The sequence below is a fragment of the Pantoea sp. B65 genome, assembly GCF_047308185.1.
Taxonomy (GTDB): Bacteria; Pseudomonadota; Gammaproteobacteria; order Enterobacterales; family Enterobacteriaceae; genus Erwinia.
Genome location: NZ_JAHXPU010000016.1, coordinates 57,672 through 172,348 on the forward strand (window position 1 = coordinate 57,672; position 114,677 = coordinate 172,348).

At 52.4% G+C, this 114,677-nt stretch carries 107 protein-coding genes, 1 other RNA gene and 3 pseudogenes (1 of these 111 only partly in view); 69 read left to right on the forward strand and 42 right to left on the reverse strand.

Translation table 11 applies throughout. From position 1 onward, the window contains the following. Positions 1 to 187 precede the first annotated feature (187 nt). Positions 188 to 754 (forward strand): acetate uptake transporter, encoded by a 567-nt coding sequence (satP, locus tag JWF83_RS05640; protein ID WP_413649225.1) that lies wholly within the window; start codon positions 188 to 190, stop codon positions 752 to 754. A gap of 124 nt (positions 755 to 878) precedes the next feature. On the opposite strand, the gene JWF83_RS05645 is transcribed toward satP, so the two are convergent. From JWF83_RS05645 to JWF83_RS05655, 3 genes are all read right to left on the reverse strand, one after another. After that, entirely contained in the window at positions 879 to 1,730 is an 852-nt protein-coding gene (locus tag JWF83_RS05645) for a PA4780 family RIO1-like protein kinase (RefSeq protein ID WP_413649226.1), read from the reverse strand. Positions 1,731 to 2,201: 471 nt separating this feature from the next. Next, positions 2,202 to 2,510: a helix-turn-helix domain-containing protein gene (locus JWF83_RS05650; protein ID WP_162368404.1), complete on the reverse strand. Its 309-nt coding sequence runs from the start codon at positions 2,508 to 2,510 to the stop codon at positions 2,202 to 2,204. Continuing rightward, a complete protein-coding gene (locus tag JWF83_RS05655) occupies positions 2,500 to 2,730 on the reverse strand; it encodes a type II toxin-antitoxin system RelE/ParE family toxin (protein WP_413649227.1) in 231 nt (76 codons plus the stop codon). Before JWF83_RS05655 ends, JWF83_RS05650 begins: the two co-directional genes overlap by 11 nt. Positions 2,731 to 4,049: 1,319 nt before the next feature. Between JWF83_RS05655 and JWF83_RS05660 the strand changes: the two genes are divergently transcribed. Further along, complete coding sequence (locus JWF83_RS05660) at positions 4,050 to 4,820, forward strand: type IV toxin-antitoxin system AbiEi family antitoxin (protein ID WP_413649228.1); 771 nt, start codon at positions 4,050 to 4,052, stop codon at positions 4,818 to 4,820. Next, positions 4,817 to 5,716, forward strand: a complete 900-nt coding sequence (locus JWF83_RS05665) for a nucleotidyl transferase AbiEii/AbiGii toxin family protein (RefSeq protein WP_413649229.1) — start codon at positions 4,817 to 4,819, stop codon at positions 5,714 to 5,716. Before JWF83_RS05660 ends, JWF83_RS05665 begins: the two co-directional genes overlap by 4 nt. Before the next feature lie 519 nt (positions 5,717 to 6,235). Here JWF83_RS05665 and JWF83_RS05670 read toward each other — a convergent pair. From JWF83_RS05670 to JWF83_RS05730, 13 genes are all read right to left on the reverse strand, one after another. After that, entirely contained in the window at positions 6,236 to 7,072 is an 837-nt protein-coding gene (locus JWF83_RS05670; protein WP_413649230.1) for a DUF4942 domain-containing protein, read from the reverse strand. A 91-nt stretch (positions 7,073 to 7,163) separates the two neighbouring features. Next, complete coding sequence (locus tag JWF83_RS05675) at positions 7,164 to 7,655, reverse strand: DUF5983 family protein (protein WP_413649231.1); 492 nt, start codon at positions 7,653 to 7,655, stop codon at positions 7,164 to 7,166. Beyond that, on the reverse strand, positions 7,652 to 8,032 hold the full coding sequence (locus JWF83_RS05680) for a TA system toxin CbtA family protein (RefSeq protein ID WP_413649232.1): 381 nt from the start codon (positions 8,030 to 8,032) through the stop codon (positions 7,652 to 7,654). Before JWF83_RS05680 ends, JWF83_RS05675 begins: the two co-directional genes overlap by 4 nt. 31 nt (positions 8,033 to 8,063) lie before the next feature. Next, positions 8,064 to 8,390, reverse strand: coding sequence for a type IV toxin-antitoxin system YeeU family antitoxin (locus tag JWF83_RS05685; protein ID WP_413649233.1), 327 nt, complete (start codon positions 8,388 to 8,390; stop codon positions 8,064 to 8,066). Between the two features lie 10 nt (positions 8,391 to 8,400). Further along, the gene (gene radC / locus JWF83_RS05690; protein ID WP_413649234.1) at positions 8,401 to 8,868 is read right to left on the reverse strand and encodes a RadC family protein; all 468 of its coding nucleotides are present in this window, start codon (positions 8,866 to 8,868) and stop codon (positions 8,401 to 8,403) included. Between the two features lie 14 nt (positions 8,869 to 8,882). Beyond that, positions 8,883 to 9,296, reverse strand: a complete 414-nt coding sequence (locus tag JWF83_RS05695; protein WP_413649235.1) for an antirestriction protein — start codon at positions 9,294 to 9,296, stop codon at positions 8,883 to 8,885. Positions 9,297 to 9,422: 126 nt separating this feature from the next. Beyond that, positions 9,423 to 9,860 (reverse strand): IrmA family protein, encoded by a 438-nt coding sequence (locus JWF83_RS05700; protein ID WP_413649437.1) that lies wholly within the window; start codon positions 9,858 to 9,860, stop codon positions 9,423 to 9,425. Beyond that, positions 9,860 to 10,309, reverse strand: coding sequence for a YfjS/YafY family lipoprotein (locus JWF83_RS05705; protein ID WP_413649236.1), 450 nt, complete (start codon positions 10,307 to 10,309; stop codon positions 9,860 to 9,862). The genes JWF83_RS05700 and JWF83_RS05705 overlap by 1 nt, the downstream gene beginning before the upstream one ends. A gap of 15 nt (positions 10,310 to 10,324) precedes the next feature. Beyond that, positions 10,325 to 10,954 carry a hypothetical protein gene (locus JWF83_RS05710; protein WP_413649237.1) on the reverse strand — a complete coding sequence of 210 codons (630 nt, stop codon included), beginning with the start codon at positions 10,952 to 10,954 and terminating at the stop codon, positions 10,325 to 10,327. Further along, complete coding sequence (locus tag JWF83_RS05715; RefSeq protein WP_413649238.1) at positions 10,951 to 11,667, reverse strand: WYL domain-containing protein; 717 nt, start codon at positions 11,665 to 11,667, stop codon at positions 10,951 to 10,953. The genes JWF83_RS05710 and JWF83_RS05715 overlap by 4 nt, the downstream gene beginning before the upstream one ends. A gap of 373 nt (positions 11,668 to 12,040) precedes the next feature. Beyond that, positions 12,041 to 12,916: a GTPase family protein gene (locus JWF83_RS05720; RefSeq protein WP_413649239.1), complete on the reverse strand. Its 876-nt coding sequence runs from the start codon at positions 12,914 to 12,916 to the stop codon at positions 12,041 to 12,043. A gap of 180 nt (positions 12,917 to 13,096) precedes the next feature. After that, a complete protein-coding gene (locus JWF83_RS05725) occupies positions 13,097 to 14,014 on the reverse strand; it encodes a NotI family restriction endonuclease (protein ID WP_413649240.1) in 918 nt (305 codons plus the stop codon). Between the two features lies 1 nt (position 14,015). Next, positions 14,016 to 15,263, reverse strand: a complete 1,248-nt coding sequence (locus tag JWF83_RS05730) for a DNA cytosine methyltransferase (RefSeq protein ID WP_413649241.1) — start codon at positions 15,261 to 15,263, stop codon at positions 14,016 to 14,018. A 384-nt stretch (positions 15,264 to 15,647) separates the two neighbouring features. Here JWF83_RS05730 and JWF83_RS05735 point away from each other — a divergent pair, with 384 nt between their 5' ends. From JWF83_RS05735 to JWF83_RS05750, 4 genes are all read left to right on the forward strand, one after another. Continuing rightward, positions 15,648 to 17,555, forward strand: coding sequence for an ABC-three component system protein (locus JWF83_RS05735; RefSeq protein WP_413649242.1), 1,908 nt, complete (start codon positions 15,648 to 15,650; stop codon positions 17,553 to 17,555). 1 nt (position 17,556) lies between these two features. After that, entirely contained in the window at positions 17,557 to 18,156 is a 600-nt protein-coding gene (locus JWF83_RS05740; RefSeq protein WP_413649243.1) for an ABC-three component system middle component 1, read from the forward strand. After that, a complete protein-coding gene (locus JWF83_RS05745; RefSeq protein WP_413649244.1) occupies positions 18,153 to 21,137 on the forward strand; it encodes an AAA family ATPase in 2,985 nt (994 codons plus the stop codon). Before JWF83_RS05740 ends, JWF83_RS05745 begins: the two co-directional genes overlap by 4 nt. Positions 21,138 to 21,314: 177 nt before the next feature. Continuing rightward, positions 21,315 to 22,115 (forward strand): hypothetical protein, encoded by an 801-nt coding sequence (locus JWF83_RS05750; protein ID WP_413649245.1) that lies wholly within the window; start codon positions 21,315 to 21,317, stop codon positions 22,113 to 22,115. A 440-nt stretch (positions 22,116 to 22,555) separates the two neighbouring features. On the opposite strand, the gene JWF83_RS05755 is transcribed toward JWF83_RS05750, so the two are convergent. From JWF83_RS05755 to JWF83_RS05770, 4 genes are all read right to left on the reverse strand, one after another. Further along, complete coding sequence (locus tag JWF83_RS05755; protein ID WP_413649246.1) at positions 22,556 to 23,140, reverse strand: inovirus Gp2 family protein; 585 nt, start codon at positions 23,138 to 23,140, stop codon at positions 22,556 to 22,558. A 293-nt stretch (positions 23,141 to 23,433) separates the two neighbouring features. Then, complete coding sequence (locus tag JWF83_RS05760) at positions 23,434 to 23,943, reverse strand: hypothetical protein (RefSeq protein WP_413649247.1); 510 nt, start codon at positions 23,941 to 23,943, stop codon at positions 23,434 to 23,436. Between the two features lie 198 nt (positions 23,944 to 24,141). Next, positions 24,142 to 24,903, reverse strand: coding sequence for a hypothetical protein (locus JWF83_RS05765; RefSeq protein WP_413649248.1), 762 nt, complete (start codon positions 24,901 to 24,903; stop codon positions 24,142 to 24,144). Between the two features lie 48 nt (positions 24,904 to 24,951). Then, positions 24,952 to 25,167 carry a helix-turn-helix transcriptional regulator gene (locus tag JWF83_RS05770; RefSeq protein WP_413649249.1) on the reverse strand — a complete coding sequence of 72 codons (216 nt, stop codon included), beginning with the start codon at positions 25,165 to 25,167 and terminating at the stop codon, positions 24,952 to 24,954. A gap of 102 nt (positions 25,168 to 25,269) precedes the next feature. On the opposite strand from JWF83_RS05770, the gene JWF83_RS05775 reads away from it, so the two are divergent. Continuing rightward, positions 25,270 to 26,169 carry a hypothetical protein gene (locus JWF83_RS05775; protein ID WP_413649250.1) on the forward strand — a complete coding sequence of 300 codons (900 nt, stop codon included), beginning with the start codon at positions 25,270 to 25,272 and terminating at the stop codon, positions 26,167 to 26,169. Between the two features lie 271 nt (positions 26,170 to 26,440). On the opposite strand, the gene JWF83_RS05780 is transcribed toward JWF83_RS05775, so the two are convergent. The 3 genes from JWF83_RS05780 to smpB all read right to left on the reverse strand — a co-directional run bounded on the left by JWF83_RS05780 (position 26,441) and on the right by smpB (position 28,804). After that, entirely contained in the window at positions 26,441 to 27,688 is a 1,248-nt protein-coding gene (locus JWF83_RS05780; protein ID WP_413649251.1) for an integrase domain-containing protein, read from the reverse strand. A gap of 203 nt (positions 27,689 to 27,891) precedes the next feature. Beyond that, positions 27,892 to 28,272, reverse strand: a transfer-messenger RNA (tmRNA) gene (gene ssrA, locus JWF83_RS05785). 49 nt (positions 28,273 to 28,321) lie between these two features. Beyond that, positions 28,322 to 28,804, reverse strand: a complete 483-nt coding sequence (gene smpB / locus JWF83_RS05790) for an SsrA-binding protein SmpB (protein ID WP_413649252.1) — start codon at positions 28,802 to 28,804, stop codon at positions 28,322 to 28,324. Between the two features lie 158 nt (positions 28,805 to 28,962). Here smpB and JWF83_RS05795 point away from each other — a divergent pair, with 158 nt between their 5' ends. Then, positions 28,963 to 29,397 carry a type II toxin-antitoxin system RatA family toxin gene (locus JWF83_RS05795; protein ID WP_413649253.1) on the forward strand — a complete coding sequence of 145 codons (435 nt, stop codon included), beginning with the start codon at positions 28,963 to 28,965 and terminating at the stop codon, positions 29,395 to 29,397. Next, complete coding sequence (locus JWF83_RS05800; protein ID WP_413649254.1) at positions 29,390 to 29,677, forward strand: RnfH family protein; 288 nt, start codon at positions 29,390 to 29,392, stop codon at positions 29,675 to 29,677. The genes JWF83_RS05795 and JWF83_RS05800 overlap by 8 nt, the downstream gene beginning before the upstream one ends. A gap of 41 nt (positions 29,678 to 29,718) precedes the next feature. On the opposite strand, the gene bamE is transcribed toward JWF83_RS05800, so the two are convergent. The 3 genes from bamE to nadK form a co-directional block, all read right to left on the reverse strand. Then, positions 29,719 to 30,066, reverse strand: coding sequence for an outer membrane protein assembly factor BamE (gene bamE / locus JWF83_RS05805; RefSeq protein WP_413649255.1), 348 nt, complete (start codon positions 30,064 to 30,066; stop codon positions 29,719 to 29,721). 372 nt (positions 30,067 to 30,438) lie between these two features. Beyond that, a complete protein-coding gene (recN, locus tag JWF83_RS05810; RefSeq protein ID WP_413649256.1) occupies positions 30,439 to 32,100 on the reverse strand; it encodes a DNA repair protein RecN in 1,662 nt (553 codons plus the stop codon). Positions 32,101 to 32,187: 87 nt separating this feature from the next. Beyond that, positions 32,188 to 33,066 (reverse strand): NAD(+) kinase, encoded by an 879-nt coding sequence (nadK, locus tag JWF83_RS05815; protein ID WP_413649257.1) that lies wholly within the window; start codon positions 33,064 to 33,066, stop codon positions 32,188 to 32,190. 102 nt (positions 33,067 to 33,168) lie between these two features. Here nadK and grpE point away from each other — a divergent pair, with 102 nt between their 5' ends. Then, positions 33,169 to 33,774: a nucleotide exchange factor GrpE gene (gene grpE / locus JWF83_RS05820; RefSeq protein WP_413649258.1), complete on the forward strand. Its 606-nt coding sequence runs from the start codon at positions 33,169 to 33,171 to the stop codon at positions 33,772 to 33,774. 62 nt (positions 33,775 to 33,836) lie between these two features. On the opposite strand, the gene ung is transcribed toward grpE, so the two are convergent. Next, the gene (gene ung / locus JWF83_RS05825; RefSeq protein WP_413649259.1) at positions 33,837 to 34,517 is read right to left on the reverse strand and encodes a uracil-DNA glycosylase; all 681 of its coding nucleotides are present in this window, start codon (positions 34,515 to 34,517) and stop codon (positions 33,837 to 33,839) included. Positions 34,518 to 34,809: 292 nt separating this feature from the next. On the opposite strand from ung, the gene grcA reads away from it, so the two are divergent. Continuing rightward, positions 34,810 to 35,193, forward strand: coding sequence for an autonomous glycyl radical cofactor GrcA (grcA, locus tag JWF83_RS05830; RefSeq protein WP_413649260.1), 384 nt, complete (start codon positions 34,810 to 34,812; stop codon positions 35,191 to 35,193). Between the two features lie 246 nt (positions 35,194 to 35,439). Here the strand turns inward: grcA and srmB are convergent, their stop codons facing one another. Next, positions 35,440 to 36,765: an ATP-dependent RNA helicase SrmB gene (gene srmB, locus JWF83_RS05835; protein WP_413649261.1), complete on the reverse strand. Its 1,326-nt coding sequence runs from the start codon at positions 36,763 to 36,765 to the stop codon at positions 35,440 to 35,442. A gap of 132 nt (positions 36,766 to 36,897) precedes the next feature. Between srmB and trmN the strand changes: the two genes are divergently transcribed. Further along, a complete protein-coding gene (gene trmN, locus JWF83_RS05840; RefSeq protein WP_413649262.1) occupies positions 36,898 to 37,635 on the forward strand; it encodes a tRNA(1)(Val) (adenine(37)-N(6))-methyltransferase TrmN in 738 nt (245 codons plus the stop codon). On the opposite strand, the gene nadB is transcribed toward trmN, so the two are convergent. Further along, the gene (gene nadB / locus JWF83_RS05845; RefSeq protein ID WP_413649263.1) at positions 37,628 to 39,238 is read right to left on the reverse strand and encodes an L-aspartate oxidase; all 1,611 of its coding nucleotides are present in this window, start codon (positions 39,236 to 39,238) and stop codon (positions 37,628 to 37,630) included. The genes trmN and nadB overlap by 8 nt on opposite strands. Before the next feature lie 467 nt (positions 39,239 to 39,705). Between nadB and rpoE the strand changes: the two genes are divergently transcribed. The 11 genes from rpoE to acpS all read left to right on the forward strand — a co-directional run bounded on the left by rpoE (position 39,706) and on the right by acpS (position 49,065). Beyond that, positions 39,706 to 40,281, forward strand: a complete 576-nt coding sequence (gene rpoE, locus JWF83_RS05850; RefSeq protein WP_413649264.1) for an RNA polymerase sigma factor RpoE — start codon at positions 39,706 to 39,708, stop codon at positions 40,279 to 40,281. Between the two features lie 30 nt (positions 40,282 to 40,311). Next, complete coding sequence (rseA, locus tag JWF83_RS05855) at positions 40,312 to 40,965, forward strand: anti-sigma-E factor RseA (RefSeq protein ID WP_413649265.1); 654 nt, start codon at positions 40,312 to 40,314, stop codon at positions 40,963 to 40,965. Further along, complete coding sequence (gene rseB / locus JWF83_RS05860) at positions 40,965 to 41,918, forward strand: sigma-E factor regulatory protein RseB (protein WP_413649266.1); 954 nt, start codon at positions 40,965 to 40,967, stop codon at positions 41,916 to 41,918. Before rseA ends, rseB begins: the two co-directional genes overlap by 1 nt. Next, the gene (gene rseC, locus JWF83_RS05865) at positions 41,915 to 42,379 is read left to right on the forward strand and encodes a SoxR-reducing system protein RseC (protein WP_413649267.1); all 465 of its coding nucleotides are present in this window, start codon (positions 41,915 to 41,917) and stop codon (positions 42,377 to 42,379) included. The genes rseB and rseC overlap by 4 nt, the downstream gene beginning before the upstream one ends. A gap of 243 nt (positions 42,380 to 42,622) precedes the next feature. After that, positions 42,623 to 44,422: a translation elongation factor 4 gene (gene lepA / locus JWF83_RS05870; RefSeq protein ID WP_413649268.1), complete on the forward strand. Its 1,800-nt coding sequence runs from the start codon at positions 42,623 to 42,625 to the stop codon at positions 44,420 to 44,422. 12 nt (positions 44,423 to 44,434) lie between these two features. Further along, positions 44,435 to 45,409, forward strand: a complete 975-nt coding sequence (lepB, locus tag JWF83_RS05875) for a signal peptidase I (protein ID WP_413649269.1) — start codon at positions 44,435 to 44,437, stop codon at positions 45,407 to 45,409. A 149-nt stretch (positions 45,410 to 45,558) separates the two neighbouring features. After that, positions 45,559 to 46,239 (forward strand): ribonuclease III, encoded by a 681-nt coding sequence (rnc, locus tag JWF83_RS05880; protein WP_413649270.1) that lies wholly within the window; start codon positions 45,559 to 45,561, stop codon positions 46,237 to 46,239. Then, on the forward strand, positions 46,236 to 47,138 hold the full coding sequence (gene era, locus JWF83_RS05885) for a GTPase Era (RefSeq protein ID WP_413649271.1): 903 nt from the start codon (positions 46,236 to 46,238) through the stop codon (positions 47,136 to 47,138). The genes rnc and era overlap by 4 nt, the downstream gene beginning before the upstream one ends. A gap of 3 nt (positions 47,139 to 47,141) precedes the next feature. Then, the gene (gene recO, locus JWF83_RS05890) at positions 47,142 to 47,879 is read left to right on the forward strand and encodes a DNA repair protein RecO (protein WP_413649272.1); all 738 of its coding nucleotides are present in this window, start codon (positions 47,142 to 47,144) and stop codon (positions 47,877 to 47,879) included. A gap of 74 nt (positions 47,880 to 47,953) precedes the next feature. Further along, positions 47,954 to 48,685, forward strand: coding sequence for a pyridoxine 5'-phosphate synthase (gene pdxJ / locus JWF83_RS05895; protein WP_413649273.1), 732 nt, complete (start codon positions 47,954 to 47,956; stop codon positions 48,683 to 48,685). Beyond that, complete coding sequence (gene acpS, locus JWF83_RS05900) at positions 48,685 to 49,065, forward strand: holo-ACP synthase (RefSeq protein ID WP_413649274.1); 381 nt, start codon at positions 48,685 to 48,687, stop codon at positions 49,063 to 49,065. Before pdxJ ends, acpS begins: the two co-directional genes overlap by 1 nt. A gap of 62 nt (positions 49,066 to 49,127) precedes the next feature. Here the strand turns inward: acpS and JWF83_RS05905 are convergent, their stop codons facing one another. After that, positions 49,128 to 49,385, reverse strand: a complete 258-nt coding sequence (locus tag JWF83_RS05905) for a YfhL family 4Fe-4S dicluster ferredoxin (protein ID WP_413649275.1) — start codon at positions 49,383 to 49,385, stop codon at positions 49,128 to 49,130. Between the two features lie 213 nt (positions 49,386 to 49,598). On the opposite strand from JWF83_RS05905, the pseudogene JWF83_RS05910 reads away from it, so the two are divergent. From JWF83_RS05910 to JWF83_RS05920, 3 genes and pseudogenes are all read left to right on the forward strand, one after another. Further along, a pseudogene (locus tag JWF83_RS05910) lies at positions 49,599 to 50,622 on the forward strand (recombinase). Further along, entirely contained in the window at positions 50,622 to 50,885 is a 264-nt protein-coding gene (locus JWF83_RS05915) for a hypothetical protein (RefSeq protein ID WP_413649276.1), read from the forward strand. Before JWF83_RS05910 ends, JWF83_RS05915 begins: the two are co-directional and overlap by 1 nt. A gap of 192 nt (positions 50,886 to 51,077) precedes the next feature. Beyond that, positions 51,078 to 51,995: pseudogene (locus JWF83_RS05920) on the forward strand (Rpn family recombination-promoting nuclease/putative transposase). 97 nt (positions 51,996 to 52,092) lie between these two features. Here the strand turns inward: JWF83_RS05920 and JWF83_RS05925 are convergent. Then, positions 52,093 to 52,167, reverse strand: a pseudogene (locus JWF83_RS05925) (hypothetical protein); the annotation flags it as partial. A gap of 233 nt (positions 52,168 to 52,400) precedes the next feature. Further along, positions 52,401 to 53,240 (reverse strand): MurR/RpiR family transcriptional regulator, encoded by an 840-nt coding sequence (locus tag JWF83_RS05930; protein ID WP_413649277.1) that lies wholly within the window; start codon positions 53,238 to 53,240, stop codon positions 52,401 to 52,403. Positions 53,241 to 53,502: 262 nt separating this feature from the next. On the opposite strand from JWF83_RS05930, the gene yfhb reads away from it, so the two are divergent. Both yfhb and tadA read left to right on the forward strand, forming a co-directional pair. Next, on the forward strand, positions 53,503 to 54,141 hold the full coding sequence (gene yfhb / locus JWF83_RS05935; RefSeq protein ID WP_413649278.1) for a phosphatidylglycerophosphatase C: 639 nt from the start codon (positions 53,503 to 53,505) through the stop codon (positions 54,139 to 54,141). Between the two features lie 118 nt (positions 54,142 to 54,259). Beyond that, positions 54,260 to 54,784 (forward strand): tRNA adenosine(34) deaminase TadA, encoded by a 525-nt coding sequence (gene tadA / locus JWF83_RS05940; RefSeq protein WP_413649279.1) that lies wholly within the window; start codon positions 54,260 to 54,262, stop codon positions 54,782 to 54,784. A gap of 24 nt (positions 54,785 to 54,808) precedes the next feature. Here the strand turns inward: tadA and mltF are convergent, their stop codons facing one another. Continuing rightward, on the reverse strand, positions 54,809 to 56,269 hold the full coding sequence (gene mltF, locus JWF83_RS05945) for a membrane-bound lytic murein transglycosylase MltF (protein WP_413649280.1): 1,461 nt from the start codon (positions 56,267 to 56,269) through the stop codon (positions 54,809 to 54,811). Positions 56,270 to 56,537: 268 nt separating this feature from the next. Between mltF and purL the strand changes: the two genes are divergently transcribed. The 5 genes from purL (at position 56,538) to glnB (ending at position 65,115) form a co-directional block, all read left to right on the forward strand. Further along, positions 56,538 to 60,428, forward strand: coding sequence for a phosphoribosylformylglycinamidine synthase (gene purL / locus JWF83_RS05950; RefSeq protein ID WP_413649281.1), 3,891 nt, complete (start codon positions 56,538 to 56,540; stop codon positions 60,426 to 60,428). Positions 60,429 to 61,100: 672 nt separating this feature from the next. Further along, positions 61,101 to 62,528 carry a sensor histidine kinase gene (locus tag JWF83_RS05955; RefSeq protein WP_413649282.1) on the forward strand — a complete coding sequence of 476 codons (1,428 nt, stop codon included), beginning with the start codon at positions 61,101 to 61,103 and terminating at the stop codon, positions 62,526 to 62,528. 64 nt (positions 62,529 to 62,592) lie between these two features. After that, entirely contained in the window at positions 62,593 to 63,306 is a 714-nt protein-coding gene (gene qseG / locus JWF83_RS05960) for a two-component system QseEF-associated lipoprotein QseG (protein ID WP_413649283.1), read from the forward strand. Further along, a complete protein-coding gene (glrR, locus tag JWF83_RS05965) occupies positions 63,303 to 64,640 on the forward strand; it encodes a two-component system response regulator GlrR (protein WP_413649284.1) in 1,338 nt (445 codons plus the stop codon). Before qseG ends, glrR begins: the two co-directional genes overlap by 4 nt. 136 nt (positions 64,641 to 64,776) lie before the next feature. Then, positions 64,777 to 65,115, forward strand: coding sequence for a nitrogen regulatory protein P-II (glnB, locus tag JWF83_RS05970; protein WP_413649285.1), 339 nt, complete (start codon positions 64,777 to 64,779; stop codon positions 65,113 to 65,115). A gap of 65 nt (positions 65,116 to 65,180) precedes the next feature. On the opposite strand, the gene hmpA is transcribed toward glnB, so the two are convergent. Next, positions 65,181 to 66,365, reverse strand: a complete 1,185-nt coding sequence (gene hmpA, locus JWF83_RS05975) for an NO-inducible flavohemoprotein (RefSeq protein ID WP_413649286.1) — start codon at positions 66,363 to 66,365, stop codon at positions 65,181 to 65,183. 343 nt (positions 66,366 to 66,708) lie between these two features. On the opposite strand from hmpA, the gene glyA reads away from it, so the two are divergent. Together glyA and JWF83_RS05985 are read left to right on the forward strand one after the other, a co-directional pair. Then, positions 66,709 to 67,962, forward strand: a complete 1,254-nt coding sequence (gene glyA / locus JWF83_RS05980) for a serine hydroxymethyltransferase (RefSeq protein ID WP_413649287.1) — start codon at positions 66,709 to 66,711, stop codon at positions 67,960 to 67,962. A gap of 92 nt (positions 67,963 to 68,054) precedes the next feature. Next, positions 68,055 to 69,212 (forward strand): 3-phenylpropionate MFS transporter, encoded by a 1,158-nt coding sequence (locus tag JWF83_RS05985; protein ID WP_413649288.1) that lies wholly within the window; start codon positions 68,055 to 68,057, stop codon positions 69,210 to 69,212. Here the strand turns inward: JWF83_RS05985 and csiE are convergent. After that, positions 69,198 to 70,466 (reverse strand): stationary phase inducible protein CsiE, encoded by a 1,269-nt coding sequence (gene csiE / locus JWF83_RS05990; RefSeq protein ID WP_413649438.1) that lies wholly within the window; start codon positions 70,464 to 70,466, stop codon positions 69,198 to 69,200. The two genes, JWF83_RS05985 and csiE, sit on opposite strands and share 15 nt — an antisense overlap. Before the next feature lie 179 nt (positions 70,467 to 70,645). On the opposite strand from csiE, the gene JWF83_RS05995 reads away from it, so the two are divergent. Together JWF83_RS05995 and JWF83_RS06000 are read left to right on the forward strand one after the other, a co-directional pair. Further along, positions 70,646 to 71,266, forward strand: a complete 621-nt coding sequence (locus JWF83_RS05995) for a DUF1007 family protein (protein WP_413649439.1) — start codon at positions 70,646 to 70,648, stop codon at positions 71,264 to 71,266. Further along, positions 71,257 to 72,255 (forward strand): nickel/cobalt transporter, encoded by a 999-nt coding sequence (locus JWF83_RS06000; protein ID WP_413649289.1) that lies wholly within the window; start codon positions 71,257 to 71,259, stop codon positions 72,253 to 72,255. The genes JWF83_RS05995 and JWF83_RS06000 overlap by 10 nt, the downstream gene beginning before the upstream one ends. Before the next feature lie 31 nt (positions 72,256 to 72,286). Here the strand turns inward: JWF83_RS06000 and suhB are convergent, their stop codons facing one another. Further along, entirely contained in the window at positions 72,287 to 73,090 is an 804-nt protein-coding gene (gene suhB, locus JWF83_RS06005) for an inositol-1-monophosphatase (RefSeq protein WP_413649290.1), read from the reverse strand. A gap of 123 nt (positions 73,091 to 73,213) precedes the next feature. Between suhB and trmJ the strand changes: the two genes are divergently transcribed. From trmJ to sseB, 11 genes are all read left to right on the forward strand, one after another. Further along, positions 73,214 to 73,942 carry a tRNA (cytosine(32)/uridine(32)-2'-O)-methyltransferase TrmJ gene (gene trmJ, locus JWF83_RS06010; RefSeq protein ID WP_413649291.1) on the forward strand — a complete coding sequence of 243 codons (729 nt, stop codon included), beginning with the start codon at positions 73,214 to 73,216 and terminating at the stop codon, positions 73,940 to 73,942. 175 nt (positions 73,943 to 74,117) lie between these two features. Then, complete coding sequence (gene iscR / locus JWF83_RS06015) at positions 74,118 to 74,615, forward strand: Fe-S cluster assembly transcriptional regulator IscR (RefSeq protein WP_413649292.1); 498 nt, start codon at positions 74,118 to 74,120, stop codon at positions 74,613 to 74,615. 154 nt (positions 74,616 to 74,769) lie between these two features. Continuing rightward, on the forward strand, positions 74,770 to 75,984 hold the full coding sequence (locus tag JWF83_RS06020) for an IscS subfamily cysteine desulfurase (RefSeq protein ID WP_413649293.1): 1,215 nt from the start codon (positions 74,770 to 74,772) through the stop codon (positions 75,982 to 75,984). Between the two features lie 27 nt (positions 75,985 to 76,011). Then, a complete protein-coding gene (gene iscU, locus JWF83_RS06025) occupies positions 76,012 to 76,395 on the forward strand; it encodes a Fe-S cluster assembly scaffold IscU (RefSeq protein WP_413649294.1) in 384 nt (127 codons plus the stop codon). Positions 76,396 to 76,413: 18 nt separating this feature from the next. Further along, positions 76,414 to 76,737, forward strand: coding sequence for an iron-sulfur cluster assembly protein IscA (gene iscA / locus JWF83_RS06030; RefSeq protein WP_413649295.1), 324 nt, complete (start codon positions 76,414 to 76,416; stop codon positions 76,735 to 76,737). A 78-nt stretch (positions 76,738 to 76,815) separates the two neighbouring features. Beyond that, positions 76,816 to 77,334: a co-chaperone HscB gene (gene hscB, locus JWF83_RS06035; protein WP_413649296.1), complete on the forward strand. Its 519-nt coding sequence runs from the start codon at positions 76,816 to 76,818 to the stop codon at positions 77,332 to 77,334. Between the two features lie 15 nt (positions 77,335 to 77,349). Next, positions 77,350 to 79,200 carry a Fe-S protein assembly chaperone HscA gene (gene hscA, locus JWF83_RS06040; RefSeq protein ID WP_413649297.1) on the forward strand — a complete coding sequence of 617 codons (1,851 nt, stop codon included), beginning with the start codon at positions 77,350 to 77,352 and terminating at the stop codon, positions 79,198 to 79,200. 3 nt (positions 79,201 to 79,203) lie between these two features. Beyond that, positions 79,204 to 79,539 (forward strand): ISC system 2Fe-2S type ferredoxin, encoded by a 336-nt coding sequence (fdx, locus tag JWF83_RS06045; RefSeq protein WP_413649298.1) that lies wholly within the window; start codon positions 79,204 to 79,206, stop codon positions 79,537 to 79,539. Between the two features lie 76 nt (positions 79,540 to 79,615). Continuing rightward, positions 79,616 to 79,816, forward strand: coding sequence for a Fe-S cluster assembly protein IscX (gene iscX, locus JWF83_RS06050; RefSeq protein ID WP_413649299.1), 201 nt, complete (start codon positions 79,616 to 79,618; stop codon positions 79,814 to 79,816). Positions 79,817 to 79,917: 101 nt separating this feature from the next. Further along, positions 79,918 to 81,204, forward strand: a complete 1,287-nt coding sequence (gene pepB / locus JWF83_RS06055) for an aminopeptidase PepB (RefSeq protein ID WP_413649300.1) — start codon at positions 79,918 to 79,920, stop codon at positions 81,202 to 81,204. Positions 81,205 to 81,251: 47 nt separating this feature from the next. Then, a complete protein-coding gene (gene sseB, locus JWF83_RS06060) occupies positions 81,252 to 82,019 on the forward strand; it encodes an enhanced serine sensitivity protein SseB (RefSeq protein ID WP_413649301.1) in 768 nt (255 codons plus the stop codon). A gap of 39 nt (positions 82,020 to 82,058) precedes the next feature. Here the strand turns inward: sseB and sseA are convergent, their stop codons facing one another. After that, positions 82,059 to 82,907: a 3-mercaptopyruvate sulfurtransferase gene (sseA, locus tag JWF83_RS06065; protein ID WP_413649440.1), complete on the reverse strand. Its 849-nt coding sequence runs from the start codon at positions 82,905 to 82,907 to the stop codon at positions 82,059 to 82,061. 264 nt (positions 82,908 to 83,171) lie between these two features. On the opposite strand from sseA, the gene JWF83_RS06070 reads away from it, so the two are divergent. The 12 genes from JWF83_RS06070 to JWF83_RS06125 all read left to right on the forward strand — a co-directional run bounded on the left by JWF83_RS06070 (position 83,172) and on the right by JWF83_RS06125 (position 101,165). Then, positions 83,172 to 88,151, forward strand: a complete 4,980-nt coding sequence (locus tag JWF83_RS06070; RefSeq protein WP_413649302.1) for an alpha-2-macroglobulin family protein — start codon at positions 83,172 to 83,174, stop codon at positions 88,149 to 88,151. 35 nt (positions 88,152 to 88,186) lie between these two features. Continuing rightward, positions 88,187 to 90,511, forward strand: coding sequence for a peptidoglycan glycosyltransferase PbpC (gene pbpC, locus JWF83_RS06075; protein ID WP_413649303.1), 2,325 nt, complete (start codon positions 88,187 to 88,189; stop codon positions 90,509 to 90,511). A gap of 228 nt (positions 90,512 to 90,739) precedes the next feature. After that, on the forward strand, positions 90,740 to 91,171 hold the full coding sequence (ndk, locus tag JWF83_RS06080) for a nucleoside-diphosphate kinase (RefSeq protein ID WP_413649304.1): 432 nt from the start codon (positions 90,740 to 90,742) through the stop codon (positions 91,169 to 91,171). A 208-nt stretch (positions 91,172 to 91,379) separates the two neighbouring features. Beyond that, entirely contained in the window at positions 91,380 to 92,546 is a 1,167-nt protein-coding gene (locus JWF83_RS06085; protein ID WP_413649305.1) for a bifunctional tRNA (adenosine(37)-C2)-methyltransferase TrmG/ribosomal RNA large subunit methyltransferase RlmN, read from the forward strand. 100 nt (positions 92,547 to 92,646) lie between these two features. Then, positions 92,647 to 93,381, forward strand: a complete 735-nt coding sequence (pilW, locus tag JWF83_RS06090; protein ID WP_413649306.1) for a type IV pilus biogenesis/stability protein PilW — start codon at positions 92,647 to 92,649, stop codon at positions 93,379 to 93,381. Then, positions 93,371 to 94,384, forward strand: coding sequence for a cytoskeleton protein RodZ (gene rodZ / locus JWF83_RS06095; RefSeq protein WP_413649307.1), 1,014 nt, complete (start codon positions 93,371 to 93,373; stop codon positions 94,382 to 94,384). The genes pilW and rodZ overlap by 11 nt, the downstream gene beginning before the upstream one ends. A 39-nt stretch (positions 94,385 to 94,423) precedes the next feature. Beyond that, positions 94,424 to 95,545, forward strand: coding sequence for a flavodoxin-dependent (E)-4-hydroxy-3-methylbut-2-enyl-diphosphate synthase (ispG, locus tag JWF83_RS06100; protein WP_413649308.1), 1,122 nt, complete (start codon positions 94,424 to 94,426; stop codon positions 95,543 to 95,545). A 540-nt stretch (positions 95,546 to 96,085) separates the two neighbouring features. Continuing rightward, positions 96,086 to 97,360: a histidine--tRNA ligase gene (gene hisS, locus JWF83_RS06105; RefSeq protein ID WP_413649309.1), complete on the forward strand. Its 1,275-nt coding sequence runs from the start codon at positions 96,086 to 96,088 to the stop codon at positions 97,358 to 97,360. A gap of 39 nt (positions 97,361 to 97,399) precedes the next feature. Continuing rightward, the gene (locus JWF83_RS06110; RefSeq protein WP_413649310.1) at positions 97,400 to 98,017 is read left to right on the forward strand and encodes a YfgM family protein; all 618 of its coding nucleotides are present in this window, start codon (positions 97,400 to 97,402) and stop codon (positions 98,015 to 98,017) included. 24 nt (positions 98,018 to 98,041) lie between these two features. Then, positions 98,042 to 99,223: an outer membrane protein assembly factor BamB gene (gene bamB, locus JWF83_RS06115; RefSeq protein ID WP_413649311.1), complete on the forward strand. Its 1,182-nt coding sequence runs from the start codon at positions 98,042 to 98,044 to the stop codon at positions 99,221 to 99,223. Positions 99,224 to 99,391: 168 nt separating this feature from the next. Further along, positions 99,392 to 100,891, forward strand: a complete 1,500-nt coding sequence (der, locus tag JWF83_RS06120) for a ribosome biogenesis GTPase Der (RefSeq protein WP_413649312.1) — start codon at positions 99,392 to 99,394, stop codon at positions 100,889 to 100,891. Between the two features lie 52 nt (positions 100,892 to 100,943). After that, positions 100,944 to 101,165, forward strand: a complete 222-nt coding sequence (locus tag JWF83_RS06125) for a zinc ribbon domain-containing protein (RefSeq protein WP_413649313.1) — start codon at positions 100,944 to 100,946, stop codon at positions 101,163 to 101,165. A 17-nt stretch (positions 101,166 to 101,182) separates the two neighbouring features. Here JWF83_RS06125 and JWF83_RS06130 read toward each other — a convergent pair whose 3' ends face one another. Further along, positions 101,183 to 101,944, reverse strand: a complete 762-nt coding sequence (locus JWF83_RS06130) for a DeoR/GlpR family DNA-binding transcription regulator (RefSeq protein ID WP_413649314.1) — start codon at positions 101,942 to 101,944, stop codon at positions 101,183 to 101,185. Between the two features lie 100 nt (positions 101,945 to 102,044). On the opposite strand from JWF83_RS06130, the gene JWF83_RS06135 reads away from it, so the two are divergent. After that, positions 102,045 to 102,644: an NUDIX domain-containing protein gene (locus tag JWF83_RS06135; RefSeq protein WP_413649315.1), complete on the forward strand. Its 600-nt coding sequence runs from the start codon at positions 102,045 to 102,047 to the stop codon at positions 102,642 to 102,644. After that, the gene (locus tag JWF83_RS06140) at positions 102,641 to 103,021 is read left to right on the forward strand and encodes an NUDIX hydrolase (protein WP_413649316.1); all 381 of its coding nucleotides are present in this window, start codon (positions 102,641 to 102,643) and stop codon (positions 103,019 to 103,021) included. Before JWF83_RS06135 ends, JWF83_RS06140 begins: the two co-directional genes overlap by 4 nt. 1 nt (position 103,022) lies before the next feature. Here JWF83_RS06140 and JWF83_RS06145 read toward each other — a convergent pair whose 3' ends face one another. The 3 genes from JWF83_RS06145 to xseA all read right to left on the reverse strand — a co-directional run bounded on the left by JWF83_RS06145 (position 103,023) and on the right by xseA (position 105,878). Further along, a complete protein-coding gene (locus JWF83_RS06145) occupies positions 103,023 to 103,355 on the reverse strand; it encodes a protealysin inhibitor emfourin (protein ID WP_413649317.1) in 333 nt (110 codons plus the stop codon). Beyond that, complete coding sequence (locus JWF83_RS06150; protein WP_413649318.1) at positions 103,352 to 104,368, reverse strand: M4 family metallopeptidase; 1,017 nt, start codon at positions 104,366 to 104,368, stop codon at positions 103,352 to 103,354. The genes JWF83_RS06145 and JWF83_RS06150 overlap by 4 nt, the downstream gene beginning before the upstream one ends. Before the next feature lie 148 nt (positions 104,369 to 104,516). After that, positions 104,517 to 105,878 (reverse strand): exodeoxyribonuclease VII large subunit, encoded by a 1,362-nt coding sequence (gene xseA, locus JWF83_RS06155; RefSeq protein WP_413649319.1) that lies wholly within the window; start codon positions 105,876 to 105,878, stop codon positions 104,517 to 104,519. Between the two features lie 171 nt (positions 105,879 to 106,049). Here xseA and guaB point away from each other — a divergent pair, with 171 nt between their 5' ends. From guaB to JWF83_RS06185, 6 genes are all read left to right on the forward strand, one after another. Continuing rightward, positions 106,050 to 107,516, forward strand: a complete 1,467-nt coding sequence (guaB, locus tag JWF83_RS06160) for an IMP dehydrogenase (protein ID WP_413649320.1) — start codon at positions 106,050 to 106,052, stop codon at positions 107,514 to 107,516. Between the two features lie 193 nt (positions 107,517 to 107,709). Further along, positions 107,710 to 109,290 carry a glutamine-hydrolyzing GMP synthase gene (guaA, locus tag JWF83_RS06165; RefSeq protein WP_413649321.1) on the forward strand — a complete coding sequence of 527 codons (1,581 nt, stop codon included), beginning with the start codon at positions 107,710 to 107,712 and terminating at the stop codon, positions 109,288 to 109,290. A 216-nt stretch (positions 109,291 to 109,506) separates the two neighbouring features. Next, positions 109,507 to 109,707 (forward strand): hypothetical protein, encoded by a 201-nt coding sequence (locus JWF83_RS06170; RefSeq protein WP_413649322.1) that lies wholly within the window; start codon positions 109,507 to 109,509, stop codon positions 109,705 to 109,707. Between the two features lie 309 nt (positions 109,708 to 110,016). Then, positions 110,017 to 111,105: an ABC transporter substrate-binding protein gene (locus JWF83_RS06175; protein ID WP_413649323.1), complete on the forward strand. Its 1,089-nt coding sequence runs from the start codon at positions 110,017 to 110,019 to the stop codon at positions 111,103 to 111,105. A gap of 97 nt (positions 111,106 to 111,202) precedes the next feature. After that, complete coding sequence (locus JWF83_RS06180; RefSeq protein ID WP_413649324.1) at positions 111,203 to 112,972, forward strand: ABC transporter permease; 1,770 nt, start codon at positions 111,203 to 111,205, stop codon at positions 112,970 to 112,972. Continuing rightward, positions 112,965 to 114,035 (forward strand): ABC transporter ATP-binding protein, encoded by a 1,071-nt coding sequence (locus JWF83_RS06185; protein ID WP_413649325.1) that lies wholly within the window; start codon positions 112,965 to 112,967, stop codon positions 114,033 to 114,035. The genes JWF83_RS06180 and JWF83_RS06185 overlap by 8 nt, the downstream gene beginning before the upstream one ends. Positions 114,036 to 114,106: 71 nt before the next feature. Here JWF83_RS06185 and JWF83_RS06190 read toward each other — a convergent pair whose 3' ends face one another. Next, positions 114,107 to 114,677: the end of a response regulator gene (locus tag JWF83_RS06190; protein WP_413649326.1), read on the reverse strand. The gene runs 572 nt beyond the window's last position; only the last 571 of its 1,143 coding nucleotides appear in the window; its start codon lies beyond the right edge, outside the window; its stop codon occupies positions 114,107 to 114,109.

Genomic DNA, 114,677 nt, shown 5'->3' on the forward strand with positions numbered 1-114,677 from the left:
AATCAGCAGGGAGCCGGCCAGGCGGTAACGGCATCCATCAGCGGAGAAAGGATAAGATATCTTTAATTTCACCCTGCTTAGATCAAAGACGCTGCCGATAGCTCTGATTATGATTTCGCGCCCTGCCAGGGAAAGTTGGCGTGGGTTTAGCCATTTCAACATATTAATAATGATTTTTTGAGGACTTATGGGCAACACTAAGTTAGCTAATCCGGCTCCGCTGGGTCTGATGGGTTTTGGCATGACCACCATTCTGCTGAACCTGCACAACATCGGACTTTTCCCGATCGATAGCATTATCCTGGCGATGGGTATTTTCTACGGCGGTATTGCACAAATTTGCGCGGGACTGCTGGAATATAAAAAGGGCAATACCTTTGGTTTAACCGCCTTTACCTCTTACGGTAGCTTCTGGCTGACTCTGGTCGCCATTCTGCTGATGCCGAAACTGGGACTGGCAGAGGCGACAAACGCGCACTTCCTCGGTGTTTATCTCGGACTGTGGGGGGTGTTCACTCTGTTTATGTTCTTTGGCACCCTGGCAGCCAACCGCGCGCTGCAGTTCGTGTTCCTCAGCCTGAGCGTGCTGTTTGCCCTGCTGGCGATTGGCCATCTGGTGGATAATGAGAGCATCGTTCACGTTGCCGGCTGGATTGGTCTGGTCTGCGGCGCCAGCGCTATCTACCTGGCCATGGGTGAAGTGCTGAACGAGCAGTTCGGTCGCACAATTCTGCCCATTGGTGAAAAACACTAATTCCTTCCTTTGCTGCCTGCACATGCAGGCAACTCTTCTGCACTGCACGGGTGGTCACTGGCGATGCTCCGCTGGCTGGCCACTCCACACCGTGCGGATAGCCCGCCGGGGCGCTTTCCCGGTATTAATCATCGCGTTCTTTGCTTGCCCGCTGACGTTCGTAAAACTCGTCTTCCGCCGCAATGATTTCATCCATCAGTGAACCCATATCCACTTCATGAGCCTCTTCAACGAAGAGACCGGTTAGCGGTATTTCTGGTGTTAATTTTCCGTCTTCATATAACATCCAGATTTCTTTCGCATAGCGTGTTTGCAGTAATTGTGGCGCGAACTGGCCGTAGTAGGCGGTTATGTTATTCACATCACGTTCAAACATTGATTCCGCAAGGTTGTTGGCGGCGGCGTCTACCGCTTGTGGCAAGTCGATAATTACCGGTCCTTGCGCATCGAGCAGCACGTTAAACTCCGATAAATCACCATGGACAATGCCGACACACAACATGCGCACGATATTGCGGATCATCGTATCGAAATCAGCAACGGCCGTTTCTTCCGTCAGGATCACATCGCTAAGACGTGGAGCCACCGCGCCTTCTGCATCGGTGACCAGCTCCATCAATAACACACCGTCAACACAAATATAGGGTTGTGGCACGCGAACCCCGGCATTAGCCAGACGGAACAACGCATCGACCTCCGCCATTTGCCAGGACTCCTCTTGCTGCTTACGTCCGAACTTTGAGCCTTTTTGCATGGCACGGGTATTACGGCTATTGCGGACTTTACGCCCTTCCTGGTACTGCACGGCCTGCTTAAAGCTACGCTGCGTTGCTTCTTTGTAAACCTTGGCACAATGGATCTTGTCACCACATAAAACGGTGTAAACGTCTGCTTCTTTACCGCTTTTCAGTCGTTGAAGCACATCGTCGATCAGGCCATCATCGACCAGGGGCTGGATTCTGTTTGGGATTTTCATGCGGCTTTATACCTTATTTCAGCCGCTTTTCGTATCAATAACAAAGATGACGATACGGAAAAAATGGCAGGGTCCGAGTAAAGACTTCAATTTTACCAAAAAAAAATTGTTTTTGGATTTATCCTTCACATTGTTCACCTTTAATTATTTTTTATTTAAAACAATTAATTGGACGGTGATAAATAACTTGCAGAGTGAAGACCGTCATTCACCAGCGGTGAAGCATGGGCTTGCTCTGAGGGAGGGACGTCCATCACATCACGACAGATGTTGGCTTGAGGATAAGATGATATCCCAAATGGTGGGAAGAACATTTTCTGAACGACGTATCGATGCAGAGTGTTGCCTGTTGGGAAACACAGAGACGGGCTCGTAATCAAAAGCTGGAAGCAGGTCAGACTGACCTGCTCCCGTTGAACTCATAGCTCTTAGCCGACGGTCAGATGGAGCAACGCTAATCCCTGAGAGTCATTATACAAAACGGATTTGCAGTTTTTTCCCTACCGCAGCAGCATATTTTTTCAGCGTGTTATAAGACGGTCCTTGTGTACCGGAGGCTAAACCGCTTTCCAACCGGGTAATCGCCGTTGCTTTGGTCCCCATTCGCTCAGCGACTTGCGCCTGGGTGAGGCCGGCTTTTTTACGTGCGGCCAACAGCTCATCAAGCAGGGCGAATTCCCCGTCCAGCTTTTCATATTCAGCCTTGAATTCCGGTTGCTCCATCCAGTCAGAGACCATTTCGGCATGGGTTTTGGTTGGCGGTATGCGTTTAGCGTTCATTTTTTACCTCTCTCAATCTGGCTTCAGCGATGCTGAGTTCTTTGCGCGGCGTTTTTGGGGTTTTCTTGATAAAGCTATGCAGCATCACAATTCGCTTTCCCACTACCGCGCAAAAGAATACACGTCCAATCCCTTCGTTACCTTTTACCCGAAGTTCGAAAAGTCCATTTCCGAAGGCGCTGGTGTGTGGCTCACCGAGGTTACCACCGTATACGGTCATACGTTCGGTAAGCCGGGTATACCGGGCTCGCAAAGACAACGGCCAATGATCGATATCGTATCGAACGTCTTCGCTGTAGTAATCAATAGTGCATTCTATCGCTCAAAACATAACAAAAACGTTATGTTTATGCAAGCCGCAACAACTATAACAAACGGGGATAATGCCTTTTAATCAATAGGTTACTACTTAGTTGGCGAATAATAATCAGCAACAGGAAATTGACTGAAAGTGATCAACGTTAGACCGATCGGTTATAAATCCCTTAACTGTTTTATTCCTTCGTTTATCCAGCTACCTACCTGAAAGACAGATTTAGCCAGATCGATACCGGTGGCTTTTATCGCGTTCCTGAGGCTGCGGCTCGGAAAAGAAGATCACTACAGGTGTTGGCTTGAGGATAAGATGATATCCCAAATGGGGGAGAACATTTTCTGAACGATGTATCGATGCAGAGTGTTGCTTGTTGGAAAACATGGAGACGTGCTCGTAATCAAAAGCTGGAAGCACAAGGGATTACAAAAGCGCTACGAGAAGGTGACACCAGCGGAGTACAGGCAAAAGACGCTGAGCGCATCAAACTGAGGTTGCTGGCACTCGACGAAGCCACCTGCCTTAAGCAAGGCTGCCGCAGGTAAAACAGCGATTAGTCCGGAAATGGCATTGCGGCTCGAAGCAGGCTTAGGTATTGCCGCCAGCCTTTGGCTATCAATGCAGGCCACCTACGATTTGAGTAAAGCACGTGAGACGGTCGATATTTCGCACGTGATACCGTCTCCGTATACTCATCATTTACGTACAAGCTAAACGTTGTGCAACAGCGGAAGTTTACTTTTGTGCAAAGCATCCTGATGCTAAAAATTTCTTGTCGTATTTTTGACCACGAAAACCTGCTGTCATCGACAGCCATCCAATGTCTCCGCTATCAGGATGATATGAGTGACCGGTAAGAAACGCCTTCGGGTAGTGACAAAAACGTCTCCGCAGCCTGAAAGGGAGCACGCCGTTTACGGTGTGGTACAACTGTTTAACCTTTGAGAACAGGTACCTGAAGGTCTGGTTCTGTACACACTTCGAGACGGCTACCAACGCGCGCTTTCACCCTCTGGCAGCATTACTAAAGATGTTGTGATCGGTTTCTACCTCAGTGACTGAGTTGCCTGCATTCATGATCGCAGGATCCCAGGATCGCGAACTGCATGATTCCATGTCGCCATTTAGTTTATAAATTTAATTATTTTGGTAGTAATGATACTTAAATATGGTGTTAAATAAACTCTTATGTTGTGTTGGTTTAAAATTTTTACTATAAAAGTAGTATGAATACGAAAGTACGATCAAAAATAAACTCACTGATAAGCATTTTCCCTTCCGGGGCGGTGTTCACCTCCTTATGGCTGGCAAAACAGGGCTATAGCCTTGATTTACAACAGCATTACAAAAAAACAAAATGGCTTGAATCAATTGGCTCAGGCGCGGTGATACGTAATGGCGACCAGGTGGACTATTTGGGGGGCGTCTATGCATTGCAATCCCAGCTTGGGCTATCAATCCATCCGGCGGCAAAGACGGCGCTCTCTTTACAGGGTAAGGCTCATTACCTGGCATTGGCCGGTCAAAAAGCGCAGCTTTTTGGGGCGACGGGTGAAAAGTTACCAAAGTGGTTTGAGAGCCAGGATTGGGGGATGAGTCTTGACTGCAAGCTTTCCAGCTTTCTGCCGTCGGGAGCGGGTCTGGTTGCAGTGGAATATAAAGGTTTCAGTGTAAAAGTTTCCGGCCCTGCCCGGGCGATTATGGAATGCCTGTATCTGGCACCTAAATATCAACCGTTAATGGAAGTGTATGAGTTGATGGAAGGGCTCAATAATTTGCGACCGGTTACCGTGCAGAAGCTGCTGGAGGGATGTTCCTCCGTCAAGGTAAAGCGCCTGTTTCTGTACCTCGCGGATAAAGCTGGTCACGAATGGTTTAATCACATCGATCTGGATAAAATCGACCTGGGAGCCGGCAAGCGAGCCATTGTTAAAGGTGGCGTGTATATACCTGAATATCAGATAACTGTGCCAAAGGAACTGGAATCAGTCATATGAAGGAAGCCTACAGGAAACAGGTTCAGCTACTTTTGAACATACTGCCAGAAGTAGCAAAGGAAGAGTGCTTCGCAATGCATGGTGGCACGGCAATTAATTTATTTGTGCGTGATATGCCGAGGCTATCCGTCGATATCGACCTGACCTATGTTGAAATAGCGGAAAGGGAACAGTCTTTAATAGCAATCAATGCAGCGCTGGCGCGTATCAACCAGCGAGTCACCGCCTTACGTCCTGCTATTCATATTCAACATCGCGCAGATGTATGGAAACTTCAGATTAGCGAGAATGGAATCATCATCAAAATCGAAGTGAATCCGGTTGGCCGCGGTTTGTTGGGCAACAGTATGAAGATGCCGTTATGTGATTCAGCTCAGGAACAGTTTGATGCCTTTTGCAGCATGCCTGTGGTGTCGATGGCTCAACTGTATGGCGGAAAACTGTGTGCGGCGTTAGATCGCCAGCATCCCCGCGATTTTTTTGATGTGAAGTTGCTGCTTGAAGCCGAAGGTTTTACCGAAGAAATAAAGCAGGGGCTGATTTTTGGTCTGGCAAGCAGCAACCGGCCACTCTGTGAAATGCTTGATCCGAATTTGCTGGATCAGCGCAGTGCTTTTGAGAACCAGTTCGAAGGGATGAGTGCTGTTGCATTCAGCTACCGGGATTATGAAACGACCCGGCTACGATTAGTCGATCTCGTGAAGACCCAACTTAACGATGATGATAAGACGTTTTTGCTGAGCCTGGATCGGCTGGAGCCTGACTGGTCAATTTACAATTATCAGAATTACCCATCGGTGAAATGGAAGCTCCTCAATCTGGCGAAATTTAAAAAAACTAACCCTGATATCTGGCAGGAGCAATTGGCAAGGCTGCATGCCATTCTGATGAGTTAAATAGCATTAACCTGGTTAATTTGCTTATTGATGAAAAGACTCTTTCCGGTTGGCTGATTAATTCCCGCCAGAATTTTATCTTTGGTAAGGCTGAGTTTATCTTCCATTTTACCTACTCTGGCAGAAACGAGAATCGCAGTATTACTATATCTTTTTTCTACTCCAAACTGTGTCTAATGTCTCCAGGACCCGACAGAAGTGGAACACGTATTCGCGGCAAGTCAGATACTTCATCGTCCAGAGAGAAGCTCCGATAAACCTGAAGAGGATGCTGTCATCTGACTTTCACAGACCAGGTGGTTCTGAAGGCACAAAAAAGCCCGAAAAGCTTTCACCTTGCGGGTTTTCAGGACTTCTGCGGAGGCTGGTGGAGTCTGAACCGAGCAATTAAATCATTGTTTACTATTGGCTAAATGTTGGTTCAACTTTTCTTTTGGGCCTATCGTTGGGCCTAAAAGAAAATCTTAGCCGTTTTAACGAAAAATTTTATGCGTGAGCAGAGCTCGAATCTTAACTGACTTAACGATGTGTCGCCAGCATTCTGGGATAGTGCTTAGCAATGATGTCGTTCATCTTATCCACTAACTCAGGGTGCTTGAAGGTGAGATGCGCGGTGCCCTTCTGAAAGTAGCGGATGGAGAAGTACGTATCTTCATAAACATCCTTGCCGGGGTTATCGCGGATATGATTCATCAGGTTGATGGAAACATCACCTCGATTATCGGGTATCGCTTTGCCATCCAGTAAAAACAGCATCCGTTCAAGATCTGCTAATTGATCGCGACGAAATCCCCACGTCAGGCTGTAGCCCCAACGGTTGTGCGTCACCAGATTATTGATGATGATCTTCTTGCCGAAGAAGCACGGGCTGTTGGTTTTGTAATCCCATGACAGTCCTTTAAACACGTTGATGATGCCACGCTCAAACACTCCCGCTTTACTCTGGTGCAACTGTTCAAAGGTGCTGAGAATGTTGGCTTCACTGATGGCCGGAAGGTCGCCATCTTCCAGGTTCTGATACCACTGCGTACGGGCCTGAGCGTCCATCAGCGATAGCATGCCGGATCTCAGCATCAGATCGCGCCACAGGCTACGGTCAATATTGCGGGTGATCATTGGCAACGCTTTCTCCGGTTTTTCCATCAGCCAGCAGTCATAGCGATGTCCTTGCTTCATCGCCCAGTCTGGAGCGTTGCCACCACCAATTCCTGTAGTTAGTTGAGAAATGGTGTTGAGCTGCTGAATCAATTGCCCAATCCGTACCAATGCGGCATCACGTCCGGTGACGATGCGTTCTATGCTGGTGGAACAAATAATATCGGTATGGTCGGTAAGTACGTCTGGTTCTGGTTGCATGTTGTCTCCATAAATGAAAACACCCGCCGGTTTAAGGGCGGGTGCATGTGTTGATGCGAGAAAGGAATATGAAAGAATTGGGCAAGCAACGTTACCAATCAAAAATGTCAAATCCCGGCAGCAGTTCACCAAATGCATCCAGATGAATCAGGCCGATGCTGTAACGGCTTCTCAGTGTGAAAACCAGGCGTCGGCAGACCTTTGACAGGCCCAGCCGCTTCAGGTGCAGCAGCGGATATGACCAGGCATCCAGCCGGATGAGGTAACCCGAGCCGGTGAAGTGTATCCACTCCGCATCGCTGTATTCCTGTGCCTGATGAGAAAGCGTATACAGCAGCGAATTATCCTCGCTGGTGATATGGGCTGTGCTGCAGCAGACGCCAGCAAAGCGGGAGCCATCAGGCAGCGGATTTTCAACCACCACCTTTCCGGGTTCTTCCGCGATACGCAGCGTCAGCCCCTGCGCATTAACGGCAGCTATCAGCTCAGTGAGCTCGATACCGTCAACATCGACCGCTATTTTCCCCATGTTCAGCGCCAGTACATTGATGCTGTCAGCGTTAAGGTTCAGACCGATTTTCACTGTGTTTTGTCCTCCCGATATCGGCCTGTTGTGATGCGGGTGATGGTGCTGTAGCCGCTGCTTACTATCAGTCCGGTCGCACGACGCGCACGCAGAATGTCGATGGCACCAATCAGTGAAGAGCGTGCGGTGAGGCTGAAACGGCTGTGGTCGGTGCGCACCAGTTCATACCTTTCCACAATGAAATTGACAGCATCACACAGGGAGATACCGGCGTTGATGTGCGCCTGAATCACGCTGTCGTCGCCAAACGGCGTGTCGTTGAGCGTGAGGCCATAGTGTTTATCCAGCAGATGTGTGAGCAGCAACTGCCAGACCTGCACGGGCGACGGGCATGGCTCAGCCGCCCGTGGCTCGGGTAACGGTAAAGTTTGCATTGGGTGTGTCCTGTTTTTTGGCGGTGGCCGGTCAATCGGTTACAGTCGAAGAGGGATAAATCGCGATGTAAACATAACCGTGTGAGCCGAGGGTATCGGCCTGGCAGGTCAGCCCGTTGTGATGCAGGGTAACGCGTTGCTGCTGGCGGGGATTCAGCTCACCGGCTGACATCATCTGTTCCAGCTGTTTCATTATCAGCGGAAAAGCCTTGTCAAGGCGAAGAGCTTCATCGTCGCTGAAGTCGCCGGTAAATCCTGCCCGGTCAGCCAGGAAGTGCAGCCGGTTGCCTTCCTGCACCAGCCTGGCACCGAAGCACGGCGTTTTACTGCACGTCAGCCCCCATTGTTGAGAATGCATATGTCCTCCTTCAGGACCAGCCGCGTTCGGCGAACGAGACAATCTCTTTGCTGCCGACAATCAGATGGTCGAGTACGCGCACCTCGACTAGCATCAGCGCTTTTTTCAGGCGTTCGGTGATACGCCGGTCGGCATTGCTGGGCTCGGCATATCCGGATGGATGATTGTGGGCAAAGATGGCAGCGGCGGCGTTGTGCCGTAATGCGGCTTTAACCACCTCGCGGGGATGAATTTCCGTGCTGGTGATGGAGCCGTGAAACAGGGTTTCGTGTGCCAGCAGCCGGTTCTGGTTATCCAGAAATATCACCATAAACACTTCCCGCTCCAGCCCTGCAAGGTTCAGCCGCAGCCAGTCGCGGGTAAGTGCTGCCGAAGTAAACGCTACGCCCGGTTCACGCAGGTGATTTTCGATCAACGTCAGGGCGCGTTTTATGGTGCGGTGTGAAGTGAGTGGATGAGGTAATGCGGTACTTTCCATAATGTTATCCACCTTCAGTCGATGATGTGCATGATGGCGCTGCTTTCAGGATGGCTCAGCGCAAATTCACGCAGGTGATAGTAGTGTTCACTCATGGAGGGGCTGCCAGTTCTGCAGGCATGGTGGCTCCAGTTCAGCAGGCAGACACTGATGCCAGCCGCTTCGCTGCTCATTTCTGCGCTGTTGCCATTCAGCTTGTTGAATATGGACCAATTGTCCTCGCTGTCAGGTGCGATGAAGGCACCGCCGTTGCTGAGCGTGTAATAATTCCAGTAACCGCCGTTATAGGCTTCGCACAGGCGGTCCATCCAAGCGAAAGCACGAGGCTCCAGCAGCATCCACTGCGGGATTTTGCCGAAGTGTTTCGGCCAGAATTGCAGTCGCATTTCTTCTGAAACCGAATTATTGGTAATTAAAGATTCTTTCATTTAAATAATGCCTTATTAAATTTCAGTTTAAATAAAATTGATTTGCTAACGAGCAGTTGATAAATAAAAAGCCCCCACTGCGGAAGCAGTGGGGGCTCTAAGCTTTATGTTTTATATTAAGGCGGGTTACTTATTAACAGTGACTGTCAGTGGCTTATAATACTGCGTATCGAATACTGACAATGGCAAACTGAACTCTTTACCATTTATCATTTCAGTTGCCTTAACAACCTCAATCGAGCTAGCGTCATCATTGCAAGTGGTTTCAAGATAAGCGTTTTGCGAACGCGTGGCATCACTGTCGCCAAAGGGTTCGACATCCATTACCCCCTCCTCAATAATGTCTCCCTTGTTATCTTTAACCCGCATAGTCACAGCAAGCTTGTTAAAGCCCTGACCACTGCCGCCATTGTCCAGCTGGAACTTAAGAGAACATAACCCACCTGGTACCCAGACACTGTCAGTATTGCGTATGCTGATGTAGTGCTGCTCTTCGGCATAAGCTGATGAAATGCCTGAGATGGAGAGTGCTATTACAGCCAGAATGGCTCGACTTCCTTTTATCATTGTTTATCCTCCTGATTTTTAGGCATGTAGATTTTACCCATCTCTTTTCCGTCATGGTAATAAATGACGGATTTTTCACCGGTATAATCATCGGTTTCTTCCCTGAAGCTCAGTGTAATATTATCGGACAAGCACAGCGCAGACATGAGTGGCTGTACGGTCTTTTCCCGCATATCAGCGATATAGTAATAATTACCTGATTTACAGCCATCCGGTGATTTCACCGTTTTAATTACCCGATATTGTTCCTGGCCAAATGCATCTTTTTTGATCCACTGGTAGGCGATATCACTTTTCGACGAAACAATATCGCTGAAAGGTGGTGGTGTTAGATCGTGGTATTTTGAAATAATGTTAGTGCCACCATCATCACTGTTGTCGCAACCCGTCAGCAGCACTGAAGCCGTTATGGCAACCGCCATCAGCAGTTTTGGAAAATGAATCATTGGCTTTCTCCCTAATTAGCAATTGCCCGTCCTGCGGCACAATTCTTTAAGGCTCTCTTTAGCGACCCACTGCTGTAGTGCGCGTTCATCAGACGAACGTTTGGCATTCATAGCTGCTTCCTGCTGCTTGTTCACGCAACTGTCCGGGAAAACAGCGACAACTTCTGGCTTAAACTGCTCTCTGACCTGCGCCAGTTCCTGAGCTGCATTTGGCCGGGGAGGAAAACTGGCGGTAATATCATCTTCAGCTCTGTTGAGAGCCAATGCTTTTCCATCAATGACAGCAAAGAAACATCCCTTGCCGTTATTTTCTCCCTGATAAACTGAGTTCAGATCGGAGCTGTAACCACTAGTCGACTTAATCTTCAGATGGCGCACCGTTTTTGACTTCTTATCAGCCAGATAGAAAGAACCGCCGCCGCGAACGCGCAGGAGGAATTGCTTCGTCCACGGATAGTTATCGATAATCTCAGCCCGAAATAGCGCATTGTTCATCGTTTCGAAGTCGTCACCGTCGGCTGACGTCCAGCCAGCAGATTGCATGTAGGGCCAGGCCTTAACCGTTCCGGTTATTGTCGCGCTACTTTGAAATGTAGCGGCTAGCATCAAAGAGGCAATTAATGCCTTAACAGGGGAGTATTTCATTGTTGATTGTCCTTGTGAGGTATTAGCCGGATTTCGGATCCAGCGAGTAAAGACTGAAAGAAACGAAAATGGGGAAGAGCTCTGATAAATTCAGAGTCTGAAATCAGCGTCAGCAGAGGCTCATTCATGGTGAAGATTTCATTACTGACGGCGATGGTCTGAATATCAGTCAGTGTAAATACCGATATATTGCCTTCGAGCTCGCCCGTGAGATACCAGCGACCTTCAAGCGAGATAAGGCGATATGGCGCAAGTTGCTCACAACGGTGTCCTTCAGCCAGAAGTGTGATGCGACGCCGTCCGGTGATAGCGGAAGTAATCCGCTGGAAAATTCCTTGATGGGCTTCACCCATTGCTGATGTGGGTTGCCAGACAATGCACGGCGCTTCAATGCCACTTTCAAGCAGGGTGTTGACAAGGCGGTGATCTAGTCCCGGAAATAATCCAGCCACACCACTCTGCCGAGCAAAAGCAAGCGCGATGTGCTCGCGCCGGACCACGTTGTCCCCGGTAAGCAACCGGCAGTTCCCGTTGTGATATTCCAGATCTAGGTATATGAGCCTTTCCCGGAAATCGCGCCGCAGAGTACGTACTGAAACGCCGAACTCCACGGCCAGTTTGCTCAGGTTCAGCGTCTCTCCGGCCACCAGACGGCTGATGATCAACGACAACCTTATGGCAAGTTTGTCATAGCGACGTTCGGCCTGACACATAGGTCATCTCCGTAATTAACATACTGAAATATTGAGATTATTTTAAAGGCTGGGTCGGACAGGTTATGACCGCACGAGAAAATATTTTGAGATTTGCTGAAGCGGGGTTGCAGGCGGGATACAACGGAACTTGCCGACGTTGGCCAAATCAGACCGGGAACAATTCGGACAGGGTGTGTCCGTAATTTGTTAATCGTTTTTCATCAGGGTGCGCATAGTTCTGATGAAAAATGCTGAGCGTAGTGCGAAAAAGTTCATCACGGCTAAGCGCGAAACGAGAAAAGCCAAGGTTTACTCCTTATTGCATAATAAACGAAAGGCCCCGACGCATGAGCGTTGGGGCCTTTCCATGCGAATATTTAACGAATAATTGTTAGAAGAAAAAATCCCACACGCAACGGGCGATTGAAACGACTGCATCACGAATTTGATGAATCAATGATTTCACTGGCCTGGAAACCACAGGAAGCGAAGCTACAACATCTAGTATTCCACCGGCAGCGTTGCCAAAGTCGTTTCTAGCCGTCTCCTTTACGCGTTCACTCCTGAGGTGGCTATGTAGCTGGGCTGAAAGGGGACTAGTGGATTTGTCTGGCAAGCTTTCAACCATTAACTCGACCATCTCAGTTATATTCCAGTTAGTTTTAACCGAAATGGCGCATATCGGATTGATTGGCTGCAGTAGGCGTGTAATGTCGTGAAATTTGAGAGCGAGGTTAGCAATTTGCTGTGGTGAAGGTTGGTTGTTAGCGGAGTTCCATTCATGGCACGGTTCGGTTTTGTCAGCCTGGTTAATGACAAATAACACTTTATTCTGGAATGAATTTCCCAATACATGTCTGTAAAAATTTTCATCCACCGCTAGCGCTCGGTCATCGGCTTTAATCACCCATATGATCAGATCCAGCTCAGGAAGAATATTACGGTACAAGGCTTTGTACTTCTCATCGCGTATTTCACTTTCGCCAACACCGGGCAAATCGACTAATACTAGGCTGTGGTTGCCGTTGTAAAGACGAAAATACAGCGCTTCTCGGGTGCATGCGGTAACATCACTTACTGGAGTAATGTTGCCAGCAAATAACGAGTTGCAAAGACTACTTTTGCCCGCTCCTGTTTTCCCCATGATGCCAATCACCGGTTCATATTTGGTGAGTGCGCGAAAGTGCTCGAGGATTAGATTTCTAATAGTGGCAGGAAGTGAAGCCAGCGGCTTCTCGATGGCCTGAAGACCGTCAGGTTTGGTCATATTGAGATCTCAGCGTGAAAATAAAATCCCCGCGATCTGGTAAGGATGCGGGGGACTCACTGAGATGATATCTATCTGAAATTATTTCGAGTGTATGCTCAATAAGAACGATGATGTGTTCAATTCTGGTTGAGAATTAATCCTGCATCGCTAATGGCAACGTCAACTATGAATTGTCTCTTAAGTCTTTCCTTTGTCGTTGCCTAGTGCCATATCGATAGCTGTTCGGTAGACGTTTTCATCTGGTAAAGTTACGTTATTGAATGCTTCCTGAACTTTGTAAACCGTTGTTGAATGAGGAGGTAATCCTTTTAGCGGAACGGTTGAACCGTCAATCGTATTTGTATCGTGCTCGTAAGCAAGAAACGTGATCGACGCAGGTTGCAGCGCATAACGAATCAAGCCACTGGCACCACCAAGGCGTCCCATTATTCTTGTGTAAACCGGATGCGGGCACACAAAAAATAAGCCTTTTCGGCATAATGCTTCGCGTTGTAACACTTGGCCCTTATAAATCAGTTGCGGCAAGATTCGCTTATTAACATTTTCCCAGTTCATGCCAACTGTCGTCGTTGGGTTTGTGCGTTCAGGTGAAAGCAAGCCTTCCCGCCCATTGCGATAATTACCCGTTGTATCGATAGTTTGTACTTCAACGGCGACAAATTCTTTTAATTTACCATTAGCATCAAGCAGTGCCAGAACCCAATCTACAAAGTAACTTCCCGCGCCATCTTTTTGCGGTAGCCGTAATTCACCACCCCAGCGTTTGCCGAAGACAGCAACGACGGGTTCTTGTTTCGCTTTCGCTCTTTCCGACGCTTTCCCACCGGCGACCAGCTCATAATCTTCCTCAAAGGCAATTTTAGCTACGTCATACAAGATGCGATATTTGTCTGCGTATAAACGGATAGGACAACACATAACCGGCCCAGAGGTCATCGGTTTGATGGTACAAACTCCAGCAACTATGCCATCACTAAGGCGCTTCTCGCATGTCTCGGCCAAAAAGGGGCATTGTTTTTCGTTGACAGCAGCGATTGCCGCAGCTGAATGGTCATCAGCACGATAACCAAAAAATTCCCAAATTTTGCCTGCCACTTTACGCTTCCCTAACTTTACTTGTAGTTATCTTACTACTACCAAGAACACGAGCAATTGTCCGACCTAAAGCCGCACCAAGCAACGGCGGCACAGCATTGCCGACTTGTTCATATTGCTCAACCCTTGAACCACAAAATATGTAAGTGTCTGGGAAAGATTGCAACCGAGCCGCCTCACGAACTGTAAAGGCTCTGTCCTGCTCATAGTGAAAATACGCTCCCCAGTGAGGATCACATTTGGTCAGGATTGTGGATGCAAGACCATCCGGATGAACTCGACCATAGCGTTTTGTATGGTCACTGCGCCGGGCCATGCGCATTCCTCTTGGTAAAAGATCGTCGGGAATGTCAGTCCAGTTTCCCCCTTGAGGTATATGTGCCATACGCTCAAGATTGATTTTGCTTAAACGAGCAGCTTCGTGGCACGTCACTCCATCCGAACCAATTCGCATTAATTGTTGATACTGATTATCAGCCGGATGCCGATAATATTTCACTGGTTCACCCATTTCTCCATTGCACAGTATGGGTAAATCATCAATCGCATCTCTGACCGTAACATGTGACGGCAATTCCAGCGACAAAGGCAAGTTAACTAAATTCTTTCCACCAAATTGTGAGGTGAAATTTATTCTCACGGGAGCTTGTCTAAGTGGCTCTGGGAAAAGTTCAGTTGGATTAATGCCATCCCTGCAACCGAGAATAATCGTTCTCCAGCGGGTTTGGGGAATGCCAAAATGAGGTGCATACAGGATTCGAACGTCGGAATCATAGCCAAGGGATTTTAGAGATTCGAGAATTGCATCCAGCGTTGCCCCTCCCTCAAATGACACCATCCCTGGGACGTTTTCGATCATTACTGCTCGAGGCTGAAATTCTGAAACGAAACGCAAATATTCACGGAACAGGTGATTTCGAGAGTCCTCGTTAGATCGTTTAGGCGCATTAATAGAAAAGCCCTGGCAAGGTGGGCCTCCTGCAATTAAATCTAACTCACCTCTTTTCAACCCCAAGAGGCTGCGGATTTTTTGAGCATCGACTTCACGGATGTCTCGGCTCTCCACCTTGGTTCCAGGGTGATTGATTGCATAGGTTTGCGCGTAGCGTGGGGAGATCTCGTTGGCATAAAGCGACGTGAAGCCTGCTTCCTTCAACCCCTCAGACAGCCCCCCCGCTCCGGCAAACAAATCGATCGAAGTCAGACGCCCTGAAACGGCGCACATTTCCAAAGAATCGAATTGGTTCATATCACTTTTCTCTTGGTTTACTGACTTAACTATAAGGCGATAGTGTGTCGCGAACATAGCCGAGTTTTATCGTAGATTATACCCAAAATGACCGTATCCTTGCTTAGATGCATGCCTTGACCAGTGTTTAAAACGTGATGCACGTTACTGGCTTAACCAAGGCGGAGATCGTGCTGTGAGTAGTGCATGTCACTTCGGCAATAACTGAATTGCATAACTATACAGATATACAGTACTTATTAGAATGGCAGACCACAAAGATTTAGGAGAAAACGTTTGTTTCCTTCTTAGGGGCGAGGGGCAAACTCACTATAAAAACACCTGCAATTCAGTTAGCATGGTTAAGATTTTTTTCAGAATAGAAACGCAATAAGGAAAATCTGAATGCTCAGAAGGTTCCGGCTGGAGCGGAAGTCTGATTATGAAAAGCTGGTGATTGCTCAGCGTCTGGCAGACATGCTTGAGAAATTCTTGAGCGGAAGGCTGGCGCCTCTGTCGATTGGTGCTGAACAAGGTGGCATTGACGAGTGGGACGATGTGGTAATCATGCACACCACAGACCACTACGAGCATTTACAGATTAAGCGCCAGTCGACTGACTTTTGTACCAAAGATCCTGACAAAGCTGTACAACTCGCTAAAAAACCCAGAAAGGGTTCCTCTCTCACTTCCCCGACTAATTCCGTTTTAGACTCGGCGTTTTCCAGTCTTGCTAGAATCGCGAAAGCGGGAAAACTTGATGAATCTCCCAACCGTAAGTTCAGACTCACCCTCGTGGGTCTGCACCTGCAGATAAAAGATAATTTTACAGTCAATCATTTAGAAGAAGTCTGTGATCTTTGTCGCCAAACAGGACTCAGTGTAGAGGAATTAGCTAAGCGTCAGGATGGCCCAACCACGAGGGCTTATCAATGGTTAACAACCTGGTGCGGATTCGAAGACTGGAACCAAATACGAAATGTCCTTCGCCGGGTTCAAATCAGTTGTATCGGTAACGATGCGGCATTAACAGATCGGACAATTCACACGCTTGGCCGTTACTTCAGCGATCCGAATCGTACACTGGACCGTTTAATTACCTATATCGCGGCAGAAACATCTGACGTAGCAGCCTTGGGATGCCATGACGTCGTCCAGGAACTGCGAAGTGAACTGCGCCCTGATGTTGAAACTTGGGTGCAGTATCAGTTAAGCGACGGTTCTACTATGACTAGTAAAACTTGGTCATTAGCCGGAACGCTTGATCTTGCCGGTCCAACAGAAAGATCCGCAAAAGGAGTCGTTGAGCACATGTGGAGTCGTGAGCCCGGTAACCGCAAGCTCAGAGTGTATGCCAATTACTCCCCCCCAGCAGGCGATAATCTGACTCTTCTTTCTGCCATTGTGCGTATGGCTTTGCATTTACCCCAAGGCAGTCAGGGGCTGATGTTAGGTGAACCAGCGTGGCGCAGTAGCGTTGGTCATGAAATTGGACACACACTTGGCTGTGCAGAACATGACTTCAGTGACCTGCCTTGGCTTGAAAATGCCGAACGCCTATCGTGTGCACAAGATTATGAATTTAAGACATTAAGTGCTGCTCGAGGTGAAGCTGAAGCGCTTGCTAAAGCCATGGACGACGTGCTGTGGCAACGCCTTCTCCAAGGGGTTTCAGAAAAACTTGGCTCAATCTCAGATTTGGCGCTAGCAGATGCGATGGAGACGGTTTGGCAGTCATGGCTGAGCGGGTTCTCAGCTGCACCTGAAAACCGCCGAAAATTCATGGATCAGCTTTTGTATCCGAAAACTGAGAGAAAAAATGAAAAGCATGCGCTTCGCCTTGGCCTTCGTACTTTAAATCTTCTTGTTACCGCTGTTGAAACCTTATTGCTGGTTGCAGTGGGTTTGCCTGAGGGCAGTAATAACTGGGAATCTTTTCAGGAAGATGGCCCAGTATTGAGTATTGCTCTTAAGTACTGGTCTGGTCCTGTGGGTGGTTTTTCGGGAGTACGTGAGCTTTCTGACGATCCGTTAATAGCCGTTATTGGCCCTAATCCGGATCCCATCGTTATCTTATCGGGTGTTAGTACATCCCCATCAGAATTATTGAATGTAGGAATGGCTGACGACGCAGAGACCGCGACCAGTATGGCCGCAGAGCGTCAACCTCACTTGCTCGTCACGCGGTCTGGTATGTTTCGTCATCTGCATAATGGAACACTTGACTCTGTACGCCAACATTTCACTAAGCAGTGGCAAGATCGAAAGCTTGCTCGTGAATCGGCCATTGAGAAGAATACAAAAGGATCCTGAAATGCCGACAATCCAAGAACTCGTTACTGCTATAACCAAGCGTGCTGAAGGTCGCTATGAAGTTCATTTTCCAGATGTGGAAGAAATGGTTTCACCCTCAATTGATATCGGCATGACTGCAATACAACTCAGACGCATTAATCGGGAAAATGCTGGATGGCGGACAGTACTGATCACAGCATTTCTTAGTGACTTGGATAATATTCAGAGTGCTTTCCGATGGGCCGCTGATATCCGGGACATACTTGCAGAGCCGCAGACAGCAGACCTTTACATGTTTATGCTCATCGATGGAGTTGAGTCAGAAGATGCTGCCCGTTTTGAAACGGACGATCGATTCTGCAGGAAGGTGGTACTCAGAAATCAGGAAGATATTGACTCCTTCCTTGATCGGAGTTTTCTGGCGTCTTTAACACCCGCGAGAGGTGGGAATGATATCAGCGATCCTCTGCTAGCGTCTCTGAACTCTATGTGTCAAGCACACTCTTGGGTAGAACCTCACCTCGAAGCATGGCGTGAATTGTTGCTCTCTGAGAAATCTGGCGATGAAATTGTTAATTCGCTGAGGGATATGGCGTTTGGAGAGAATGACTTCCAATGAAAAAACTTAAATCTATCACGCTCTCAAACGTCCGCCGATACGGTACCGACACAAAAATTGAGCTCAGTGGCGGTGCAACCATTTTACTGGCCCCTAACGGTACGGGAAAAACGGCCTTCTTCGAAGCGATCGAATTTAGTCTCACGGGTAATATTTCTCGTCTAGGTGAAAATCTCTCACCCATTATCAGGGACAGCCAGACAGTCGCTAAGGTGGTCTTGGATTTTGGGGATGTACAAGCCTCTGCGCAGGTGAGCAACGAAGGTAACGTCGAAAGGACTGGTGATTTAAGCTCTCTTTTTCCGGATACGAATTCGGAGGACATCCCCTTTTTACTGAGACTTACCCACTTACTGGATCAGCGCGAGGGGCAATGGCTGGTAAAAGCGGATGCAAAAGTTGCTGGGGCACAACTGGCTCGCTTGCCAATTGGTAAAGATGGAACCCTAGTTAGTAATGCTCTTGGCGGAATTCGCCGCGCTCTCACTGAAAAACTGAAGCAAGCAAAGGGAGCCCTTGATGCGCTCGAAGCTGAGTTTGGGGAGTGGCAAAGTTTGATTCTTGATAGGGACCAGGCGGCCTCGCAATCTCAGGGTGCCCTGCGCACTAAAGAAAACATCGCAGAATCAATCTCAGACATCGCTCGCAATACTCAGAGTGCAGAACAATTGCCAGTAGGTTTACTGGTTCCGCCAGTGGGTATTAGCAATCTGGAAACAATGCACGAGGCATTGGAGCAAACAGTACAAGCAAAGCTGGGCCGACTTCGCGAACAGATTGCAGCACTTATGGAAGTAGATGGATTAATTGGCCGGTTCGTTTCTGAGCAAGCGCGTTCTGAGCAGCTTGGCAATGCGCTTATAACTGCTAAAGAAGAACTTACACAAAAACAACAGGAACGCTCTCAGCTAGTTGATAAAAAAGATGAACTCCAGAAGGAACTTGTCACAGCTGAAGCAGAACGTGATGTAATTATACAGCAGCTTAACCGGCTCAATAGTGAGGCGCGAACCAAAGAGGCCTTCGAACAATCTAAGCTTGACTTGGCGTCAGCTGACAAAGCGTTGGCCGACGCTCAGTCTCTGGCCTCAACCTTGAGGCGCGTACATGAGGGGAGCGAACAGCTCCGTATTGAACATGAACTTATAAATAAACAGCGTAAGTCTTTGCAGCTTGTAGATAGTGAATTACTTAGTGCTCATCAACTTATTAAGCGCTGGGAAGACATTCTTCAACATATTGCGACCATTACCGACTTGGTTAGCAATGAGGAAATTCAGGAGCGTGTACTTCAGGAGCGTCTTCATAGCGCGAACTCGTTAAAGGCATCAGCTGAAACAGATGAGCTTTCAGTGAAGCAATTCCATGAGATGCTCACGTCTACTGCTGACTCTATAAGGCAATCCGTAGCTACAATTGCTGCACATTTACCAGAGGATCGTGGGGACTGCCCTTTATGTGGAGTGGAACACGGCGCTGCCGTTCTTCATGAACGCATTACCAAATCATTAGAGGCTATAGACCCTAAAGTTATCGAAGCAGAACAGCGCGTTAAAACAGCATCCGATCACTTGCGTAAATGTACAGAAACAGTGACGAATACTGAAACAGAATTGAAAACGTGCCAGAGTAAAATTGTTGAACTGCGAGGCGATATCGTTCGCTCAGTAGCGGAGATCAATCAACTCAAAACAAACATCCTTCTTGACGGAGATACGGTACAACTAGCGAAATCGTCTATCCAACGTCGCGAAGAATCAAATGCTTCAGCGAAACAGCAGCTTGACGAAAAACAGCTTAACCTTGCCCCCTTACCGACACCTGAAATATTGGAAGCGTCTAAAAACGCGTACCAAACGTCGACTCACGAGCTGGATACTGCGCGGCAGAATCGGGCTGGAGCCTTGGCTAGCCTTGAACAAACAGCCGCTGCACTAGCCGCAATAACAGCAGGTGTACTCCCTTCAAAAACGCTGACTGATTTATCCACTGAACAAAACAAAAATACGATTCAACTATCTGAATTAAAATCGAAAATTGAGGCTGAGCAGTCTGCATTAGAAAGACAGAATACCCCTTTAACTGAAGTTATTAATAAGATAAGTGGCCTCGAAAAGCAGATTACTGACGCTCAGGCTCAGCTAGCCTCAATCCGGTATTCATGGAGACAACTGTCCTTTCCCGGCAATCCCGCACTCGAAGTGGCGAGCAGTAAAGAGATTCAACTGCAGTCATCTGTTGCTGACTTGTCCCGACATTTAGAACAATTGCAAACACTCAAAATTGAGATTGGTACCTGGAGCAAGCTTGAACAGACTCGTTTGGCACAAGGGCTTATAGATCGTCGCCGAGGAGCATCATCGGAGGGGGAATTTGCTACGAGTCTTAACCAGCGAATTGATAACGAAAGAACAAATCAGATGCAGTTGCTGCAATTATCTGAAGCGATGGAGACGCTCAATCGTTGCCTATCTGCTGAGATATCGAATGTACAAAAACATGTGCTCTCTGTCGTTCCAAGGTGGCAGGCTTTGCTCAAACGCGTAGTCAGAGAACCGCGCTTTACTGGCACCAGTTTGGGTTTTCGTAGTATCTACAGAAAGGAACATGCTGAAGTATCTGTTCCGTTACATGGGGAGTCAGTGCCGGTTCCGGCGATAGCCAGCGAAGCTCAGCTTACTGATTTACAGCTTACCTTCTTGCTCTCCATGGCATTGGAACACCAGTGGTCCTCATGGCGCTGCCTACTTCTGGATGACCCGACACAGCATCATGACTTGGTTCACGCAGCATCCGTATTCGATTTATTGCGTGATTACATAGTTGATCATGGTTTCCAGGTTGTAATTGCAACGCATGATGCCCTTCAGGCCCGATATTTCATGCGCAAACTGCAAAATGACGGAATTGATGCACGGCTGTGGTCGCTCATTCCAACACCTGAGGGGGTTAAGGCGTCGGAGATGCAGATAGCCTCATAACATTCGGGCCAAGCCTCTGAGGCTTGGCGACCGAGATCTGCTTGACGGCTATAAGGTCATGCTAGGGCTTAGGGATGACAATGAAGATCAGATGCCGCAGACGATGCGGATGAATGTGCGGAAATTGCGGGAAACAGATTTTGACGAAGAGTGATGCGATAAATCATTAGAGGGCTTATGGAAACAGCTATTTTAATTAAGAACGGAGTCAGGAGAATCATCACGCTCGATGAATACGCCAATTTGATATCGGGCAAAGAGAAGAAATTTTGGCCAGAGTTATGCTGTGTTGTTTGTGACAAATCGGTTCACCAAAAGGGACTTCTTGTTGCAAGCGAGGATTTTACACCACGCTTTAGCCACGCCAAAAAGGAACCTAGTGAGGAGTTTTGCCCTTTAGGGGCAGAGTCGAAGAGATTCAACGCATTGGATCGTAATGAAAAATCGCTATCGTTGGAAGAAGCACATTTAAGGCGTGAGCGATTCATGGAGCCTGCAACCTTTCTGCGCTCTTATCTGATTTGCCGGCACCTTCGTGGTGGGCAAGGCCAACTTATGCTTAAAGAATTTACCCGTATGATCGAAGTTGCTGACAGCATAGGTATGTGGCGACATACATGGCTACCAGGCTGGAGCATACCACCTATGTTAATGCTGATGGCAAATCATAAAACTCGAAATGGGCTACATCATTTTTACTATCGGGTCAAAAGAATTCACCGGACTAAACACGCTGGATGGGATCCTGCAAATGTGTGCCTGATTGCCTGTTGGCTGAATGGCGGAACTCAAATATTTGGTGGTAAGAAAAAGAGCAGCTTTCCGCTTACAATCCCGTTATCAGAAATCTATGTGAATGAAATCTTAAAGCTGACAGAACACGATGCAACAACATGGGCTCAGGAGGGAAGATTTATCCGTTCTCTTGAGCGTTATAGAACTGGTCTTCTTAACAATCAGCAATTGCAGGATGAGTAATTTATCCAATACCTCAATGACCTGAAAAGATAATTAGCTTAATGGAGATGATGCCTCAGACAGGCTCTGATTGAATAGAGAAGAAGTCTGGGATATCGCAGAACGTGCGAGGCAGAGGCTGGTGGCAGCCATGCCATGAAAACCATCAGTGAATGGCGTCAGAATTATAACGGGTGCTGACCGCACTCCACACTGAATTATCTGACGTCGGCGAAATTTGCAGAGAGATGGTGAAAGGGGAATTCTTAGAATGAAGGAGTCAACATTACTAACTGAGCGTTGTATCTGATTTAGGGGGCAGGCCAAATTAGTGCGTGATTCACTATTGTAAAAGTAAGTTTTAAAATGATTTATAATTGATTATTAATTTATGCATTTTTAACTTTAATGCCTAATGTCAAAAATGGCCCTCCTATGGAAGGCCATTCCTGACCTGAAAACTATATGCGGCCACAACCGTAATTACGACTACCTTCACCGTAGATTTTAGTCTCTGGTTTTGCAAGATAAGCAAGTCGTTTTAGCAACATACTACGAGAATCATTAAAGTTAGAGCTATTTTTATTTAAAAAATAGCGACCATTCTCAGCAAAATGCACCAAGCCTAGATGATCATCGCTTTGCAATCCCATCGCGCTATACCATGCCCCAATAATTAAACAACGCAGGTTATTATCATGCTCATAGTCTCCAAGATGATAGTAGGCATCTTTGTTGAATAGTAGGCAAATATGATAATGGCATTTACCTTCCTGAGAATATTCTTTTGCCCAAATGATAAAGGCTTGAGAGTCGTATATGCGCAAACCTCGTTGTCTCTTGCGGTTTTGATCAGCATCTATTTTTGATTTCAATGAATTTCTGAATCTGGATATTTCTCCAGAACTATTGTTATGAAAGCAGCAGACACTATCGCCGTTGTCAATGATGGCTGGAAGATGAAGGTCTACCCTGAGAGCCATAAGTCTGGGATATAAATTAGTAGCCTCGTAAAGCAGGTTTTCAATTTGAATCATATAACTCATTTTAATTCCTGTAATTATGAAGTTGAATGTGTAAGAGTCCCCAGTACAATCCTCTGGTTCATGATTTGAAAATTTAACATAGTTGGCTAAAGGTTAATTATCGGTAATCATCCTCTAGGTTAAAATATGGTTGTTAATAGGGGATGTGAAGGGCTATTACAACCCTTATGGTTTATATCTAACATGGTTTGTACGTATAATACCTATCCAACATTAAGTTTTGGTCTTGTTATGTGTTTTTCCTAGGCTCTTCAATTAAAAGCTACTCTGCAGTTGTTTCATAATTTATAGAGTTATTTCCAGTGTCTTTTCACAGTGGATATGCTCACATTTAATAGAAGGGCAGTTAAGGATTGTGTATATCCCGCACGCCTACAATTTCGTATTTCATCTGAGTGCTTGCTGCCATAGGGCCTACCAGCTTTTTTATCTTTTCTAATTGACAGTCTTACTCCTCCTATTGAACTGTGGATTTTAGGAATGAATGAATATGAGATAACGGATTTTTTAAATCCTTCCTCACAGTCAATTCCCGACAGGCACTGTATAGTAATACCTCTTTCTGCAAAAAAAATTAAAGCGCTGGCGATTTCATCTGCACTACTTGAGAGGCTATGCAATCCTGATAATAAAAGTGTGTCACCAAACTCCAATCTTGCCCAGATCTCATTACTTACACCTTTATGGTTTAATGAACTGCTGATTAGGTTTGTATTTTCGTAAATAACGCATCTCTCGGATAATTCAGAAAAAAAAGTAAAGAATGCGGAACCACCACTTTCTGATTTATGTCTATTTTTCATCTGGTCCTCACCAGAAACGTAAGCATAAATGGCCATAATGCATACTCCAAAGCTCATTATTAATTAATGATACCCGACCAAAAAACACCACTAAATTAAATAGTCGAGAATCCACTCATACACAGCCACCTAGACATTTAATAATCTAATGAATTGGAGAGAGGATAAGTGTCTGAGATATTATTTAGTGGTTGTGTTTCAGATGTTCCTTATCTCTTCATTAAATGGATTAATTATGGTAACAATACATTTTTCCTGACACGTTGAATGAATGTATTTGTCTTCGAGCACAGGTACCATTACCGCCATATTGTTCGTATGGTATATGGGTATCCAGCATAGATAGGAATGAAGTAACCTCACGCCTTTATTCTTTATACTCCTCGTAGCACCATAAATTGAAAGATCAATTAAGGGAATGATCACCGTGTGGTTGATGTCAAAATAATAACCACCAAAATTAGTTTTATTTATAATAATTATGTTCGAAATTCCTCCTGCTTTGAGGTGCTTATTATTCACTCTTCTGTCCGTATAAATCCATATCACTCTTTGTGCTCCAAATTTTGCTACCAGATCCTCTGCATCTTTTGCTATTTGATCAACCTCGATCTTCCCCATGCGCTGGCCTGCCATTTTATGGATGTAGAAATTATCTTCCAATAATTCCTGCTGTTGTCGGATGTTATTCTCCCATATGCTCCACAATGCTTTTTCGAAGTTCAACGTGTCTTTTTCAGAAACCTCATGGTTTAGGCACTTTTTCAATATTGATTGAATATTTCTTTCAATTTCATTTACAGTATGAATATGGCTATTTATTGCTGCATAAAAAGGAGCAAGTATATCCAGTCCATTGGAGATTTCTTCAGACAACGAGGTTTTTCTCAATGCAGCCGAACGTTGGAACTCCTCGATTGACTCAGCTCTTTTTGCTGTGAATGTAACTTTCTTTCCCATTTATGTTCCCTCTTTGTTAGGTAGATATATATCAGACTCCAGCTCCAATCAGGCTTTGAAAATTTTCTGTCGCTGTAGCAGCCACTCATCAATCTCTGATTCCAGCCAGCCAACTGATTGCTGCCCAAGGCGGCGCTGTTTAGGAAATGAACCATCATGTCTCGGGGATTTAGGGTTCAGCCAATCATAGATGGTTGAGCGGCCTACACCTGTTTTTGCAACTACGGCCTTAAGACGTAACATCCTCGTTTCTGAAGGGTTCATTTTTTTCTCTCATTGGTTTGTATCAGTTGCGATAAGATTACTCAGGTGATATCTCTTAAAGAATCCTTCTAGCAAAACCACAAGAATTACAGGTCCACGTAAATGGTTCAACCAATTGATAAAAAACAAAATTACTCTAGTGAGAAAAATTTTCTACTTCTAAAAATTACTGAAAAAGTTAGTATGTTGAAGAGCGAGATGGGTGTAATCGGTGAGTGGTTACAATACAGTGCCATCATGGAAAAAAATCATCCCGGAGTAGCTGAGTGGTTAAACCATTATGAGATTTTGAACAAGAAAATTTGCTGGCTCCCTTTACCTGATTTTCGACTTGGGCAAAAAATTATAAAGTTGCATGAGTCAAATATGATTAAATTTCTCAAATCACCAATTAGTGAAAGTGATTACTGGGATAAATATCTCAGATTGTTTCCTAGTGAAATATTACGCAATGTTGTGCAAGATCCACCTATTGATTATATTTTCCGCATGCATTTACTGTATGCATCAGTGCTTTTTCACTGGAGTAGAGTTATACTGAGTTTTGATGAGGATACCGCTATAAAAGCATTGAGATTATCTTCGGAATATTTTGACACCTGCTTCGGGATGGTCTTATTTAAGCAGTTTGAAGATCGTAAAAATGCTCTTTCTGAAACAAGAAGGAAATCCGGTCAGACCGGCGGGTACTCTAGAGCTCAATTGTCCTATTTGATTCAAGAGAATTTATTAGTTCTGATTACTGAAAAAAAACCGCGTGGGGGCTGGAAAACTAAAAAAGCAGCTGTTGATGAGTTACTGCCAACGCTCTTCGAATTCGTAGAGTCCTTGAATATGTTGGACGTAGATAGTAATTTGGGCGACTCAAGGAAGTACGTGCCTTTTATCGATAAACCAGAAGCTTTACGGGACAGCATTTATAAAGATTGGTCAATTAATAATACAGCGATAAAAGCTGCTTTCGATAAATCGGTAAAACGAAAAAATAAAAAAAGTTTCTAAATGAGTCTGTGTTGGATTTGGTTTCATTAAGAAATTACGAAAAGGTACTAAAGCACCTTTTCGCATTGTAGTGTATACCTAATTTTAAACTACGTATAAGGTCGTGATTAGAGTTTTATGGAGATTGAAACTCTATATGAATAATGCTCACAATAGGAATGCGACATAACTCATTTTTTAATTGTTTTTTGTGGGATTTATTGAGGCCCATAGATGTTTTAGAAGGGAAGCTGTGGGTTTACAATATGCCCAGATTTAGGGCATAAAGATTCTAGGCAGTGGCTATCAATTGTATACCTTTTCTACCGCCTTCAATAATGCTTCCTTTATCAGCCGCAGTAACAAAATTTGCCCACCATTGCATCATTGGACGACGTTGCTCAAGATAATCGCTTCGGTTGTACGCACGACGAACCTCATTTTTGTCCACATGAGCAAGTGCTGCCTCAATGACATCAGGAGGGAAACCTTGCTCATTGAGCGCAGTACTGGCAATTGAACGCAACCCATGTGATACGAGAATACCGCCAAATCCAGCTCTTTTAAGTGAAGCATTTACCGTTTGGCTATTCATTGACTGAGTAGGTTTCAAACGGCTTGGAAAAATGAATTCCTGATTGCCACTTAACAGTTTCATCATCTCTAAAACAGCAATTGCTTCATCTGATAATGGGACAGTATGATCACGATTCATTTTCATACGTGATGCGGGAATCTTCCACTCTCGCGAATCCATGTCTACCTCTTCCCAACGAGCCTCTGCCGCTTCAGCAGGGCGGGTGATGGTGAGAAGTTGCCACATGAATAGACATCGTGTTGAAAGGCTAATGCTGGCCGTTCGCATCGTCTGCATCAGTTGAGGTAATTGATCTGGTCGAATGCTAGGCATATTCTTTTTCTGAGGCTTCTCGAACGCTTTGCCAATGTTAATGCTGGGAACAGCATCTATCAGGCCCGTGTTCTGGGCAAAAATCATGATTTCATTGATACGCTGACATAGGCGGCGGACGGTTTCCAGTGCCCCTCTTGCCTGAACTGGTTGAACGGCCTTAACCAGAGTATGAGCTTTGATATCTGTAACACTCACCTCTCCAATTACCGGGAAAATATCCCTCTCAAGAGAACGCCAGATATCTTTCGCATAGTCTTCTGTCACGCTGTTCTTTTTCACACCTAACCAACGTTCTGCAACCATCATGAAGGTATTCGTTTTAGCCTCTAGGGAATTTCGTACTTTTTCCTCTTGGTGCTCTTGAGGATCAATATCCTTGGCTAGTAATGCCCGTGACTCAGCCCTAAGCCTGCGAGCATCTGAAAGTGTGACTGACGGATAGGAGCCAAAGCTCTGCTTTGTCCGTTGTTTGGTAAAAGGGCGGTAGTAGCGAAACTGCCAAAGTTTGCTGCCGCTGTGCTTAACCAATAACGTAAGGCCGTCACCATCGTAAAGAAGGTAATCGGCATCTTTTGATTTAGCTGCTTTGATTTCGGTATCGGTTAGAGGCTTGGTTTTTCTTGCCATAATTAGCTTCCACGCTTTTGGGCCCAACAAAGACAATAGATAGTTTTGTTGGGCCTATCAATGGGCCTAAAAGGTTCGGATTTAATTAGTTGAGTTCGGACTTCGCGGGATAAATTGAGGGCATAAAAAAGCCCGCAGGGCTTGCGCCATGCGGGCTCTTAGGACTTCATCGGATGACTCTGGTAATCACCGATGGAGAATTTTGGTGGAGCTGGCGGGAGTTGAACCCGCGTCCGGAATTACTACACCTTCGGCACTACATGCTTAGTCCGGTCTTTACATTCGCCGGTTAGCTGCGGACGGACACGCCACTAACAAACTAGCCTGATTGGTTTTAACGCTTCAACCCCAGGCAGGGTATCCACGCGATCTCTTTTAGTTTTGACCTCTCTTGATCCCCGTCCTAAGAGCGGAGGCTAGGGAGAGAGGACACCTTCAGTTTCTTAGGCTGATTAAGCTGCTAAAGCAGCAGGTGCAAAGTTTTCGTCGTTTGCGACTATTTTTTTGCGGCTTTTTACGAGGCAAACCGCCCCTCGGCATGCTCCTAGGGCTACGCAAATCCCGTCGAATCCAGAATCAGCCCCAAGTACTGTGAAGCAGTATATCAGAAAAACCGCTCGCTGTGCCAGTGGCTTAGCGATTTGCGTGCTTCATGATACGTGCTTTGTCTAACTTCCATTCGCGATCTTTAATATCATCGCGCTTGTCGTGTTCTTTCTTACCCTTCGCTACGCCAATTTTCAGTTTGGCCCAGGCGTTTTTCCAGTACATAGAAAGTGCAACGATAGTGTAACCATCGCGATTCGCCCGGCCATACAGTGAATCCAGCTCGCGCTTTTTCAGCAGCAGCTTACGGCTGCGAGTGGGGTCACAGACGACGTGCGAAGATGCCACGCTCAGCGCCTGGAAGGTTGAGCCAAACAGATAAGCCTCGCCATCACGCAACAGTATGTAGCTGTCGCTGATGTTGGCCTTGCCGGCGCGGAGTGATTTGACTTCCCATCCTTGTAACGAAAGTCCTGCCTCGAACTCTTCTTCAATGAAGTATTCGTGACGGGCGCGTTTGTTCATGGCAATGGTAGCGGAACCGGGTTTATTTGCTTTTTTCTTTGTCATAGTGCGGCTTAGTCTACATCAGGCAGTGAATAATGGCATCCCCTGAACAATACCTGTCGGGGAAATGCGCTATTTTAGCACGCCATTGGCGCCAGAGAATTTTGTTTGATCGCCGGGAATGATATTATTTAACTGTTTTGAGATTAACAGGAATCGATATGGCCCAGATTAGCCGTTCAGCGCTTGTGCCCTATAGCGCCGAACAGATGTACCAGTTAGTGAATGATGTCGACGCTTATCCCGAGTTTCTTCCGGGTTGCACCGGTAGCCGTGTGCTGGAGTTCGCCGAAAATCAGATGACGGCAGCGGTCGATGTCTCTAAAGCGGGTATCAGTAAGACCTTTGTCACCCGTAATACGCTGACTGACAATCAAAGCATTAATATGCAGCTGGTTGATGGGCCGTTTCGTAAGCTGACGGGGGGCTGGAACTTTACGCCGCTCAGCGAAGCCGCCTGCAAAGTTGAACTGAACCTGGAGTTCGAGTTCACCAATATGCTGGTCGAACTGGCTTTCGGGCGCGTGTTTAAAGAGCTGGCCAGCAGTATGGTGCAGGCGTTTACCCAGCGGGCAAAAGAGGTCTATCGTGCCTGATATTGCCGTTGAAGTGGTCTACGCATTGCCGCAAAAGCAGTATCTGCAAAGCGTAAAGCTGGCTGCAGGCAGTACCGTTGAACAGGCGATTAAGGCGTCAGGTATTCTGGAGTTACGTCGCGATATCGATCTTGGCGCAAACAAAGTCGGCGTCTTCAGTCGTCCGGTAAAGCTGGATGACGAAGTGCATGATGGCGATCGTGTTGAGATTTACCGTCCGTTAATTGCGGATCCTAAAGAGCTGCGCCGCCAGCGAGCGGAACGGGCAGCAAAAAAATAAAGGCGCCGGTTGAGCGCCTTTTTTATACCCGCAGTTCACGTTTAGTCTTGAGTGGCGGTGAGCTTAGGCTTGTTATCAATGTTGATCAGCGTGCCGCTGTTGTCGAATGTCAGCGTCAGCGTTTGCTGTTTCACCGGCTGGTGGCCCGGCTGTTCACGGAACACGTAATACCAGGTATTGCTACCAAATGGATCGTGCATCATCGGCGTACCCAGCGTGTAAGCAACCTGTTGTTGCGTCATGCCGGTATGAATTTTTGCAACATCATTAGCCACCAGGTAGTTGCCCTGGTTGATGTCCGGACGGTAAACCACTCGCTCCAGAGTGGAACAGCCAGCGGTCATCATGAGAAGTACCACTGCGGCAGCAGTCAGCGTTTTACAGCGCATTAATTGATTCCTTATTGGGGCTCGACGCCTTGTCTGAGGCGACTTCACCCGGGTCACTAAGCCTTTTTTAGCTCTGGTTGCGCACATCGATAAGAAGAGCCTTGCTCCCTGCGAATTGTGCTGGCCATATCAAACTGCCTGCGGCGATTATGCCCTATACCTTGTGTAGTTGAAACTGCTGTGCTCGGGCCGACGCGATAAATGCCGCCCCCGGGGCCAGGCAGGGATTCAATCCCATACTGCCGTGCTGCAACTCCAATGACTTCAGGTATATAAACCAGGCGATAAGATGCCGATGATAATAAACCTTACCGCAGTTTGAAACCTTTACAGAGCATGCTTATGACCACAGGAATGTAAAAAAGTGCTGGGTCAGGCGGCTAAAAGCTCTTTTGCGTTCGCCAGGGTGTTGCGTGTTACCTCGCTTCCGCCCAGTAACCGCGCCAGTTCTTGCAGGCGTGCACGTTTGTCCAGCGGCTGCATATGGGTTTCTGTCTCTGCGCCATCGGTTTCTTTACTGACAAAGAAGTGATAGTGGCCGCAACCGGCAACCTGTGGCAAGTGGGTGACACACATTACCTGGGTCGATTCACCCAACTGACGCAGCATTTTACCTACGACTGCTGCGGTTGGCCCGCTGATACCAACGTCCACTTCGTCGAAAATCAACGCCGGAGTATCCATTTTCTGTGCGGTAATTACCTGAATCGCCAGGGCAATACGTGAAAGTTCGCCACCAGAAGCCACTTTCGCCAGTGCCTGTAATGGCTGCCCCGGGTTAGTACTGACGCGAAAATCAATGCGGTCGGCGCCGTCAGCGGTGAGTTGTTCCGGGTTGAACTGGATATCAATCGTCAGTTTACCGTGTGGCATCGACAGTTGTTGCATGCTGGCGCTGATCAACTGGCTCAGTTCGCTGGCATAGTGCGCACGACGCTGATGCAGCTGCTGCGCAGTAGCCAGTGCCGCCTGATGATGTTCCATAACCGCACTGCTCAGCGCTTCCTGATCGCTCTCCAGCAGCGACAGCTGCTCCTGCTCATCCAGCAGTTGCTGATGGAATACCGGCAGTTCTTCCGGCGGCACATGGTGCTTACGTGCCAGGTTAATCTGGCGCGACAGGCGCTGTTCCAGTTCATAAAGACGATTTGGATCGAGATCGAGGCGGTCGCAGTAATGACGCAGCTCATCGCTGGCTTCGCTGATTTGAATGGCGGCTTCTTCCAGCATGCTCAATACGCCGCTTAGTTTGTCATCCATGGAAACCAGTTCGCCCATCATCTGGCGCGCGCTGTATAGCAGGCTCTGCAGATTACTGTCATCACCGTCGGCCAGCAGGTGTAAGGCCTGCTGGCTGGTAGATAACAGCTGCCCGCTATTCGCCAGCCGTTTGTACTCTTCATCGATAGTTTCAAATTCGTTGGGCTGCGGTGCGAACTCATTCAGCTCTTTCAACTGATATTGCAGCAGTTCACGCCGCGCTTCACGTTCCTGCGCCAGTTGCTGGTGGCTTGCCAGTTCACGGCAGCTCTGGTGCCAGAGACGATAGCGCGCCGCCATCTCCTGGCTCAGCAGACTTTCATTGGCGTAGGCATCCAGCAGGTTTTTCTGGTGTTCGGGTTTGAGCAGCAGTTGATGCGCGTGCTGGCCATGGATTTGAATCAGCAACTGGCCTAAATCACGCAGCTGAGAGAGGGGAACCGCCGTGCCATTGATAAAGCCACGCGAGCGGCCGTCGCTGCTGATCACCCGGCGCAGCAGGCATTCGCTGCCATCATCCAGATGGTTCTCTTCCAGCCAGCCGCGGGCGGATGGGGTGTTTTTCAGCGCGAAGCGCGCGCAGATATCAGCCCGCGCCGCGCCCTGGCGAACCATATCTGCTTCGGCACGACCGCCGAGACAGAGTCCGAGCGCGTCGATAGCAATCGATTTACCCGCACCGGTCTCGCCGGTAATTGCCGTCATGCCACGCTGAAAATCAATTTCCAGCTCGCGAACGATAGCAAAGTTACTGATGGTCAGTTGTGCCAGCATAATTATTTTCCTGTATGAAAACACAGACATGGTTTTTCATACAGTATAAACTGGTTTTATATACAGTAAAGTAGCGGATGACGATTTTCAGAACAATTTTTTTGACCAGCCCAGTTTAGAGCTTAATGTATTGAAATAGTTGTAGTTCTGTGGATGAATCAGGTTGAGATGGTAGTCACTGCGACGGATCAGCACATCTTCACCTTCCTGAATCGGTAAAGCTATCTGGCTGTCACAGCTAATCTCAAGGTCGTTACGCATATTGGAAAAACGCAGACGAATGGTGCTACTGCTATTAATTACCAACGGGCGCGCCGACAGGGTGTGCGGAAACATCGGCACCAGCGCGATGGCGTCGAGCGAAGGGGTTAAAATAGGTCCGCCGGCGGAAAGCGAATAGGCGGTCGAACCGGTCGGGCTGGAAATAATCAGACCATCTGAGCGTTGTGAGAAAGCGAAGTTTTCATCAATATAAACTTCAAACTCAATCATATGCGCCACTTTTCCCGGATGCAGCACGATTTCATTAATGGCGGTGCCAATACGCGGCGAACACTCTTTTTTGCACACCTGGGCTTCCAGCAAAAAGCGGCTTTCAACCAGGTATTTGCCTTCCAGCACATCGGCAAGTTGTTGCTGGGCATTATCCGGATCGAGATCGGTAAGGAAACCTAAGTTACCGCGGTTAATGCCGATAACTTTGATATCGTAGCGCGCCAGCACGCGCGCCGCGCCGAGCATATTGCCGTCGCCGCCGACCACTACGGCCAGATCGGCACGTTGACCGATATCGGCCAGCGTACCGGTTTCCACATCCTGTAACCCCAGTTCCCGGGCGATTTGCTGTTCAATAATGACTTCGTAGCCTTTTGACGTCAGCCAGCGATAGAGCATTTCATGCGTGGTCAGAGCCGTTGGATGGCGCGGATGGCCGACAATTCCAATGCAGTTGAAATGATTGTTCATTATGCTGGTATTCCTCTGAGGGGATAATCTGCCCCGACAATGTGACTGGCTTCCCTTGAAACCTCGCTTCTGATCCCCATAATAAGCGAACCAGCGAGATGAATGTGCAAAAACGCGGAGAAATTCATGAGTAGTAAAGAACAGAACACACCAAACGAGCAAGTCTCAGATGAGAATGAGATGGAGCTAGTGCAAAACCAGGACGCGGAGACAGCAAACGAGGTGGACCCGCGTGATGAGCGAATTGCTCAGCTGGAAGCCGAACTGGCTCAGTCTCAGAGCGGCGTGCGCGAAGCACAGCTACGCGCGCAGGCTGAAATTGAGAACATTCGTCGCCGCGCCGAACTGGATATTGAGAAAGCGCATAAATTTGCGCTGGAAAAATTTGCTAACGAATTGCTGCCAGTGATCGATAGCCTGGAGCGTGCGCTGGAACTGGCGGATAAAGCCAATCCTGAACTGACCGCGATGATCGAAGGTATCGAGCTGACGCTGAAATCGTTGCTGGATGCGGTGCGTAAATATGGCGTTGAAGTGGTGGGGGAGACTAACGTGCCGTTTAACCCGGACGTTCATCAGGCCATGTCAATGATGGAATCTGAGGATGTGCCGCCGAACCACGTACTGATGGTTATGCAGCGCGGCTACACCCTGAACGGTCGTCTGTTGCGTCCGGCGATGGTGGCAGTGTCAAAAGCCAAATCCTGATCGCCTGACGTGGCCGATATTATCGGCCATCAGATTAAAAAGCACCTTAACCGGTGCTTTTTTTATGCCGGTAAGGCTGGCGTCCAGTCGATGGGCGTTTCACCACGCTCACGCAGATAAGCGTTGGTTTTGGAAAAATGGCCGCAACCGAGAAAGCCGCGATGGGCGGAGAGGGGCGACGGGTGAGGGGCCTGTAACACGTAATGGCGCTGGCGATCGATAATGCTGCCTTTTTTCTGCGCATGTGAGCCCCAGAGTAAAAACACCACCCCTTCACGATGCTGGTTAATCGCCGCAATCACGTTATCGGTAAAGGTTTCCCAGCCAAAACGCGCATGGGAATGGGCTTTGCCGCCTTCGACGGTCAGCACCGTATTCAGCAACATCACTCCCTGCCTGGCCCAGCTCTCCAGAAAGCCATGGTTTGGTCGTGTAAAACCGGGAATATCGCTGGCCAGCTCTTTATACATATTGGCCAGCGAAGGGGGCACCGGGACGCCAGGCAATACCGAAAAGGCCAGCCCGTGCGCCTGATTCGGGCCGTGATAAGGATCCTGGCCGAGGATCACCACCTTAATCGCCCCCAGCTCCGTCAGCCGAAAGGCATTGAACACGTCTTTCTGCGGTGGATAGATGGTCTTGCCGGCGGCACGCTCACTGGCGACGGCGCTGAGCGTGTCGATAAAGTAAGGCTTCTGTTTTTCCTCTGCCAGCACGTCGTGCCAGGTTAATGCGTTGACCATTACATTCTCCCTTGGGGGCCTGTCCCGTTTGATGGCGTAGTTTAACGTTTATCGACGACGGGCAAAACATTAAAAAAAAATTGAAATTTACAAAAATAACCGCAAATAGTTTTAGCGTGAATATTGATATAAATCATAACTTTGTCACAAGTGGCTGATTTGGGCATCGTGAATAATTGATATATATCAAAACTTACCGCCAACAAGGTTGGTATATAATCCTAAGCAAAGCCATTTTAGCAACACCCGCGTCGATCACTGGATCTGCGCTGACAAGCCTGGGAGGCATTACATGATTACCGGAATTCAAATCACCAAAGCCAACGACAGCGCACTGCTGAACTCTTTCTGGTTACTGGATGAAGAACAGGCACAAGCGCGTTGCGTCTGTGCCAAAGCGGGTTACAGTGAAGATCAGCTGGTTAATCTGAGCGATCTGGGCCAGATCGAATATCGTGAAGTGCCGCTGGAAGTGAAACCAGAAGTGCGTATCGAAGGTGGTCAGCATCTGAACGTGAACGTGCTGCGCCGCGAAACTCTGCAGGACGCGGTTAAGCATCCGGAAAACTATCCGCAGCTGACCATTCGTGTGTCTGGCTATGCGGTACGTTTCAACTCGCTGACGCCTGAACAACAGCGTGATGTGATTGCGCGTACTTTTACTGAAAGCCTGTAAAAGACGCCTTGATCAAAAAGGAGCCTGATGGCTCCTTTTTTATTGGCTGCTGAAACTGTCACCAGATCAATTTTTCTGATTTCCATTATAAAATCAAAATGATGACCAGTTAAGCTAGCGCAGTTTTACCGGCAGATTGCATTATTAAACGGTTTGCTGGCATTTCACATCGCTGCACCGGCAGATTGGGCAGCGATCGATAATAAAAAACCGCCTGAAAGGCGGTTTTTCTGTATGCCGGGATAATTATTCAGCGCTTTCGGTTTTCGCTGCGGCGCTTGGTTTGCGGCGCTTACCGACATTTTTGGCGTCGCGATGACGCTTCTTAACCCGCGGTTTTGTCTCTTCGCTCTCTTTTTTCTCTTTACGCTTCTCTAAGACTTTTTTCGATGGCTTGCCTTTCAGCTTCTCGCTTGGCACACGCGTTTTCGGGCGTAGCTCATCAATGGTGCGGGATTTCAGCGGTTCATCGATATAACGGGCGATTTTACCCAGCAGCAGGTGATCGTGCGCTTCAACCAGCGACAGGGCAGTACCTTTCTTACCGGCACGACCGGTACGGCCAATGCGGTGCAGATAGGTATCGGCGGTACGCGGCATATCAAAGTTAAATACGTGACTGATATTATCGATATCAATCCCGCGCGCCGCAACGTCGGTGGCAACCAGCACATTCACCCGGCCTTCGCTCAGGCGTTTAAATGCTTCGTTACGCTTCGCCTGCACCATCTCACCTTCGAGGAAGCTGCTGTTGATACCGGCTTCACGCAACCAGCCTGCCAGCTCATGTACACGCTCACGTTTACGCACAAACACGATCGAGCGGGTGACTTCCGGCTGCTTCAGCAGGTGGATCAGCAACGCGGTCTTATGTTTGATATCGTCGGCGCGATAGTACCACTGCAGGATCTTTTTGCGCTCACGGCGCGCCGGATCGGCTTCGACTTCCACCGGCTCATTCAGAATGCGGCGGGCGAATTCGGTCACCGCTTCGCTTTCCAGCGTGGCAGAGAACAGCATCGTCTGCTTGCGCCAGCGGGTTTCTGCAGCGATAGTTTCGATATCCTGCGCGAAGCCCATATCCAGCATCCGGTCGGCTTCATCAAGGATCAGCGTTTCTACCGCGCGGCAATCAAAATTTTCTTCTTTAATGTATTGCAGCAGGCGTCCGGTGGTGGCGACCACCACATCCTGGTTTTCGCTGAACACTTCTGCGTGGTTCATAAAAGCCACGCCGCCGGTGATGGTGGCGATATCAAGATGGGTATGTTTCGCCAGTTCACGTGCCTGTTCAGCCACCTGCATCGCCAGTTCGCGCGTGGGGGTCAGCACCAGAATACGCGGCGGGCCTGATTTTTTACGCGGGAAATCGATCAGATGCTGCAATGCCGGAAGCAAGAAGGCAGCCGTTTTTCCTGTACCGGTTGGCGCCGAACCCAATACATCACGGCCCTCCAGCGCGGGCGGAATTGCTGCTGCCTGGATCGCGGTTGGGCGAGTGAAGCCTTTTTCCTGCAGGGCATCCAGCAGGCTTTCATCAAGTTCGAGTTCGGAAAAAGTGGTTACAGTCATGGTCTACCTCAGTTTGGGGCGCTGATTATAGACAGATTGAACGCGATCTTCATCTGTTTGTGTTCAGTTGATGACTTTTCTCAAGTCTTATATTGTCCTATGCTAGCGCCGTTTCCCTTTCAGGTCAGTGTTATGTCTCAACAAAAGGCGACTTTGCGCGCCAATGGCTTTACGTTTAAACAGTTTTTTGTTGCCCACGATCGCTGTGCGATGAAGGTGGGCACCGACGGGGTATTGCTTGGCGCCTGGGCGCCGGTAGCCCGTGTCACCCGGGTGCTGGATATTGGCTGCGGCAGTGGTTTGATTGCGCTGATGCTGGCGCAGCGCACCGACGCCAGCGTGCAGGTGGACGGCGTCGAGCTGGATGCTGAAGCGGCAGCGCAGGCGCAGGAGAATTGTGCCGCCTCGCCCTGGGCTTCCCGCCTGACCATTCATCAGCAGGATATTCGCCAGTGGGCGGAGCAGTGTCAGGCGCGCTATTCGCTGATTGTCAGTAATCCGCCTTACTTTGCCGCCGGCTCCGCCTGCGCTTCACCACAGCGGGCGGCGGCGCGCTATACCGATACTCTCGACCACCAGACGTTATTAAGTTGCGCCGAGTTATTAATCAATGAAGAGGGCTTCTTCTGTGTGGTGCTGCCAGCGGATGCCGGCAATCGGTTTGTCGAGATGGCGGTTGCCCGTGGCTGGTTCTTACGTTATCGCACGGATGTGGCAGATAATGAAACCCGTCCGCCGAATCGGGTGATGCTGGCATTGTCGCCGCAAGCGGGCGAGCAGTTTATTGACAGTATGGTGATCCGCGGACCAGACCAGCACTATTCTGAAGCGCATTGCAGTCTGACCCGCGATTTTTATTTATTCAGATAGCGCCGGGTTGCAGGATGGTCGGCAACGCCTGCGGCAGCTGTTCAGGGTAGTCGAGGGTAAAGTGCAGGCCGCGACTCTCTTTCCGCGCCATGGCGCAGCGCACAATCAGTTCCGCTACCTGCACCAGGTTGCGCAGCTCCAGCAGATTGTTGGAAATGCGGAAATTAGCATAGTACTCGTCGATTTCCTGCTGCAGGGTGGTAATACGGCGCAGGGCGCGCTCCAGTCGTTTCGTGGTGCGTACAATACCCACGTAGTCCCACATAAACAGCCGCAGTTCGTGCCAGTTATGCTGAATCACTACCCGTTCATCCGAGTCATCGACCCGGCTTTCATCCCATGCCGGCAGTTGCGCCACTTTTTCGCGCTGCGGCAGATGCTGGTTGATATCCTCAGCGGCTGACCAGCCGTATACCAGGCACTCCAGCAGCGAGTTGGATGCCATTCGATTCGCGCCGTGCAGGCCGGTATAACTCACTTCACCAATCGCATACAGACCGTCCAGATCGGTGCGGCCATGCTGATCGACCACCACGCCGCCGCAGGTATAGTGAGCGGCAGGTACGATGGGAATCGGCTCTTTCGTCAGGTCAAACCCAAACGTCAGCAGTTTTTCGCAGATCATCGGGAAGTGGGCGCGCACAAACTCGGCAGGCTGGTGGCTGATATCCAGATACATACAGTCGGCGCCGAGGCGTTTCATCTCATGGTCAATGGCGCGGGCGACGATATCGCGCGGCGCCAGTTCGCCACGCGGGTCAAAATCCGGCATAAAGCGCGTGCCGTCAGGCCGTATCAGCCAGGCTCCCTCGCCACGCAGTGCTTCCGTCAGCAGAAAGTTACGCGCCTGCGGGTGGAATAAGCAGGTAGGATGGAACTGGTTAAATTCGAGGTTGGCGACCCGACAGCCCGCGCGCCATGCCATGGCAATACCGTCGCCGGAAGCGACATCAGGATTAGTGGTGTACTGATAGACTTTTGCCGCGCCGCCGGTGGCCAGCACAATGGAGCGGGCGCTGCAGGTTTCCACTTTTTCGCGCTTACGGTTCCAGATATAAGCACCGACAACGCGACGCGGACCCGGCAGGCCAATTTTATCCGAGACAATCAGATCGACAGCGTTACTGCGTTCGATAATCCTGATATTCGGGTGACTCAGCGCCTGGCTGACCAGCGTGGTTTCAACCGCTTTGCCGGTGGCATCGGCACTGTGCAAAATGCGGCGATGGCTGTGACCGCCTTCGCGTGTCAGGTGATAGTGCTGTTCGCCATTGGCGCGGGTCTCTTTGTCAAACAGCACGCCGTTGTCGATCAGCCACTGCACGCAGTGGCGGGCATTACTGGCGATAAACGACACCGCTGCGCGGTCGCAGAGGCCGTCCCCGGCAATCAGCGTATCTTCGATATGCGATTCAATGCTGTCGGTTTCATCAAACACGGCGGCGATGCCGCCCTGCGCATAGAATGTTGAGCCTTCGCTTACCGGCCCTTTGCTTAGCACGGTGACCTGATGCTTTTCGGCCAGTCGCAACGCCAGGGAGAGCCCTGCAGCGCCACTGCCTATAATCAACACGTCACAGCTGTAATCGGTCGAATGGGTCATGATGTTTAATTTACTAAACAGGTTGTTTGCTGAGCATAGCACTCAAATTCAGCGAGAAAAAAGCCTTTTTTCCGTGTCAGCCTCACAGGGTTGTAATAATTCTGTTGGCACCCGCGCAGGAAATCATTGGCTTAACGTTGGTTTTTGCGGCGTTATGTTTAATATTGCGAACTTTCGCGAATAAACGGCTTTTAGAGATGAAAAGCGCGGCTCCATGCGTTACTCTGCGGGCGTCCGTCGGGATTCATATCGGCAGCAGATATGAAAGTAAGGTGGTGGCATACACTTTATCAGAATGCAAAATAACCATGTGAAGTGTAAAAACAGCCCGATGCTGCGACAAAAATAATGGCGTAACTGAACTAATCATCAAATGGCTCCTCTAAGCGAGTGCTTGCTCAGAAAGTTGAGTCATTGCTGGTTATTCGATTACGCGTGGAGACAGATTTGGGGAGACATTACCTCGGATGAGCGAGCAGTTAACGGATCAGGTTCTCGTTGAACGAGTGCAGAATGGAGATCAGAAGTCATTCAATTTACTGGTGATTCGCTACCAGCATAAAGTGGCAAGCCTGGTTTCGCGCTACGTTCCGTCAGGTGACGTGCCTGATGTGGTACAAGAATCGTTTATTAAAGCCTACCGCGCACTGGAGTCATTCCGTGGCGATAGCGCGTTTTATACCTGGCTGTACCGTATTGCGGTGAATACCGCAAAGAATTACCTGGTTGCTCAGGGGCGCCGTCCGCCATCCAGCGATGTGGATGCGATTGATGCGGAAAACTTCGAAAGTGCAGGCGCACTGAAAGAAATTTCGAACCCTGAGAACTTAATGTTGTCTGAAGAATTGAAACAGATAGTGTTTCGTACCATTGAGTCACTCCCTGAAGACCTGCGCATGGCGATTACCCTGCGTGAGTTAGATGGCCTAAGCTATGAAGAGATAGCAGCCATTATGGATTGCCCGGTCGGTACTGTGCGTTCACGTATCTTCCGTGCACGCGAAGCTATCGATAATAAAGTTCAACCGCTTATCCAACGTTAGCGATAACGGACACAGGAAGGGTACTAAGGCATGCAGAAAGAAAAACTTTCCGCTTTAATGGATGGTGAGGCTTTGGATAACGAAGTTTTATCCGCATTGTCTAAAGACGCCACACTGCAGCAAAGCTGGGAAAGCTATCATCTGATCCGCGACACAATGCGTGGTGATGTCGGCGAGTTTGTGCATTTTGATATTGCGGCACGTGTTGCTGCGGCTATCGAAAACGAACCTGTCCGCAAGGTGACTACGCTTATTCCGGAAGTGCAGCCAAAGCCAGAACGTTGGGAAAAAATGCCTTTCTGGCACAAAGTGCGTCCATGGGCCACGCAGATCACCCAAATTGGTGTGGCGGCCTGCGTATCACTGGCAGTCATTGTCGGTGTCCAGCAGTACAATCAGCCTCAGCAAGATGGCGGCCAGCAATCTGATTCACCGGTATTCAACACCTTACCGATGATGGGTAAAGCTTCTCCGGTGAGTTTAGGCGTGCCAGCGGACAGTGCCAACGCCACCAATGCGCCACAGCAGGTGCAGGAGCAACGCCGTCGCGTCAATGCATTGTTGCAGGATTACGAATTGCAGCGCCGTTTGCATTCGGAACAGCTTCAGTTTGAACAGAGCGGGCCTCAACAAGCGGCCGCTCAGGTTCCAGGAACTCAGTCTTTAGGAACGCAGCAGCAGTAATGAAGCAATTCTGGTATGCCGTTAGCCTTATGGCTGGCAGCCTGATGTATTCATCTGTCGCCCCGGCGGAAACCACCTCCGGGGCGCTGTTACAACAGATGGAACAGGCCAGTCAGTCCCTCAACTATGAACTCGCCTATATCAATGTCTCCAGGCTGGGGATTGAATCGTTACGTTATCGTCATGCTATCGTCGACAATAAAGTGTTCGCACAGTTGTTGCAGATGGATGGCCCGCGGCGTGAAATTATTCAGCGTGGTAATGACATCAGCTATTTTGAGCCGGGTCTCGAACCCTTTACGCTCAATGGCGGCTATATAGTCGACTCTCTGCCCTCGGTAGTGAATGCTGACTTCAAACAGTTGACCACCAGCTATGACTTTATCTCCGTTGGCCGTACGCGTATCGCTGACCAGCTGTGCGAAGTGATTCGCATTGTGGCGCGCGATGGTACGCGCTACAGCTATATCGTCTGGCTCGACAGCGACACGAAATTGCCGCTGCGCGTCGATTTGCTCGATCGTGATGGTGAGACGCTGGAGCAGTACCGGGTGGTGAGTTTCGCCGTTGATGATGGCGTGCGCACCATGATGCAGGGTCTGAGCAAAGCCAATCTGCCGCCTTCGCTTTCGGTGCCCACGGCGGAAAAGGTCAGCTTTAACTGGCAACCGGGCTGGCTGCCGGAGGGAATGAAACAGGTGTCGCAGAGCCGCCGCAATATCCCTTCGCTGAATAAGCCGGTTGAATCACGACTTTACTCGGATGGCCTGTTTAGTTTGTCGATCAATATTAGTCCGGCGGATAAAAGCAGCGCTGCGCAGCTATTGCGCACAGGACGCCGTACGGTGCAGACTGTAGTGCGCGATAATGCAGAGATTACGGTGGTCGGTGAAATTCCACCGTCGACCAGCAAACGCATTGCTGACAGTGTTGATCTTGGAACAAGCAAATGATGAGAGAGTGGGCCACGGTGGTTTCGTGGCAAGACGGAGTGGCAACCCTGCATTCCGAAATCAAAACCTCCTGCAATAGCTGCTCGGCACGTAAGGGCTGCGGCAGCCATATGCTGAATAAACTGGGCCCGAAAGATGCCCACGTGATGCAGATCGCCAGCAAACAGCCATTGCAGGCGGGCCAGCGTATTGAGCTGGGTATCAAAGAGAGCAGCCTGCTGGGTTCGGCGCTGTTGGTGTATATGACGCCATTAGTCGGCCTGTTTCTGTTTTCTGGTCTGTTCCAGTCGCTGTTTCACAGTGATTTAGCCGCGGCGGCGGGAGCCCTGGTAGGGGGAATCGGCGGTTTTATTGTCGCGAAAGGCATTTCTACGCGTTTTGGCGATCGTGAAGCCTTCCAGCCGATTATTTTAAGTATCTCTTTACCTGCTGAAGTGCTGCGCGTCGAAAGTGAAATTTAGCTGGCCAGGCCGCACTGGCGCTGGCCCGCCATTATTTTATCGCTGTAATTATCTGCTTAATCCTGCTGAAATTCCCCCCACGCGCTTTTTCTTCTCTTTATCGCTCGCTGTCGATGATTCCACGACTCTGATATGTAGTGTAGAATGCAGCCTTTCGGACAAAAGTCCGCCTGTGAAATTACGCTCTGCGCAGATTAGCTGTCGCGGGAGTTTCAGCATTTGTAAGGCAGAAAAATCTCTATAATGAAGCACATACGAAATTTCTCCATCATCGCACACATTGACCACGGCAAATCAACGCTCTCTGACCGTCTGATTCAGATTTGCGGCGGCTTAAGCGAACGCGAAATGGCTGCGCAGGTTCTGGATTCAATGGATTTGGAACGTGAGCGTGGCATTACAATTAAGGCGCAGAGCGTAACGCTCGATTATAAAGCGCTGAACGGTGAAACTTACCAGCTCAATTTTATCGACACTCCGGGCCACGTTGACTTCTCTTATGAAGTTTCACGTTCGCTCGCCGCCTGCGAAGGTGCGTTGTTGGTGGTTGACGCAGGGCAGGGCGTGGAAGCGCAAACCCTGGCGAACTGCTATACCGCAATGGAAATGGATCTGGAAGTGGTGCCGGTGCTGAACAAGATTGACCTGCCAGCGGCCGATCCCGATCGCGTGGCTCAGGAAATCGAAGATATTGTCGGTATTGATGCCACCGACGCGGTGCGTTGCTCGGCGAAGACCGGTGTTGGCGTGCCTGACGTGCTGGAACGTCTGGTGCGTGATATTCCGGCGCCGGAAGGTGATCCGCAGGCGCCGCTGCAGGCGCTGATTATCGACTCCTGGTTCGATAACTATCTTGGCGTGGTTTCGCTGGTGCGTATTAAAAACGGCACCATGCGCAAAGGCGACAAAATTAAAGTCATCAGTACCGGTCAGGTGTATAACGCCGATCGGCTGGGGATTTTTACCCCGAAGCGCGTCGATCGCGATGTGCTTAACTGCGGCGAAGTTGGCTGGCTGGTGTGTGCGATTAAAGACATCCTCGGCGCGCCAGTGGGCGATACCCTGACTTTAGCGCGCAATCCGGCGGATAAAGCGCTGCCAGGCTTCAAAAAAGTGAAGCCGCAGGTTTATGCCGGTCTGTTCCCTATCAGCTCTGATGATTATGAAGCCTTCCGCGATGCGCTGGGTAAACTGAGCCTGAACGATGCCTCCTTGTTCTACGAGCCGGAAAGCTCTACCGCGCTGGGCTTTGGCTTCCGCTGCGGCTTCCTTGGCTTGCTGCATATGGAGATCATTCAGGAGCGTCTGGAGCGTGAATACGATCTTGAACTGATTACCACTGCGCCAACCGTAGTGTATGAAGTGGAAACCACCGCCGGTGAGACGGTGTATGTCGACAGCCCGTCCAAGCTGCCGGCGCTGAATAATATCGCGGAACTGCGTGAGCCGATTGCTGAGTGTCATATGCTGTTGCCGCAGGAGTTCCTTGGTAACGTGATCACGCTATGTATTGAGAAGCGTGGCATGCAGACCAATATGGTTTACCACGGTAACCAGGTCGCACTGACGTATGAAATTCCGATGGCGGAAGTGGTTCTCGACTTCTTTGACCGTCTGAAATCCACTTCACGTGGTTATGCGTCACTTGATTATAATTTTAAACGTTTTCAAACCTCTGACATGGTACGTGTTGACGTGCTGATTAACGCCGAGCGGGTTGATGCGCTGGCGCTGATCACGCACCGTGATAACTCGCAGTATCGTGGCCGCGAACTGGTGGAAAAGATGAAAGAACTGATCCCACGCCAGCAGTTCGATATCGCGATTCAGGCAGCAATTGGCAACCATATTATTGCCCGTTCTACCGTCAAACAGCTGCGTAAAAACGTTCTGGCCAAGTGTTATGGCGGTGACGTCAGCCGTAAGAAAAAACTGTTGCAGAAACAGAAAGATGGTAAGAAACGTATGAAACAGGTCGGTAACGTTGAGCTGCCGCAGGAAGCGTTCCTTGCCATTCTTCATGTTGGCAAAGACAGCAAATAAGGAAATCGTTTAATGGCTAATACCTTCGCCCTGATTCTGGCGATAGCAACATTGATTACCGGCATTATCTGGTGTCTCGATAAGTTCCGGCTGGCGCCTGCGCGCCGGGCGAAACTGGCGGCCGTTCGCGCCCAAACCGGTAATGCCGTCGATGAAAAGACGCTGGCTAAAGTGGCTAAACAGCCTGGTTGGGTCGAAACCGCAGCATCGGTATTCCCGGTGCTGGCGGTGGTATTTGTCGTGCGTTCGTTTGTCTACGAGCCATTCCAGATCCCTTCCGGCTCAATGATGCCAACTTTGCTGATCGGTGACTTTATCCTGGTGGAGAAATTCGCCTATGGTATTAAGGATCCGATTACCCAGACGACACTGATCCCGACCGGACAACCAAAACGTGGCGATATTGCCGTGTTTAAATATCCGAAAGATCCAAGTCTGGATTATATTAAACGCGTGGTAGGTTTGCCGGGCGACCGGGTGAGCTATGATCCGGACAATAAAACTGTCACCATTAATCCGGCTTGTGATCAGGGGCAGTCATGCAGCAGCGCGCTGCCGGTGACCTATTCCGATGTGCAGCCAAGCGACTTTATTCAGACCTTTAGCGGTTTTTCCGGTAATGAATCCGGCAACGGTTTCTTCGAAGTGCCGCAGGGCGAATCGATGAAGGGCGGTCTGCGCCTGGCAACGCGTAAGGAAACGCTGGGTGATGTCACTCATCGCATTTTGCTGGTAACGGAAGCACAGAGCCAGCCGGGTATGTACTATCGTCAGCCAGGCCAGCCGCAGTCAACATGGGTGGTGCCGCAGGGCCAGTACTTTATGATGGGTGACAACCGCGATAACAGCGCCGATAGCCGTTATTGGGGTTTTGTGCCGGAAAGAAATCTGGTTGGTAAAGCGACCACTATCTGGATGAGCTTTGAGAAGCAAGAAGGTGAGTGGCCGACTGGCGTTCGCCTGAGCCGTATTGGCGGTATTCATTGATTGTCGCCCGCAGTAATGCGGGCAAAAAAGATATCCAAAGGTTGGCTTCCTGCGGGAAGCCACTGCAAACGAAACTGTTTAGTGTTGGTTTTTAAGTCAGCCCTGTTCCGTGTGCAGAATAATTGACGCATTCTTGAAATTGGTAACGCATGAACCCCATCGTAATTAACAGGCTGCAGCAAAAGCTGGGCTACACTTTTACTCATCAGGAATTATTGCAGCAGGCATTAACCCATCGTAGTGCCAGCAGCAAACATAATGAACGACTTGAATTCCTTGGCGACTCTATTCTTAGTTATGTCATTGCAAATGCCCTTTATCAGCGTTTCCCGCGGGTAGATGAAGGTGATATGAGCCGCATGCGCGCCACGCTGGTGCGTGGAAACACGCTGGCGGAGATGGCGCGCGAGTTCGATCTCGGTGAGTGTTTACGTCTGGGCCCGGGTGAACTAAAAAGCGGCGGTTACCGCCGTGAGTCAATTCTGGCCGATACTGTCGAAGCTCTGATTGGCGGCGTATTCCTGGATAGTAATATTCAGACCGTCGAACAATTGATCCTTAACTGGTATCAGTCACGCCTCGATCAGATTAGCCCGGGCGACAAACAGAAAGATCCAAAAACGCGTCTGCAGGAGTATCTGCAGGGTCGCCATTTGCCGCTGCCCTCCTATCTGGTGGTGCAGGTGCGTGGCGAAGCGCATGACCAGGAATTTACTATTCACTGTCAGGTGAGCGGTATGGCAGAACCGGTGGTGGGCGCCGGATCAAGCCGTCGCAAAGCTGAACAGGCAGCGGCCGAACAGGCGCTGATTAAGTTAGGACTCGAATGAGCGAACAACAGACCCATTGCGGCTTTATTGCTATTGTAGGCCGCCCGAACGTTGGTAAATCTACGCTGCTAAACCAGTTACTGGGGCAGAAGATTTCCATTACCTCGCGTAAACCACAGACGACCCGTCACCGTATTATGGGGATCCACACTGAAGGTGTGTATCAGGCCATTTACGTGGATACCCCGGGCTTGCACATGGAAGAAAAACGCGCCATTAACCGGTTAATGAACCGCGCTGCCAGTAGCTCCATCGGTGATGTTGAGCTGGTGATCTTTGTGGTTGAAGGGACGCGCTGGACCGCCGACGATGAAATGGTGCTGAACAAGCTGAAAGACAACCGGGTGCCGGTGCTGTTAGCGATCAATAAAGTTGATAACGTCACCGATAAAAGCATTCTGCTGCCGCATATGCAGTTCCTCAGCCAGCAGATGGAGTTTATGGATCTGGTGCCGATCTCGGCGGAAAGCGGCAAAAATGTCGATACCATTGCCAGCATCGTGCGCAAGCGTCTGCCGGTGGCGGATCACCACTTCCCGGAAGACTACATTACCGACCGCTCACAGCGTTTTATGGCCTCGGAAATTATCCGTGAGAAACTGATGCGTTTTCTCGGTGCCGAGCTGCCCTATTCGGTGACGGTGGAAATTGAGCGCTTTATTACTAACGAGCGTGGTGGCTACGATATTAATGGCCTGATTCTGGTAGAACGTGATGGCCAGAAGAAGATGGTGATTGGTAACAAAGGCGCCAAAATCAAAACCATCGGTATTGAAGCGCGTAAAGATATGGAAGATATGTTTGAGGCGAAAGTACACCTTGAACTGTGGGTTAAAGTGAAGTCCGGCTGGGCGGATGACGAACGTGCGCTGCGCAGTCTGGGCTACGTTGACGACTAATTAATGGAAGGCTGGCAACGCGCGTTTGTCCTGCATGGACGTCCTTACAGCGAAACCAGTCTGCTGTTAGATCTGTTTACCGAAAGCCACGGACGGGTGCGGGTACTGGCGAAAGGTGCCCGCGCAAAACGCTCTAACCTGAAAGGCGCGCTACAGCCTTTTACGCCGTTGTTGATCCGCTGGGGCGGACGCGGTGAAGTCAAAACCCTGCGCGGCGCTGAAGCTGTTTCGCTGTCACTGCCGCTCAGCGGTATTACCCTCTACTGTGGTCTGTACGTCAATGAGCTGGTCTCGCGCGTGCTGCAACACGAAACTGCCTTCCCGGAACTGTTCTTCGACTATCTGCACTGTATCCAGAGCTTAGCCGCCGCCAGAGGTTCGCCGGAACCGGCACTGCGTCGCTTTGAGCTGGCGATGCTCGGTCATCTGGGCTACGGCGTTGATTTTCTGCACTGCGCAGGCAGCGGGGAAGAAGTAGCCGATGAGATGACCTACAGCTACCGCGAAGAGAGAGGCTTTATTGCCAGTCTGGTGATCAATAACCGCAGCTTTACCGGCCGTCAACTGCGCGCCCTGTACGAGCGTGAGTTTCCGGATGCAGACAGCTTACGCGCGGCAAAGCGCTTTACCCGTATGGCGCTAAAACCCTGGCTCGGCGGCAAACCGCTTAAAAGCCAGGAGCTTTTCCGTCAGTTTGTGCCGAAAAAACGTGCAGACGCACCGCCTCCGGTCGCAGAATAGCAGCAGGTAGTTCCGGCAGCTGTGCTGAACGTTGTAAACTGCCCCCTGTCTTTCGCAAAAATCTGAGGATTGTCATGGCTGAGTTGTTGTTAGGCGTCAATATCGATCACGTAGCTACCGTGCGTAATGCGCGTGGTACCCACTATCCCGATCCGGTTCAGGCGGCTTTTGTCTCTGAGCAGGCTGGCGCAGACGGTATCACCGTGCATCTGCGTGAAGATCGTCGTCATATTACCGACCGTGACGTGCGTATTTTACGGCAGACGATCCAGACGCGAATGAATCTTGAAATGGCGGTGACCGATGAAATGGTAGGCATCGCCTGCGAAGTGAAACCGCATTTTTGTTGCCTGGTGCCGGAAAAACGTCAGGAAGTGACAACCGAAGGCGGGCTGGATGTGGCCGGTCAGCTGGCTAAAGTCAGCGCGGCGGTAACGCGTCTGAATGCGGCTGGCATTCTGGTTTCGCTGTTTATTGATGCCGATGAGCGCCAGATTGATGCGGCGGCGGCCTCCGGCGCCCCTTATATTGAGATTCATACCGGTGCTTATGCGGATGCGGAAGAGGGCGCGGCACGTGATGCCGAGCTGGCGCGCATCCGTACTGCGGCCACCTATGCCGCCGCTAAAGGCCTGAAAGTGAATGCCGGACACGGTCTGACCTATCACAATGTGCTGCCGATTGCCGCGTTGCCGGAGATGCATGAACTGAATATCGGCCACGCTATTATTGGTCGTGCGGTAATGACTGGCCTTGCTGATGCGGTGAAAGAGATGAAGCAGCTGATGCGGGAAGCGCGTCGTTAATGGCTATTCTTGGTCTGGGGACGGATATTGTCGAGATCGCGCGCATTGAGGGGGTGATCTCCCGTTCTGGCGATCGGCTGGCACAGCGGGTACTCAGCACTAACGAATGGGCGCAATATCAGGCGCATCAGCAGCCGGTGCGCTTTCTGGCGAAGCGTTTTGCGGTGAAAGAGGCCGCCGCTAAAGCCTTTGGTACCGGCATCCGTGGCGGCTTAGCCTTTAACCAGTTTGAAGTCTATAACGATGAGCTGGGTAAACCGGGGCTGCGCTTCTTCCAGCATGCGGCGGAAGTAGCAGAAAAACTCGGGGTGAAATATGTGCATGTCACGCTGGCGGATGAGCGCAATTACGCCTGTGCCACGGTAATTATCGAGAATTAGCTGATATTACCGTTAGGGCGGCAGCTATGCCGCCCTAACGGTAATGAACACCGCGGGCGGTATCAGGATGCCGCGTGATGCATTACCACGAACTTTTCCCACAACGCCTCTTTACTTTCCGTATGCAGGGGATCGGTAATAATGGTGTTATCGATCGGACAGACCTGCTGACAGGTTGGCGTGTCGTAGTGGCCGACGCATTCGGTGCAGCAGTCGACATCAATCTGATAGATCTCATCACCCATCGAGATGGCCTGGTTTGGGCACTCCGGCTCACACATATCGCAGTTGATGCACTTCCCGGTAATTAGTAAAGCCATTTCAGTTATTTACGCTTAAAATTTATATAAATCATGAGATTACACTCTGTCCGTAAAGCGCACTTTAGAAACTGAAGTGTGTTTTCACCCAGTGTGATCCCTGTTGAAAAACCATTGCCGCAACACAAAATAGCAACACACACGTAAAACGCTCATCCTAAAGCCCTCATGTGTGAGCACAGTATTCAAGTCGGCAAATAACAGGACGTTGCTATGTCGCGAACGATAACACAAAAGATAAGTACCCCCAATGATCCCGGTCATATGGCGGCTTCAGCACGATGGGAAGAGTGTAAGCCGCCGTATACAAGCTCACCATGAGAATCTGTGTTGCGGCTGCTAAAGTCATCCTTGCCGAGTCTGGACTACTCCGCCGTTCCAGGTACGAGAAAAGTAATTATCTGCGTATCGATTTCAGTAAGGCTGGTAAAGTCACCATTTATGCTGAGTTCCCAAAAAAGATGGGACTTAAAGGGTATAAGCTTGGCGAATGGCCTGAACTGTCGTTGCAGATTGCCAGAGAGAAAGCTGCTGAGTTCTGATATAGAGTCGATTGCCAGGCTATGGATAAACATGGCTGGGGCGTCATCGGTCCATCAAAAAAATGCTATCCGGTACATGATCCTGACTGGCGTTCGCCCGATAAATGTCTCTAATCTTCGCTGGGAATACGTCGCCGATGATTTATCTGTTATAACCTATCCTGCTGGAGTGATTGGCACTCGCGGTGCCATGAAAACGCAAAAAGAGTTTTCAATTCCTGTTACTCACGAAATGAGGCTGATTTTGGAAGAGCAGAAGCGCTGGCGGGACTCGGTAGCGAATTGCAATAAAGGATATGTTTTCCTGCAACCCAGGAACCCGCGTGAGGCGTTTTCTAAACGCTCACTTGATAAGCTAATCAAACATAATAGCCCTCAAAATGCAGTGAAGGGCCATACGTCATGATGGTACAGTGAAAGGACGTTCAGGTGCTTTCAATACGATGTGTCGAAAGTTCCTCAAGAGCAACATAATAGCTCAGCTGCGCTCTCGCGGAGTATGGCGGTCGGACACCAAAGAGATAAGTATGCTCTGCATGCACCACTCAGGGAAAGAGAATGATCCTATGGCCGAGCATTACGATTTTTCGGAAGAAATTCTAAAAGAGGAAATTACACTCAAACGGCAGGCATTCACGGCGCATGAAGAAAGCATAATGGCTCAGGTGGTTTTGATAAAAAGAAGAGAAATATAATGGATGATAAGAAAGAAAATTTCAGGAAGTTCATAATTTCATTAATTGTATACGTTTGTGTACTGATATTGTCACTGTTGCTATTGATGACTAAGTTTATTGATGGGGCAAGTTTTGTTGCGGCAAATGCGATTGGGGTATTTTGTGTTTTTTTATACAAACTTTCTCCTAAGGTTTCAGAATTTTCAATTGCTGGTAATTCAGTTAAATTAAAGCAAACTCTCGATGAATCTTTAGAGATTAAAGCGCAGAGAACTGGATAAGCGTGGGATTGAGTCGAAAAAATAAAAAGAATTAAACCTGGCCGTACTATTTAGATGCTCTGCTAATGAGTATAAAGCTGAGATGTTTTTTGCCTGAAATAATTTCTTCCCGTCAGGCGGGTGAGTATATTTTAACCGCTGATGACCTGTGGTAGTGTCCTTGCATGTCAAACTGGATGACAGGTAAGGAACATGGGCACCACTCCAACCCCACATGATGCTGTATTTAAACAACTTCTCAGCCATACGGAAACTGCGCGCGACTTTTTGCAGATACATTTGCCGCCAACGCTGCTCCAGCGTTGCGATCTTAATACTCGGCAAATTACCTCAGGTAGTTTTATCGAGGATGATCTGCAATCATTCTGCTCAGATATCTTGTATTCACTGCAAGCGGGTGGCGGCGCAGGGTATATTTATTGTCTGATAGAGCATCAGAGTTCTGCCGATAAACAGATGAGCTTTCGTCTAATGCGTTATGCCATCGCGGCGATGCAGCAGCATCTTAAGGCCGGGCATAAACAGCTGCCGCTGGTGATTCCGATTCTTTTCTATCATGGGAACGAAACTCCCTATCCACATCCGATGAGCTGGCTGCAGGGATTTAGTGATCCGGAACTAGCTGGACAGGTGTATGGTGGTGACTTCCCACTGGTGGATGTGACCGTTATCCCCGACGATGAAATCATGGCCCATCGACGTATGGCGGTGCTTGAGCTGTTACAGAAACATATCCGTATTCGAGACATGTCCGAGCTACTTGAGCAACTAGTCATGCTGCTGAGTAGCGGTTACACTACAGATGAACAACTGCGAGTGCTGATAAACTATATGCTACAGGCAGGGGAGACGGCTGACCCTGAATCCTTTATCCGTGAGCTGGCACAGCGTTCACCGTAGCAGGAGGAGATACTGATGACAATCGCAGAAAAACTGGAACAGAAAGGGTTGGAGAAAGGCCTGGCAAAAGGTCGTGAGGAAGGCATTCTGCTTGGTGAGCAGAAGGGAATACTCAAAGTGGCCCGCACAATGCTGGAGAACGGGCTGGATTCTGCTGCCGTGCAGAAAATGACTGGCCTGACAGCGGATGACCTCAAACAGCTCCACTAATGGAGTCGTACTTTTAACGGCGAAGCCTCAGCCATCTTTGCCGGTGTCACGCATATAGTACGCGGCGCATTTTCTAAACCAACACGAAAGTGTAGATTCAATCTGTCAACGCAACACCCCTTTCAATTATCTCTTTCGGTGTTTTGAACTTCAGTGTCTTTCTTGGTCTGTTAAACCTGTGGCGATTCAATGCTCCCAATGATCACAGTCATAAGATGGCTTCTGTCGCCGGGGGCTGGCAGAACGTTCACCGCAACATAAGGAAACACGGATGACAATGGCAGAGAATCTTAAGCAGAAAGGGCGTCAGGAAGGGTTGCGCGTAATATGCCGGAGAGCGGTCTGGATATTGCCATTGTGCTGGTTATTTGAAAGTGTGGGCGCCTGACGCGCCGCACCATAGATTCAGACCAGCTTTTTCACCAGCGCTTCGCTGTGGCGAATATGGCTGGAGGCACGTTGCGGATCATTTTGCACCAGCGCCATAAATAGCAGGTCGGTAAGCGCCAGTTGGGCGGTGGTTGATGATATCGCCGCGCTGCGGGTCGTTTGCTCTTCGGCAACGGTATACAGGCAGTGGCTGGCACATTGTTGCAGGGTGTTTGGCGTAAAACCGGTAAAAGCCAGGACATCGGCTCCGGCCAGCCGCGCTTCCTGCGCCGCCAGGTTGATTTCCCGGCGTTCGCCGCTGTAGGAGATCGCCAGCAGCAGATCGCCGGCTTTCATCGCCTGCACACTGGCCAGTAGCGCATGCATATCCTGCTCGGCTACCGCGCTGATGCCAATTTTCATCAGTTTCCAGGAGAAGTCTTTCGCCACCAGCCCCGAGGCGCCAATGCCAACCAGCACAATACGATGTGCCGACTTCAGCAGACGCAGTGTCTCCAGCAGTTTCTCTTCGCTGTTAATATCCAGGGTGGCGCGGATCGCCGATTGCTTCTCGGCAAACAGTTTTTCGCCCACCACCTTTAACGGGTCGTCACTTAAAATCTGGTTATGAACGGTAATCGCATCTTTATCAGAGAGTGATTCGCTGAGTGCCAGTTTCAGTGCCGGAAAACCTTTATACCCCAGCTTTTGCGCGAACTTGACTACGCTGGACTGACTGACGCCGGACTCCTCCGCCAGCTTTTGCGAGCTGAGGTGACGAGCGCGATCCGGCTGCGACAGCAGGAAATCCGCCAGCCGACGTTCATTTAACGCCAGCCTCGGATAGAGCTGACGAATGCGCAGCAGTGAACTCATTCTGTGTACCTCTGATTGATAAGTCAGCCGGATAATCCATACCGCTGCCGGCTGATGTCCTGAATATGAATAACTTAGTCTACCGTGCCTGGCGGTGCGATCCATGATTAAAACAGGTAAAAAGGGTAACTCGTGCGGAAAAGTATCGATGTGGGAAAGCATCGGTTGAGTTTACCGCTTCTGACTACACTTATAATGGTAGCTCTGCGATGGCGACAGCGGTTGCCTGATAAATGGCACTATTTACCCTGAGGAGTATTTTTTGATTAAGGGATCACCAAGGCGCGTAGTATTTTTCGATTTAGACGGCACGCTGCATCAGCAGGATATGTTTGGCACTTTTATGCGCTATCTGCTGTGGCGTCAGCCGCTCAATCTGCTGCTGGTGGCGCCGCTGTTGCCGGTGGCGGGGCTGGGACTGCTGATTAAAGGGCGCGCCGCGCGCTGGCCAATGAGCCTGCTGCTGTGGGCGATCACCTTTGGTCATAGCGAGAAGCGTTTACAGCAGCGGGAACAGGCTTTTGCCCTGTGGTTCCGCCAGCGCGTGACCGCTTTTCCACTGGTGCAACAGCGTCTGACCGACTACCTGAGCAGTGAAGATGCGGATGTCTGGCTGATTACCGGCTCGCCCCAGTCGCTGGTGGTACAGGTTTACCACGATTCTCCCTTTCTGCCGCGGGTGAAGCTGATCGCCAGCCAGATGGCGCGTGGCTATGGTGGGCGGGTGCTGGCGATGCGTTGTTTAGGCCACGAGAAAGTCGCGCAGCTGGAGGACCAGATAGGCACGCCGCTGCAGTTGTACAGCGGTTACAGCGACAGTAAGCAGGATAACCCGCTGCTGTTCTTCTGCCAGCACCGCTGGCGCGTCACGCCGACCGGGCAGCTGCAGCAGCTTGAGTAGGGAGCCAAATGCGTAGGGGCGTCATGTATGCCGCCGGTGCGAGGAATTTGCACCAAACCTGGTGACGAAGTTATTGCTGCCACAGCTTTCACTTAGTCTCCTTAGCGTTTTATGTATAATGCCCCCGCTTTTCCCCCCACTGGAGACTCAGGTGAGCGATAACAACGATGAATTCTGGATGCGTCACGCCTTAACCCTGGCACAGCGGGCCTGGGATGAGGGCGAGGTGCCGGTGGGTGCGGTACTGGTGCAGGGCGATCGGGTGATTGGCGAAGGCTGGAACCGGCCGATTGGTCATCATGACCCGACCGCCCACGCCGAAATTATGGCATTGCGTCAGGGTGGCAAGGTGTTGGAAAACTATCGTCTGATCGACACCACGCTTTATGTCACTCTCGAACCCTGTGTAATGTGCGCAGGCGCGATGGTGCATAGCCGTATCGGACGTTTGGTGTTTGGTGCGCGCGATGAGAAAACCGGCGCTGCCGGTTCGCTGCTGGATGTGCTGGGACACCCGGGAATGAATCACCAGGTGCAAATGACGGAAGGGATACTGGCGCAAGAGTGCGCAGCTATGTTGAGTGATTTTTTCCGTATGCGGCGCGAACAGAAAAAAGCTTTGCGTAAAGCCGCCAATCCGTAACGGCGGCCAGCGCCGCCGTGAGCATCAGTTAAGGGCGATCACCGGTTCAACCGCCGGGTAACCCTGGCCCAGTCCGGCTTCCAGCGCCGCCTGCTGTGCCAGCTTTCTCTCCTGATCCTGCAAATACCCCTCCAGACTGACCTGATAGCGGCGGATATTCTCCACATAGGAGTAGGCTTCATGGCCGCGTGCATAACCATAGGTGGTCTGATTGTAGTAGCGTTTCTGGCTAAGCATCGGCAGACGGATTTTGACGTCGGCCCAGCTGTCAGGATTGCCTTTCTGCTTCTCGGTAAGCTTGCGTGCATCCAGCATATGCGCATATCCCATATTATACGCCGCCAGTGCGAACCAGATGCGCTCATCTTCCGGGATGGTGGACGGGACTTTTTCCATCATGCGCTGTAAATATTCGCTGCCGCCACGAATGCTCTGCTCCGGATCCAGCCGGTCATCAACATTCAGACTGTCGGCGGTATTGCGCGTCAGCATCATCAGACCGCGCACGCCGGTGGGAGAGGTGGCTTGCGGGTTCCAGTGCGACTCCTGGTAAGAGATTGCCGCCAGCAGGCGCCAGTCGATCACGCTGGCATAGCGTTCAAACAGTGGTTTGATATCCGGCAGAATGTCGTCGATGGCGCGCAGAAAGGTGCTGGTATCGACGTAGTCGAAGGCGCCGACATGGCCGAGATATTTCTCTTCCAGCCGCGCCATGGTGCCTTCTTCACCCATCTGGCTGAAGAAGTCGAGCATGGCGGCGTTGAGACTGTCGTCGTCATCGCCGCGCTGCATATACCAGGTCACCGGCTCTTCATCGGTAATATCAAAGGCCACCGCCAGCTGCGGATGAATGCGCTGCAACAGACCGATAGTCACCGAATCGCCGACGGTATAGTCGAGTTTGCCATCCGCCACCGCTTCGAGCAGCGCTTTCGGGCTCTGATCGGTTGAAATGGCCCAGTCCAGCTCGGGGTACTGACTCTGTTTCGCATTACGCAGCGTCGATAAATAAGCGGAACCGGAAGCTACCGTCAGGCGGCCTTGCAGATCGCCCAGATTTTTTGGCCGCGGTTTACCGATACGGTACACCAGCTGCTGGGACACCGAATAATAGGTGGGGCCGGTACGAAAGCGTGTCAGGCGTTCACTGTTATAATTGAGACCGGCGGCGAGGATATCGGCTTTATCGTCGTCAAGGTCGTCAAACAGGTCGCTGAGGTTTTGACGTACGGTCACTTCCAGGCGCACGCCCAGATAACCGGCGAAACGTTTTGCCAGCTCGTAGTCCATACCGGCCGGTGATTTATTGACTGTGTAGTACGTTAGCGGGGAGTTTATGGTGCTGATTCGTAATACGCCCCGCGATTTTATCTGTGCGATTCGATCTCCCGACCCCCCGTGCCAGGGGATCGATGGCCACAATGCCAGCGCCAGCAGCACGGTGATCAGCCCGATCAACAGATAATTAATTTTTAGGCGTTTCAAATAGTTATCTCTCGGTTGCCCGCAGGCCTCTGTCTCTTTCGGCAGTATTAGTTATGGTTGATTTCCCAGAGCGTGGGGCATTTTGCGCAACAAAGCGTTGCGCCGCAACTTATTCAGCAAGTTTTGCGCAATTTTAAGCCAATTCCTGTATCCGAGAAATTGTGCGCAAACGGTTTCGTTGGGGGCGCGGATTCTCTATAATAGCGCCCGCTTTCCCTGTTGCGCCCAAAGAAGCGTCGCCCGGCGCTTCGAAGACGAGAGATCTTTGATGATGGAAATTCTGCGTGGTTCGCCCGCTCTGTCGGCATTTCGTGTAAACAAACTGCTGACCCGCTTTCAGGACGCTCACCTGCCGGTGAGTGATATTTACGCTGAGTACGTCCATTTTGCTGATGTCAGCGCAGCGCTGAACGCTGACGAAAAGGCCCGCCTTCAGCGACTGTTGAAGTACGGTCCGTCTCTCGCTGAGCATGCGCCGCAAGGTCGCTTACTGCTGGTGACCCCACGTCCAGGCACTATTTCTCCATGGTCTTCCAAAGCCACCGATATTGCCCATAACTGCGACTTACCGCAGGTGCTGCGGCTGGAGCGCGGACTGGCTTTCTATCTGCAGGCGCCGCAACTAAGCGAAGCGCAGTGGTCGCAACTGGCCGGACTGCTGCATGACCGTATGATGGAGACCATCTTCACCGAGCTGGCGCAGGCTGAGCAGTTGTTTGTTCACCATCAGCCACAGCCGCTGCAGAGCGTGGATGTGTTAGGTGAAGGACGCAATGCGCTGGTGCTGGCAAACCAGAAGTTAGGTCTGGCGCTGGCGGATGATGAAATTGATTATCTGCAGACCGCGTTTGAAAAACTGGGGCGCAACCCGAACGACATCGAGCTGTATATGTTTGCCCAGGCAAACTCCGAGCACTGTCGCCATAAAATTTTCAACGCCGACTGGATTATTGATGGTCAGCAACAGCCTAAATCGCTGTTTAAAATGATTAAAAACACCTTCGAACAAACCCCGGACTATGTGCTGTCTGCTTATAAAGACAATGCTGCGGTAATGGAAGGTTCGCAGATTGGCCGCTTCTATGCCGATGCTGATAAAGGTGTGTACGACTTCCATCAGGAAGATGCCCATATTCTGATGAAGGTAGAAACCCATAACCACCCAACGGCGATTTCGCCATGGCCAGGCGCCGCTACCGGTTCCGGCGGTGAAATTCGTGATGAAGGCGCCACCGGGCGCGGTGCCAAACCGAAAGCCGGTCTGGTAGGGTTCTCGGTATCCAACCTGCGTATCCCGGGCTTTGAACAGCCGTGGGAAGAGGATTTCGGCAAACCAGACCGCATTGTTACCGCGCTGGACATTATGACCGAAGGCCCGTTGGGCGGCGCAGCATTCAATAACGAATTTGGTCGTCCGGCGCTGAATGGTTACTTCCGTACTTATGAAGAGCGCGTCAACAGTCATAACGGCGTGGAACTGCGTGGTTACCATAAGCCGATTATGCTGGCGGGCGGTATCGGTAATATCCGTGCTGACCACGTACAGAAAGGCGAAATCACCGTTGGCGCCAAACTGATTGTGCTGGGTGGACCGGCAATGAATATCGGTCTGGGCGGTGGTGCGGCTTCCTCAATGGCGTCAGGCCAGTCGGATGCCGATCTTGATTTTGCTTCGGTACAGCGTGATAACCCGGAAATGGAGCGGCGTTGTCAGGAAGTGATCGACCGTTGCTGGCAGCTGGGCGAAGACAACCCGATTCTGTTTATCCATGACGTTGGCGCTGGCGGACTGTCGAACGCGATGCCGGAACTGGTCAGCGATGGCGAGCGCGGCGGTCAGTTTAATCTGCGCGATATCCTCAACGATGAGCCGGGAATGAGCCCACTGGAAGTGTGGTGCAACGAGTCTCAGGAGCGTTATGTGCTGGCGGTTGCGCCGGAGAAACTGGCGCAGTTTGACCGCCTGTGTAAGCGTGAGCGCGCACCTTATGCGGTGATCGGCGAAGCGACCGAAGAGCTGCATCTGACCCTGTCCGACAGCCACTTCGATAATAAACCGATCGATATGCCGCTTGACGTTCTGCTGGGTAAAACGCCGAAGATGACTCGCGACGTTGCCACTCTGCAGGTTAAAGGCGAAGCGCTGGTACGCGATGGCATCTCAATTGAAGATGCGGTGAAGCGTGTACTGCATCTGCCAACCGTGGCTGAGAAAACCTTCCTCGTGACCATCGGCGACCGCAGCGTGACCGGTATGGTGGCGCGCGATCAGATGGTCGGGCCATGGCAGATCCCGGTGGCGAACTGCGCGGTAACCACCGCCAGCCTCGACAGCTATTATGGTGAAGCGATGGCGCTGGGCGAGCGTGCTCCGGTGGCGCTGCTGGATTTCGCCGCTTCCGGTCGTCTGGCGGTCGGTGAAGCGCTGACCAACATTGCCGCAACGCAGATCGGTTCGCTGAAACGCATTAAATTATCGGCAAACTGGATGGCCGCGGCCGGACACCCGGGCGAAGACGCCGGTTTGTACGCCGCGGTGAAAGCGGTTGGCGAAGAGCTGTGCCCGGCCCTTGGTATCACCATTCCGGTGGGCAAAGACTCGATGTCGATGAAAACCCGCTGGCAGCATGGCAGTGAACAGCGCGAAATGACCTCGCCGCTCTCGCTGGTGATTACCGCCTTTGCCCGCGTTGAAGATGTGCGTCGTACCGTAACGCCGCAGCTGCAGCCGCAGCAGGATAACGCGCTGCTGCTAATCGATTTAGGTGACGGCCACAACGCGCTGGGCGCCACCGCGCTGTCACAGGTTTATCGCCAGCTGGGCGACAAACCGGCTGACGTGCGTGATGCGCAGAAACTGGCTGGTTTCTTTAACGCTATTCAGACGCTGGTGGCGGATGAGAAACTGCTGGCTTACCACGACCGTTCCGACGGTGGTCTGCTGGTCACGCTGGCCGAGATGGCATTTACCGGCCACTGTGGCGTCAGCGTGGATATCGCCGCGCTGGGCAGCGATAGTCTGGCGGCCCTGTTTAACGAAGAGCTGGGGGCGGTAATTCAGGTTGCTGCTCAGCATTGTGATCAGGTCCGGCAGGTGCTGGCCGACAACGGTCTGGCAGACTGCGTCCACTACCTCGGCCAGGCGCAGAGCGGCGATCGCTTTGTGATCAGCGCCGGTGATAAAGCCGTATATAGCGAAAGCCGTACTACGCTGCGTACCTGGTGGGCGGAAACGACCTGGCAGATGCAGCGCCTGCGTGATAACCCGGTATGTGCCGACCAGGAACACGAAGCGAAGAAAAACGACAACGATCCTGGTTTAAATGTCAGCCTGACATTTAAACCGGAAGAGGATGTTGCCGCTCCGTTTATCGCCACCGGCGCGCGTCCGAAAGTTGCGGTACTGCGTGAACAGGGGGTTAACTCTCATGTGGAAATGGCGGCGGCCTGGCATCGTGCCGGTTTCGACGCGGTCGATGTACATATGAGCGATCTGCTGGCTGGCCGTCGTGGGCTGGACGACGTGCAGGCGCTGGTTGCCTGTGGTGGTTTCTCGTACGGTGACGTACTGGGCGCCGGTGAAGGCTGGGCGAAGTCGATTCTGTTTAACAGCCGCGTGCGTGATGAGTTTGAAACCTTCTTCCATCGTCCACAGACGCTGGCGCTGGGGGTGTGTAACGGCTGCCAGATGATGTCTAATCTGCGCGAACTGATCCCGGGCAGTGAGAACTGGCCGCGCTTTGTCCGTAACCAGTCCGAGCGTTTTGAAGCCCGCTTTAGCCTGGTGGAAGTGGCCGCCAGCCCGTCGCTGCTGCTCGCCGGTATGGCCGGTTCACGTATGCCCATCGCGGTTTCTCATGGCGAAGGCTTTGTCGAAGTGCGTGATAACGCGCACCTGGCGGCGCTGGAGCATCAGGGGCTGGTGGCACTGCGTTACGTCGACAACTTCGGCAACGTCACTCAGGATTATCCGGCGAACCCGAATGGCTCACCAAACGGTATTACTGCGGTATCTAACGAAAGTGGCCGCGTGACCATTATGATGCCGCATCCGGAGCGCGTATTCCGTACCGTCAGCAACTCCTGGCATCCAGCCGAGTGGGGCGAAGACAGTCCATGGATGCGTATTTTCCGCAATGCGCGTAAGCAACTGGGCTAACCCGCCTGCTAACATATCGCCAGAAGGCCGGATTGTTCCGGCCTTTTTTATGGGCTTCAGACGCGGCTGGCGGCCGGTGTTACCCCCTCCCGCACAGGGAGAATGCTGGAAAAGAAGCCGGTTATTAGCAGGTGTTGCATATTTACGACAATCACCGGGTAATGATGTCTCCAAAAGGAGACATTTAACTCATTGATTTTGCTGTGCGTCTGCGAAAATTCCGAATGCTGTTCCTTTTTGGCGACACTCTGACTGACCAGACGGTAAAATTTAATTGTGATCCAGCGCTCATTTTTTATATTTCATATACAAAACAATGACATGTAATTTTATTGAAAACATGGCACGCAGATTGCAATATATTCTGCAGTGGCTCATTCACCCTGTTATGACAGCCCTGCGCAAGCGGACAAGCGCTTCATAAAACTTCGAATGACGCACAATACGGTGCCTGCCGTCCACCAGACCGATAATAGTTCACTTTGTGACTTTATCAGACATCGGACGCAACGTTGAGTGAGGCACCACCTATTCAGAGACGCTGATATTATCTCAGCGTACCAAAAACGGCAGATTCCCTGAATCTGCCGTTTTTCTTTTCCGCACGCGCGCTTTCCTCCTGGCTCACACTCAGCTAGCATCAACAGCAGATTTTGCACAGGAATCAATTTTGTGAAGAAATGGCGTCTTTTTCCGCGTTCGCTGCGGCAACTGGTTTTGATGGCTTTTTTGCTGGTGCTGTTGCCGCTGCTGGTACTGGCCTGGCAGGCGTGGGAGAGCCTGGCGGCGCTCAGTGACCGTGCGGCAGATACCAACCGTACCACCCTCACGGATGTGCGGCGCAGCGAAGCAATGGCGCGTACCGCGCTGGAGCTGGAGCGCAGCTATCGCCAGTATTGCGTGCTGGACGATCCGATGCTGGCGCGTCTGTATCAGACGCAGCACAGCCGCTATTCACAGATGCTTGATGCGCATGCCCCGGTGCTGCCCGATATTCGTTATTATCGTAGCCTGCGTCAGTTTCTTACCCAGCTTTCCCAGCTACACTGCGAAGACAGTAACCCGGTAAAAGCCGCGGCGGAAAATCTTGTCGGCTTCTCCGAGGCGAACGGCCAGATGGTGCAGGCGACACGCGAAGTGGTCTTTTCACGCGGACTGCAACTGCAGCGCGAAATCGCCGATCGCGGTCAGTACTTTGGCTGGCAGGCCCTGATCCTGTTCCTGGTCAGTCTGGGCCTGGTATTGCTGTTTACCCGCATGATTATCGGCCCGGTGAAAGGGGTTGAGCGGATGATCAATCTGCTTGGGGAAGGACGGCCGCTGGGTAACAGCGCGCTGTTTAAAGGCCCGCGCGAGATCCGCTCTCTGGGACAACGCATCCTGTGGCTTAGCGAGCGTCTGGCATGGCTGGAGTCGCAGCGGCATGAATTTTTACGCCATATCTCGCATGAATTAAAAACGCCGCTGGCCAGTATGCGCGAGGGCACCGAATTGCTGGCCGATCAGGTTGCCGGACCGCTTACCGCCGATCAGAAAGAGGTGGTCAGCATTCTTGACCAGAGCAGTCGCCATCTGCAGAAGCTGATTGAACAACTGCTGGATTACAACCGTAAACTGGCGGACGGTCCGACGGAACTGGAAGCCGTGGCACTGGATGATATTGTTGAGATGGTAGTTTCCTCACACAGTCTCACCGCACGCGCTAAGCTGATTCACACCGAGATCGATCTTCAGGTCACGCAGTGTCATGCCGAACCGATACTGCTGATGCGTGTCATCGATAATCTCTACTCTAACGCGGTGCACTACGGTAGCGAATCCGGTAAGATCTGGTTGCGTAGTCACCAACAAGGGCAGCGTGTTTTTATTGATGTGGCGAATACCGGTACGCCGATCCCGACGGAAGAGCAGGCGATGATTTTCGAACCCTTTTTTCAGGGGAGCCTGCAGCGTAAAGGGGCGGTAAAGGGCAGTGGACTCGGGCTGAGTATTGCCAAAGATTGTATACGGCGAATGCAGGGTGATCTTCACCTGGTGGCAGCAGATGGTGATGCAGACGTTTGCTTCCGTATCGAATTAAATTTAAACGCCGGGAAATGATAAACCAATGAAATTCCATTTTTTTTCTGCCATGGCCGTCCGGTCGACCGGCAGGATCTCCGCCATGGTCTTTCCGCTGCTACTGGCCGCATGCGCGCAGCCGGCGCACCAGACACAACACCATAATAAAAAAAACGTGCTCCTGGAGCCGGAGATTAGAATCATCGATTACCTGTCGGTAAACTGTGAACGCGTCTGGCAGATTGAAGACGAAGAGAGCATGAAGAATCCCCTCTACTGGATGCGGGCCATGGATTGCGGCACGCGGCTGTCAGCGGCCGATGCGCGTGCGCAAGCGCGTCAGTGGCCGGCAGAAAACTGGCAGAATACCTTTAAACAGGGGGTATTACTGAGTAATGGCAATGTCACGCCGGTAGAGCGACGCCAGTATATGATGCATCTGGATAGCTTTGGGGTTGATTATCCGGCGTCGATTCGTCCGCTGTTGCAGTTATGGCGTGACAATCAGGCGGCGCAGTTGCAGCTGTCGGAAGCGCGCGGCCGCTACGCGCAGTTGCAACAAACCAGCGACAGCCAGCTGGATGAATTGCGTCAGCATCAGCGCAAACTGACGCGTGAACTGGCGGATACCCGCCGCAAACTGGAATCGCTGACCGATATTGAGCGCCAGTTATCATCACGCAAATCGGCGGATGTTTCCGATACCGGACATGGCCCGGATAAAAGCGACACGGCGACCGGAGGGCAAACGGATGATAGCGATCTTCCTCCGACCTCCGGTAAAGCATCTAACGCGACGGAGAGCGGCAAGCAATGATACAACGCAAATCTGCCCGGCTATTGCTGGTGGATGACGATCCCAGCCTGCTAAAGCTGCTCGGCATGCGCCTGACCAGCGAAGGTTTTCAGGTAACGACCGCCGGCAGTGGTCCTGAGGCATTGCGCCAGCTGGCTAAAGAGAAGGTAGATCTGGTTATTAGCGATCTGCGGATGGATGAAATGGATGGGCTGGCGTTATTCAGTGAGGTGCAGAAGCTGCACCCGGGGATGCCGGTGATTATCCTTACCGCCCACGGCTCGATTCCTGATGCGGTCTCGGCAACCCAGCAGGGGGTATTCAGTTTTCTGACTAAGCCGGTCGATCGCGATGCGTTGTATAAAGCGATTGATGAAGCGCTGGCGCACAGCGCACCGGTGACTGACGATGCCTGGAGCGACACTATTGTCACACGCAGCCCGCTGATGCTGCGGCTGCTGGAGCAGGCGCGCATGGTGGCGCAATCGGATGTCAGCGTATTGATCAATGGTCAGAGCGGCACCGGTAAAGAGGTGCTGGCGCAGGCGATTCATGCCGCCAGTCCGCGCGCCGGTAAGGCGTTTATCGCCATCAACTGCGGCGCGCTGCCGGAACAATTGCTCGAGTCGGAACTGTTCGGCCATGCCAAAGGCGCATTCACCGGCGCGGTAAGTTCGCGTGAGGGTCTGTTCCAGGCGGCGGAAGGCGGTACGCTGTTTTTAGATGAAATCGGCGATATGCCCCAGGCGCTGCAGGTGAAATTACTGCGTGTTCTGCAGGAACGCAAAGTGCGCCCGCTGGGCAGCAATCGCGATCTGGATATCAATGTGCGCATTATCTCCGCCACCCATCGCGACTTACCGAAAGCGATGGAGAAGAAAGAGTTTCGTGAAGATCTGTTTTACCGTCTTAATGTGGTTAACCTGCGTATTCCGGCGCTCCATGAGCGGGCGGAAGATATTCCGCTGCTGGCCAACCATCTGTTGCGGCAGACCGCCGATCGTCATAAACCTCAGGTGCGCAGTTTTTCCACTGACGCGATGAAGCGATTGCTGGCTGCCAGCTGGCCGGGCAATGTGCGTCAGCTGGTTAACGTGATTGAGCAGTGCGTGGCGCTGACGTCATCGCCGGTGATCAGTGAAGCGCTGGTGGAGCAGGCGCTGGAGGGTGAAAACACCGCCTTGCCGACTTTTGTCGAGGCGCGTAACCAGTTTGAGCTCAACTATTTGCGTAAATTATTGCAAATGACCAAAGGCAATGTCACTAACGCCGCACGTCTTGCCGGTCGTAACCGCACGGAATTTTATAAGCTGTTGTCGCGCCACGAGCTGGATGCCGCCGATTTTAAAGAGTAGTTTTTAGTGCCGCCTGGCCGCTGAGTTATGTTAGTTTAGCCAGCGCACAGAGACAGGCCGCACTTCGGTATCTGTCCGCAACACATATACTGAATGTAACCCGTCCGGCCACGGAGGGAGAGAAAAAGGGTCTGCCATGAAAAAGATTGATGCGATTATTAAACCGTTCAAACTCGATGACGTGCGTGAGTCACTGGCGGAAGTCGGTATTACCGGGATGACGGTGACCGAAGTAAAAGGCTTTGGTCGTCAGAAAGGCCACACTGAGCTGTACCGCGGTGCGGAGTATATGGTCGATTTTCTGCCAAAAGTGAAAATTGAAATTGTGGTTGCCGACGATATCGTTGATATCTGCGTTGAAACCATTATGCGCACTGCGCAAACCGGTAAAATCGGCGACGGCAAAATCTTTGTCTTTGATGTTTCTCGCGTGGTACGTATCCGTACCGGCGAAGAGGATGAAGAAGCCATTTAACGCGGTGCGTTAAATCGCCGCAGGAGTGGCATCGTAGGGGCGGCATTGATACCGCCCGTACCCGTCTACACCAGCTTATGCGGTCCAAACACTTCGTAATGGATCTGCCCGGCGTTCACGCCTGCATCCAGCAACTGCCGCACGGCGAACTGCATAAAACCAATTGGTCCGCAGAGGTAAAACTGCATATTGGCGTGCTGCAGATGCGCTTCTGCCGGGCGCAGGTCCATTAATCCTGCGCTGTGATAGCGCCCGGTATCTTCTGCGGCTGGCTGCTGATACCAGACATGGCGATAAAACGCCGGAAGTCGCGCCCCAAGCGCATTCACCTCATCACTAAAGGCATGCAGCTGGCCATTTTGCGCCGCATGTAACCAGTTCACCTGCGCGGGATGATGTCGGTCCGCCAGACTGTGCAACATCGCCAGCATTGGCGTCTGACCAACCCCTGCCGAGATCAATGTCACCGGCGTATCCGCACTGACATCGATAAAGAAATCACCGGCCGGCGCCGCCAGCTGCAACTCGTCACCGACTTTTGCCCGCTGATGCAGCCAGCCGGATACGGTACCCCGGGCTTCCTGTTTGACCGCAATGCGATAGCTGCGGCCATCCGGCGAACGGGTCAGCGAATACTGGCGAATTTCCTGATTCTCAAAACTGGCGTCATTCACCGTGATCCCCAGATACTGCCCCGGACGATAATCCGCCACCGGCTGACCATCGCTCGGGGTGAGCTCAAAACTTTTAATTAAGCTGCTTTGCGTCGCAATCTCACTGATGTGGAAGGTACGGGTATTGCGCCAGCCACCGACTTTTTGCTCCGCTTGCTGATAAATCGCTGCTTCGCGCTGAATAAAGACACTGGCCAGTACGCCCCAGGCTTTGCCCCAGGCTTCCAGTACCTCATTGCCCGGGCTCAGCCGTTCATCAATGGTCGCCAGCAGATGCTTACCGACAATCTGATACTGTTCCGGCTGAATATTGAGGCTGGCGTGTTTCTGCGCGATCCGCTCTACCGCCGGTAAAATCGCCGCCAGATTTTCAATGTTAGTGGCGTAAGCGCAGATGGCATTGAATAACGCTTCACGCTGATCGCCGTTGCGCTGGTTGTTCATATTGAACACATCTTTCAGTTCAGGATTGTGCGACAGCATGCGCTGGTAAAAGTGATCGGTCAGTGCCGGGCCGGTGGCGGCGATAGCCGGAATGGTTGATTTAATGGTGGCGATGGTGCGGGCATCAAGCATGGTGTTACTCCTCAGGAAGACGGTTTTTATAAAGATGTATTTTAAATGCATCTTATAGCGCAGCGCTGAAGTTTGTAAATAACCCGCGGTAAAAAATGGTTTTAAAGCACCGCGCCCACCCTGACCATGGTGAAAAAAATGCATCTGCAGATGAAGAACTATCCTGCAGGAAAAGCTTGCAAAAATGCTAATAAACCCTCGCCGGCGCTGGAGCCAATCGTTTGCGTAAAAAGCTGCCTTTGCTGCTATCCAATAGCCGGCAAAACAGTTTAAACTGTGGGTCTGCGCCCTTAAGGGCCATTCACTGCCGTTTTTATAAAGTTAGCTGAGTCAGGAGATGCGGATGTTAAAGCGTGATATGAACATTGCCGATTATGATGCCGAGTTGTGGCAGGCGATGGAGCAAGAGAAAGTGCGTCAGGAAGAGCACATTGAGCTGATTGCTTCTGAAAACTACACCAGCCCGCGTGTTATGCAGGCGCAAGGTTCACAGCTGACTAACAAATACGCCGAAGGCTATCCAGGCAAACGTTACTACGGCGGCTGCGAATATGTGGATATCGTTGAGCAACTGGCCATCGACCGTGCGAAAGAGCTGTTTGGCGCCGATTACGCCAACGTGCAGCCGCACTCCGGTTCGCAGGCTAACTTTGCGGTTTACACTGCGCTGCTGCAGCCGGGCGACACCATTCTGGGGATGAACCTGGCGCACGGTGGTCACCTGACTCACGGTTCTCCGGTCAACCTGTCCGGTAAGCTGTATAACGTGGTGCCTTACGGCATCGACGAAACCGGTAAAATCGATTACGAAGAACTGGCTGCGCAGGCGCAGAAATATCAGCCGAAAATGATTATCGGTGGTTTCTCTGCCTATTCTGGCGTTTGCGACTGGGCAAAAATGCGTGAAATCGCTGACAGCATTGGTGCTTATCTGTTTGTGGATATGGCGCACGTTGCCGGTCTGGTTGCCGCTGGCGTATACCCAAACCCGGTTCCTCACGCTCATATCGTGACCACCACCACGCACAAAACGCTGGCTGGCCCACGCGGCGGTCTGATTCTGGCGCAAGGCGGTGATGAAGATCTGTACAAAAAACTGAACTCTGCCGTGTTCCCTGGCGGCCAGGGCGGCCCGCTGATGCACGTGATCGCCGGTAAAGCGGTGGCGCTGAAAGAAGCCATGGAACCTGAGTTCAAGGTATATCAGCAGCAGGTGGCTAAAAACGCCAAAGCGATGGTTGAAGTGTTCCTCGAACGCGGCTACAAAGTGGTTTCCGGCGGTACGCACAACCACCTGTTCCTGCTGGATCTGGTGGATAAAAACCTGACCGGTAAAGAAGCGGATGCGGCGCTGGGCCGTGCTAACATCACGGTTAACAAAAACAGCGTGCCTAACGATCCGAAGAGCCCGTTTGTCACTTCCGGTATCCGTATCGGTTCACCGGCAGTTACCCGCCGCGGCTTCAAAGAAGCTGAAGTGCGTCAGCTGGCTGGCTGGATTGTTGATATCCTCGATAATATCAACGACGAAGGCAATATCGAACGCGTGAAACAGCAAGTGCTGGAGATCTGCGCGCGCTTCCCGGTTTACGCTTAAGTCGACCTTTGCCAGGCAGCCCGACTGCCTGGCATAAAATTGCTTCTTAATCCTTTCTCTGCCAGAGTATCGCCCTCATTGTCGGAGGGAAAATGGCAATCCGTTCTGCGTACTGGCTGGGTCTGGCCTGGTTTACTTATTTCTTCGCTTATGGCGTTTATCTGCCGTTCTGGGCTGTCTGGCTAAAAGATACCGGTCTTGATGCCGGGAAAATCGGCTTACTGCTTGGCGCTGGTATGATCGCGCGCTTTACCGGCAGCTTACTGATCGCCTCTCAGGTTAAAAATCCTGCGCAACTGGTCACCGCCCTGCGCCTGTTGGCTCTGCTGACCGGGCTGTTTGTGCTGGGCTTCTGGTTCAGCCATCAGTGGTGGTGGTTACTGCTGGTAATGACTGGTTTCAATCTGTTTTTCTCCCCCTTAGTGCCGCTTAGCGATGCGCTGGCGGCGACCTGGCAACGCCAGATCGCGCTGGAGTATGGGCCGGTGCGCCTGTGGGGATCGCTGGCGTTTGTCGTCAGCTCGGCACTCACCGGGGTGCTGGTCAGTGCCTGGTCGGCACAGGCGATTCTGCTGCTGCTGACCGGCGGTGTGGTCACGCTGTTTGCCGGCATGACCCTCCGACCGGCAGTGATGCCGGCCGGAGGGTTAAAACAGGGGGAGCATGCCGGCTGGCCGGTCTGGCGTCGTTTGTTGCAGGAGAATGCGGTCTGGCGCTTTTTGCTCTGCGTTACCCTCCTGCAGGGCGCACACGCTGCTTACTACGGTTTCAGTGCGATTTACTGGCAGGAGGCGGGCTATTCCGCCAGTACCGTCGGTTACTTGTGGTCGCTGGGGGTGGTGGCGGAAATCATTATCTTTGCTGCCAGCGGGCGTCTGTTTCGCCGCTGGAGCGCGCGCGATTTGCTGTTGCTGTCGGGCGTCTGTGCGCTGGTGCGCTGGAGCCTGATGGGCGCCACAACGGCGCTGCCATGGCTGATGGTGGCGCAGATTTTACACTGCGGCAGTTTTACTATCTGTCATTTAGCCGCCATACGCTTTATTGCAGCCCGCCAGGGCGGCGAAGTGATCCGTCTGCAGGCGGTCTACTCGGCGCTGGCGATGGGCGGCGGCATTGCGCTGATGACCATGGTGTGCGGTCTGCTGTATCAGCATCTGCACGGCGGGTTATTCTGGGTGATGGCACTGGTGACACTACCGGCGCTGTTTCTGCGTCCGGCGATTGCTGCGCAATCCTCAGGCCTCAAGTAGCGTGCGGATCCGTCGCTGCTGTTTATCACTGAGTGGTAATTCCGCATGGATCAGCGGCGGTGAATAGAGCGGCAGCGGGGTGGCGTAAGGAGTGATCACCAGTGCGGTATCTTTCGGCGCGCCCTCGCGTTGAAATTGTTGCATATCCTGATATTTGATATTGAGCGGCAGCAGCGTCATTTCACGCAGCTGCAGCTCAATCTCCTGCTCAAGCGCCTCATCATCGCCGGTTAATAACAGCACCTGTTTCTCCTGCATGGCGCTTTCCTGCATCAGCCAGGCGCCAAAAATAATCGCGACCAGCACGGATTCCTGCGGCGAAAACTGCACGCCATAGTGACTCTCAAAGGGGGCGATGGCGCTACGGGTGGTGCGTAACAGGCGCGGATAGAGTCGGGTTATCTCTTCCATCAGGCTGCCGTCGATACCGATGGCGAAATAGCTGCGGTCGAGCGCCTGTGCCAGATGCGTATACAGCTGGCTGGTCAGTCCCTCTTCATCGTTAAAGTGCATACCGGACAGCGTCTGAAAACGCTGTATCAGCAGCTTCACCGCCTGCATCAGATGGTGTTCATTGTCATGCCCGATGGCGTCGGTGGTCGGCGTATGAATGATACTGAACAACAGCGCGTAGAAATCGATTTCGTTAGCATGGGGCGCCGATCTGCAGCGTTTCTGCCAGTGTCGCACCACCTCTTCCGCCGCCAGTCGTTCGGCTTTGCTCGCCAGCCATTGTTGCTGCGCCGGCGTAAAATCAATATAACTGCGCTGACAGAGTGAGAACTGCATAAACAGCTGCAGTAGCTGACGATCGCGCGCGCTAAAGTTGCGGTTCAGCCGCGTGCCGCAGTGCTGTATCAGCGCCTGCAGATTCTTCTCGTCATATACCGCCTTTTCAATCTGGCAGGTTTTCAGCCACTGCCGTATGGCCGGGGCAAACTGCTGTTCGACAAAATCAGGGGTAAGCCGCAATGCACGGCGTAGCCAGTGCAGCAGACAGAGGCGCAGGTCAAGTTCCGCGCCTTGCAGCCGAAAGCTGCCATCCGGCAGGTGGTGAATATCAAGCTGATGGTAGCGCTGGATTTCTTCACCAACCTCCGCTATATCTTGCCGGGTAAGATGGTGCTCGACACCATTTAGCAGGCTCACAGAATCTATTGTGACAGTAGAATCAGGCAGATAAAGCGCTAAAAGCAGATGGCAACGACGCTGAAAATCGGAGAATTGAGGTGCAGTGGATGGCGCTTCACTCATCATTCGCTATTCCAGTGGTCATAACAGAGCTAAGAATAGCCAAAAAACATGACATTAACGGGTAACCCGGCGTTTTTTGTTCAGACGTTTTAGGCGGGTCACAGAATTTTTTATCAGGAACGCAAATGAAGCAGAATTTGTTACATTATAACACTGTATTGCGCCGGATTTCTGGCTTTATGATGGTCCTGATTACGCTACTGCTATCGCCGTCGCTGGCGGCACATCCACACAGTTTTATTGCGCTGAAAACCACCCTGGTGAGCAATCAGCCCGGCACGCTGAATGGTCTGCATATGGTATGGAAGATGGATGAAATCACCTCGTCAGATCTGCTGTACGATGCCGGCAATGCAAAGCCTGACTCGGTGGTATGGAAAAAGCTGGCGGCGGAAGTGATGGCTAACGTGCTTGGACAACACTATTTCACTGAGTTCTGGCATAACGGCCAGCGGGTGAAGTTTGACAACTTACCGATGGAGTACCATCTCACGCGGGAAGGGCACCAGGCGGTGCTGACTTTTGTGTTGCCGCTGGCTGAACCGCAACGTTTAACCGGACAGACCTATACCTTTATGACTTTTGATCCCACCTACTTTGTCGATATGTTTTATGACGATGATAAATCGCTACAGTTGCCGCAGGCATTACAACATCAGTGCAAAATGAGCCTGAAAACCCCAAAACCCGATGCATCAATGCAGGCCTATGCGCTGTCGCTGGATAAAGCCGATGCGCCGGCGGAAGAGATGGATCTGGGGCGGCAATTTGCGCAAACGGTAACGCTGGCATGTCAGTAAGCCTGACGAGGCGAAAATCTGCCGGGCGCGGGCGGCTTATCGCACCGTTACTGCTGTCGGCGTTACTGCTGGCCACGGCCGGATTATGGCTGTGGCAGCAGTGGCCGCAGCTGTTACTGCAGAGTGTGCTGTGGCAGAAAACCCTGCACCAGCAAATGACGGCATTACTGCAGCAGGTGGAACTGAATCCGCAGCAGACCGGGCTGACATTACTGGGTTTCAGCGTGATATACGGCATTCTGCACGCCGCTGGTCCCGGCCATGGCAAGGTGGTGATCGCCACGTTTCTGGCGACCCATCCCACCAAAGTGAAAACCAGTTTACAGCTCACCCTGGCCGCTGCGGTGGTACAGGGACTGATGGGGATCGCGCTGGTGACGCTGTTGCTGGTGGTGCTGAAGCTATCGTCGCGCCAGTTGCATCTCAGTAGTTACTGGCTGGAGAAGGGCAGTTATCTGATGGTTATCGCGCTGGGCGGCTGGTTATGCCTGCGCGCGCTACGCCAGCTGTGGCGGCTGCTGCGCCCGGCGGCAAGCGGCAGGATCATCGCGCTTCGCCCCGTCGACCATCTGCATCATGCGGATTGCGGCTGTGGCCATCAGCATGTCGCCGATCGTCGGCAGCTGGCGCGGGCGGTGGGCTGGAAGACGAAAACCGTGGTGGTGCTGTCGATGGGGTTGCGGCCCTGTTCCGGCGCGCTGATGATGCTGCTATTTTCGAAAGTGATTGGCGTCTATCTGTGGGGCGTATTGTCAGCCATAGCGATGGCGCTGGGAACCGCGCTGACCGTCTCGGCGATGGCGCTGCTGGTGCAAACCTCACGGGCGCTGGCGGGCAGGCTGAGTCGTCACACCACTGCCGCAGGCTGGCAAAAAGTTGCGCTGCAGAGTATCGGACTGGCCGGTGGGGTAGTGTTGATTATCGCCGGGGTGATGCTCTGGCAGAGCGCGCAGCCGGCAATAGCAGGCGGCATCCGCGGTATTTTATAAGCAGGCCGCGGTTAACGGCCTGCCCGGGCGATTAACGCTTCAGCGCTTCGCTCAGTTCGTCGCGCATATTCGCCAGCAGCGCTTTTACCACGCGCGGGTTACCGGCAACGATATTACCCGATGAGAGATAGTTGTGGCCGCCAACGAAGTCGGTTACCAGACCACCGGCTTCACGTACCAGTAATTCACCGGCAGCGAAATCCCATGGCTTCAGGCCAATCTCAAAATAACCATCAACGCGACCGGCAGCGACGTAAGCCAGATCCAGCGCAGCTGAACCGGTACGACGGAAGTCTGCGCACTGGGTGAACAGTTTGCCGACGATATTAATAAATGGCGTGGCATGCTGTTTTAATTTGAACGGGAAACCGGTGGCCAGAATGGTGCCATCCAGATCGCGGGCAGTGCTGCCGCGCAGACGATAGCCATTCAGCTGGGTGCCCTGACCGCGTACCGCGCTGAACAGTTCATTACGCATAGGATCGTAAACCACGGCGACTTCGGTACGGCCTTTAATGCGTACGGCGATTGAGACGGCGAAGTGGGGTAAACGTTTGATGAAGTTGGTAGTGCCATCCAGTGGATCGATAACCCATTGCACATCCTGATCTTCACCCGCCAGTTCACCACTCTCTTCAGTAATAATGGTGTGTTGCGGATAAGATTTGCGAATCACCTCGATAATCAGGCGTTCAGCTTCGCGGTCAACATTAGTTACGAAGTCGTTGCTGCCTTTCTGGCTCGCTTCAACTGCGTCCGGGGTTTCATAATTCTTGGTAATTAAATTTCCGGCCTTGCGCGCAGCGCGCACGGCGATGTTGAGCATCGGATGCATCAGTATCTCTCACTGGATGTTAAAGAACGGGGGAAAACGGCGCGGAGTATAGCAGGGAGTTCGGATAATGTCCTGGGTTTATGTTAGCATTACTCAATTATCTCACAGACGCCTTAAATTTCTATGCTGCAGAACATTCGTATTGTGCTGGTTGAAACCTCTCATACCGGCAACATGGGCTCCGTCGCACGTGCGATGAAAACCATGGGCCTGACCAACCTTTATCTGGTTAATCCGCTGGTTAAACCAGACTCGCAGGCGATCGCACTGGCCGCCGGCGCCAGCGACGTGATTGGCGACGCCAAAATTGTCGACACCTTTGATGAAGCGATTGCCGGTTGTCGGCTGGTGGTCGGTACCAGCGCGCGTTCGCGTTCGCTGCCGTGGCCGATGCTCGATCCGCGCGAGTGCGGCATTAAAAGCGTGCAGGAAGGCCAGCAGGCGCCGGTGGCGCTGGTGTTTGGTCGCGAACGCGTCGGCCTGACCAACGAAGAGCTGCAGAAGTGTCATTATCATGTGGCGATTGCCGCCAACCCGGAGTACAGCTCGCTGAACCTGGCGATGGCGGTACAGATCATCGCTTATGAAGTCCGTATGGCTTTTCTGCAGTCGCAGGAAGCGCCACAGCCGGCGTTTGCCGAGTCACCCTATCCGCTGGTCGATGATCTGGAGCGTTTCTATCAGCATATGGAGCAGCTGATGGTGGGAACCGGCTTTATTCGTGCGGCCAATCCGGGCCAGGTAATGAGCAAAATGCGCCGTTTGTATACCCGCGCGCGTCCGGAAAGAGATGAACTCAATATCCTGCGTGGGATGTTTTCCTCTCTGGAAAAAAGCAAAGGCGAAAAATAACACCCTAATTAGTAAGGTATTTATCCCTGGTATAGCGGTTTTTCCGAAAAAAATAATACTTGAGTGTTTTACCTGGTTAAATAGTTGACCAAAACACTCAGGAATGTCAGACTTGCGTCCATACATTGTTCACAGCTCCCCCGACAGCCGGGGTCTAACCGAGGTCGCAAAAGCTATGAGACTGACATCTAAAGGCCGTTATGCCGTTACCGCCATGCTTGACGTTGCACTGCACTCTCATGAAGGCCCTGTGCCGTTAGCGGATATTTCAGAACGTCAGGGGATTTCTCTCTCCTATCTGGAGCAGCTGTTCTCGCGCTTGCGTAAAAATGGCCTGGTTTCCAGCGTGCGTGGCCCGGGCGGCGGTTATCTGCTGGGTAAAGACTCGGCAGCGATCGCGGTGGGGGCGGTGATCACCGCCGTTGATGAATCCGTTGATGCCACCAAATGTCAGGGTAAAGAGGGTTGCCAGGGCGGTGAACGCTGCCTGACCCACGTGCTGTGGCGCGACCTGAGCGAGCGCATTACTGATTTTCTGAACAATATTACGCTGGCTGAGCTGGTTAACAATCAGGAAATCCTGGATGTCGCCGATCGCCAGAACAGCATTGAAGCCCGTCGTTTACCGCACGGTCGCATCCAGGAAACGATTAACGTTAATTTACGCGCTTAATCGCCTGCCAGATAAGCTAAGACGATTTTAATGCGGCGACTGTGGTCGCCGCAACGCTATAGCGCTTTTCACCTCGATGTGAAAAGCGTAAAAAAACAAAATGGCAGTATCAGTCGTATAAAAATATTGAAGCGATGTACGGAGCTTAAGAGCAATGAAATTACCGATTTATCTGGATTACTCCGCAACCACGCCGGCTGACCCGCGTGTTGCTGAGAAGATGATGCAGTTCCTGACCCTGGATGGCACATTCGGTAACCCGGCTTCCCGCTCCCACCGTTTTGGGTGGCAGGCAGAAGAGGCGGTGGATATCGCGCGTAACCAGGTTGCAGAGCTGGTAGGCGCCGATCCGCGCGAAATCGTGTTTACTTCCGGTGCAACCGAGTCCGACAATCTGGCGATCAAAGGTGCGGCGACTTTCTATCAGAAGAAAGGCAAGCACATCATTACCTGTAAAACCGAACATAAAGCGGTGCTGGATACCTGCCGTCAGCTGGAACGTGAAGGATTTGACGTCACTTATCTGGCTCCGCAGCGCAACGGTATCGTTGATCTGAAAGCCCTCGAAGAGGCGATGCGTGACGACACCATTCTGGTCTCTATCATGCACGTCAATAATGAAATCGGCGTGGTGCAGGATATCGCGGCAATCGGCGAATTGTGTCGTGCGCGTGGCGTGCTATATCACGTTGATGCGACGCAGAGCGTGGGTAAACTGCCTATCGATCTGAGCCAGCTGAAAGTCGATCTGATGTCTTTCTCCGCGCATAAAATCTACGGGCCGAAAGGTATTGGCGCGCTCTATGTGCGTCGTAAGCCACGTATCCGTCTGGAAGCGCAAATCCACGGTGGCGGCCATGAGCGCGGCATGCGTTCCGGCACCCTGCCGGTGCATCAGATCGTCGGCATGGGCGAAGCTTACCGTATCGCTAAAGAAGAGATGAACAGTGAAATGGATCGTCTGCGCACTCTGCGTAACCGTCTGTGGAACGGCATCAACGATATTGAAGAAGTTTATTTGAACGGTGACCTTGAACTGGGCGCGCCAAATATTCTCAACGTCAGTTTTAACTACGTTGAAGGCGAGTCACTGATCATGGCGCTGAAAGACCTGGCTGTATCTTCTGGTTCGGCATGTACCTCTGCCAGCCTGGAACCTTCCTATGTGTTGCGCGCGCTGGGCATGACGGATGAGCTGGCACATAGCTCGATCCGCTTCTCGCTCGGCCGTTTCACCACTGAAGAAGAGATCGATTACACCATTGCGCTGGTGCGTAAATCCATTGGCCGTCTGCGCGACCTTTCCCCGCTGTGGGAAATGTTTAAAGCCGGTGTGGATATCAGCAGCATCGAATGGTCACATCATTAATTTGTTCCGCAATCAGGAGACAGCACCATGGCTTACAGCGAAAAAGTAATCGATCATTATGAAAATCCACGTAACGTGGGTTCTTTCGATAACGCCGATCCCTCTATTGGTAGCGGCATGGTAGGCGCACCGGCTTGTGGCGACGTGATGAAGCTGCAGATCAAGGTTAGCAATGAAGGCATCATCGAAGATGCGCGTTTCAAAACCTATGGCTGTGGTTCCGCGATCGCTTCCAGTTCGCTGATCACCGAATGGGTGAAAGGCAAATCTCTCGACGAAGCGCAAAGCATCACCAATATGGCGATTGCTGAAGAGCTGGAACTGCCGCCGGTGAAAATTCACTGCTCAATTTTGGCGGAAGACGCCATCAAAGCAGCGATTGCTGATTATAAGAGCAAAAAGAACGCGTAAATAAGTGAGGGCTGATCTATGTCTGTTACTCTGAGCGACAGTGCTGCTGCACGCGTTAATGCTTTTCTTAGCAATCGCGGTAAAGGCTTTGGTTTGCGTCTTGGCGTGCGTACTTCCGGCTGTTCCGGTATGGCTTACATTCTGGAATTCGTCGATGCGCCGCAACCCGAAGATCAGGTGTTCGAAGATAAAGGCGTTAAGGTCGTTATCGACGGTAAAAGCCTGGTCTACCTCGCCGGGACGGAACTGGACTTCGTGAAAGATGGTTTAAACGAAGGTTTTGAGTTCAGAAACCCGAACGTTAAAGACCAATGCGGCTGTGGTGAAAGCTTCCACGTTTAACGTGCTGCTTTGATCGAGATTAATCGCTCCAGTTTGGGGCGATTAACGTTTCCAGCCCCAGTAAGAGCCGAATAGCTTATGGATTACTTCACTCTCTTCGGGCTGCCGCCAGCTTTTGCTGTCGACACCAGCCTGCTGACCGCCCGCTTTCAGGAGCTACAGCGTCAGTTCCATCCCGACCGTTTCGCCATGCGTCCGGAGTCTGAACGTCTGCACGCGTTACAGCAGGCGGCCACCATTAATCAGGCCTATCAGGCGTTGCGTAAACCTTTGTCGCGTGCGGAATATTTGCTGCTGCTGCAGGGATTCGATATTAATAATGAACAGCATACGTTACGCGATACGGCGTTCCTGATGGAGCAGCTGGAGCTGCGCGAAGAGCTGGAGAATATCGAACAGGCGGCGGATGCCGAAAGCGCGCTGGCGGATTTTAGCCAACGTCTTGAACGGATGACCGCCAGTCGCAGCGCCCTGATGCAGAGCGAACTGGAAGCGCAACAGTGGGCGCAAGCCGCGGATACGGTGCGCAAGCTGCGTTTTCTGGTTAAACTGCGCAGCCAGACAGAACAACTCGAAGAACGACTGCTCGATTTATAACCCTGGAAGCTTAACATGGCTTTATTACAAATTAGTGAGCCCGGCCAGAGCGCGGCGCCGCATCAGCGTCGACTGGCGGCCGGTATCGATTTAGGCACCACTAATTCGCTGGTGGCGACGGTACGCAGCGGCCAGGCGGAGACCTTGCCTGATTTGCAGGGCAGACATTTGCTGCCTTCCGTGGTGCGCTATCAGGCCGGACAACAGACCGTTGGCTGGGATGCGCGTCAGCAAGCCGCCGACGATCCGGCGAATACTATCAGTTCGGTAAAACGTCTGATGGGGCGCGGACTGGCCGATATCCGGCAGCGTTATCCCCACCTGCCTTACGCTTTCCACGCCAGTGAAAATGGCCTGCCGCTGATCACCACCGCTGCCGGTGTGGTTAATCCGGTCAGCGTATCGGGTGATATCTTAGCTGCGCTCGCCATGCGTGCGCGCAGCGCGCTGGAAGGGGAGCTGGAAGGGGTGGTGATCACCGTACCGGCTTACTTCGATGACGCGCAGCGTCAGGGTACCAAAGATGCGGCGCGCCTTGCCGGGCTGCATGTCCTGCGTCTGCTGAATGAGCCGACGGCGGCGGCGATTGCCTATGGCCTCGATTCCGGTCAGGAAGGGGTGATTGCGGTTTATGATCTCGGCGGCGGCACCTTTGATATCTCGATACTGCGCCTGAGCCGTGGCGTATTTGAAGTGCTGGCTACCGGCGGCGATTCGGCGCTGGGCGGCGATGACTTTGATCATCTGCTGGCTGACTGGCTGCGTGAGCAGGCGGGCTTTAGCGATCGTCAGGATCACCGTTTGCAGCGTCAACTGCTGGATGCGGCGATTGCCGCAAAAATTGCCCTGAGCGATGCCGCCAGCACCAGGGTGCAGGTGGCCGGCTGGCAGGGCGAGGTAACGCGCACGCAGTTTGACGCGCTGATTGCCGGTCTGATCCGGCGTACGCTGCTGGCCTGTCGTCGCACGCTGAAAGATGCGGAAGTGACGGCGGAACAGGTGCTGGAAGTGGTGATGGTTGGCGGTTCGACGCGCGTACCTTTAGTGCGTGATAACGTTGGCGCATTCTTTGGCCGGACGCCGCTGACGGCTATCGATCCTGACCGGGTGGTTGCCATTGGCGCAGCGGTCCAGGCGGATATCCTGGTGGGGAATAAACCTGACAACGAAATGCTGCTGCTGGATGTGATCCCGCTGTCCCTTGGCCTCGAAACCATGGGGGGACTGGTGGAAAAAGTGATCCCACGTAATACCACCATTCCGGTGGCGCGCGCGCAGGAGTTTACCACCTTTAAGGATGGTCAAACCGCGATGAGTATTCATCTGCTGCAAGGGGAACGCGAACTGGTGGCCGACTGTCGTTCCCTGGCGCGTTTCACGTTGCGCGGCATCCCGGCGATGCCGGCCGGTGGCGCGCATATCCGCGTCACCTTCCAGGTGGATGCGGATGGCTTGCTCAGCGTGACGGCGATGGAGAAATCCACCGGCGTGGCATCTTCCATTCAGGTGAAACCGTCTTACGGGCTGACCGGGAACGAGATCGCCACGATGCTCACCGACTCGCTGGCGCACGCGCAATCGGACATTCAGGCGCGTATGCTGGCTGAACAGCAGGTGGATGGTTTACGGGTGCTGGAAAGTCTGGACGGCGCGTTGCAGGACGATGCGGCGCTGTTAAGCGCGGCGGAACTGGCCGCCATCCATCAGGCACAGCAACAGCTACGTGACACGGTCGGCGGCAACGATGTGCATGCAATCGCCGCAGCAATTAAACAATTAGATAAAGTGACCCAGCATTTCGCCGCCCGTCGCATGGATGAGTCCATTCGTCGCGCGCTGGCCGGGCATTCCGTGGACGAGGTTTAAGCCATGCCGAAGATTGTATTTTTACCCCATCAGGATCTGTTGCCGGAAGGCGGCGTGTTTGACGCGCAGCAGGGGGACACTATTCTGGAAGTTGCGCTGCGCAATGGCATCGACATTGAGCATGCCTGTGAAAAGTCCTGCGCCTGTACCACTTGCCACTGCGTGGTGCGTGAAGGTTTTGATTCCCTGGCGGAAAGCAGCGAAGATGAAGATGATATGCTGGACAAAGCCTGGGGACTGGAGCCGGAAAGCCGTTTAGGCTGTCAGGCACGCGTCAGCGATGAGGATTTAGTGGTGGAGATCCCACGTTACACCATCAACCACGCGCGCGAGCATTAATTCATCACTTTTATTTATAGTGGTAAACAGCAGGCCGGATTTTTATCCGGCCTGCTGTACATTTAAGGAAATAAAAATGGGACTTAAGTGGACTGACAGTCGCGAAATCGCTGAAGCATTGTATGATACTTATCCGGATACCGATCCTAAAACGGTACGTTTCACCGATTTGCATCAGTGGATTTGCGATCTGGAAGAGTTTGATGATCAGCCTGGGGCATCCAATGAAAAGATTCTGGAAGCCATTCTGCTAGTCTGGCTGGACGAATATGAATAAAGCCTGAATGTAATATCAGCCCAGGGGCGGCATTGATGCCGCCCGTGCTGATGTTTACACCATACATACTACTCAGAAGATAAAAAACAAGGAGCCATGCGATGACAACAGAAGCGATGAACATCACCCTGTCAACGGCAGCGGCAGACGCACGCTGGGGCGAAAAAGCGATCCTCAGCAGTAACGACAGTGGGATGACGATTCATCTGAATGGTAACGATCCGCTGGCTGTCATTCAGCGCGCCGCGCGTAAAATTGATGGTCAGGGTATTCGCAACGTCGTACTTAGCGGTGAAGGGTGGGATTTAGAAACCAGCTGGGCATTCTGGCAGGGTTATCGCGGCCCGAAAGGCGAGCGCAGTGTGGAGTGGGCGCAGCTGAGTGATAGCGAGCGTGCCGAGTTTGATGCGCGCCTGAAGGTGATTAACTGGGTGCGTAATACCATCAACCTGCCTGCGGACGATCTGAGCCCATCGCAGCTGGCGCGTAGCGCGGTTGATCTGTTGAGTGAAGTGGGCGGCGCGGCGGTGAGCTATCGCATCACCAAAGGTGAAGATCTGCGTGAACAGCAATATATGGGGATCCATACTGTTGGTCGCGGTTCGCAGCGCAGTCCGGCTCTGCTGGCTCTGGATTACAACCCAACCGGCGATGAAAATGCCCCGGTTTATGCCTGTCTGGTCGGTAAAGGCATTACCTTTGATACCGGCGGCTACAGTCTGAAACAAAGCGCCTTTATGGATTCAATGAAATCCGATATGGGCGGTGCGGCGACGGTAACCGGCGCGCTGGCGCTGGCGATTACCCGTGGTCTGCAAAAACGCGTCAAACTTTACCTCTGCTGCGCGGAAAATATGGTCAGCGGCAATGCCTTTAAGCTGGGCGATATTATCCGTTACCGCAACGGTAAAACCGTTGAAGTGATGAATACTGATGCGGAAGGGCGTCTGGTGCTGGCCGATGGCCTGATTGATGCCAGCGAGCAGAATCCTGAGCTGTTAATTGACGCGGCCACCCTGACCGGCGCAGCGAAAACCGCTCTCGGCAATGATTACCATGCGCTGTTCAGTTTCGACGACCAGCTGGCAAACAAATTGATGGAGAGCGCGGCCAGTGAAAATGAGCCATTCTGGCGCCTGCCGCTGGCTGAGTTCCATCGCGGTCACCTGCCGTCGAATTTTGCCGATCTGAACAATATGGCCAGCCCTTCACATACCGCCGGGGCCAGCTCCGCCGCTGGCTTCCTGTCACACTTTGTGAAGAACTACCAGAAAGGCTGGCTGCATATTGACTGCTCCGCCACCTACCGCAAAGGCGCGGTGGATCAATGGTCTGCTGGCGCGACGGGTTTGGGTGTGCGCACCATTGCTAATCTGCTATTAAAATAACGCGAAACGGGCCGGAGAAATCCGGCCCTGTGCCCCGGAATAAAACCATGAACCAATCGAATAGCCGCCTCGAAGAGGTGCTGAAACTGGCTGCCACTGAACCCGCCCATCGGCCGGAGTTTTTTGAGTTGCTGATGAGCGCCAGCGTCTGGGTGCCGGGTGAAAGCGCCAGCGGGCAGCCGGATGCCAGTGCTGCGGCCGATCTGCAACACTGGGAGAAAGAGGATGGGGCCAGCGTGATCCCCTTCTTCAGCTCAATTGAAGCCATGCAGCAGGCGGTCAGCGACGAGCAGGCATATCTGATTATGCCGGTGCGCACGCTGTTTGAGATGACGCTGGGGGAAACGCTGTTTCTCAATCCCAAACTGCCCGTCGGCAAAGAGTTTTCACCGCGCGAAATCAGCCAGTTACTGGGTGAGGGCGGCGACGCGCTGAGCCAGCAAACGGTACTGGAAGGCGGTACGCCGCTGTTACTGTCTGAGATCGCCGAACCCCCGGCCCAGGTTATCGCCTCGCTGAGCCAGTTGTTTGCCAAACATAAACAGGTGCGCCGCGCTTATATTGCGCATATTAAAGAGTCGGCGGATCAGGCGGCGAATCTGCTGATTGGCATCGAGGCCGACAGCAATATTGACGCTATTATTCGTGCGGCGGGCAGTGTGGCTACTGACACCTTGCTGGAAGATGAGCCGGTTGATATCTGTGAGATTGTTGAAGGTGACAAGGGCATCAGCCACTTCTTTACCGCTCATATCACACCGTTTTATGAGCGGCGCTGGGGCAGTTTTCTGCGCGAGTTTAAGGTTGCCCGCTAATTTACCTGACGCTGGCCGGGATGCCCCCGGCCAGTGGCATTAAACACTGGTCTGAATTGGCAGGTCGTCACGGCTGCCCCACTCACCCCAGGAGCCGTCATACAATTTGACGTCGGCCACGCCCAGAGTGGTCAGCGCCAGAATCAGCACCACCGCCGTTACCCCGGAACCACAGCTGGCCACCACAGGTTTCGCCAGATCAACACCATGATGCTGGAAAATCGCCGTCAGCTCCGCCGCCGGTTTCAACTGACCATCAACCACCAGTTCGTTCCACGGCACGTTAAGGCTGTTGGGAATATGCCCGCGATGCAGCCCCGGACGCGGCTCATCAACTTCGCCATGAAAGCGGTTTGCCGGGCGCGCATCGACAATCTGTGCCGTGCCTTCATGACTCATCAGCAGGACATCGGTAACGCGACGCACCAGATCGGCATCGTACTGTGCATCGAATTCGCCTTCCGGCAGCGATACTTCGCCGGTTGCCAGCGGCAGGCCCGCCTGTTTCCAGCCCTGCAGGCCTCCCGCCAGAATCGATACCTGCGTGACGCCGAAGGCACGCAACATCCACCAGGCGCGCGGGGCGGAAAACAGATTGCCCTCATCGTACACCACCAGATGTTTGTCGCTACTGATACCCAGTTCACGCATCGCCACGGCAAAACTCTCGGCGCGCGGCATCATATGCGGATAAGGGCTGGTGTGATCGGACAGCGTCTCAATATTGAAAAAGGGGGCATCAGGCAAGTGGCCGGCAAGATACTCGGCCTGAATATCACGCACCAGCTCCTGGCCAGGAGGAAGCAAGCGTGCATCGATTACCTGTACCTCATTTTCAATCCGGTGTTCTGCAAGCCATTCGGCTGTAACAAAGAAGGAGGTTGTCATCGCGTCCTCGTTATGGGTCTGTGTCATAAAAGTGCTGACTTTGAGTGTCGGCGATCTCTGGCGACACCACAAGAAAATTTCTATTATCCAAATGATCTTAAATGAAATTTATGAAATGTGCCGAAGAATAATTAATCATTAACGACAAATCTCCCGACTGCTGTGTAACCGCTCGCAAAATAACAAATTTACTTGTTCACTCTCCCCCTTTTCCCGCCATAATGGCGTTCTCATTTCGCAGGCTTATCATGCCATGGAGATCGTATGCACGGGTTGAGGAACGGGTTAGCTGTTGCTGCCTTACTGGCGCTGACATTGCTGTCAGGTTGCGATGATAATGATAAAAAAGCGCAACCGGCGGCATCCGCAGAAAAAAGCACGTCGCCATCCGGCGCCGCCCCGGCGCCCGACACCGCGCTAAGCGATGCCCGGCGCGCCGCCGAAGTGGCGCGCGATAAGGGCAAGCCGCTGAAGGTTGTCGATATCTCCGAAGTGCAACTGGATGGCGCCAGCACGCTGGTGGCCACCTTTTCGGTGGCGCTGGATGACAAACAACACTTTGCCCAGTTGCTGCATCTGGTCGACAGCCAAAGCGGCGCCGTCGACGGCGGCTGGGAACTGTCGCCGGACCACCGCGAGCTGCGTTTTCGCCATCTCGAACCGAACCGTAAACTGATCGCCACCGTCGATAGCGGGCTCAAAGCGGCTAATGGCGCCACGCTGGAGCGTACTGCGGAACAGGAGATCACTACGCGTGATGTGCAGCCGATGGTCGGCTTTGCCAGCCGCGGCTCTTTACTGCCCACGCGCGTCACTCAGGGGTTGCCGATCCTCGCGCTTAACGTAAACAGTATCGATGTTGATTTTTTCCGGGTAAAAGCCGCTTCTTTACCCGATTTTCTCTCCTCATGGCAGAACGGCAATAGCCTGCAGAGCTGGCAATCGGAAGAGTTGCTGGCTAAAACCGAGCTGGTCTATAGCGGCCGTTTTGATCTTAACCCTGAGCGCAATACGCGCGAAAAAATGCTGTTGCCGCTAAGCAATATTGCGGCCTTTAAACAGCCAGGCGTCTATCTGGCGGTAATGAAAAAAGCCGGAACCTATAATTACAGTAACGCCGCGACCCTGTTTACCCTCAGTGATATTGGCCTGTCGCTGCATCAGTTCCCGGCGCAGATGGATGTGTTTAGCCAGAGCCTGGAAAATGGTGTGGCGCTGCCGGGCATAACACTGACGCTACTGGATGAGAAAGGCCAGACGCTGCAACAAGCGGTAAGCGATAACCAGGGCCATGCACAGTTTACCTCGGCGGCAAAAGCGAAGCTGCTGCTGGCAACCAAAGATCAGCAAACCACTCTATTGGATCTCAGTCGTCCGGCGTTGGATCTGGCGGAATTTGCGGTCGCCGGTCCGGAAGGCTATGACAAGCAACTGTTTATCTTTGGCCCGCGCGATCTCTATCGCCCCGGAGAAACGGTGATCGTTAATGCGTTGCTACGCGATGCTGACGGTAAGCCATTACCGCCGCAGCCGGTTCGGCTGGAGGTAGTGAAGCCGGATGGCGAAGTGGCGCGGACACTGGTGTGGCAACCGGATAACGGCCTCTATCAGTATCGCTATACCCTGCCTGAATCTGCCATCACGGGCAGCTGGACGCTGCGGGCAAATACCGGTGATGACCATCCACGCAGTTGGCGTTTTAACGTCGAGGATTTTCTGCCGGAGCGGATGGCGCTCTCGCTGAAGGGGGCCGATCATCCACTGGCGCCGGCTGATGACCTCACGTTCGCGGTGAATGGTCGTTATCTGTATGGCGCGCCGGCGGCTGGCAATCGCCTGCAGGGGCAGCTGTTTGTCCGCCCTAATCGCGATGCCGTTGCCGCACTGCCCGGCTATCAGTTTGGCGATATCAATGAAGACGGATTAAAACGCAGCCTTGACGAGTTTGATGTCACCCTTGATGCACAGGGCGACGCCGCCGTGGTGGTGCCGTCAGACTGGCAGGAGGCGCATTCGCCGATCAATATCATTCTGCAGGGCAGCCTGCTGGAGAGCGGCGGTCGCCCGGTGACCCGTCGCGTCGCGCAGGCGGTCTGGCCTGCCGATGCGCTGCCCGGTATTCGCCCGCTGTTTGGTAACAAAGATGTCTATGACTATCGTAGCGACAGCTACCGCAGTCAGCCGATGGTGGAAGAGGGCAGTAATGCCGCTTTTGATATTGTGCTGGCCAATGCCCGTGGGGAGAAGCTGGCGGCGCAGAATATTGATGTGCGCCTGGTGCGCGAGCGTCGCGACTACTACTGGAGCTTCTCCGACGGCGAAGGCTGGCAGTCCCGCTACGAGCAGAAGGACCTGACTGAGGAACAGCAGCAGATTACGCTGGCTGCCGATGGCACGGCGCGCGTTGAGTTCCCGGTTGACTGGGGTTCGTATCGTCTGGAAGTGCGTACCGCCGATGAGAAAGCTATCACCAGTATTCGTTTCTGGGCGGGCTACAGCTGGCAGGACAATACCGATGGCAGCGGAGCGCTGCGCCCGGACCAGGTGAAACTTAAACTGGATAAACCAGCTTACCGGCCTGGAGAAAAAGCCAGCGTGCATATTGAAGCGCCGGCAGCGGGTAAAGGCTATCTGATGCTGGAGTCCAGTAACGGGCCGTTGTGGTGGCAGGAGATTGATGTGCCCGCCGGTGGACTGAATGTTGATGTGCCGGTTAATCAGGCGTGGCGTCGTCACGATCTCTATCTCAGCGCGTTAGTTATCCGGCCGGGAGAAAAAGAGAAAGGCACTACGCCAAAACGCGCGGTCGGGCTGCTGCATCTGCCGCTGGCCGATGAGGATCGCAAGCTGGCGATCACGCTCGACGCACCGGCAAAAATCCGCCCGAATCAGACGCTGACGGTAAAAGTTAAAGCCGCACGTCAGGGCGGCGAACTGCCGAAAAATATCCACCTGCTGCTGGCGGCGGTCGATAGTGGCGTACTGAGCATTACCGATTATAAAACCCCGGACCCTTTTAATGGTTTCTTTGGACGTAAACGCTATAACGCCGATCAATATGATGTCTACGGGCAACTGATTGAAGGGCAGGGGCGTCAGGCGACGTTGCGCTTTGGTGGTGATGGCGACGAAGACGATCCGCTGGCGCGCGGCGGTCAGAAACCGGTAACCGATGTGCATATCGTGGCGCAACAAGCGCTACCGGTAACGCTGGACGCGATGGGGGAAGGGCGCGTCGAACTGCCGATACCTGAGTTCAATGGCGAACTGCGTCTGATGGCGCAGGCATGGAGCGACGATAGCTTTGGTCAGAGTGAGCAGAAACTGGTGGTCGCAGCGCCGCTGATTAGTGAACTGGCGACGCCACGCTTTATGGCCGGCGGCGATAACGCCCGCCTGGCTCTCGATCTCTCCAATCTTTCTGGCCTGCCGCAAACCCTGAATATTAATCTGGCGGCGCAGGGATTAATAAAACTCGATGGCGCCGCCACGCAAACTGTCACGCTGAAAACCGGAGAGCGCACCACGCTTTTTATCCCGGTAACGGCATTGACTGGTTTTGGCGCGGGAGACATTACTGCTGAGATTACCGGTCTGAATCTGCCTGGTGAAACAGTTAGCCCCAGCCAGCAAAGCTGGAAAATCGGCGTCCGCCCGGCGTGGCCTGCGGAAACCCGTAGCTTTGAGGCGGTGGTGCGTATTGACGAACCCTGGAGTGTACCGGCCGGAGCGCTGAGCGGGCTGGATCCGGCTACTCTGCAGGGACTGCTGGTGATTGGCAACCACCCCCCACTCAATATCGCCCGCTATATTCGTGAACTTTATGCTTATCCCTATGGTTGTCTGGAGCAAACCGTCAGTGGTCTCTATCCGTCGCTATATACCAATCAGGCGCAACTGGCGGCACTGGGGATTAAAGGCAGCAGCGACGCGGCGCGGCGGGAATCGATCGATATCGGTATCGACCGTCTGGCGGGTATGCAGCGCGCGAATGGCGGCTTTGGCCTGTGGGGCAAAGAGAGTCAGGAAGAGTTCTGGCTGACCGCCTATGTCACCGATTTTCTGATTCGTGCCAGTGAACAGGGCTACAGCGTATCGCCGTCAGTTCTGGAGCGCGCCAACCAGCGCCTGCTGCGCTATTTGCAGGATCCGAATCAGATTGAGGTCTATTACAGCAGTGACGCAGCGGCCTCCCGCTTTAGTGTGCAGGCCTATGCCGCACTGGTACTGGCCCGTCAGCAAAAGGCGCCACTGGGCGCTCTGCGTGCGCTGTATGACAAAAAGGCCAGCGCCAAAGCCGGCTTGCCGCTGCTGCAACTGGGGGTTGCGCTCAGATTAATGGGCGATGCCCCGCGTGCCGGTGAGATTATCAATCTTGCGGTTAACACCAGCCGGCCAGAAAACAATGTCTGGCTGGAAGATTACGGCAGCACCCTGCGCGATAACGCGATGATGCTGAACTTGCTGGTGGATAACAAACTGCTGCCAAACGAGCAGGATCTGCTGCTGGTCAGGTTATCGCAACAGCTGAATGGCAAACGCTGGCTGTCAACGCAGGAAAATAATGCCCTGTTTATTGCCGGGAAAGCGCTGATGTCAGCGCCAGGTCAGAGCTGGCAGGCGATACTGAACGGACAATCACCGGCGCTTAGCGGCAGCGAAACGCATAGCGAATTGCTGGCTGCCGCCCAGCTGGCGGAGGGGGTGAGTCTGACCAGTCAGGGCAGTGGAAACCTGTATGGGCGCCTGGACGTGGTGGGTTATGCACAGCATGCGCCGGAGCCCTACAGCAATAATTTGCAAATCAGCCGCAGCTATCTGGGGCTGGATGGTAAGGAGAAGTCACTGGCTAACCTGAAGAGCGGTGAACTGGTGCTGGTACAACTGAAGGTGTCGGCGCGCGAACGCGTGCCGGATGCGCTGGTCGTCGACTTGCTGCCAGCCGGTCTGGAACTGGAGAATCAGAACCTGAGCGACAGCAGCGCCAGCCTGGGGGAGAGCGCGGCGGAGGTGCAGGAGTCGTTAAGCGATATGCAGCAGGCCAGCATTAAGCACCTGGAGTTCCGTGACGATCGCTTTATCGCGGCGGTGGATATCGATGGCAATCGCCCGGTGACCCTGCTTTATCTGGCGCGCGCCGTGACGCCGGGTAGTTATCAGGTTCCGGCACCGCAGGTTGAATCGATGTATGTGCCGCAATGGCGTGCGCTGGGCGTAACGCCTGAGCGCCTGAACGTGCAATAAGGTCTGGCGCCCGGCAGTGTGTCGGGCGCCGTGTGATGATGAAAAGAGGTCGTGCTTTTTTCCGCTGGCTGCTGGTGCCGCTGACGTTGATTATCGTGCTGCTGCTGGCCGACCGCCTGTGGCCGCTGCCGTTGCAGCAGGTTGAACCGGCGCGGGTGGTGGTGGCGGAAGATGGCACGCCGCTGTGGCGTTTTGCCGATCGCAATGGCATCTGGCGTTATCCGGTAACCCTGGATGAGGTTTCCCCCTGGTATCTGCAGGCGCTGCTGAATTACGAAGATCGCTGGTTCTGGCAACATCCGGGGGTTAATCCGCTGTCAATCCTGCGTGCGGCCTGGCAGGATATGCGCGGTGGCGGCATTATTTCCGGCGGCAGTACCCTGACCATGCAGGTTGCGCGTCTGATTGATCCACAGCCCCGTACCTTTAGCGGTAAGTTGCTGCAGGTCTGGCGCGCACTGCAACTGGAGTGGCACCTGTCAAAACCGGAGATCCTCACTCTGTACCTCAATCGCGCCCCGTTTGGCGGGACAATAGAGGGGATTGGCGCGGCGAGCTGGACCTGGCTTGGCAAGTCACCGGCAGAGATGACGCGCAGTGAAGCCGCATTAATGGCGGTACTGCCGCAGGCTCCGAGCCGTTTACGGCCGGATCGCTGGCCGCTGCGCGCCCAGGCCGCGCGCAACAAAGTATTGCAGCGCATGGTGGATTATCAGGTTTGGCCAAAGGCGCAGGTGGACGAACTGTTTGCCGAGCCGGTGTGGCTGGCGCCGCGCCAGATGCCACAGCTGGCGCCGTTGCTGGCCAGAAGAGTGATTGCACTTTCACCCCGGCAAAAAGTGACCGCTACCATTAATGCGTCGCTGCAGCGTCAGCTGGAAGCGCTGGCGCTGGGCTGGAAAAATCAGCTGCCGCCGCGTACCTCCATGGCTTTACTGATCGTTGATCATACCAATATGAAAGTGCGCGGCTATCTCGGTTCGGTTGATCTGAATGACGACAGTCGTTTTGGTCATGTCGATATGATCAGCAGCGTGCGTTCGCCGGGATCGATCCTGAAACCTTTTGTGTATGGTCTGGCGATCGACGACGGGCTGATTCATGCGGAGTCATTGTTGCAGGATGTCCCGCGTCGCTTTGGCGATTACCGTCCCGGAAATTTTGACAGCGGCTTTCATGGTCCGGTCAGCGCCAGCGAAGCACTGTCGCGATCGCTTAATCTTCCGGCGGTGCAATTACTGGATGCTTACGGACCCAGGCGTTTTACCGCTGCGCTGCGTAATGCCGGGGTTAATCTGCGCTTCCCGCCGGCCGTGGAGCCGAATCTTTCCCTGATACTCGGCGGAACCGGTACGCGCATGGATGAAGTGCTGTCGGCCTACAGCGCCTTTGCGCGCCATGGCAATGTCGCTGCCCTGCGTTTTCTGCCAGAGCAGGGGCTGGAAGAACGTCCTTTACTTTCACCGGGCGCCGCCTGGGTCATTCGCAGTATTCTGGCAGGCGAGGCACAGCCGCTGGCGGATGACGATCGCGCTGCCGTAGTGCCGCTGGCGTGGAAAACCGGCACCAGTTATGGCTATCGCGACGCCTGGGCGGTGGGGATGGACGCTCGTTACCTGATTGGCGTATGGGTGGGACGTCCGGACGGTACTCCGGTTGCCGGACAGTACGGCTATGCCAGCGCGGTGCCGATATTAAACCAGCTTCATCATTTGCTGATGTCGTCACCGGCATTACGTGGCGCCGATTTGCCGGGCGATCCACGCCCTGCTTCGGTGAGTGCCGCGACCATCTGCTGGCCTGGCGGGCAAACCTTAGCGCCGGGAGATGCTAACTGCCGCCAGCGCCGCCAGAGCTGGATCGTGAATAATACCGTGCCGCCGACACTGCTGGCGCCGGGGCAGGAGAGTATCTCGGGTCTGCAGCAGCCGGTCTGGATAAATCCGCAGGGCAGGCGCGTTGCGGCAGACTGCAGCGGCGCCCGGGCCGAAACCCTGATGTTATGGCCGCTGCCGCTGGAACCCTGGCTAGCGCTGGCTGAACGACGCGCCAGTCGTTTGCCGGCCATCGATATGCAGTGTCCGCCATTAGGTGAGGGGAATGCGGTTCCTCTGATTTTAACCGGTCTGCGCGACGGCCAGATTTTGCACCGGCTTCCCGGACAGCATGCACTGACGATCACCGCCAGCGTGCAGGGAGGGCAGGGAAATCAACGCTGGTGGTTCCTTAATGGCTCGCCGCTGGAGGGGCAGGATGGCCCTGACTCGCAGGCATTAGTGTTCGAAAAACCAGGCGCTTATCAGTTAACGGTGCTGGATGAGGGTGGACAGGTGGCGACTGCGTCTTTTACAGTTGAGTGAGTTGTTGTAGGGTCTGGACAGCAAATGCGACCAGATTGTCGCGACGGCGATCATATTTTTTTAATAAATTGTTGAATTCCGGGTAGGCAACTGCCGGTCACGCCCCTATAATCGCCGCCATTTCTCGGGCCGGAAGCCAAATTTCCTGGCCAAAATCTTGCGGGATACCGATCCTGACGGATAACAGGTAAATCCGGCTTAAACTGGAAGTTAATTACAGAGGTCAACATGACAACAGAACGTACTTTTTCCATCGTAAAACCGAACGCGGTGGCAAAAAACGTAATTGGTGCTATCTACAATCGTTTTGAAAGCGCTGGTTTTAAAATTGTTGCGGCTAAAATGCTGCACCTGACCACTGAACAGGCTCAGGGGTTCTACGCAGAGCACGCGGGTAAGCCATTCTTCGACGGCCTGGTTGAATTTATGACCTCCGGCCCTATCGTGGTTTCGGTACTGGAAGGCGAAAATGCCGTGCAGCGTCACCGTGACCTGATGGGCGCGACTAACCCGGCTAATGCTCTGGCCGGTACTCTGCGCGCGGATTACGCTGACAGCTTTACTGAAAATGCCACTCACGGTTCTGACTCCGCTGAGTCTGCCGCACGTGAAATCGCATTTTTCTTCGGCGAAGGCGAAATCTGCCCGCGCACCCGTTAATGCGTAGCGGGATCGCCGCGCGGTAAGCAGCGTTTACAAAATTATTTCCGCTGCTCACCCTGATAACCTGGTATCCCGTGAAAGATGTTTGTACAATAATGCGCCCCTGATGAGCATGCTCAGCGGGGGCGTTTCTTTTTTTATCATTCATCCCGACTTTATCATTAACCTAACGCCATAACGTGTAATAACGAGGCGAGAGAATATTATGTCAGAACTTATTGTGACGCCGTCGTCAGAAACTCCTGTCGCTGTTAATCAAAAACAAAAAATCAATCTGCTGGATCTCAACCGTCAGCAAATGCGCGAATTCTTTAGCTCTATTGGTGAGAAACCCTTCCGTGCCGATCAGGTGATGAAATGGATCTATCATTACTGCAGCGATGATTTCGATCAGATGACCGATATCAATAAGGTGCTGCGCGGTAAGCTGAAAGAGCTGACCGAGATCCGCGCACCGGAAGTGGCTGAAGAGATGCGTTCGGCAGATGGCACCATTAAATGGGCGATTCGCGTTGGCGATCAACTGGTCGAAACTGTCTATATCCCGGAGAAAGACCGCGCCACACTTTGTGTCTCTTCGCAGGTAGGTTGTGCGCTGGAATGTAAATTCTGCTCCACCGCCCAGCAGGGCTTTAACCGTAATCTGCGCGTGTCGGAAATTATTGGTCAGGTATGGCGAGCGGCGAAAATTATTGGCGCGGCGCGTATTACCGGTCAGCGTCCAATTACCAACGTGGTCATGATGGGGATGGGCGAACCCCTGCTGAATCTGAACAATGTCGTACCGGCAATGGAGATCATGCTGGATGACTTTGGTTTCGGGCTGTCCAAACGCCGCGTTACCCTGTCAACCTCCGGTGTGGTGCCGGCGCTCGATAAACTGGGCGATATGATTGACGTTGCGCTGGCGATCTCTCTGCACGCGCCGAATGACAAGATCCGCGATGAAATCGTGCCGATTAACAAGAAATACAATATCGCGACTTTCCTTGCGGCGGTGCAGCGTTACATCGGCAAATCGAATGCGAATCAGGGACGCGTCACCATTGAGTATGTGATGCTGGATCATATCAATGACAGCACTGATGATGCCCATGAACTGGCGGCCCTGCTGAAAGATACGCCGTGCAAAATTAACCTGATCCCATGGAACCCGTTCCCGGGGGCGCCGTATGGCCGCAGCTCGAACAGTCGTGTGGACCGTTTTTCTAAAGTACTGATGGACTACGGCTTTACCACTATTGTGCGTAAAACCCGTGGTGATGATATTGATGCCGCCTGTGGTCAGTTAGCTGGCGATGTAATCGATCGTACTAAGCGAACTCTGCGCAAAAAAATGGCAGGCGAAGCCATATCTGTGAAAGCGATCTGAAACTTGAGACTGAATTGTTTTCTCAGTGATTTCTCTGGTGTTGAGCTTGCTGTGTTTGGAGTAACATACCAGGCTTCATAACAGCAGGGAGACGTTATGTATGTGTAAAGGATTACACTGTGCAGTGCTGAGTACTTTTCTTGTAAGTGGTTGTGTCACTGATACCGCCACGAATGCCTCAGCGCAGACGCGTCTGCAGCTCGGTTTAGAGTACCTTGCGCGCGGTGATATTACCGCGGCGCAACGCAATCTGGAACGTGCAGAGGCCGCACAGCCGCAGGATTATCGCACGCAGCTGGCCATGGCCCGTCTTTATCAAAAAACGGGGGATAACCATTCCGCCCAATTGCGTTATGATCAGGCGCTGAAGTTGGCACCGTTAAATAGTTTGGTCGTTAACAATTACGGTGCGTTTCTTTGCGGTTTAGGGCAGTATGATGCGGCACAACAGCAGTTTAGCCAGGCACTACGTCTGCCGCAGCCCGGCGCCAGAGCAGATAGCTTTGAGAATGCCGGTTACTGCTATCTGAACGCCGGAGAATCTGAGCCTGCAAGGCAGTCGTTATTGTTGGCCGTTAAGGCCGACGGACAGAAAGGGATGACCTTGCTGGCAGAGGCCGAAACGCGATTTGGAAAGGGAGAACGTGCTGATGCGCGACTCTTGTTAGATGTGTATCAACACAGCTTGCCTGCTACGGCAGAAAGCTTGTGGTTAGAGATTCGTTTCGCCGCGTTAGTTAAGCGTAGCGCTGATATTGAGCGTTATGGCAGGCAACTGGCGCGAAATTTTCCACAATCGATACAGCACCAGCATTTTTTAGCTAATGAATACTGAAGCCACTGAAGAAAAATCTGCAGTAAATTCCACGGGCGAACGCCTGCGTGGTGCCCGTGAGAAAATGGGCCTGACGCAGCAGAACGTTGCTGAGCGTCTTTGCCTGAAACTTTCTACCGTTCGTGATCTTGAGGAAGATAAATCCCCCGCCGATCTCGCATCGACTTTCTTGCGTGGTTATATCCGCTCGTATGCTCGTCTGGTGCATGTGCCGGAAGAGGAGCTGCTGCCCATGATGGCCAGGCAGGCACCGGTTCGTGCAGCAAAAGTTGAACCAATGCAGAGCTTCTCACTCGGCAAGCGTCGTAAAAAACGCGATGGCTGGCTGATGATTTTTACCTGGTTGGTACTGTTTGTCGTCGTCGGTCTGACCGGCGCCTGGTGGTGGCAAAACCACAAGGCGGCACAGGATGACCTGGTTTCCATGGCCGACCAGAACTCTGCCACCGAAGGGGATAACAGTCAGTCTGTTTCCCTGACCGGTAGCAGTACTGAAAGTGACAGCGCGACTGAATCACCCGCCGCGCCTGCTGACAGCAGTCCTGTAGCCGCAGATCCCAATAATGCGGCAAGTAATACTTCGGCTGCGAATGCGCCCGCGCCAGTTCATGCTGCCACCCCGGTCAGTAATGCCGGTCAGGTCGTTTCGCCGAGCCAGGCTCCGATCAACAACGCCGCAGTTCCTGCGGCGGATGGTCAGGCAAACAATGGCCAGTTGCCAACCGGCGCTGCTGGCGTGAGCGGTGCGCCAGTGGATCCTAACGCCGTGGTGATGGATTTTAACGCCGATTGCTGGCTGGAAGTTACTGATTCAGCAGGTAAAAAACTGTTCAGTGGTACACAGCGTAGTGGTGGTAAACTTAGCCTTGCAGGTACCGCACCTTATCGTCTCAAAATCGGTGCGCCGAGCGCAGTACAGATTCAGTATCAGGGCCAGCCTGTTGACCTGAGTCGTTTTGTCCGTAGCAACCAGGTTGCTCGCCTGACCATCGGTGCGCAATAACGCATCTTCTCTGGTCCCGAGCGATTATGGAGAAAGAATATGCATAACGAAGCACCCATTATCCGTCGCAAATCAACACGTATTTACGTCGGCAAGGTGCCGGTGGGCGATGGCGCTCCGATCGCCGTTCAGTCCATGACCAACACGCGCACTACCGATGTCGCTGCCACGGTCAGTCAAATCAGAGCCATGGAACGTGCAGGCGCGGATATTGTTCGCGTTTCCGTACCGACTATGGACGCGGCGGAAGCCTTCAAACTGATCAAACAACAAGTCAATGTCCCGCTGGTGGCGGATATTCATTTCGACTATCGCATCGCGCTGAAAGTCGCCGAATATGGCGTTGACTGTCTGCGTATCAATCCAGGCAATATCGGTAATAACGAACGTATCCGCCAGGTGGTGGACTGCGCGCGTGACTACAACATTCCTATCCGCATCGGCGTCAATGCCGGATCGCTGGAGCGTGATCTGCAGGAAAAGTATGGTGAGCCGACGCCACAGGCGCTGCTGGAATCCGCCATGCGTCATGTTGATCATCTTGATCGTCTTAATTTCGATCAGTTTAAAGTCAGCGTTAAAGCGTCCGACGTGTTTCTTGCCGTGGAATCTTATCGCTTGCTGGCTAAACAGATCGTTCAGCCATTACACCTTGGTATCACCGAAGCGGGCGGCGCTCGCGCCGGTGCGGTGAAATCGGCCATCGGCCTTGGCCTGCTGCTGTCAGAAGGGATTGGCGATACGCTGCGTATTTCGCTGGCGGCCGATCCGGTTGAGGAAGTGAAGGTCGGGTTTGATATCCTGAAATCACTGCGAATTCGTTCGCGCGGGATTAACTTTATTGCCTGTCCGACCTGCTCACGTCAGGAGTTTGATGTGATTGGCACGGTTAACGCCCTCGAACAGCGGCTGGAAGATATCATCACGCCGATGGATATTTCGATTATCGGTTGTGTGGTCAATGGTCCGGGGGAAGCGCTGGTTTCTACCCTTGGCGTGACCGGCAGTAATAAGAAGAGCGGTCTCTACGAAGATGGCGTGCGTCTGCGCGAGCGTCTGGATAACGACGATATGATCGATCAGCTGGAAGCACGCATTCGTGCCAAAGCGTCGATGCTGGACGAGAGTCGCCGCATCGATGTGCAGCAGGTCGAGAAGTAGCATCAGCCAGCGGGAGCCATTAATGGCTCCCCTACAGTGTTTCAGATCCCCCGGAGCTTATGGGACGGCATTTAGCCGCCCGCCTGAAGGCAGCCAACGCCCGGCAGCCCGAAAGATGAAGGGTTTACCCCAATAGATTTTGGGTTGCAGGCAGGCGGCAACTGAGCGAATCCCCCGGAGCTTACTCCGGTAAGTGACTGGGGTGAGAGAAGGCAGCCAACGCCCCGGCGGCCCGAAAGATGAAGGGTTTACCCCAATAGATTTTGGGTTGCAGGCAGGCGGCAACTGAGCGAATCCCCCGGAGCTTACTCCGGTAAGTGACTGGGGTGAGAGAAGGCAGCCAACGCCCCGGCAGCCCGAAAGATGAAGGGGAGAGAAGATTGAACCTGTTCGGTGTCCCCCTCTTGGGGTAAGATGCCGGGTCAGGTTCTTTTTCATATTTAAGATACTGAATGTCGGCAGGGATAGTGACAATCGCTGACCGTAAACAGACAGTGCGACGCAAGCGTCCATTCAGTAGCCAATTTAGAGAGATAATAAGTGGCAAAGAATATTCAAGCTATCCGCGGCATGAACGACTATCTGCCTGCTGAAACCGTGGTTTGGCAGCGCATTGAGGGCATCCTGAAGCAGGTGCTGGCCGGTTATGGTTACAGCGAAATTCGTTTGCCGATTGTAGAGCAGACCCCATTGTTCAAACGCGCTATCGGTGAAGTGACCGACGTGGTTGAAAAAGAGATGTACACCTTCGAAGATCGCAACGGCGAAAGCCTGACACTGCGTCCGGAAGGTACGGCGGGCTGCGTGCGTGCCGGTATCGAACATGGTCTGCTGTACAATCAGGAACAGCGTATGTGGTACGTCGGGCCGATGTTCCGCTACGAGCGTCCGCAGAAAGGGCGCTATCGTCAGTTCCATCAGCTGGGTGTCGAAGTCTTTGGCCTGCAGGGGCCGGATATTGATGCTGAACTGATTCTGCTGAGCGCACGCTGGTGGAAAGCGCTGGGTATTGCCGAACACGTGACGCTGGAGCTGAACTCTATCGGTTCGCTGGAAGCGCGTGCTAACTATCGTGACGCGCTGGTGGCGTTCCTTGAACAGCATCAGGAGGTGCTGGATGAGGATTGTAAACGCCGGATGTACAGCAATCCACTGCGGGTGCTGGACAGCAAAAATCCTGATGTGCAGCAACTGCTGAATAATGCGCCGGCCTTAGGCGATTATCTGGATGACGAGTCGCGCGAACATTTTGCCGGTCTCTGCGCCATTCTGGATGATGCCGGGATTGGCTATACCATTAATCAGCGTCTGGTGCGTGGTCTCGATTACTACAACCGCACGGTGTTTGAATGGGTCACCAGCAGCCTTGGCGCGCAGGGCACGGTATGTGCCGGCGGTCGCTATGATGGCCTGGTGGAACAGCTGGGTGGGCGTGCGACGCCTGCCGTCGGCTTTGCCATGGGACTTGAGCGTTTAGTGTTGCTGGTTCAGGCGGTTAATCCGGAATTTGAACCGACGCGCATTGTTGATGTCTATGTTATCGCTTCCGGTCAGGGTGTGCAGTCCGCAGCAATGCTGCTGGCAGAAAAGCTGCGTGATGCGTCGCCAGAACTGAAGCTAATGACCAACTATGGTGGCGGCAACTTTAAAAAGCAGTTTGCCCGTGCCGATAAGTGGGGCGCTCGCGTTGCACTGGTAGTGGGTGAAGATGAAGTGAAAGCGGGCCAGGTGGTGATTAAAGATCTGCGCACCGGTGAACAGCAAACGCTGGCGCAGAGTGATGCGGCAGCCGCGCTCTCGGCGCTGTTGAAATAATTTCGGTGCAGCAGGACATAAGTTAAGGAGAGGGATTGCGTGGAAGTCTATAGCAACGATAACGAACAGGTTGATGCACTTCGTCGTTTCTTTGCCAACAATGGCAAAGCGCTGGTGGTTGGCGTCGTTTTAGGCGTAGGTGCACTGGTGGGCTGGCGTTACTGGAACAGTCATCAGGACGGTAGTGCGAAAGTGACATCTGCGGCTTATCAGCAGGTGACTACCGAGCTGGATGGCAGTAAACCAAACACTCTGGAAGCGGCAAGCAAGTTTGTCAGCGAAAATAACAACACCTATGGTGCGTTGGCTTCGCTGGACCTGGCGAAACAGTTTGTCGACAAAAACGAACTGGATAAAGCTGCGGCTCAATTGCAGAGCGGCCTGAAAGCGACGCAGGATGCCAATTTGCAGGCGGTGCTGAATCTGCGTCTGGCGCGCATTCAACTGCAGCAGAAAAAGGCTGATGACGCGATCAAAACCCTCGACACGGTAAAAGGTGATGGCTGGGTAGCCATTATTGCTGATATCCGTGGCGAAGCGCTGTTAAGCAAAGGCGATATGCAGGGTGCGCGTGAAGCATGGAGTAAAGGTATTGCTTCTGATGCCTCTCCCGCGCTGAAAGAAATGATGCAGATGAAAATGAATAACTTAGGTTAAGTTAAGCCATTCAAGAGAGAGCGCATGGAATTACGTAAATACCTGCTGCCCGGGCTGATTTCAGTCACGTTACTCAGCGGTTGTTCGCTGTTCAGCGGCGAAGAAGATGTAGTGAAAATGGCCCCGTTGCCAACAGTTCAGAATCAGTTCACGCCGGAAAAAGTGTGGAGCACTTCAGTCGGTGATGGCATTGGCGACTTCTATTCAAATCTGCATCCTGCATGGCAGGATGGCACCGTGTTTGCCGCCGATCGTCATGGTGTGGTGAAAGCGCTGGATGCTGCGGATGGTAAAGAGAAGTGGAAAGTCGACCTGGCGGAAAAAACCGGTTTCTTCTCCAGTAACCGGCCTGCACTGCTGTCTGGTGGTGTGACAGCGGGTGGTGAACATATTTATATCGGTAGCGAACGTGCCCAGGTTTATGCGCTGAACAGCAGCGATGGCTCTGTCGCCTGGCAGACCAAAGTTGCTGGCGAAGCATTATCGCGTCCGGTGATCAGCGATGGTTTAGTCCTGATTCATACCAGTAACGGTATGTTGCAGGGGCTGGATCAGGCGAGCGGCGCGGTGAAATGGTCGGTTAACCTCGATATGCCGGCTCTTTCGCTGCGCGGCGAGTCTGCGCCAACCACGGCATTTGGCGCTGCGATTGTCGGCGGTGATAATGGCCGCGTCAGTGCGGTCATGATGAATCAGGGACAGCTGATCTGGCAGCAGCGTATTTCACAGCCAAGCGGTGCTACTGAGATCGATCGCCTGAGTGATGTCGACACCACACCTATCGTGGTCAACGGCGTGGTTTACGCACTGGCCTATAACGGCAATCTGACCGCTCTCGATCTGCGCTCTGGCCAGATTATGTGGAAGCGTGAAATTGGTTCAGTTAACGATATGATCGTTGATGCCGGCCGTATCTATCTGGTCGATCAGGATGACCGCGTGATTGCGCTGAGCGCTGACGGTGGCGTTTCCATCTGGCGTCAAAGCGATCTGCTGCATCGTAACCTGACCTCGCCGGTGCTGTATAACGGCTATATCGTGGTGGGTGACAGTGAAGGCTACCTGCACTGGCTGAATACCGATGACGGTCGTTTTGTCGCCCAGCAGAAAGTTGACAGCTCCGGCCTGCAAACTGAGCCGGTGGTTGCCAGCGATAAGCTGCTGATTCAGGCGAAGAATGGTGAAGTTTACGCCTTTACGCGTTAATTTCTCCGACTGAAACGCTGTTGTTTAGCGGCCCCTGATCATCAGGGGCCGTTTCGTTTTTTAACGGGCGTGTTATTCTTAGCGCCTTCAGCCTGACCAGACTGCAACAAGTTGTTTATAATAACGCATCGGGACGGGCATTTAATTTTTTAGTTATGAGGCTTTATTATGGTACCTGTGGTCGCGCTGGTTGGGCGTCCCAATGTGGGAAAATCTACCTTATTTAACCGTTTAACGCATACGCGAGATGCGCTGGTTGCGGATTTCCCCGGGCTGACACGCGATCGCAAGTACGGTCGTGCCGAAGTAGAAGGGCGCGAATTTATTGCTATTGATACCGGTGGTATTGATGGCAACGAAGAGGGCGTGGAAACCCGGATGGCGGAGCAATCACTCCTGGCGATTGAAGAAGCCGATGTGGTGTTGTTTATGGTTGATGCGCGTGCTGGCCTGATGGCGGCCGACGTGGCGATTGCCAAACACCTGCGCTCGCGTCAGAAAGCGACCTTCCTGGTGGCGAACAAAACCGATGGTCTTGATGCCGATTCTGCCGTAGGTGATTTCTACTCGCTGGGCTTAGGCGATGTTTATGCCATCGCCGCTTCTCATGGTCGTGGCGTAACCAGTCTGCTGGAAACTGCGCTGCTGCCGTGGATGGAAGTGGTCGATCCGAAAGTACTGAGCGAAGAGGAAGAAAACGAAGCCTACTGGGCGGCTTTAGCCGCCAAAGAGCGCGGTGAAGATCCTGATGCCCCGGCGGAAGAAGCAGAGGATGATTTCAACCCGCTGGATCTGCCGATTAAGCTGGCGATTGTCGGCCGCCCTAACGTTGGTAAGTCCACACTAACTAACCGCATTCTCGGCGAAGAGCGGGTCGTGGTATATGACATGCCGGGCACCACCCGTGACAGCATCTATATCCCGATGGAGCGTGACGGTCGCGACTATGTGCTAATCGATACTGCCGGGGTGCGTAAGCGCGGCAAGATCACCGATACCGTAGAGAAGTTCTCGGTGATTAAGACCCTGCAGGCGATTGAAGACGCCAACGTGGTCATGCTGGTGATTGATGCTCGTGAAGGTATTTCCGATCAGGATCTCTCTCTGCTCGGCTTTATCCTGAATAGTGGGCGCTCACTGGTGATTGTGGTCAACAAGTGGGATGGCCTGTCGCAGGAAGTCCGCGATGAAGTGAAAGAGACGCTGGATTTCCGCCTGGGCTTTATCGATTTTGCCCGTATCCACTTTATCTCTGCGCTGCACGGCAGCGGTGTCGGTAACCTGTTCGAGTCAGTTACTGAGGCCTATGACTGCTCCACACGCCGCATCAACACCTCGATGCTGACGCGTATCATGACCATGGCCGAGGAAGACCATCAGCCGCCGTTGGTGCGTGGACGTCGCGTGAAGCTGAAATATGCGCATGCCGGTGGTTATAACCCGCCAATCGTGGTGATCCACGGTAATCAGGTGAAGGATCTGCCGGACTCCTACAAACGTTATCTGATGAACTACTTCCGTCGTTCACTGAACGTGATGGGTACGCCGATTCGCATCCAGTTTAAAGAGGGTGACAACCCGTTTGCCGGTAAACGTAACCTGTTGACGCCTAATCAGCAGCGTAAACGTAAACGTCTGATGACTCACCTGAAAAAAGGTAAGCGTTAATCACCCACGGGGGCCTGATCGGGCCCTCGTTTGTTATGCCGAAGGGGAAAGGATGAATCAGTTATGTCCGCTCTGCCAGCAGCCGTTATCCGCCAGCGAAAACGGCTTTCACTGCCAGCACTGCGCCAGTGATTATGCCCGTCAGGCGCTCTGTCCTGACTGCCATCAGCCATTGCAGGTACTGAAAGCCTGTGGCGCGGTTGACTATTTTTGCCAGAACGCGCACGGGCTGATTTCGAAAAAACGGGTGCAGTTTGTGCCGGTCACTGCCTGAACCGTCCGCGGCACCGCTTAACTCTGTGCACTGACAATGGTGATGCCTTTTTGCTTAAGCTGAGCGATCAGTTTTGGGCTGGAGGCGTTTTCCACCACCATGGCGTTTGCCAGGGTGATTTCGCCAATCGTATATTGCGATGCGGCATTCAGTTTATCGCTGGAGGCCAGCACTACCACTTCTGCCGCGCGTGCCGCCAGCGCACGTTTAATATAGGCCTCCTCCAGATCGCCGGTGCTCAGACCCGCTTCCAGATGCACGCCCGTCACCCCCATAAAATAGATATCGGCGTTGATATGGGAAATTGCTTCAACCGCTGCGGCACCGACAGAGACAATGGAGTGCTTATATAGCCGCCCGCCGATGATGATGACCTCAATTAACGGATGATCGACCAGCCCCATCGCCACACTCGGGCTGTGCGTCACCACGGTGGCCGCAAGGGTCCTGGGCAGGCACTTCACCAGCTCGGCTGAGGTGGTGCCGCCATCAATAATCACCACCTGCCCGGGCGCAATCATCTCCGCTGCCGCTTTCGCAATAGCGCGTTTCGGTGCGATCTCTATCTGGCTTCTTTCTGAAAAAGTGACCACCGCGCTGGAGGCTGGCAACGCGCCGCCATGCACACGCTGAAGTAAGCCCTCACTTGCCATTTCACGCAGGTCGCGTCGGATAGTATCTTCAGAAACCTCAAAAAAATCACTGAGTTGCTTTGCCAGAACCTGACCTTCACTGGTCAGTTTTTCCATAATTATCTTTTTGCGCTGTGAAGTAAGCATCACCTTTACCTTGAGTCAGTGCGGGGATAGTTTGCACGAATTTTCTTGACCATGCACGAAATTGCACGTTATTGTCAATTCCTGATATCGGAGGATGATTATGACAGCAACTAAAGAGAGAGTACGCATTATTGATTCCGTCATTTTGTCAGATGACTGGTACCTGTTAAAAAAGACCACCTTTGATTTTTTGCGTCGGGATGGCGTCTGGCAACGGCAAAGCCGTGAAACCTACGATCGCGGCGACGGGGCGACAATATTGCTGATTAATAAAACCACGCAAAACGTATTACTGACGCGCCAGTTCCGCTTTCCGGTTTTTGTTAATGGCCACGACGGCATGCTAATTGAAGCGGCAGCAGGATTACTCGATAACCAGTCGCCGGAAGATCGTATTCAGGCTGAGGCAGAAGAGGAAACGGGTTATCGGGTTCAGCGGGTTAGAAAGATCTTCCAGGCTTATATGAGCCCCGGGTCGGTCACCGAAAAAATACATTTTTTCCTCGGTGAATATTCGGCGTCAGATCGTATTAGCGCCGGCGGCGGCATTGTTGAAGAAGGCGAAGACTTAGAGGTGCTGGAAATGCCATTCAGCGATGCCCTGAACGCAATTGAAGCGGGCATTATTGTCGATGCCAAGACCATTATGCTATTGCACTATGTCGCGCTACACCATCTGATGGAAGAGAGAAGCCGATGAAAGCACAACTGATTTTGATTGCTGGCCCCTATCGCGGCGGCACCGGCGGTGATCCGCAGCTGATGGCAAAAAACCTGTTACGGCTCGAAGAGGTGGCTTTACAGGTTTATCAGCGCGGGCATCTTCCGCTTATCGGCGAATGGCTGGCATTACCGCTCGCCAGCGTGGCGGGTTCGCAACGGCTGGGTGATAAAATAAGTGAAGAGTTTATGTATCCATTAGCGCATCGTCTGATTCAACGGTGCGATGCGATATTACGTATCGCAGGTGAATCGGACGGGGCGGATAATGACGTCAGAGTGGCACAACAACAGGGTATTAAGGTTTATTATCAGCTGGAAGAGATAGCGAATATTAATTCGCTATCTCCGGGCTGAATTACTCGCCATCGCGCCACAACAGTTCAAGTTCAGGTGGCGCGACGTTCTCGGGGATCAAAATAATCAGCGCGCCGTTACTCTGATGAGAAGCGTAGCTGATTTGAATGCGGTAGTAGCGCTGATCGCCGCGCCCGGCAGTGCACGCTGGCCCTGCGGGTTCCCCCTGGGCCAGCGCCTTACGCAGAATATCGCAAACCTGCTCGCGTTTGGGGCTGGCAAGCTCGGCCAGTGTAATGCGCCGTTGCGCTGCCAGTTTCGGCATATAAGCAAAACCGCCTTCACGTGCCAGTTCGATCACCGCGTCGTCGCTAAGTTCCGGCAACTGGCTCATGACAGTACGCCAACCTGCTTCCAGGCCTGTTCAATGGTCTGCGCAACCGTTTTATTAAAGCGTTGCTGACCGTGACGGATAGTGAACTGTGCAAAGGTGGCAAAATTGGCATCCTGCGGCAGGGTTTTATCACACACCGTGTCATACCAGGCATAACCAGCCTGATCCCAGCTGTTGCCGCCCAGCGCTTTTGCTGCCAGATAGAAGGCGTGGTTAGGAATACCGGAATTAAGATGCACGCCGCCGTTATCTTCGCGCGTGGTGATATAATCACGCATATGTGCGGGTTGCGGATCTTTACCCAGCATCGGATCATTATAAGCGCTGCCCGGCTCCGCCATTGAACGCAAGCCCAGCCCTTTGATGCCTTTCGCCAGCAAACCCTCGCCAATAATCCAGTCAGCCTGAGCGGCACTCTGTTTCAGGTGAAACTGTTTAACCATCGAACCGAAAACGTCAGACAGCGATTCATTCAGCGCACCGGCCTGGGAAAAATAGATCAGCCCGGCTTCGGTTTCCGTCACGCCATGGCTCAGTTCATGGGCAACCACGTCTATGGCGATGGTAAAGCGGTTAAAGATCTCGCCATCACCATCACCAAATACCATCTGCTGGCCGTTCCAGAAGGCATTCTGGTACGCTTTGCCGTAATGCACGCTGCCCAGTAGTGATAACCCTTTATTATCCAGTGAGTTGCGTTGATATTTTTGCCAGAAAAAATCATAAGTGATACCCAGATAGTTCCAGGCCTCTTCAGCCGCGATATCACCGTTAGCGGGCTGTCCTTCAGTGCGGATCAGCTCACCCGGCAGGCTCTGCTTCTGCTGCGCATCATAGATTTCGCGATCAACATGGCCTGCGGTCGCTTTTTGCGGCGCCAGCGACTTTTGCCAGTTTTCGGCCATAAGCGCCTGAACATGGGTCAGAGTATTGCGGGCACAGCTCTGTTGCTGTTCTGAACCATGGTCGATGATGTTGCGCAGAATATAGGGGGGAATTACAACATTAGACATTCTTACTCCCTTGCGGTTGGTAAGTGTCTGCAAAGTATAGTCCGGATGGGCGCCTTATGCTGGAAATCTGACCGACGCCGGCAGTGGTTTATGTCTCCGCTGCGCGGTTTTAGCCGCGCGATCGTGGCTGCGTCTTCAATACCGCCGGTTAGCGGCGCGGTTTTTTTAAAGCAGTAATTTCAGTCACCTGACTTTCCACCCAGCCATCATCAAGACGGGTTTTTAGCAGGTCGCCGGGATGGAGCTGTCTGGTCTTTTTCACTACTTTGCCGTCGGCGGCGGTAGTGACGCTGAAACCGCGCGCCAGGGTCGCCAGTGGACTGACGCCCTCCAGCTGAGCGGCGAGGGTGGAGAAATGCTGCTTATTACGATTGAGCTGATTTTGCATACTCTGCTGCAGACGATAGTGCCACTGCTGAAGCTGTTGCTGCGCACGATGGATGCGACCCTGCGGTTGTTGTGCCGCCAGACGCTGCTCAGTGCGTTCCTGCAGGCGCGCAGCCTGACGCAGTCGTAACTGCATGGCATCGTCCAGACGTCGCTGTAGCCGGAACAGGGAGGTCTGCTGACGTGCCAGCCGTAACTGTGGATGCTGTTGCTGCAGGCGATGATGCAACTGGGTAAATCTGCGCTGCTTCTGCGCCAGATAATAATCCATCGCCATCTCCATACGCTGCTGCTGTGACTGCAGCTGGCGTAGCAGCTCGATCTGATTGCGACTGACCAGTTCAGCTGCAGCAGAAGGCGTCGGAGCGCGCAGGTCGGCGACAAAATCGGCGATGGTAACATCAGTCTCATGACCGACGGCACTGACCACCGGGATACGGCTGGCAAAAATAGCGCGCGCCACCCGTTCATCGTTGAAGCTCCACAGATCTTCCAGCGAACCGCCACCGCGTCCGACAAGCAATACATCACACTCGTCACGCAGGTTAGCCAGCTCAATAGCGCGCACAATACTGGCGGGGGCTTCCGCACCCTGCACCGGCGTCGGATAGATCACTACCGGCAGCGACGGGTCGCGGCGGTGCAACACGCGCAGCACATCATGCAGGGCGGCGCCGGTCGCTGAGGTGATAACGCCTACCTGACGCGCCGGATCGGGGAGCGGCTGTTTGAATTGCTGATCAAATAGCCCTTCTGCCGCCAGACGCTGTTTCATCTGCTCAAACTGCTGTTGCAGCAGACCATCCCCCGCCGGCTGCATACTTTCGGCAATCAGCTGGTAATCGCCACGTGGCTCATACAGGGTGATGGTGGCGCGCACTAATACCTGCTGACCATTTTGCGGGCGGAAGGTAACGCGTCGGTTACTGTTGCGGAACATAGCGCAGCGAACCTGGGCGGTTTCATCTTTCAGCGTAAAGTACCAGTGACCGGAAGAGGGTTGGGAAAAATTGGAGATCTCCGCACTCAGCCAGATTTGTCCCATCTCCATTTCCAGCAGCTTACGCACTGTGGTGTTGAGACGGCTTACGGTAAAAATATTTGTTGCTGGCGGTAGCGACATATGTGACGAAGATCAAACTTTAAATCAGAGGGTTAATCAGTCGATACTACATGGCTGGTACAGAGGATCAAGAGTTTTTGTTAAATAATGCTGGAGGCAATCGATTACGGCCTGTATAATGCCGCGGCAATATTTTATCTGTTCTCATTCACCCCAGGTTGAGATATTGCCATGCTAAGAATCGCTAAAGAAGCACTCACATTTGACGACGTTTTACTCGTTCCAGCACACTCTACTGTCCTGCCAAACACGGCGGAACTCAGTACTCAGCTGACAAAATCCATCCGTCTGAACATCCCTATGCTGTCCGCTGCTATGGACACCGTCACCGAAGCGGGTCTGGCCATTGCGCTGGCTCAGGAAGGCGGTTTAGGTTTTATCCACAAAAACATGTCCATCGAGCGCCAGGCGGAAGAAGTTCGCAAGGTGAAAAAGCATGAGAGCGGCGTGGTTACCGATCCACAAACCGTTCTGCCAACCACTCCTCTGAGTGACGTTAAGATTCTGACTGAACGTAACGGCTTTGCCGGTTACCCGGTAGTCAATGGCGCCAATGAACTGGTTGGTATTATTACCGGCCGCGACGTGCGTTTTGTCACCGACCTGAGCCTGCCGGTTTCGGCGGTGATGACGCCGAAAGAGCGTCTGGTGACGGTGAAAGAGGGTGAATCCCGCGAAAACGTGCTGCAGAAGATGCACGAAAAGCGTGTGGAAAAGGCACTGGTTGTCGACGATAAATTCCATCTGCTGGGCATGATCACCGTTAAAGACTTCCAGAAAGCCGAACGTAAACCTAATGCCTGTAAAGACGAACATGGCCGTCTGCGGGTTGGCGCGGCTGTAGGCGCCGGCGCCGGTAACGAAGAGCGTGTCGATGCGCTGGTGGCGGCGGGGGTTGACGTTCTGCTGATCGACTCCTCCCATGGTCATTCCGAAGGCGTACTGCAACGTATTCGCGAAACGCGTGCCAAATATCCTGACCTGCAAATCGTTGGCGGCAACGTAGCCACCGGTGCGGGTGCGCTGGCACTGGTTGCAGCGGGCGTTAGCGCGGTGAAAGTGGGGATTGGCCCGGGCTCAATCTGTACTACCCGTATCGTCACCGGCGTCGGTGTACCGCAGATCACTGCCGTTTCCGACGCGGTTGAAGCGCTGGAAGGCACCGGTATTCCGGTTATCGCCGACGGCGGTATCCGTTTCTCTGGTGATATCGCTAAAGCTATCGCGGCAGGCGCCTCCTGTGTGATGGTGGGCTCTATGCTGGCGGGTACGGAAGAATCTCCGGGTGAAATCGAGCTCTATCAGGGCCGTTCATTCAAATCGTATCGCGGTATGGGTTCCCTCGGCGCAATGTCCAAAGGCTCTTCCGACCGTTACTTCCAGACCGATAATGCTGCTGACAAACTGGTGCCGGAAGGTATCGAAGGTCGCGTGGCATACAAAGGCCGTCTGAAAGAGATCATTCATCAGCAGATGGGTGGTTTACGCTCCTGTATGGGTCTGACCGGTTGTGCTACTATCGACGACCTGCGCACCAAAGCGGAATTTGTCCGCATCAGCGGCGCCGGCATCTCTGAAAGTCACGTGCATGACGTGACCATCACTAAAGAGTCGCCTAATTACCGTATGGGTTCTTAATCGCGCTTCAGATTCACCGCCCGGCGTTGTCGCCGGGTGATTTCATTATCAGTAATACCTTTGTAATTGACGTGGTAGCGGTGTTTGCTCACCTGAATCACTGGCTTTGGTCAGCGTATCGGGATGAGTTGTGTTGCTGCCTTGCTACTACGCCAGTCACTTTGGGTAAATACATCGCTCTGGAATAGCCTCAATGACGACGGAAAATATTCATAAACATCGCATTTTGATCCTCGATTTCGGTTCTCAGTATACCCAGCTGGTGGCGCGTCGCGTGCGTGAACTGGGTGTGTATTGTGAACTTTGGGCATGGGACGTTACCGAAGAACAAATTCGTCAGTTCAATCCGAGCGGTATCATTTTGTCCGGTGGCCCGGAAAGTACCACCGAACACAACAGCCCGCGCGCGCCAGAGTATGTGTTTACCGCCGGCGTCCCGGTTCTGGGTGTGTGCTATGGCATGCAGACCATGGCGATGCAGCTGGGTGGTAAAGTTGAAGGCTCCACCGAGCGTGAATTTGGTTATGCGCAGGTTGAAGTGAAGGTTGCCAGCGCGCTGATCCGCGATATTGAAGATGCCATCAGCCCGGCCGGCAAGCCGTTGTTGGATGTGTGGATGAGCCATGGCGACAAAGTGACCGCCATCCCGTCTGACTTCGTCACCGTCGCCAGCACCGAAACCTGTCCGTTTGCCATTATGGCTAACGAAGAGAAGCGTTTCTACGGCGTGCAGTTCCACCCGGAAGTGACGCATACCCGTCAGGGGCTGCGGATGCTGGAGCGTTTTGTGATGGATATCTGCGAGTGCGAAGCACTGTGGACGCCGGCAAAAATTATTGAAGATGCGGTTGAGCGTCTGCGGGTACAGGTTGGCGACGATAAAGTGATCCTCGGCCTGTCCGGTGGGGTTGACTCTTCCGTGACCGCCATGCTGCTGCATCGCGCAATTGGCGACCGTCTGACCTGCGTCTTTGTCGACAACGGCCTGCTGCGCCTGAACGAAGCTGAGCAGGTGATGGAGATGTTTGGCGACCATTTCGGTCTGAATATTATCCATGTGGCGGCGGAAGCGCGTTTCCTTGATGCGCTGGCGGGTATTGATGAGCCGGAAGCGAAGCGTAAAACCATTGGTCGCGTTTTTGTCGAAGTGTTCGATGAAGAAGCCATCAGGCTGAACGATGTGAAGTGGCTGGCGCAGGGCACCATTTATCCTGACGTGATTGAATCTGCCGCCTCCGCGACCGGTAAAGCGCACGTAATTAAGTCGCACCATAACGTCGGTGGCCTGCCGAAAGAGATGAAGATGGGCCTGGTTGAGCCGCTGAAAGAGCTGTTCAAAGACGAAGTGCGTAAAATTGGTCTGGAGCTGGGTCTGCCGCACAGCATGCTGTTCCGTCATCCATTCCCGGGCCCGGGTCTGGGCGTCCGCGTACTCGGCGAAGTGAAGAAAGAGTATTGCGATCTGCTGCGTCGTGCTGATGCCATCTTTATTGAAGAGCTGCATAAAGCCGATCTTTACAACAAGGTTAGCCAGGCGTTCACCGTATTCCTGCCAGTGCGTTCTGTGGGTGTTATGGGTGATGGTCGTAAATATGACTGGGTTGTTTCTCTGCGTGCCGTCGAAACCATCGACTTTATGACCGCACACTGGGCGCACCTGCCATATGATTTCCTTGGCCGGGTCTCTAACCGCATTATCAATGAAATCAACGGTATTTCCCGCGTGGTATATGATATCTCCGGTAAACCGCCAGCGACGATTGAGTGGGAATGATTTTCCAATAGGAAACGTCTTGCACTAACAGGCACTAAATCATATCTAAGTCCGCGTAATAGCGGACTTTTTTTGTTTTTGGCCTCGTCATTTTTGGCAATGTCTGGCAACGCCAGGCACGGTTTGACCGTGGTATTTTGATGGGGCTTGGTATTAAATTTTCATATCTATATGTTTTATAAAGATTAATATCTTGTTATTTAGAGGTTTTTCAGCATGGTATCAAAAAAGAATAATAGGTCGAAGCATGCTTATGACCTGCCCCTGCACCGGGTTAAACCCAGCTGGAAGGTATTGCTGCATCAGGAAAAAGCAGATGCGGATTTTTTGACAGACCGTGCGGATATTCTTGAGAGGGGAAAATATGCAGATAATAAATATCACTTCGCCAGATATAATGACAATAAAGGGATCTGATGCCGAATAACTATTAAAAAAGTGGTTTATAAGGCGGTGGTGTAATAGCAAAAAGGGTGTTTTTAGCGGGTTTGTGCGCTGATTGTAATGAAAAGAGATTATTTCAATTCATAAGCATTATCTTATCAGGCCATTTATCGCTAAATACGTTAACCCCGAACGAGTAACGCAAGTTGTAATCTGCGTTATTTTAATCACATAGGCGTCACAAAAGTCGAAAAAAACAAACAATCCCCATTGCATCGTGCGAATGACACGCTATATGTTAATTTTATGTTTAAAAATGATAACGGATAAGGGGTCGGGGTTATGTATAAAAAAATAGGTGTTTTAGCTGCCTCACTGGCGACAATATTTTCCAGTCTGGCCCTGGCGGAGGTACCGCAGGGCTATCCGGCAGATTATCAGAAAATTATTGATGCCGGCATCAAGGAGGGCAAAGTTGTCGTCTACTCAACGACCGATACCAAAGCGGCTGGCCCGCTGATCAAAGGCTTTGAGTCGTTGTATCCGGGGATTAAAGTTGAATATAACGATATGAACAGCACCGAACTGTACAACCGTTATATCAGCGAGCAGGCATCTGGCGGCGGCAGCGGTGATGTGGTCTGGAGTTCTTCAATGGATACCGCGCTGAAACTGGCGACTGATTATGCGGCGCAGTACGCCTCGCCGGAGCTGGATAAATTGCCAAAATGGGCGGTCTGGCAGCAGAAAGCCTATGGCACCACCTACGAACCGGTGGTATTTATTTATAATAAACGTCTGATTACGCAGAGCGATGTGCCGGATTCGCATACCGCTCTGGCTAAATTGATTGCCAGTCAGACGGACAAATTTAAAAATAAAGTCACCACCTACGATATTGAAAAATCCGGACTCGGGTTTATGCTGGCCGTCCAGGATCGTAAAGCCGATGCTGACTATTTTAAAACCCTTGCCGGGGTAGCAAAAGGCGGGCTGACGGTACAGTCATCAACCGGCACGATGATGGAACGCGTCTCCTCAGGAGAAAATCTGATTGGTTATAACATCCTCGGGTCATATGCCGAAGCGCGAGCGAAAGGCGATACTTCGCTGGGTATCTCCTACCCGAAAGATTATGTTCTGGTCCTGTCCCGCGTATCATTTATCAGTGACGCAGCGGAACACAGTAATGCGGCGAAACTGTGGTTCGACTATGTGCTGTCGCAAAAAGGGCAGAGCATTCTCGCCAGCCAGTCTGATATCCCCTCCCTGCGTAATGATATTGAGGGGAAAAACGATGTTGACGGCATGACCAAAATGCTGGGCAATGCGCTGAAACCTATCCCGGTTGATGAGTCGCTGCTGGAATATCTGGAGCCGAAAAAACGTCTGGAGTTCATTAAGCAATGGCGTGCCGCCGCCGCCAAATAACATCTGCTTCGGTTGTGTGCGATGGTTAGTTGATGGCGCACAACCGCCTTTATCGCCCAACTGGTTTGCCTTCAACACCTGACCAAAGGGATGACATATGAATATATTGCGCAGAAAGTGGCAGGGGTTGCCGCGCGGCGTGGTGGTATTGATAACGGCGCTGGTTATTTATATACCGCTACTGTTTATCGTCGTGCAGAGTTTCCTCTCAGCGCCTTTTTTTTCCCGTACCAAACAATTCAGTCTGGAGTCGTTTGAATTTATTTTTACCGACCCCGATTTCTATCATGCGCTGGAGTCAGGGTTTATTCTGGCTTTTGGCTTAGTAGTTATTGCCATTCCTCTGGGTGGGATCCTGGCATTTTTAATGGTGCGAACAGATTTACCGGGTCGCAGGATCATTGAACCATTAATTTTGGTACCGATATTTGTTTCCCCGATGGTACTGGGCTTTGGTTATGTCGTGGCAGCCGGTCCGGTAGGGTTTTTCTCGCGCTGGGCGGAGCAACTGATTGGTTTTGTTCCGTGGAACATCTATTCGATGTTCAGCATTGTGGTTATCGCTGGTCTGACGCATGTGCCGCATGCCTATCTTTATATCTCTTCGGCGTTACGCAGCGTGGGTTCAGATGTGGAAGAGGCGGCCCGGACGGTGGGCGCTTCGCCGCTGCAGGTAATGACTGCCGTCAGCTTGCCGATGGTACGTCCGTCAATTCTCTACGCCTGTGTGCTGCTGTTCTTCCTTGGGCTGGAAGTGTTCGGTCTGATGCTGGTGCTGGGCGATCCGGAAGGGAATATGGTCCTTGCCACTTACCTGTATAAACTGACCAACAAGCTGGGTACCCCCTCTTATCATCTGATGGCCGCCGTGGCGGTGGTGCTGATCTGCATTACCATTCCGCTGGTGATGCTGCAACGCCGGCTGATGCGGACCGCGAATCGATTTGTCACCGTGAAAGGCAAAGCATCCCGGGCACGCGCGCTGCCCCTCGGTAAATGGCGCTGGGTTGCCGGTGCGGTAGTGGTTATCTGGCTTACCGTAACCATCGGGGTGCCATTGATTGGCGTGGTGCTGCGGGCCTTTATTTCCAACTGGGGCGTCGGCGTCTCACTGTGGGATGAACTCTCGCTGGATACCTTCCGTAATATCTGGCAGCAACCTAACCTGCTACGCGCCATCGTTAACTCCATGGCCATCGGTGTGTTCGGCGGGGCACTGGCCGTACTGTGTTATCTGTTTGTCGGCATCGCCATGCACCGTAAGCAGGATAATGTCACACGATTCCTTGATTACAGTGTGCTGGTGCCGCGCGCAGTGCCGGGGCTGCTGGCAGGGCTGGCTTTTCTGTGGGTATTTCTGTTTCTGCCTATGTGGTTGGATCAGTCGCTGAAAAATGGCTGGCTTTCGCTGTTGCCGATAGCGGAATGGCTGCGTGAACATCTGATTGTCTGGCTACGATCGTTGCGTAATACCATTTTCAGCGTCTGGCTGGCGTATACCGTGGTATGGATGGCCTATGGGTTACGCCTGATATCGTCGACGTTGTTGCAGGTTGGGCCGGAGCTGGAAGAAGCGGCAAGGAGTACCGGCGCCTCGCGTGGACAGGTTACCCGCCATGTCACCATTCCACTTTCTCGTTATGGTTTGATTGGATCCTGGCTATTAATGTTTCTGATTTTTGAGCGTGAGTATTCCACCGGGGTTTACCTGCTTTCCCCCGGTACCGAAACCATTGGTTCGATGCTGGTTTCTCTGTGGGCCGCTGGCGCCATTGATATTGTCGCCGCCCTGTCCTTTATCAATATCCTGCTGGTGGTCATTGGCCTTGGTGTGGCTCTGCGCTTTGGAGTGAAATTACATGATTGAACTATCGGTAGAAAACCTGCATCTGACCTACGGCGATAACCCGGTACTGAAAGGCGTTTCCATGCAGTTGAACCGGGGGGAAGTGGTCTCGCTGCTTGGGCCTTCGGGGAGCGGGAAAACCACCTTACTGCGTGCTGTCGCCGGGCTCGAAAAGCCGACGCAGGGGAGCATTACCATCGGCAAAAACAGAGTCTTTGATGGTAATTCCCGTAGCGAAATCCCGGCAGAAGAGCGCAACCTCGGACTGGTATTTCAGTCTTATGCCTTATGGCCGCACAAAACGGTGTTTGAAAACGTCGCGTATCCACTCAAACTACGCAAAGTTGCTACGTCTGAAATCAGCCAGCGGGTACAAACCGTACTTGATCAACTCGGTCTGGGGCATCTTGGTAAACGACACCCGCATCAACTCTCTGGCGGGCAGCAACAGCGGGTGGCAATTGGACGAGCGCTGGTCTACAACCCGCCGGTTATTCTGCTTGATGAGCCTTTGTCTAATCTTGATGCCAAGCTGCGTGAAGAGGCCCGGGTATTTCTGCGCGAGCTGATTGTTAAGCTGGGGTTGTCAGCACTGCTGGTGACGCATGACCAGAATGAGGCGATGGCGATTTCCGATCGCATACTGCTGCTTAATAATGGCGTGATAGAACAGCAGGGGACACCGCAGGAAATGTATGGTACCCCTTCGACACTGTTCGCCGCCGAGTTTATGGGAAGTAATAATCGGTTGCATGGCAGGATCACCGCGGTGGATGAGGGTAAGGCGCGCATTGAGGGGGCGAAGTGGGCGTTATGGGGGCGTTGCGGCGCGGGGCTTAGCGTCGGGCAGGAAGGCACGGCGGTTATTCGCGTTGAACGCCTGCATTTCAGCGCATCGCCGGTGGAAAACTCGCTCGAACTGCCCCTGCTGACCAGCATGTATCTTGGTGACCGCTGGGAGTATCTGTTCCGCACGGAAGGGGATGATTTTGCTATTCGCGTGTATGGCCAGGCGTTGCGTGATCCACAACATTGCCATATTGCGCTGCCAGCCAATGACCTATGGATCTTTCCCAAAGCGTAAAAAAATGACGACTCACTGAGTCGTCATTATGTTTGCGGCGGGTATGTGCTGGCGCCAGCACATACATCGCTTCACGAAGACGAGTCGGCCTCCGGAAGTCCACGTACCCTGATCGGCTCCCTGATGGCGTTGGCCGCGAGAAGGCGTTGCAGCGCGGAAATTGCGGTGTCGGTGAGTTCATGACCCTTGGTGAGCACCATCAGGCCGTTGGTGGTGCGAATGTCTTCATCGATTACCCAGCCGGACATCAATTCGCGAACGCGCGCCGTGCGGGCGCCCGCCACATTAGCGCGGAAATCAGCCAGGGTTTTAATGATGTATTCAGGGATCGCTGGCCGTGCCGCGCGCAGGATTTCCCACGGACGTTCCAGACTGTTCCCCCGGGCGGCATGGCGCTCCAGTTCGAGAGCGGCGCGCAACAGGTGAGCGCCACGGATCACCTCGATCGGGGCGTCGGAGGCGGCATCCTTCGCCTGATGGCGGATGATCTCGGCCACCAGCTCAAGGCGGGGAATGCGTGCGACCAGGCGGCTGGCGACATCCGGGTGTTCCTGGAGGAGTTTTTTCTCATCCTCCGAAAGTTTGCGCTGGGCCGCATCGGCCTGGACAATATCGGCGGGAATGCCGACACAGCCAATTTGG

What these genes read in the sequence shown, in the direction of transcription:
- satP (WP_413649225.1), top strand. Translation starts at nt 188, where the DNA reads ATGGGCAACACTAAGTTAGCTAATCCGGCTCCGCTGGGTCTGATGGGT.
- JWF83_RS05645 (WP_413649226.1), bottom strand. Translation starts at nt 1,730, where the DNA reads ATGAAAATCCCAAACAGAATCCAGCCCCTGGTCGATGATGGCCTGATC.
- JWF83_RS05650 (WP_162368404.1), bottom strand. Translation starts at nt 2,510, where the DNA reads ATGAACGCTAAACGCATACCGCCAACCAAAACCCATGCCGAAATGGTC.
- JWF83_RS05655 (WP_413649227.1), bottom strand. Translation starts at nt 2,730, where the DNA reads ATGACCGTATACGGTGGTAACCTCGGTGAGCCACACACCAGCGCCTTC.
- JWF83_RS05660 (WP_413649228.1), top strand. Translation starts at nt 4,050, where the DNA reads ATGAATACGAAAGTACGATCAAAAATAAACTCACTGATAAGCATTTTC.
- JWF83_RS05665 (WP_413649229.1), top strand. Translation starts at nt 4,817, where the DNA reads ATGAAGGAAGCCTACAGGAAACAGGTTCAGCTACTTTTGAACATACTG.
- JWF83_RS05670 (WP_413649230.1), bottom strand. Translation starts at nt 7,072, where the DNA reads ATGCAACCAGAACCAGACGTACTTACCGACCATACCGATATTATTTGT.
- JWF83_RS05680 (WP_413649232.1), bottom strand. Translation starts at nt 8,032, where the DNA reads ATGCAAACTTTACCGTTACCCGAGCCACGGGCGGCTGAGCCATGCCCG.
- JWF83_RS05685 (WP_413649233.1), bottom strand. Translation starts at nt 8,390, where the DNA reads ATGCATTCTCAACAATGGGGGCTGACGTGCAGTAAAACGCCGTGCTTC.
- radC (WP_413649234.1), bottom strand. Translation starts at nt 8,868, where the DNA reads ATGGAAAGTACCGCATTACCTCATCCACTCACTTCACACCGCACCATA.
- JWF83_RS05695 (WP_413649235.1), bottom strand. Translation starts at nt 9,296, where the DNA reads ATGAAAGAATCTTTAATTACCAATAATTCGGTTTCAGAAGAAATGCGA.
- JWF83_RS05705 (WP_413649236.1), bottom strand. Translation starts at nt 10,309, where the DNA reads ATGATTCATTTTCCAAAACTGCTGATGGCGGTTGCCATAACGGCTTCA.
- JWF83_RS05710 (WP_413649237.1), bottom strand. Translation starts at nt 10,954, where the DNA reads ATGAAATACTCCCCTGTTAAGGCATTAATTGCCTCTTTGATGCTAGCC.
- JWF83_RS05715 (WP_413649238.1), bottom strand. Translation starts at nt 11,667, where the DNA reads ATGTGTCAGGCCGAACGTCGCTATGACAAACTTGCCATAAGGTTGTCG.
- JWF83_RS05720 (WP_413649239.1), bottom strand. Translation starts at nt 12,916, where the DNA reads ATGACCAAACCTGACGGTCTTCAGGCCATCGAGAAGCCGCTGGCTTCA.
- JWF83_RS05730 (WP_413649241.1), bottom strand. Translation starts at nt 15,263, where the DNA reads ATGAACCAATTCGATTCTTTGGAAATGTGCGCCGTTTCAGGGCGTCTG.
- JWF83_RS05735 (WP_413649242.1), top strand. Translation starts at nt 15,648, where the DNA reads ATGCTCAGAAGGTTCCGGCTGGAGCGGAAGTCTGATTATGAAAAGCTG.
- JWF83_RS05740 (WP_413649243.1), top strand. Translation starts at nt 17,557, where the DNA reads ATGCCGACAATCCAAGAACTCGTTACTGCTATAACCAAGCGTGCTGAA.
- JWF83_RS05745 (WP_413649244.1), top strand. Translation starts at nt 18,153, where the DNA reads ATGAAAAAACTTAAATCTATCACGCTCTCAAACGTCCGCCGATACGGT.
- JWF83_RS05750 (WP_413649245.1), top strand. Translation starts at nt 21,315, where the DNA reads ATGGAAACAGCTATTTTAATTAAGAACGGAGTCAGGAGAATCATCACG.
- JWF83_RS05755 (WP_413649246.1), bottom strand. Translation starts at nt 23,140, where the DNA reads ATGAGTTATATGATTCAAATTGAAAACCTGCTTTACGAGGCTACTAAT.
- JWF83_RS05760 (WP_413649247.1), bottom strand. Translation starts at nt 23,943, where the DNA reads ATGAAAAATAGACATAAATCAGAAAGTGGTGGTTCCGCATTCTTTACT.
- JWF83_RS05765 (WP_413649248.1), bottom strand. Translation starts at nt 24,903, where the DNA reads ATGGGAAAGAAAGTTACATTCACAGCAAAAAGAGCTGAGTCAATCGAG.
- JWF83_RS05770 (WP_413649249.1), bottom strand. Translation starts at nt 25,167, where the DNA reads ATGAACCCTTCAGAAACGAGGATGTTACGTCTTAAGGCCGTAGTTGCA.
- JWF83_RS05775 (WP_413649250.1), top strand. Translation starts at nt 25,270, where the DNA reads ATGGTTCAACCAATTGATAAAAAACAAAATTACTCTAGTGAGAAAAAT.
- JWF83_RS05780 (WP_413649251.1), bottom strand. Translation starts at nt 27,688, where the DNA reads ATGGCAAGAAAAACCAAGCCTCTAACCGATACCGAAATCAAAGCAGCT.
- smpB (WP_413649252.1), bottom strand. Translation starts at nt 28,804, where the DNA reads ATGACAAAGAAAAAAGCAAATAAACCCGGTTCCGCTACCATTGCCATG.
- JWF83_RS05795 (WP_413649253.1), top strand. Translation starts at nt 28,963, where the DNA reads ATGGCCCAGATTAGCCGTTCAGCGCTTGTGCCCTATAGCGCCGAACAG.
- bamE (WP_413649255.1), bottom strand. Translation starts at nt 30,066, where the DNA reads ATGCGCTGTAAAACGCTGACTGCTGCCGCAGTGGTACTTCTCATGATG.
- recN (WP_413649256.1), bottom strand. Translation starts at nt 32,100, where the DNA reads ATGCTGGCACAACTGACCATCAGTAACTTTGCTATCGTTCGCGAGCTG.
- nadK (WP_413649257.1), bottom strand. Translation starts at nt 33,066, where the DNA reads ATGAACAATCATTTCAACTGCATTGGAATTGTCGGCCATCCGCGCCAT.
- grpE (WP_413649258.1), top strand. Translation starts at nt 33,169, where the DNA reads ATGTGCAAAAACGCGGAGAAATTCATGAGTAGTAAAGAACAGAACACA.
- ung (WP_413649259.1), bottom strand. Translation starts at nt 34,517, where the DNA reads ATGGTCAACGCATTAACCTGGCACGACGTGCTGGCAGAGGAAAAACAG.
- grcA (WP_413649260.1), top strand. Translation starts at nt 34,810, where the DNA reads ATGATTACCGGAATTCAAATCACCAAAGCCAACGACAGCGCACTGCTG.
- srmB (WP_413649261.1), bottom strand. Translation starts at nt 36,765, where the DNA reads ATGACTGTAACCACTTTTTCCGAACTCGAACTTGATGAAAGCCTGCTG.
- trmN (WP_413649262.1), top strand. Translation starts at nt 36,898, where the DNA reads ATGTCTCAACAAAAGGCGACTTTGCGCGCCAATGGCTTTACGTTTAAA.
- nadB (WP_413649263.1), bottom strand. Translation starts at nt 39,238, where the DNA reads ATGACCCATTCGACCGATTACAGCTGTGACGTGTTGATTATAGGCAGT.
- rpoE (WP_413649264.1), top strand. Translation starts at nt 39,706, where the DNA reads ATGAGCGAGCAGTTAACGGATCAGGTTCTCGTTGAACGAGTGCAGAAT.
- rseA (WP_413649265.1), top strand. Translation starts at nt 40,312, where the DNA reads ATGCAGAAAGAAAAACTTTCCGCTTTAATGGATGGTGAGGCTTTGGAT.
- rseB (WP_413649266.1), top strand. Translation starts at nt 40,965, where the DNA reads ATGAAGCAATTCTGGTATGCCGTTAGCCTTATGGCTGGCAGCCTGATG.
- rseC (WP_413649267.1), top strand. Translation starts at nt 41,915, where the DNA reads ATGATGAGAGAGTGGGCCACGGTGGTTTCGTGGCAAGACGGAGTGGCA.
- lepA (WP_413649268.1), top strand. Translation starts at nt 42,623, where the DNA reads ATGAAGCACATACGAAATTTCTCCATCATCGCACACATTGACCACGGC.
- lepB (WP_413649269.1), top strand. Translation starts at nt 44,435, where the DNA reads ATGGCTAATACCTTCGCCCTGATTCTGGCGATAGCAACATTGATTACC.
- rnc (WP_413649270.1), top strand. Translation starts at nt 45,559, where the DNA reads ATGAACCCCATCGTAATTAACAGGCTGCAGCAAAAGCTGGGCTACACT.
- era (WP_413649271.1), top strand. Translation starts at nt 46,236, where the DNA reads ATGAGCGAACAACAGACCCATTGCGGCTTTATTGCTATTGTAGGCCGC.
- recO (WP_413649272.1), top strand. Translation starts at nt 47,142, where the DNA reads ATGGAAGGCTGGCAACGCGCGTTTGTCCTGCATGGACGTCCTTACAGC.
- pdxJ (WP_413649273.1), top strand. Translation starts at nt 47,954, where the DNA reads ATGGCTGAGTTGTTGTTAGGCGTCAATATCGATCACGTAGCTACCGTG.
- acpS (WP_413649274.1), top strand. Translation starts at nt 48,685, where the DNA reads ATGGCTATTCTTGGTCTGGGGACGGATATTGTCGAGATCGCGCGCATT.
- JWF83_RS05905 (WP_413649275.1), bottom strand. Translation starts at nt 49,385, where the DNA reads ATGGCTTTACTAATTACCGGGAAGTGCATCAACTGCGATATGTGTGAG.
- JWF83_RS05915 (WP_413649276.1), top strand. Translation starts at nt 50,622, where the DNA reads ATGGATGATAAGAAAGAAAATTTCAGGAAGTTCATAATTTCATTAATT.
- JWF83_RS05930 (WP_413649277.1), bottom strand. Translation starts at nt 53,240, where the DNA reads ATGAGTTCACTGCTGCGCATTCGTCAGCTCTATCCGAGGCTGGCGTTA.
- tadA (WP_413649279.1), top strand. Translation starts at nt 54,260, where the DNA reads ATGCCCCCGCTTTTCCCCCCACTGGAGACTCAGGTGAGCGATAACAAC.
- purL (WP_413649281.1), top strand. Translation starts at nt 56,538, where the DNA reads ATGATGGAAATTCTGCGTGGTTCGCCCGCTCTGTCGGCATTTCGTGTA.
- qseG (WP_413649283.1), top strand. Translation starts at nt 62,593, where the DNA reads ATGGTCTTTCCGCTGCTACTGGCCGCATGCGCGCAGCCGGCGCACCAG.
- glrR (WP_413649284.1), top strand. Translation starts at nt 63,303, where the DNA reads ATGATACAACGCAAATCTGCCCGGCTATTGCTGGTGGATGACGATCCC.
- glnB (WP_413649285.1), top strand. Translation starts at nt 64,777, where the DNA reads ATGAAAAAGATTGATGCGATTATTAAACCGTTCAAACTCGATGACGTG.
- hmpA (WP_413649286.1), bottom strand. Translation starts at nt 66,365, where the DNA reads ATGCTTGATGCCCGCACCATCGCCACCATTAAATCAACCATTCCGGCT.
- glyA (WP_413649287.1), top strand. Translation starts at nt 66,709, where the DNA reads ATGTTAAAGCGTGATATGAACATTGCCGATTATGATGCCGAGTTGTGG.
- JWF83_RS05985 (WP_413649288.1), top strand. Translation starts at nt 68,055, where the DNA reads ATGGCAATCCGTTCTGCGTACTGGCTGGGTCTGGCCTGGTTTACTTAT.
- csiE (WP_413649438.1), bottom strand. Translation starts at nt 70,466, where the DNA reads ATGAGTGAAGCGCCATCCACTGCACCTCAATTCTCCGATTTTCAGCGT.
- JWF83_RS05995 (WP_413649439.1), top strand. Translation starts at nt 70,646, where the DNA reads ATGATGGTCCTGATTACGCTACTGCTATCGCCGTCGCTGGCGGCACAT.
- JWF83_RS06000 (WP_413649289.1), top strand. Translation starts at nt 71,257, where the DNA reads ATGTCAGTAAGCCTGACGAGGCGAAAATCTGCCGGGCGCGGGCGGCTT.
- suhB (WP_413649290.1), bottom strand. Translation starts at nt 73,090, where the DNA reads ATGCATCCGATGCTCAACATCGCCGTGCGCGCTGCGCGCAAGGCCGGA.
- trmJ (WP_413649291.1), top strand. Translation starts at nt 73,214, where the DNA reads ATGCTGCAGAACATTCGTATTGTGCTGGTTGAAACCTCTCATACCGGC.
- iscR (WP_413649292.1), top strand. Translation starts at nt 74,118, where the DNA reads ATGAGACTGACATCTAAAGGCCGTTATGCCGTTACCGCCATGCTTGAC.
- JWF83_RS06020 (WP_413649293.1), top strand. Translation starts at nt 74,770, where the DNA reads ATGAAATTACCGATTTATCTGGATTACTCCGCAACCACGCCGGCTGAC.
- iscU (WP_413649294.1), top strand. Translation starts at nt 76,012, where the DNA reads ATGGCTTACAGCGAAAAAGTAATCGATCATTATGAAAATCCACGTAAC.
- iscA (WP_413649295.1), top strand. Translation starts at nt 76,414, where the DNA reads ATGTCTGTTACTCTGAGCGACAGTGCTGCTGCACGCGTTAATGCTTTT.
- hscB (WP_413649296.1), top strand. Translation starts at nt 76,816, where the DNA reads ATGGATTACTTCACTCTCTTCGGGCTGCCGCCAGCTTTTGCTGTCGAC.
- hscA (WP_413649297.1), top strand. Translation starts at nt 77,350, where the DNA reads ATGGCTTTATTACAAATTAGTGAGCCCGGCCAGAGCGCGGCGCCGCAT.
- fdx (WP_413649298.1), top strand. Translation starts at nt 79,204, where the DNA reads ATGCCGAAGATTGTATTTTTACCCCATCAGGATCTGTTGCCGGAAGGC.
- iscX (WP_413649299.1), top strand. Translation starts at nt 79,616, where the DNA reads ATGGGACTTAAGTGGACTGACAGTCGCGAAATCGCTGAAGCATTGTAT.
- pepB (WP_413649300.1), top strand. Translation starts at nt 79,918, where the DNA reads ATGACAACAGAAGCGATGAACATCACCCTGTCAACGGCAGCGGCAGAC.
- sseB (WP_413649301.1), top strand. Translation starts at nt 81,252, where the DNA reads ATGAACCAATCGAATAGCCGCCTCGAAGAGGTGCTGAAACTGGCTGCC.
- sseA (WP_413649440.1), bottom strand. Translation starts at nt 82,907, where the DNA reads ATGACAACCTCCTTCTTTGTTACAGCCGAATGGCTTGCAGAACACCGG.
- JWF83_RS06070 (WP_413649302.1), top strand. Translation starts at nt 83,172, where the DNA reads ATGCACGGGTTGAGGAACGGGTTAGCTGTTGCTGCCTTACTGGCGCTG.
- pbpC (WP_413649303.1), top strand. Translation starts at nt 88,187, where the DNA reads ATGATGAAAAGAGGTCGTGCTTTTTTCCGCTGGCTGCTGGTGCCGCTG.
- ndk (WP_413649304.1), top strand. Translation starts at nt 90,740, where the DNA reads ATGACAACAGAACGTACTTTTTCCATCGTAAAACCGAACGCGGTGGCA.
- JWF83_RS06085 (WP_413649305.1), top strand. Translation starts at nt 91,380, where the DNA reads ATGTCAGAACTTATTGTGACGCCGTCGTCAGAAACTCCTGTCGCTGTT.
- pilW (WP_413649306.1), top strand. Translation starts at nt 92,647, where the DNA reads ATGTGTAAAGGATTACACTGTGCAGTGCTGAGTACTTTTCTTGTAAGT.
- rodZ (WP_413649307.1), top strand. Translation starts at nt 93,371, where the DNA reads ATGAATACTGAAGCCACTGAAGAAAAATCTGCAGTAAATTCCACGGGC.
- ispG (WP_413649308.1), top strand. Translation starts at nt 94,424, where the DNA reads ATGCATAACGAAGCACCCATTATCCGTCGCAAATCAACACGTATTTAC.
- bamB (WP_413649311.1), top strand. Translation starts at nt 98,042, where the DNA reads ATGGAATTACGTAAATACCTGCTGCCCGGGCTGATTTCAGTCACGTTA.
- der (WP_413649312.1), top strand. Translation starts at nt 99,392, where the DNA reads ATGGTACCTGTGGTCGCGCTGGTTGGGCGTCCCAATGTGGGAAAATCT.
- JWF83_RS06125 (WP_413649313.1), top strand. Translation starts at nt 100,944, where the DNA reads ATGAATCAGTTATGTCCGCTCTGCCAGCAGCCGTTATCCGCCAGCGAA.
- JWF83_RS06130 (WP_413649314.1), bottom strand. Translation starts at nt 101,944, where the DNA reads ATGCTTACTTCACAGCGCAAAAAGATAATTATGGAAAAACTGACCAGT.
- JWF83_RS06135 (WP_413649315.1), top strand. Translation starts at nt 102,045, where the DNA reads ATGACAGCAACTAAAGAGAGAGTACGCATTATTGATTCCGTCATTTTG.
- JWF83_RS06140 (WP_413649316.1), top strand. Translation starts at nt 102,641, where the DNA reads ATGAAAGCACAACTGATTTTGATTGCTGGCCCCTATCGCGGCGGCACC.
- JWF83_RS06145 (WP_413649317.1), bottom strand. Translation starts at nt 103,355, where the DNA reads ATGAGCCAGTTGCCGGAACTTAGCGACGACGCGGTGATCGAACTGGCA.
- JWF83_RS06150 (WP_413649318.1), bottom strand. Translation starts at nt 104,368, where the DNA reads ATGTCTAATGTTGTAATTCCCCCCTATATTCTGCGCAACATCATCGAC.
- xseA (WP_413649319.1), bottom strand. Translation starts at nt 105,878, where the DNA reads ATGTCGCTACCGCCAGCAACAAATATTTTTACCGTAAGCCGTCTCAAC.
- guaB (WP_413649320.1), top strand. Translation starts at nt 106,050, where the DNA reads ATGCTAAGAATCGCTAAAGAAGCACTCACATTTGACGACGTTTTACTC.
- guaA (WP_413649321.1), top strand. Translation starts at nt 107,710, where the DNA reads ATGACGACGGAAAATATTCATAAACATCGCATTTTGATCCTCGATTTC.
- JWF83_RS06170 (WP_413649322.1), top strand. Translation starts at nt 109,507, where the DNA reads ATGGTATCAAAAAAGAATAATAGGTCGAAGCATGCTTATGACCTGCCC.
- JWF83_RS06175 (WP_413649323.1), top strand. Translation starts at nt 110,017, where the DNA reads ATGTATAAAAAAATAGGTGTTTTAGCTGCCTCACTGGCGACAATATTT.
- JWF83_RS06180 (WP_413649324.1), top strand. Translation starts at nt 111,203, where the DNA reads ATGAATATATTGCGCAGAAAGTGGCAGGGGTTGCCGCGCGGCGTGGTG.
- JWF83_RS06185 (WP_413649325.1), top strand. Translation starts at nt 112,965, where the DNA reads ATGATTGAACTATCGGTAGAAAACCTGCATCTGACCTACGGCGATAAC.